The sequence below is a fragment of the Leptospira meyeri genome, from assembly GCF_004368965.1.
In the GTDB taxonomy this organism is placed as follows: domain Bacteria; phylum Spirochaetota; class Leptospiria; order Leptospirales; family Leptospiraceae; genus Leptospira_A; species Leptospira_A meyeri.
The window spans coordinates 115343-230685 of sequence record NZ_SORO01000004.1; the positions used below are offsets into that span (position 1 = coordinate 115343).

The 115343-nt window shown below is 38.7% G+C and carries 117 protein-coding genes (2 of these 117 running past the window's edge); 67 read left to right on the forward strand and 50 right to left on the reverse strand.

Annotation, left to right across the window (positions count from 1 at the left end; genetic code table 11):
- Nucleotides 1-179, reverse strand: the start of a protein-coding gene (gene cueR, locus CLV96_RS18125) for a Cu(I)-responsive transcriptional regulator (RefSeq protein ID WP_004785541.1). It extends 211 nt beyond the left edge of the window; only the first 179 of its 390 coding nucleotides appear in the window; the start codon lies at nucleotides 177-179; the stop codon falls past the left edge of the window.
- Nucleotides 180-289: 110 nt separating this feature from the next.
- On the opposite strand from cueR, the gene CLV96_RS18130 reads away from it, so the two are divergent.
- The 6 genes from CLV96_RS18130 (at nucleotide 290) to purT (ending at nucleotide 5678) form a co-directional block, all read left to right on the forward strand.
- On the forward strand, nucleotides 290-724 hold the full coding sequence (locus CLV96_RS18130) for a hypothetical protein (RefSeq protein WP_004784484.1): 435 nt from the start codon (nucleotides 290-292) through the stop codon (nucleotides 722-724).
- Nucleotides 717-920 carry a heavy-metal-associated domain-containing protein gene (locus CLV96_RS18135; RefSeq protein ID WP_004787172.1) on the forward strand — a complete coding sequence of 68 codons (204 nt, stop codon included), beginning with the start codon at nucleotides 717-719 and terminating at the stop codon, nucleotides 918-920. The genes CLV96_RS18130 and CLV96_RS18135 overlap by 8 nt, the downstream gene beginning before the upstream one ends.
- Complete coding sequence (locus CLV96_RS18140; RefSeq protein ID WP_004786116.1) at nucleotides 904-3108, forward strand: heavy metal translocating P-type ATPase; 2205 nt, start codon at nucleotides 904-906, stop codon at nucleotides 3106-3108. The genes CLV96_RS18135 and CLV96_RS18140 overlap by 17 nt, the downstream gene beginning before the upstream one ends.
- A gap of 26 nt (nucleotides 3109-3134) precedes the next feature.
- Nucleotides 3135-3962, forward strand: coding sequence for an AraC family transcriptional regulator (locus CLV96_RS18145; RefSeq protein ID WP_004784986.1), 828 nt, complete (start codon nucleotides 3135-3137; stop codon nucleotides 3960-3962).
- Nucleotides 3959-4429, forward strand: a complete 471-nt coding sequence (locus CLV96_RS18150; protein WP_004787578.1) for an ankyrin repeat domain-containing protein — start codon at nucleotides 3959-3961, stop codon at nucleotides 4427-4429. The genes CLV96_RS18145 and CLV96_RS18150 overlap by 4 nt, the downstream gene beginning before the upstream one ends.
- Before the next feature lie 76 nt (nucleotides 4430-4505).
- On the forward strand, nucleotides 4506-5678 hold the full coding sequence (gene purT / locus CLV96_RS18155) for a formate-dependent phosphoribosylglycinamide formyltransferase (protein WP_004785582.1): 1173 nt from the start codon (nucleotides 4506-4508) through the stop codon (nucleotides 5676-5678).
- Between the two features lie 98 nt (nucleotides 5679-5776).
- On the opposite strand, the gene CLV96_RS18160 is transcribed toward purT, so the two are convergent.
- Nucleotides 5777-6517, reverse strand: a complete 741-nt coding sequence (locus CLV96_RS18160) for an adhesin OmpL37 family surface protein (protein WP_004786639.1) — start codon at nucleotides 6515-6517, stop codon at nucleotides 5777-5779.
- A gap of 188 nt (nucleotides 6518-6705) precedes the next feature.
- Here CLV96_RS18160 and CLV96_RS18165 point away from each other — a divergent pair, with 188 nt between their 5' ends.
- Genes CLV96_RS18165 through CLV96_RS18175 form a run of 3 tightly spaced genes read left to right on the forward strand, consistent with a single transcriptional unit; the run spans nucleotide 6706 to nucleotide 9883 of the window.
- Entirely contained in the window at nucleotides 6706-8202 is a 1497-nt protein-coding gene (locus CLV96_RS18165) for an ABC-F family ATP-binding cassette domain-containing protein (protein ID WP_004787619.1), read from the forward strand.
- Entirely contained in the window at nucleotides 8199-9125 is a 927-nt protein-coding gene (locus tag CLV96_RS18170) for an ABC transporter ATP-binding protein (protein WP_004784705.1), read from the forward strand. Before CLV96_RS18165 ends, CLV96_RS18170 begins: the two co-directional genes overlap by 4 nt.
- Nucleotides 9122-9883 carry an ABC transporter permease gene (locus CLV96_RS18175; RefSeq protein WP_004787564.1) on the forward strand — a complete coding sequence of 254 codons (762 nt, stop codon included), beginning with the start codon at nucleotides 9122-9124 and terminating at the stop codon, nucleotides 9881-9883. Before CLV96_RS18170 ends, CLV96_RS18175 begins: the two co-directional genes overlap by 4 nt.
- Nucleotides 9884-9959: 76 nt before the next feature.
- Here the strand turns inward: CLV96_RS18175 and CLV96_RS18180 are convergent, their stop codons facing one another.
- The 4 genes from CLV96_RS18180 to CLV96_RS18195 form a co-directional block, all read right to left on the reverse strand.
- Entirely contained in the window at nucleotides 9960-10697 is a 738-nt protein-coding gene (locus CLV96_RS18180) for an SCO family protein (protein WP_004786920.1), read from the reverse strand.
- Nucleotides 10694-11188, reverse strand: coding sequence for a toxin-antitoxin system YwqK family antitoxin (locus CLV96_RS18185; RefSeq protein ID WP_004785358.1), 495 nt, complete (start codon nucleotides 11186-11188; stop codon nucleotides 10694-10696). Before CLV96_RS18185 ends, CLV96_RS18180 begins: the two co-directional genes overlap by 4 nt.
- Before the next feature lie 79 nt (nucleotides 11189-11267).
- On the reverse strand, nucleotides 11268-12182 hold the full coding sequence (locus tag CLV96_RS18190) for a YHYH protein (protein ID WP_004784128.1): 915 nt from the start codon (nucleotides 12180-12182) through the stop codon (nucleotides 11268-11270).
- 95 nt (nucleotides 12183-12277) lie between these two features.
- On the reverse strand, nucleotides 12278-12667 hold the full coding sequence (locus CLV96_RS18195) for an FKBP-type peptidyl-prolyl cis-trans isomerase (protein WP_004787443.1): 390 nt from the start codon (nucleotides 12665-12667) through the stop codon (nucleotides 12278-12280).
- A gap of 83 nt (nucleotides 12668-12750) precedes the next feature.
- Between CLV96_RS18195 and CLV96_RS18200 the strand changes: the two genes are divergently transcribed.
- Complete coding sequence (locus tag CLV96_RS18200) at nucleotides 12751-13065, forward strand: ribonuclease HepT family protein (RefSeq protein ID WP_004786513.1); 315 nt, start codon at nucleotides 12751-12753, stop codon at nucleotides 13063-13065.
- A 7-nt stretch (nucleotides 13066-13072) separates the two neighbouring features.
- Here the strand turns inward: CLV96_RS18200 and CLV96_RS18205 are convergent, their stop codons facing one another.
- Complete coding sequence (locus CLV96_RS18205; protein WP_243836546.1) at nucleotides 13073-14197, reverse strand: DUF1577 domain-containing protein; 1125 nt, start codon at nucleotides 14195-14197, stop codon at nucleotides 13073-13075.
- Nucleotides 14198-14306: 109 nt separating this feature from the next.
- A complete protein-coding gene (locus tag CLV96_RS18210; RefSeq protein ID WP_004786006.1) occupies nucleotides 14307-14867 on the reverse strand; it encodes a hypothetical protein in 561 nt (186 codons plus the stop codon).
- 179 nt (nucleotides 14868-15046) lie between these two features.
- Between CLV96_RS18210 and CLV96_RS18215 the strand changes: the two genes are divergently transcribed.
- A complete protein-coding gene (locus CLV96_RS18215) occupies nucleotides 15047-15991 on the forward strand; it encodes a patatin-like phospholipase family protein (protein ID WP_004785127.1) in 945 nt (314 codons plus the stop codon).
- An 11-nt stretch (nucleotides 15992-16002) separates the two neighbouring features.
- Here the strand turns inward: CLV96_RS18215 and CLV96_RS18220 are convergent, their stop codons facing one another.
- The gene (locus CLV96_RS18220) at nucleotides 16003-18270 is read right to left on the reverse strand and encodes a hypothetical protein (protein ID WP_420813730.1); all 2268 of its coding nucleotides are present in this window, start codon (nucleotides 18268-18270) and stop codon (nucleotides 16003-16005) included.
- Between the two features lie 90 nt (nucleotides 18271-18360).
- Between CLV96_RS18220 and CLV96_RS18225 the strand changes: the two genes are divergently transcribed.
- A complete protein-coding gene (locus tag CLV96_RS18225) occupies nucleotides 18361-18840 on the forward strand; it encodes an OmpA family protein (protein WP_004786358.1) in 480 nt (159 codons plus the stop codon).
- Between the two features lie 43 nt (nucleotides 18841-18883).
- Nucleotides 18884-19279 carry an acyl-CoA thioesterase gene (locus tag CLV96_RS18230; protein ID WP_004786505.1) on the forward strand — a complete coding sequence of 132 codons (396 nt, stop codon included), beginning with the start codon at nucleotides 18884-18886 and terminating at the stop codon, nucleotides 19277-19279.
- A gap of 1 nt (nucleotide 19280) precedes the next feature.
- Here the strand turns inward: CLV96_RS18230 and CLV96_RS18235 are convergent, their stop codons facing one another.
- The gene (locus CLV96_RS18235; RefSeq protein ID WP_004787463.1) at nucleotides 19281-19667 is read right to left on the reverse strand and encodes an LIC_11502 family protein; all 387 of its coding nucleotides are present in this window, start codon (nucleotides 19665-19667) and stop codon (nucleotides 19281-19283) included.
- Between CLV96_RS18235 and queG the strand changes: the two genes are divergently transcribed.
- Entirely contained in the window at nucleotides 19666-20637 is a 972-nt protein-coding gene (gene queG, locus CLV96_RS18240) for a tRNA epoxyqueuosine(34) reductase QueG (RefSeq protein ID WP_004785872.1), read from the forward strand. The genes CLV96_RS18235 and queG overlap by 2 nt on opposite strands.
- Here the strand turns inward: queG and thiE are convergent.
- The 10 genes from thiE to CLV96_RS18285 all read right to left on the reverse strand — a co-directional run bounded on the left by thiE (nucleotide 20634) and on the right by CLV96_RS18285 (nucleotide 29539).
- Nucleotides 20634-21272, reverse strand: coding sequence for a thiamine phosphate synthase (gene thiE / locus CLV96_RS18245; RefSeq protein WP_004785087.1), 639 nt, complete (start codon nucleotides 21270-21272; stop codon nucleotides 20634-20636). The genes queG and thiE overlap by 4 nt on opposite strands.
- Nucleotides 21262-22065: a hydroxyethylthiazole kinase gene (gene thiM, locus CLV96_RS18250; protein WP_004786104.1), complete on the reverse strand. Its 804-nt coding sequence runs from the start codon at nucleotides 22063-22065 to the stop codon at nucleotides 21262-21264. The genes thiE and thiM overlap by 11 nt, the downstream gene beginning before the upstream one ends.
- A gap of 23 nt (nucleotides 22066-22088) precedes the next feature.
- Nucleotides 22089-22484, reverse strand: coding sequence for a response regulator (locus CLV96_RS18255; RefSeq protein WP_004786699.1), 396 nt, complete (start codon nucleotides 22482-22484; stop codon nucleotides 22089-22091).
- A gap of 5 nt (nucleotides 22485-22489) precedes the next feature.
- Nucleotides 22490-22621, reverse strand: a complete 132-nt coding sequence (locus CLV96_RS20100) for a hypothetical protein (RefSeq protein ID WP_004784224.1) — start codon at nucleotides 22619-22621, stop codon at nucleotides 22490-22492.
- Between the two features lie 59 nt (nucleotides 22622-22680).
- Complete coding sequence (gene map, locus CLV96_RS18260; RefSeq protein ID WP_004785279.1) at nucleotides 22681-23436, reverse strand: type I methionyl aminopeptidase; 756 nt, start codon at nucleotides 23434-23436, stop codon at nucleotides 22681-22683.
- Between the two features lie 3 nt (nucleotides 23437-23439).
- The gene (locus tag CLV96_RS18265; RefSeq protein ID WP_004787626.1) at nucleotides 23440-23643 is read right to left on the reverse strand and encodes a hypothetical protein; all 204 of its coding nucleotides are present in this window, start codon (nucleotides 23641-23643) and stop codon (nucleotides 23440-23442) included.
- An 11-nt stretch (nucleotides 23644-23654) separates the two neighbouring features.
- Complete coding sequence (locus CLV96_RS18270; protein ID WP_004786383.1) at nucleotides 23655-26885, reverse strand: SpiroCoCo family coiled-coil protein; 3231 nt, start codon at nucleotides 26883-26885, stop codon at nucleotides 23655-23657.
- An 83-nt stretch (nucleotides 26886-26968) separates the two neighbouring features.
- The gene (locus tag CLV96_RS18275) at nucleotides 26969-27604 is read right to left on the reverse strand and encodes a hypothetical protein (RefSeq protein ID WP_004785866.1); all 636 of its coding nucleotides are present in this window, start codon (nucleotides 27602-27604) and stop codon (nucleotides 26969-26971) included.
- A 31-nt stretch (nucleotides 27605-27635) separates the two neighbouring features.
- A complete protein-coding gene (locus CLV96_RS18280) occupies nucleotides 27636-28283 on the reverse strand; it encodes a hypothetical protein (RefSeq protein WP_004784724.1) in 648 nt (215 codons plus the stop codon).
- Nucleotides 28283-29539 carry a 1-acyl-sn-glycerol-3-phosphate acyltransferase gene (locus CLV96_RS18285; protein ID WP_004786687.1) on the reverse strand — a complete coding sequence of 419 codons (1257 nt, stop codon included), beginning with the start codon at nucleotides 29537-29539 and terminating at the stop codon, nucleotides 28283-28285. The genes CLV96_RS18280 and CLV96_RS18285 overlap by 1 nt, the downstream gene beginning before the upstream one ends.
- 47 nt (nucleotides 29540-29586) lie before the next feature.
- On the opposite strand from CLV96_RS18285, the gene lmtA reads away from it, so the two are divergent.
- Together lmtA and CLV96_RS18295 are read left to right on the forward strand one after the other, a co-directional pair.
- Entirely contained in the window at nucleotides 29587-30348 is a 762-nt protein-coding gene (lmtA, locus tag CLV96_RS18290; protein WP_004787475.1) for a lipid A Kdo2 1-phosphate O-methyltransferase, read from the forward strand.
- A gap of 8 nt (nucleotides 30349-30356) precedes the next feature.
- On the forward strand, nucleotides 30357-30614 hold the full coding sequence (locus CLV96_RS18295; RefSeq protein ID WP_004784118.1) for a hypothetical protein: 258 nt from the start codon (nucleotides 30357-30359) through the stop codon (nucleotides 30612-30614).
- Nucleotides 30615-30719: 105 nt separating this feature from the next.
- Here the strand turns inward: CLV96_RS18295 and CLV96_RS18300 are convergent, their stop codons facing one another.
- Nucleotides 30720-31301, reverse strand: coding sequence for a hypothetical protein (locus CLV96_RS18300; RefSeq protein WP_020776514.1), 582 nt, complete (start codon nucleotides 31299-31301; stop codon nucleotides 30720-30722).
- Nucleotides 31302-31375: 74 nt separating this feature from the next.
- On the opposite strand from CLV96_RS18300, the gene CLV96_RS18305 reads away from it, so the two are divergent.
- From CLV96_RS18305 to CLV96_RS18330, 6 genes are all read left to right on the forward strand, one after another.
- Nucleotides 31376-32290: a TIGR01777 family oxidoreductase gene (locus tag CLV96_RS18305; RefSeq protein WP_004786459.1), complete on the forward strand. Its 915-nt coding sequence runs from the start codon at nucleotides 31376-31378 to the stop codon at nucleotides 32288-32290.
- Nucleotides 32291-32353: 63 nt separating this feature from the next.
- Nucleotides 32354-32758, forward strand: coding sequence for a c-type cytochrome (locus CLV96_RS18310; RefSeq protein WP_004787200.1), 405 nt, complete (start codon nucleotides 32354-32356; stop codon nucleotides 32756-32758).
- A gap of 51 nt (nucleotides 32759-32809) precedes the next feature.
- Entirely contained in the window at nucleotides 32810-33031 is a 222-nt protein-coding gene (locus CLV96_RS18315; protein WP_004786941.1) for a hypothetical protein, read from the forward strand.
- A 42-nt stretch (nucleotides 33032-33073) separates the two neighbouring features.
- A complete protein-coding gene (locus tag CLV96_RS18320; RefSeq protein WP_035983354.1) occupies nucleotides 33074-33424 on the forward strand; it encodes an STAS domain-containing protein in 351 nt (116 codons plus the stop codon).
- Nucleotides 33425-33480: 56 nt separating this feature from the next.
- Complete coding sequence (locus CLV96_RS18325) at nucleotides 33481-34761, forward strand: citrate/2-methylcitrate synthase (RefSeq protein ID WP_004787703.1); 1281 nt, start codon at nucleotides 33481-33483, stop codon at nucleotides 34759-34761.
- Nucleotides 34762-34834: 73 nt separating this feature from the next.
- Nucleotides 34835-36862: a SpoIIE family protein phosphatase gene (locus tag CLV96_RS18330; protein WP_004787246.1), complete on the forward strand. Its 2028-nt coding sequence runs from the start codon at nucleotides 34835-34837 to the stop codon at nucleotides 36860-36862.
- 67 nt (nucleotides 36863-36929) lie between these two features.
- Here the strand turns inward: CLV96_RS18330 and CLV96_RS18335 are convergent, their stop codons facing one another.
- From CLV96_RS18335 to CLV96_RS18350, 4 genes are read right to left on the reverse strand one after another with little or no spacing between them, the layout of a single operon-like run.
- Nucleotides 36930-37850, reverse strand: a complete 921-nt coding sequence (locus CLV96_RS18335; RefSeq protein WP_004786519.1) for a TPM domain-containing protein — start codon at nucleotides 37848-37850, stop codon at nucleotides 36930-36932.
- Nucleotides 37850-38515 carry a TPM domain-containing protein gene (locus CLV96_RS18340; RefSeq protein WP_243836549.1) on the reverse strand — a complete coding sequence of 222 codons (666 nt, stop codon included), beginning with the start codon at nucleotides 38513-38515 and terminating at the stop codon, nucleotides 37850-37852. The genes CLV96_RS18335 and CLV96_RS18340 overlap by 1 nt, the downstream gene beginning before the upstream one ends.
- 45 nt (nucleotides 38516-38560) lie before the next feature.
- The gene (locus tag CLV96_RS18345; protein ID WP_004785371.1) at nucleotides 38561-39415 is read right to left on the reverse strand and encodes a heme o synthase; all 855 of its coding nucleotides are present in this window, start codon (nucleotides 39413-39415) and stop codon (nucleotides 38561-38563) included.
- Complete coding sequence (locus tag CLV96_RS18350; protein WP_004784548.1) at nucleotides 39415-40296, reverse strand: COX15/CtaA family protein; 882 nt, start codon at nucleotides 40294-40296, stop codon at nucleotides 39415-39417. Before CLV96_RS18350 ends, CLV96_RS18345 begins: the two co-directional genes overlap by 1 nt.
- Nucleotides 40297-40420: 124 nt before the next feature.
- On the opposite strand from CLV96_RS18350, the gene CLV96_RS19885 reads away from it, so the two are divergent.
- The 7 genes from CLV96_RS19885 (at nucleotide 40421) to CLV96_RS18380 (ending at nucleotide 47405) form a co-directional block, all read left to right on the forward strand.
- The gene (locus CLV96_RS19885) at nucleotides 40421-40573 is read left to right on the forward strand and encodes a hypothetical protein (RefSeq protein WP_004787486.1); all 153 of its coding nucleotides are present in this window, start codon (nucleotides 40421-40423) and stop codon (nucleotides 40571-40573) included.
- An 18-nt stretch (nucleotides 40574-40591) separates the two neighbouring features.
- A complete protein-coding gene (locus tag CLV96_RS18355; RefSeq protein WP_004785649.1) occupies nucleotides 40592-41425 on the forward strand; it encodes an SCO family protein in 834 nt (277 codons plus the stop codon).
- Nucleotides 41426-42388 carry a cytochrome c oxidase subunit II gene (coxB, locus tag CLV96_RS18360; RefSeq protein ID WP_035983229.1) on the forward strand — a complete coding sequence of 321 codons (963 nt, stop codon included), beginning with the start codon at nucleotides 41426-41428 and terminating at the stop codon, nucleotides 42386-42388. It begins immediately after the preceding gene.
- A gap of 9 nt (nucleotides 42389-42397) precedes the next feature.
- Nucleotides 42398-44011 carry a cytochrome c oxidase subunit I gene (locus CLV96_RS18365; RefSeq protein WP_004786143.1) on the forward strand — a complete coding sequence of 538 codons (1614 nt, stop codon included), beginning with the start codon at nucleotides 42398-42400 and terminating at the stop codon, nucleotides 44009-44011.
- Nucleotides 43998-44771, forward strand: coding sequence for a cytochrome c oxidase subunit 3 family protein (locus CLV96_RS18370; RefSeq protein WP_004784910.1), 774 nt, complete (start codon nucleotides 43998-44000; stop codon nucleotides 44769-44771). Before CLV96_RS18365 ends, CLV96_RS18370 begins: the two co-directional genes overlap by 14 nt.
- A gap of 13 nt (nucleotides 44772-44784) precedes the next feature.
- Complete coding sequence (locus CLV96_RS18375) at nucleotides 44785-45381, forward strand: cytochrome C oxidase subunit IV family protein (RefSeq protein WP_004787686.1); 597 nt, start codon at nucleotides 44785-44787, stop codon at nucleotides 45379-45381.
- Nucleotides 45382-45449: 68 nt separating this feature from the next.
- Nucleotides 45450-47405: a SpoIIE family protein phosphatase gene (locus CLV96_RS18380; RefSeq protein WP_004786891.1), complete on the forward strand. Its 1956-nt coding sequence runs from the start codon at nucleotides 45450-45452 to the stop codon at nucleotides 47403-47405.
- Between the two features lie 48 nt (nucleotides 47406-47453).
- On the opposite strand, the gene CLV96_RS18385 is transcribed toward CLV96_RS18380, so the two are convergent.
- Nucleotides 47454-49034, reverse strand: coding sequence for a 7TM diverse intracellular signaling domain-containing protein (locus tag CLV96_RS18385; protein WP_004785320.1), 1581 nt, complete (start codon nucleotides 49032-49034; stop codon nucleotides 47454-47456).
- A gap of 110 nt (nucleotides 49035-49144) precedes the next feature.
- Here CLV96_RS18385 and CLV96_RS18390 point away from each other — a divergent pair, with 110 nt between their 5' ends.
- On the forward strand, nucleotides 49145-50074 hold the full coding sequence (locus tag CLV96_RS18390) for a LamG domain-containing protein (RefSeq protein ID WP_004784239.1): 930 nt from the start codon (nucleotides 49145-49147) through the stop codon (nucleotides 50072-50074).
- Between the two features lie 95 nt (nucleotides 50075-50169).
- Here CLV96_RS18390 and CLV96_RS18395 read toward each other — a convergent pair whose 3' ends face one another.
- Entirely contained in the window at nucleotides 50170-50703 is a 534-nt protein-coding gene (locus CLV96_RS18395; protein WP_004784217.1) for a class I SAM-dependent methyltransferase, read from the reverse strand.
- Between the two features lie 240 nt (nucleotides 50704-50943).
- Between CLV96_RS18395 and CLV96_RS18400 the strand changes: the two genes are divergently transcribed.
- The 5 genes from CLV96_RS18400 (at nucleotide 50944) to CLV96_RS18420 (ending at nucleotide 56616) form a co-directional block, all read left to right on the forward strand.
- Entirely contained in the window at nucleotides 50944-51558 is a 615-nt protein-coding gene (locus tag CLV96_RS18400; protein WP_004787458.1) for a hypothetical protein, read from the forward strand.
- Between the two features lie 83 nt (nucleotides 51559-51641).
- Nucleotides 51642-52223 carry a CarD family transcriptional regulator gene (locus tag CLV96_RS18405; protein ID WP_004785733.1) on the forward strand — a complete coding sequence of 194 codons (582 nt, stop codon included), beginning with the start codon at nucleotides 51642-51644 and terminating at the stop codon, nucleotides 52221-52223.
- Nucleotides 52224-52262: 39 nt separating this feature from the next.
- Nucleotides 52263-53300, forward strand: a complete 1038-nt coding sequence (locus CLV96_RS18410) for a PIN/TRAM domain-containing protein (protein ID WP_004785469.1) — start codon at nucleotides 52263-52265, stop codon at nucleotides 53298-53300.
- Nucleotides 53301-53324: 24 nt separating this feature from the next.
- Nucleotides 53325-55088 (forward strand): apolipoprotein N-acyltransferase, encoded by a 1764-nt coding sequence (locus CLV96_RS18415; RefSeq protein WP_004785814.1) that lies wholly within the window; start codon nucleotides 53325-53327, stop codon nucleotides 55086-55088.
- The gene (locus tag CLV96_RS18420) at nucleotides 55069-56616 is read left to right on the forward strand and encodes a hypothetical protein (RefSeq protein WP_004786629.1); all 1548 of its coding nucleotides are present in this window, start codon (nucleotides 55069-55071) and stop codon (nucleotides 56614-56616) included. Before CLV96_RS18415 ends, CLV96_RS18420 begins: the two co-directional genes overlap by 20 nt.
- Nucleotides 56617-56702: 86 nt before the next feature.
- Here CLV96_RS18420 and CLV96_RS18425 read toward each other — a convergent pair whose 3' ends face one another.
- Nucleotides 56703-57152, reverse strand: coding sequence for a hypothetical protein (locus CLV96_RS18425; RefSeq protein ID WP_231292532.1), 450 nt, complete (start codon nucleotides 57150-57152; stop codon nucleotides 56703-56705).
- Between the two features lie 82 nt (nucleotides 57153-57234).
- Nucleotides 57235-57876, reverse strand: coding sequence for a flagellar filament outer layer protein FlaA (locus CLV96_RS18430; protein WP_004785082.1), 642 nt, complete (start codon nucleotides 57874-57876; stop codon nucleotides 57235-57237).
- Between the two features lie 64 nt (nucleotides 57877-57940).
- Here CLV96_RS18430 and ompL47 point away from each other — a divergent pair, with 64 nt between their 5' ends.
- The 5 genes from ompL47 to CLV96_RS18455 all read left to right on the forward strand — a co-directional run bounded on the left by ompL47 (nucleotide 57941) and on the right by CLV96_RS18455 (nucleotide 61766).
- A complete protein-coding gene (ompL47, locus tag CLV96_RS18435) occupies nucleotides 57941-59020 on the forward strand; it encodes a multi-beta-barrel domain surface protein OmpL47 (protein WP_004784605.1) in 1080 nt (359 codons plus the stop codon).
- Between the two features lie 98 nt (nucleotides 59021-59118).
- On the forward strand, nucleotides 59119-59751 hold the full coding sequence (locus CLV96_RS18440) for a ComF family protein (RefSeq protein WP_004785136.1): 633 nt from the start codon (nucleotides 59119-59121) through the stop codon (nucleotides 59749-59751).
- A gap of 5 nt (nucleotides 59752-59756) precedes the next feature.
- On the forward strand, nucleotides 59757-60107 hold the full coding sequence (locus CLV96_RS18445; protein ID WP_004785977.1) for an STAS domain-containing protein: 351 nt from the start codon (nucleotides 59757-59759) through the stop codon (nucleotides 60105-60107).
- Nucleotides 60104-60700 (forward strand): RdgB/HAM1 family non-canonical purine NTP pyrophosphatase, encoded by a 597-nt coding sequence (gene rdgB, locus CLV96_RS18450; RefSeq protein ID WP_081581534.1) that lies wholly within the window; start codon nucleotides 60104-60106, stop codon nucleotides 60698-60700. The genes CLV96_RS18445 and rdgB overlap by 4 nt, the downstream gene beginning before the upstream one ends.
- 40 nt (nucleotides 60701-60740) lie before the next feature.
- A complete protein-coding gene (locus CLV96_RS18455; RefSeq protein WP_004786966.1) occupies nucleotides 60741-61766 on the forward strand; it encodes an Lsa36 family surface (lipo)protein in 1026 nt (341 codons plus the stop codon).
- Here CLV96_RS18455 and abc-f read toward each other — a convergent pair.
- Nucleotides 61763-63403, reverse strand: coding sequence for a ribosomal protection-like ABC-F family protein (gene abc-f / locus CLV96_RS18460; protein WP_004786450.1), 1641 nt, complete (start codon nucleotides 63401-63403; stop codon nucleotides 61763-61765). The two genes, CLV96_RS18455 and abc-f, sit on opposite strands and share 4 nt — an antisense overlap.
- Nucleotides 63404-63453: 50 nt before the next feature.
- On the opposite strand from abc-f, the gene CLV96_RS18465 reads away from it, so the two are divergent.
- From CLV96_RS18465 to CLV96_RS18475, 3 genes are read left to right on the forward strand one after another with little or no spacing between them, the layout of a single operon-like run.
- Nucleotides 63454-65310 (forward strand): OmpA family protein, encoded by a 1857-nt coding sequence (locus tag CLV96_RS18465; protein WP_004784181.1) that lies wholly within the window; start codon nucleotides 63454-63456, stop codon nucleotides 65308-65310.
- Nucleotides 65311-65313: 3 nt separating this feature from the next.
- Nucleotides 65314-66048, forward strand: coding sequence for an LIC_11485 family protein (locus CLV96_RS18470; protein WP_004785471.1), 735 nt, complete (start codon nucleotides 65314-65316; stop codon nucleotides 66046-66048).
- Between the two features lie 11 nt (nucleotides 66049-66059).
- Nucleotides 66060-67028 carry a tetratricopeptide repeat protein gene (locus CLV96_RS18475; protein ID WP_004787628.1) on the forward strand — a complete coding sequence of 323 codons (969 nt, stop codon included), beginning with the start codon at nucleotides 66060-66062 and terminating at the stop codon, nucleotides 67026-67028.
- A gap of 9 nt (nucleotides 67029-67037) precedes the next feature.
- On the opposite strand, the gene CLV96_RS18480 is transcribed toward CLV96_RS18475, so the two are convergent.
- A complete protein-coding gene (locus CLV96_RS18480; protein WP_002974575.1) occupies nucleotides 67038-67502 on the reverse strand; it encodes a chemotaxis protein CheX in 465 nt (154 codons plus the stop codon).
- Nucleotides 67503-68744, reverse strand: coding sequence for a hypothetical protein (locus CLV96_RS18485; RefSeq protein WP_004785699.1), 1242 nt, complete (start codon nucleotides 68742-68744; stop codon nucleotides 67503-67505). It lies immediately after the preceding gene.
- 85 nt (nucleotides 68745-68829) lie between these two features.
- Between CLV96_RS18485 and CLV96_RS18490 the strand changes: the two genes are divergently transcribed.
- The gene (locus tag CLV96_RS18490; RefSeq protein WP_040917102.1) at nucleotides 68830-69477 is read left to right on the forward strand and encodes an LIC_11490 family protein; all 648 of its coding nucleotides are present in this window, start codon (nucleotides 68830-68832) and stop codon (nucleotides 69475-69477) included.
- Between the two features lie 17 nt (nucleotides 69478-69494).
- Here CLV96_RS18490 and CLV96_RS18495 read toward each other — a convergent pair whose 3' ends face one another.
- Genes CLV96_RS18495 through CLV96_RS18510 form a run of 4 tightly spaced genes read right to left on the reverse strand, consistent with a single transcriptional unit; the run spans nucleotide 69495 to nucleotide 75040 of the window.
- A complete protein-coding gene (locus CLV96_RS18495; protein ID WP_004787251.1) occupies nucleotides 69495-70802 on the reverse strand; it encodes a DUF389 domain-containing protein in 1308 nt (435 codons plus the stop codon).
- A gap of 42 nt (nucleotides 70803-70844) precedes the next feature.
- Entirely contained in the window at nucleotides 70845-72290 is a 1446-nt protein-coding gene (locus CLV96_RS18500; RefSeq protein ID WP_004787704.1) for a gamma-aminobutyraldehyde dehydrogenase, read from the reverse strand.
- A 6-nt stretch (nucleotides 72291-72296) separates the two neighbouring features.
- A complete protein-coding gene (gene gabT, locus CLV96_RS18505; protein ID WP_004785375.1) occupies nucleotides 72297-73586 on the reverse strand; it encodes a 4-aminobutyrate--2-oxoglutarate transaminase in 1290 nt (429 codons plus the stop codon).
- A complete protein-coding gene (locus CLV96_RS18510; RefSeq protein ID WP_004784756.1) occupies nucleotides 73583-75040 on the reverse strand; it encodes an NAD-dependent succinate-semialdehyde dehydrogenase in 1458 nt (485 codons plus the stop codon). The genes gabT and CLV96_RS18510 overlap by 4 nt, the downstream gene beginning before the upstream one ends.
- Nucleotides 75041-75178: 138 nt before the next feature.
- Between CLV96_RS18510 and CLV96_RS18515 the strand changes: the two genes are divergently transcribed.
- The 17 genes from CLV96_RS18515 to CLV96_RS18595 all read left to right on the forward strand — a co-directional run bounded on the left by CLV96_RS18515 (nucleotide 75179) and on the right by CLV96_RS18595 (nucleotide 94693).
- Nucleotides 75179-76348: an ABC transporter substrate-binding protein gene (locus CLV96_RS18515; RefSeq protein ID WP_004785824.1), complete on the forward strand. Its 1170-nt coding sequence runs from the start codon at nucleotides 75179-75181 to the stop codon at nucleotides 76346-76348.
- A gap of 34 nt (nucleotides 76349-76382) precedes the next feature.
- Nucleotides 76383-77408 carry an ABC transporter ATP-binding protein gene (locus tag CLV96_RS18520; protein ID WP_004784912.1) on the forward strand — a complete coding sequence of 342 codons (1026 nt, stop codon included), beginning with the start codon at nucleotides 76383-76385 and terminating at the stop codon, nucleotides 77406-77408.
- 10 nt (nucleotides 77409-77418) lie between these two features.
- Nucleotides 77419-78336, forward strand: coding sequence for an ABC transporter permease (locus CLV96_RS18525; RefSeq protein WP_004784059.1), 918 nt, complete (start codon nucleotides 77419-77421; stop codon nucleotides 78334-78336).
- Nucleotides 78326-79129, forward strand: a complete 804-nt coding sequence (locus CLV96_RS18530) for an ABC transporter permease (protein WP_004786831.1) — start codon at nucleotides 78326-78328, stop codon at nucleotides 79127-79129. The genes CLV96_RS18525 and CLV96_RS18530 overlap by 11 nt, the downstream gene beginning before the upstream one ends.
- A gap of 120 nt (nucleotides 79130-79249) precedes the next feature.
- Nucleotides 79250-79681 (forward strand): universal stress protein, encoded by a 432-nt coding sequence (locus tag CLV96_RS18535; RefSeq protein WP_004785377.1) that lies wholly within the window; start codon nucleotides 79250-79252, stop codon nucleotides 79679-79681.
- A 102-nt stretch (nucleotides 79682-79783) separates the two neighbouring features.
- Nucleotides 79784-81043 (forward strand): AfsA-related hotdog domain-containing protein, encoded by a 1260-nt coding sequence (locus tag CLV96_RS18540; protein ID WP_004784268.1) that lies wholly within the window; start codon nucleotides 79784-79786, stop codon nucleotides 81041-81043.
- Nucleotides 81040-81804, forward strand: a complete 765-nt coding sequence (locus CLV96_RS18545) for an SDR family NAD(P)-dependent oxidoreductase (RefSeq protein WP_004787473.1) — start codon at nucleotides 81040-81042, stop codon at nucleotides 81802-81804. The genes CLV96_RS18540 and CLV96_RS18545 overlap by 4 nt, the downstream gene beginning before the upstream one ends.
- 9 nt (nucleotides 81805-81813) lie before the next feature.
- A complete protein-coding gene (locus tag CLV96_RS18550) occupies nucleotides 81814-87528 on the forward strand; it encodes an AAA family ATPase (protein ID WP_004787490.1) in 5715 nt (1904 codons plus the stop codon).
- Nucleotides 87529-87536: 8 nt separating this feature from the next.
- A complete protein-coding gene (gene acpS / locus CLV96_RS18555) occupies nucleotides 87537-87920 on the forward strand; it encodes a holo-ACP synthase (protein ID WP_004785490.1) in 384 nt (127 codons plus the stop codon).
- Nucleotides 87920-88141, forward strand: a complete 222-nt coding sequence (locus CLV96_RS18560; RefSeq protein ID WP_035983357.1) for a tetratricopeptide repeat protein — start codon at nucleotides 87920-87922, stop codon at nucleotides 88139-88141. Before acpS ends, CLV96_RS18560 begins: the two co-directional genes overlap by 1 nt.
- Before the next feature lie 5 nt (nucleotides 88142-88146).
- Nucleotides 88147-88515 carry a bactofilin family protein gene (locus tag CLV96_RS18565; RefSeq protein WP_002974586.1) on the forward strand — a complete coding sequence of 123 codons (369 nt, stop codon included), beginning with the start codon at nucleotides 88147-88149 and terminating at the stop codon, nucleotides 88513-88515.
- A gap of 1 nt (nucleotide 88516) precedes the next feature.
- Entirely contained in the window at nucleotides 88517-90298 is a 1782-nt protein-coding gene (locus CLV96_RS18570) for a sensor histidine kinase (protein WP_081581533.1), read from the forward strand.
- Nucleotides 90295-91152, forward strand: coding sequence for an SDR family oxidoreductase (locus CLV96_RS18575; RefSeq protein WP_004786071.1), 858 nt, complete (start codon nucleotides 90295-90297; stop codon nucleotides 91150-91152). Before CLV96_RS18570 ends, CLV96_RS18575 begins: the two co-directional genes overlap by 4 nt.
- Nucleotides 91153-91154: 2 nt before the next feature.
- Nucleotides 91155-91520 carry a cupin domain-containing protein gene (locus CLV96_RS18580; protein ID WP_004786742.1) on the forward strand — a complete coding sequence of 122 codons (366 nt, stop codon included), beginning with the start codon at nucleotides 91155-91157 and terminating at the stop codon, nucleotides 91518-91520.
- Between the two features lie 11 nt (nucleotides 91521-91531).
- Nucleotides 91532-92764 carry a PP2C family protein-serine/threonine phosphatase gene (locus CLV96_RS18585; RefSeq protein ID WP_004786207.1) on the forward strand — a complete coding sequence of 411 codons (1233 nt, stop codon included), beginning with the start codon at nucleotides 91532-91534 and terminating at the stop codon, nucleotides 92762-92764.
- A 13-nt stretch (nucleotides 92765-92777) separates the two neighbouring features.
- The gene (locus CLV96_RS18590) at nucleotides 92778-93656 is read left to right on the forward strand and encodes an acetyltransferase (RefSeq protein ID WP_004786679.1); all 879 of its coding nucleotides are present in this window, start codon (nucleotides 92778-92780) and stop codon (nucleotides 93654-93656) included.
- The gene (locus CLV96_RS18595) at nucleotides 93653-94693 is read left to right on the forward strand and encodes an SMP-30/gluconolactonase/LRE family protein (RefSeq protein ID WP_004784328.1); all 1041 of its coding nucleotides are present in this window, start codon (nucleotides 93653-93655) and stop codon (nucleotides 94691-94693) included. The genes CLV96_RS18590 and CLV96_RS18595 overlap by 4 nt, the downstream gene beginning before the upstream one ends.
- An 8-nt stretch (nucleotides 94694-94701) precedes the next feature.
- Here CLV96_RS18595 and CLV96_RS18600 read toward each other — a convergent pair whose 3' ends face one another.
- Nucleotides 94702-97797, reverse strand: a complete 3096-nt coding sequence (locus CLV96_RS18600; protein ID WP_004784956.1) for a hypothetical protein — start codon at nucleotides 97795-97797, stop codon at nucleotides 94702-94704.
- 85 nt (nucleotides 97798-97882) lie between these two features.
- On the opposite strand from CLV96_RS18600, the gene CLV96_RS18605 reads away from it, so the two are divergent.
- Together CLV96_RS18605 and CLV96_RS18610 are read left to right on the forward strand one after the other, a co-directional pair.
- Nucleotides 97883-98509 (forward strand): trimeric intracellular cation channel family protein, encoded by a 627-nt coding sequence (locus CLV96_RS18605; RefSeq protein ID WP_004787610.1) that lies wholly within the window; start codon nucleotides 97883-97885, stop codon nucleotides 98507-98509.
- A gap of 197 nt (nucleotides 98510-98706) precedes the next feature.
- Nucleotides 98707-100227: an HDOD domain-containing protein gene (locus tag CLV96_RS18610; RefSeq protein ID WP_004786652.1), complete on the forward strand. Its 1521-nt coding sequence runs from the start codon at nucleotides 98707-98709 to the stop codon at nucleotides 100225-100227.
- Between the two features lie 11 nt (nucleotides 100228-100238).
- Here CLV96_RS18610 and msrA read toward each other — a convergent pair whose 3' ends face one another.
- The 4 genes from msrA to CLV96_RS18630 are packed head-to-tail and all read right to left on the reverse strand — an operon-like array spanning nucleotide 100239 to nucleotide 102631.
- The gene (msrA, locus tag CLV96_RS18615) at nucleotides 100239-100931 is read right to left on the reverse strand and encodes a peptide-methionine (S)-S-oxide reductase MsrA (protein ID WP_004784560.1); all 693 of its coding nucleotides are present in this window, start codon (nucleotides 100929-100931) and stop codon (nucleotides 100239-100241) included.
- A gap of 42 nt (nucleotides 100932-100973) precedes the next feature.
- The gene (locus tag CLV96_RS18620) at nucleotides 100974-101501 is read right to left on the reverse strand and encodes a hypothetical protein (protein ID WP_004787256.1); all 528 of its coding nucleotides are present in this window, start codon (nucleotides 101499-101501) and stop codon (nucleotides 100974-100976) included.
- A 54-nt stretch (nucleotides 101502-101555) separates the two neighbouring features.
- Nucleotides 101556-101921, reverse strand: a complete 366-nt coding sequence (locus CLV96_RS18625; RefSeq protein WP_004786398.1) for a TSUP family transporter — start codon at nucleotides 101919-101921, stop codon at nucleotides 101556-101558.
- A complete protein-coding gene (locus CLV96_RS18630) occupies nucleotides 101918-102631 on the reverse strand; it encodes an MBL fold metallo-hydrolase (protein WP_004785980.1) in 714 nt (237 codons plus the stop codon). The genes CLV96_RS18625 and CLV96_RS18630 overlap by 4 nt, the downstream gene beginning before the upstream one ends.
- Before the next feature lie 146 nt (nucleotides 102632-102777).
- Here CLV96_RS18630 and CLV96_RS18635 point away from each other — a divergent pair, with 146 nt between their 5' ends.
- Nucleotides 102778-103122: a rhodanese-like domain-containing protein gene (locus CLV96_RS18635; RefSeq protein WP_004786403.1), complete on the forward strand. Its 345-nt coding sequence runs from the start codon at nucleotides 102778-102780 to the stop codon at nucleotides 103120-103122.
- Between the two features lie 19 nt (nucleotides 103123-103141).
- On the opposite strand, the gene CLV96_RS18640 is transcribed toward CLV96_RS18635, so the two are convergent.
- The 4 genes from CLV96_RS18640 to CLV96_RS18655 form a co-directional block, all read right to left on the reverse strand.
- A complete protein-coding gene (locus CLV96_RS18640) occupies nucleotides 103142-104338 on the reverse strand; it encodes a diguanylate cyclase (protein ID WP_004785430.1) in 1197 nt (398 codons plus the stop codon).
- A gap of 115 nt (nucleotides 104339-104453) precedes the next feature.
- On the reverse strand, nucleotides 104454-106034 hold the full coding sequence (locus tag CLV96_RS18645) for a methyl-accepting chemotaxis protein (protein WP_004784510.1): 1581 nt from the start codon (nucleotides 106032-106034) through the stop codon (nucleotides 104454-104456).
- Between the two features lie 208 nt (nucleotides 106035-106242).
- Nucleotides 106243-107082 carry an SGNH/GDSL hydrolase family protein gene (locus CLV96_RS18650; protein ID WP_004785311.1) on the reverse strand — a complete coding sequence of 280 codons (840 nt, stop codon included), beginning with the start codon at nucleotides 107080-107082 and terminating at the stop codon, nucleotides 106243-106245.
- 76 nt (nucleotides 107083-107158) lie between these two features.
- The gene (locus CLV96_RS18655) at nucleotides 107159-107740 is read right to left on the reverse strand and encodes a TetR/AcrR family transcriptional regulator (RefSeq protein WP_231292535.1); all 582 of its coding nucleotides are present in this window, start codon (nucleotides 107738-107740) and stop codon (nucleotides 107159-107161) included.
- A 117-nt stretch (nucleotides 107741-107857) separates the two neighbouring features.
- Here CLV96_RS18655 and CLV96_RS18660 point away from each other — a divergent pair, with 117 nt between their 5' ends.
- Entirely contained in the window at nucleotides 107858-108328 is a 471-nt protein-coding gene (locus tag CLV96_RS18660; RefSeq protein WP_004787329.1) for a nuclear transport factor 2 family protein, read from the forward strand.
- Nucleotides 108329-108387: 59 nt separating this feature from the next.
- On the opposite strand, the gene CLV96_RS18665 is transcribed toward CLV96_RS18660, so the two are convergent.
- On the reverse strand, nucleotides 108388-109248 hold the full coding sequence (locus CLV96_RS18665; protein WP_040917100.1) for an AraC family transcriptional regulator: 861 nt from the start codon (nucleotides 109246-109248) through the stop codon (nucleotides 108388-108390).
- A 65-nt stretch (nucleotides 109249-109313) separates the two neighbouring features.
- Nucleotides 109314-109706 carry a VOC family protein gene (locus CLV96_RS18670; RefSeq protein WP_004784284.1) on the reverse strand — a complete coding sequence of 131 codons (393 nt, stop codon included), beginning with the start codon at nucleotides 109704-109706 and terminating at the stop codon, nucleotides 109314-109316.
- A 303-nt stretch (nucleotides 109707-110009) separates the two neighbouring features.
- Between CLV96_RS18670 and CLV96_RS18675 the strand changes: the two genes are divergently transcribed.
- Together CLV96_RS18675 and CLV96_RS18680 are read left to right on the forward strand one after the other, a co-directional pair.
- A complete protein-coding gene (locus CLV96_RS18675; protein WP_004785498.1) occupies nucleotides 110010-110423 on the forward strand; it encodes a hypothetical protein in 414 nt (137 codons plus the stop codon).
- 320 nt (nucleotides 110424-110743) lie between these two features.
- Nucleotides 110744-111637, forward strand: a complete 894-nt coding sequence (locus CLV96_RS18680; RefSeq protein WP_004784838.1) for a DUF6544 family protein — start codon at nucleotides 110744-110746, stop codon at nucleotides 111635-111637.
- 77 nt (nucleotides 111638-111714) lie between these two features.
- Here the strand turns inward: CLV96_RS18680 and CLV96_RS19850 are convergent, their stop codons facing one another.
- From CLV96_RS19850 to CLV96_RS18690, 3 genes are all read right to left on the reverse strand, one after another.
- Complete coding sequence (locus CLV96_RS19850) at nucleotides 111715-111888, reverse strand: hypothetical protein (RefSeq protein WP_157188367.1); 174 nt, start codon at nucleotides 111886-111888, stop codon at nucleotides 111715-111717.
- Nucleotides 111889-112204: 316 nt separating this feature from the next.
- Entirely contained in the window at nucleotides 112205-113983 is a 1779-nt protein-coding gene (locus CLV96_RS18685) for a glycoside hydrolase family 15 protein (RefSeq protein WP_004786542.1), read from the reverse strand.
- Nucleotides 113970-115343, reverse strand: the 3' portion of a protein-coding gene (locus tag CLV96_RS18690; RefSeq protein ID WP_004785574.1) for a bifunctional alpha,alpha-trehalose-phosphate synthase (UDP-forming)/trehalose-phosphatase. 813 nt of this gene lie beyond the right edge of the window; only the last 1374 of its 2187 coding nucleotides appear in the window; its start codon lies off the right edge, out of view; it ends in the stop codon at nucleotides 113970-113972. Before CLV96_RS18690 ends, CLV96_RS18685 begins: the two co-directional genes overlap by 14 nt.

Genomic DNA, 115343 nt, shown 5'->3' on the forward strand with positions numbered 1-115343 from the left:
AAAGGAAAAGCAAGTTCTCTCGATCTTTTGATAAAACGTAAGTAGTGGACGTCATCTTTTGAATAGGATCTGTAACCATTCTCTGTCCTACCAGCTTCTGGAATGAGACCAATTCCTTCGTAATGGCGAATAAGTTTTGCGCTGACTCCCGATTTCTTAGAAAGTTCTCCAATGTTCATATGTATCTCCTTAAAAAAATTAGAAAAAAAGTAAAAAAAAAAGAACTCGGCTATTGACCTTCCAACAGTTGGAAGGTTTAGACTGGTTTTATGTTAACAAAGGAGTTATCATGAAGCCAACCAAAAAAATAGTCAAACTTGCGATTTTGCTTTTTCTGATTAGTGTCAATCAGATGGCAGCGCACGGAGAACATAAACCGGGCCCTCATGGAGGCGCGATTCGGATGCCAGGGGCCTTCCACACGGAAGTCCTTCCCTACCAAAATTTGGGTTTTAAAGTTTATCTATTGGATATTAATTTTGAAAATCCTACTTCCAAAAATTCGAAGTTACGAGGTAAGGTTGTATCAAATGAAAAAGAGTTCCCTTTAAAATGTACAGACCACCCTGACCATTTTTATTGTGAAATTCCCAAGGGAAGTTCGGTTTTGGAGGGAGAATTGATTCTTTTTCCTGAATGGAATTTGCAAAAAGGTGCAGAAGTAAAATACAAACTTCCGTTATTTGAGACTAAGGACGTAAAAAAGGAGCATCATCATGGTTAATTATGAAATCGAAGGAATGACTTGCGGACATTGTAAAAAAACTGTAGAGAAAGTGTTTGCAGAGAATGGAAAGGAAGCAACTGCAAATTTAGATTCAAAAATTGTAACTGTGAAAGAATCTTTAACGGAAGCGGAGTTTAATTTACTACGCGAACGTTTAGATGAGGATGGATATTCTCTTGGAAACGCAAAATAATACCACCGAACGAACATTAGATCTTTTTGGTATGACCTGCGCAAATTGTGCCCTTCGCATTGAGAAGGGCCTTGCTAAAATGGATGGGGTTTCTGACGTTCGAGTCAACTTTGCACGTGAATCTGTTTTTTTGCGAACTTCTGATTCCGTAACTGTAGATTCTTTATTAAAAAAAGTAGAATCGCTTGGATATTCCGCACTGGTTCACGATGCGAACCGACAATCAGAAACTGAAAAAAAGCAAAAGGATCAAACTCGCAATTTGAAAATTCGTTTTCTTTTGTCTTTGGTTCTTTCTTTACCATTGTTTTATGGAATGGTTACCCACTTTAGTTTTTTAAATTTTATGCCAATGCCACATTTTTTAATGGACCGGTTTGTCCAAATGGTCATTGCATTCCCAGTTCAGTTTCTAATTGGATTTCCGTTTTACAGGTCTGCTTATCGCGCACTAAGGAATGGATCTGCCAATATGGATGTCCTTGTTGTCATTGGAACAAGTGCAGCCTATGGTTATAGTATATTCGGTAATGATTTATACTTTGAAACCTCAGCTGTTCTTATCACTTTTATTCTTGGTGGTAAATGGATCGAACATTATGCCAAAGGAAAAAGTAGCGATGGGATCAATGCGTTACTAAAACTTCGCCCAGAAACTGCCACTGTACAATCCAATGGAATATGGACTGAGGTTCCTAATGAATATTTAAAAACAGGGGATCTTGTGTTGGTAAAGGCAGGAGAACGATTCCCAATGGATGGAATTGTTACAGAAGGAGTGAGTTTTGCCGATGAATCAATGTTAACTGGCGAAAGTATGCCGGTAGAGAAAAAAATCGGTGATTCGATTCTGAGTGGTACAGTTAACGGGAACGGTTCGCTTGTAGTCAAAGCAACTAAAGTAGGGAATGACACAACACTTTCACATATCATTCGTTCGGTGGAAGAGTCACTCGGTACCAAGGCACCCATCCAAAGGATTGCCGATCAGATTTCTGCTTTTTTTGTTCCTATTGTAATTTCGATTAGTGTGGTTGATTTTTTTGTTTGGTATTTCGTTTTAACATCAGGTGATGTTACATCGGCAATCGAAACAAGCATTGCCATTCTTGTGATTGCATGCCCTTGTGCCTTGGGACTTGCTACGCCAATCTCTTTACTTGTGGGTACAGGAAGAGCGGCCAAACATGGAGTATTGTTTCGGAGCGCAGAAGCTTTGGAATCTGTTTCAAAAATCAATTGGATTGGTTTCGATAAAACAGGAACTTTGACAGAAGGAAAACCTAAAGTCACTGAAATGATCCATTCTGGTTTTCGTATTTCGGAAATAGACCAAATCCTACTAGGCATTGTCAAGATGGAACAAACTTCTGACCATCCTCTGGCAAAGGCCATTGTTGGATTTGGAAAGGAAAAAAATCTGTATCAAAATTCAGAGCCTATTGTTTCTACCAAAACATTTCCTGGTGGAGGAATCCAGTCGGAACAAAATGGAAATACTTTTTTTGCCGGCAAACGGACGTTTGTTGAGGAAAACGGATTTTCCGTACCTGATTTTATTAATGAGTCGATCAAAGTTTGGTTAGAAGATGGATCTAGTTTGGTATTTGTTGGCATTCGAGGAAATGCAGAAGGAATGGTTGTATTTCGAGTTGAAGACGGTTTGCGTGAAGATGCGAAGAGTGCAATTGCTACCTTAAAATCTATGGGAGTTGAACCTGTCCTTTTGACTGGGGATCATCCAAATTCTGCAAACAAAGTTGCTAAGTTAGTGGGGATATCGGCTGTGTATGCCGGTTTACTTCCTGAGGAAAAAGCAAAAATCATCAAAACCTTCAAAACAGAAAAGATCCATTCGGCGATGGTTGGAGATGGAATCAATGATGCCCCGGCACTTGCTTCCGCTGATGTGGGAATCGCTATGGGAACTGGATCTGATGTTGCGATTCAAACTGCCGATGTGGTACTGGTGAACGGAGACATCCAAAGAATTGTGGATCTCATCACTATTGGTAAAGATACAGTCACCAATATTCGACAAAATTTTGGTTGGGCTCTTGGATATAATTTATTAGGAATTCCCATCGCTGCTTCGGGACTTCTTCTTCCTTGGGTGAGTGGTGCAGCAATGGCATTCAGTTCATTATCTGTTGTTTTTAATGCACTTCGAATGAGTCGTTGGAAATAATAGTATTAACAGAAATGGTGTAACGATTGGATATCCGATTTATTAAACCTCCCTCTCATTTAGAATCATCCGTTAAGGAATTTTGGATTTGGGAGGGAGTTAATGCTCGAGAACTTCCCTGGATATTGCCATCTTACGAATGTGAGGTGGTATTCCATTTGAGTGAACCTCCTCTTGTAGAAACTGAAAACCGACTATTCATTCGGTTACCGAAGTTACACTTGGTTGGTCCACAAACGAGACGGTGGAGAATCTTATCGGAATCAGATTTGAACTTGTTTGCAATTCGATTTTTTGTAGGGGGGATGTTTTCCCTTTTTTCCAAACGTGGAGATGAAATACAAAACCAATTTATTTCATTAGGCGACGAAGCAAAATTAGGTGATTTTTCGGAATTAAGTTTTTCATCTGATGATCAAATTTTTGAATTTCTCACTCGGTTTCTCAAAGAATATTCGGGACAACCTTCGGAAATTCCAACATATGTTCGATTTGCTCTTTTGGAACTCACAAATCCGGCCACTCCCATTGAAGGCCTTTGTCAAAAATTGGGAATTTCTAGAAAACAATTGGATCGCAAATTCAAAGAGATCGTGGGAATGAGTCCATCCGAATATAGAACAGTGCACAGGTTATTGGAAATGGTGCGAAATCCGGACCATTACCGAAAAAACAATCCCGACCTCCGTTTTACCGATTTGGCGCATGAATTTGAGTATTCTGACCAGTCCCATTTCAATCATGATTTTAAACGAATTTCGGGAAGTATTCCCAATGAATGGTTCGCAGAATATGAAAAAATGTCCCATTTTTACAAGGGAGATTCGTCTCATATTGATAGGATAGAAACATGATACAAAACATTATCGATTTTGTTGGTAAAACTAAATCCAATCTTCGGTTGCGCACCTTGTGTTCCGCCATCACGCGAGAAGATAAAGATTCCTTTGATTTGTTATTATCCGATCCTGAATTAAAGGAGGTTTTGGTATCTGAATCGGCCCTGTTGCTCGGGATTGCGGCAACGGAAGTTTCTGATATCTATTATTTGAAAAAGTTACTCGCAATTGGTTTGGATCCGAATCGACCAGATAACATGGGTTTGTATCCAATTCACAAAGCAACGGAAACAGGAAACATTGAAGCTCTGGAAGTATTATTAAATTCTGCCGCTAACCCCAATGTCACTGATCCCAATGGAGTGACTGCCCTTCATATCGCCAATAGTTTTGATGGACTCGGTGAAATTTCTGATCTACTGATTCGAATGGGAGCAAATGTCTACCAAAGGGATAAACTCGGCAAACGTTACTTGATGTAATTTTAAATCAAATTCCAACGAATGAGTGGCTATAATCTTCCTTGTCTGATTGGGCCACTTACCGATCTATGTGATTATGATCGGAACTCCTTTTACACCCAACGCTACAAAACTTTTACTTCTTGGATCAGGGGAACTTGGCAAAGAAGTCGCCATTGAGGCAAATCGCCTAGGTGTTCATGTCATCGCCGTAGATCGTTATCCGAATGCACCTGCTATGTTTGTGGCACAAGAATCTCGTGTCATCAATATGCTTGATCCTAACGAATTGGAAGCCACCATACGAGAGTTAAAGCCTGATTTTGTAGTTCCTGAAATTGAAGCCATCCATACCGAAACATTGGTACGATTGGAAGCGGAAGGTTTTCGTATCATCCCCAGTGCCAAAGCCGTGAATCTGACAATGAACCGAGAAGGGATTCGTAATTTTGCTTCCAAAGAACTTGGTTTAAAAACTTCCAAATATCTTTTTGCTGATACAGAAGATGATTTTACAAGGGCGGTGAAAGAGATTGGATTTCCTTGTGTGGTCAAACCCATTATGAGTTCTTCTGGAAAAGGACAAAGTATGGTTCGAAACGAATCGGAAATCCAAAAGGCTTGGGAGTATGGCCAAACAGGAGGAAGGACAGGAAAAGGTAAGATGATCATTGAAGAATTTATCTCTTTTGATTTCGAAATCACACTTCTCACCATACGCCATATTGGAGGAACAACCTTTTTGCCTCCTATAGGACATAGACAAGTAAACGGGGATTATGTGGAATCATGGATGCCACAACCAATGTCTGAACTTGCTATACGTAATGCAGAAAAAATTGCAGAAACTGTTACCACGGGACTTGGGGGAATTGGAATTTTCGGAGTCGAACTTTTTGTTAAGGGTGACGAAGTGTACTTTAGTGAGGTGTCACCAAGACCACATGACACAGGACTAGTGACTCTTATCTCTCAAAATTTTTCTGAATTTTCACTACATGCAAGAGCATTACTTGGACTTCCCATTCCGGAGTTGATCTTTCAAACTCCCGCTGCAAGTTCCGCCATTCTTTTGGAAGGAAAAACAAATTCGCCAGTTTATATAGGAATTGAAGAGGCTCTAAAACAAAAGGGAGTGGATATCCGAATTTTTGGGAAACCGGAAATTGATGGGAAACGTCGAATGGGTGTTAGTTTGGCTTTAGGAAACACAATCGAAGAGGCCAAAGAAAAAGCAAATTGTGCCCGGGACTTAATACACTTAAAATAATAAACGAAAGTAATATTCGATTTTTCGATCAAAAAACAAATATGAATTAACTTTGAGAAATAAACAAATCGGTAACGAACAAATTCGATTCTAAGTGATTAATCTTTTTTGATTTCTGGAGCTTTGTAATTTGTCATCATACTTTCGTAGATACTTTCTTCTCCAAAAGGTAGAAATGAGTTATCATAGTGAAGTGCGAGTAGTCGGTTGTTCCCTTTTCCAAAACCGCGGATGAGTTCCGATTCGATAGAATCAAAATCGGAGAACTCAATGGAATCCATAAACTTACCGTCATGTAATAAGTTGAGAAATACCACAAACTTCCCTGCGTGTTTTAAAATTTTTAAAGAAAATAACATTTCACGTAGTTTCAAAAGATAAAGAAGAGGCCGAGTGTTCCTTGCCATCACTAACTTCTGTTCCGCTTCACTTACATCTCGAAGTGCTAAGCGTAAAAATGCCCTTGTTTGTGTTTTTTCTTTATCGCGAGACTTACCCCCAAGTAAAACTAGTTCCGAACGAACCAGCGTTATATTTTTTGTAAGAATTTTGTCATAGAGTTTGATGAGTTTTGACTGAGTCGAGCGAACTGCCAAATATGCATCTCCATACTTTCCTTGGATGTGTAGACTTTTGAATCGCAAATACTCATTAATAATTTCCTGGTATTCTTGCTTTTCTTCAGGGCTTCCCAAATGGATAACGCTGGAGTCAAGTGAACGAACAAGTAAATAATTTTCTTCAGCTCCAAAGGCCACTTGTAAATTGCCATTGGCATAGGTTCTCTCGCCTGCAGTGAAGCAAAGGAAACTAAGGAAAGAAAAGAAAAAAGTTCGCACAGTATAGTTTCGGAATTTTGAGACCCTAAAAAAAGTCCATAATTTGACAGGTAGGTTTTCCCTGTGATTATGTCTTTGGAATCAGGAATTCTTTGCTGAATCACCCCTAATTCTTTTCGATTCTACTCGTCGTTTCCGGTTCTTTTTCGATCCTGGTTCTAACTAGAAGGGCAACCTTCGGAAATGATATGATCAAAATCTCTGGTTTAAACAAACAATTCAATGGCAAAGTCTTATTCGATGACTTACAATTTAGCGTCAATCGTGGCGAACGTGTCGGTCTTGTCGGTCGTAACGGACATGGTAAGTCCACTCTCGTCCAAATCATTTTAGGAAAATCCGAGCCGGATTCTGGGAACATCACCATTCCGAAAGGATACCGTATCGGGCATTTAGAGCAGCACTTGGTTTTTACCAAACCTACCGTTTTGGAAGAATGTGCACTTGGTCTTCCGGAAGGAGATGAATACGAAACCTGGAAAGTAGAACGAATTTTATTTGGTCTTGGATTTTCGGAAAAAGACATGGAAAGGAGTCCAGATGAGTTTTCTGGTGGATACCAAATCCGAATGAACTTAGCTAAACTTCTGGTTTCAGCTCCCGATATGCTCATCTTAGATGAACCAAATAACTATCTGGATATTGTCACCATACGTTGGTTAGAGGAATTCCTTCGCGAATGGGAAGGAGAAATCATTCTCATCACACATGATAGAAGTTTTATGGATAGTGTTGTTACCCACACAGTAGCCATTCACAGAACCAAAGCCATTAAGGTCCAAGGGGATACAGAAAAGTTATATACACAGATCAACCAAGCAGAAGAGATCTATGAAAAAACCAGACTGAACGAAGCAAAAAAACGCAAACAAGAAGAAATCTTTATCGCTAAGTTTAAGGCGAAAGCAAGTTTTGCAAGTCGTACCCAATCTCGTGTTAAAAAGCTAGAGAAACAAGGGGAAATGAAAGCATTAGACACTATTGAAGATATGGAACTATATTTTAACAGTGCTCCATTTTCCGCAAATCAGATGTTAAGTGTAGAGGAGGTGTCTTTTTCCTACGATAATAAGGCACCTTTTTTATTTGAAAAATTTTCCATTAGTGTGGGGCCAGAAGATCGAATTTGTATTATAGGGAAAAACGGAAAAGGAAAGTCCACCTTGCTGAAGTTAATTGCGGGGGAACTTACGCCAGTTTCGGGTACAGTCAAAAAACATCCGATATTAAAAGAAGGGTATTTTGGACAAACCAACAAACTGAACATGAATGAAAGTAATACCGTTGTCCAAGAGATCATGAGTGCGGATTCCAATTGTTCGGAAGGAAAGGCAAGAAACATTGCCGGTGGTCTTATGTTTTCAGAAGACCTCGCCTTAAAAAAGATTAAGGTTCTCTCTGGGGGAGAAAAGAGTCGTGTCCTCCTTGGAAAAATTTTGGTCACTCCTTGCCATTTATTGTATTTGGATGAACCGACCAACCACTTGGACATGCAATCTTGTGACTCACTCATTGAGGCCATTGATAACTTTGATGGTTCTGTGATTATGGTCACTCACAACGAAATGCACTTGCGTGCTGTAGCTACAAAACTAATTGTATTCGATGATGACCGAGTTTTTGTCTATGATGGGGGTTACGACGACTTCCTCGCAGACATTGGCTGGAAGGATGAAACTGTTTGAAACCAATCCTCACTCTAAAACAAGTCTCCAAGTCTTATGACAATGGATTCCAAGCACTAAAGGATGTAAATTGGGAAGTAAAAGAGGGCGAAATTCACGCCCTGCTTGGTCCTAATGGAGCAGGAAAAACCACTCTGATCAATTTGATTTGCGGAATTGTTTCGCCGAGCGGTGGTGAGGTGACTGTATCTGGATTTGACATCATTGGAGACTTTAAAAAAACAAGATCTCTCATTGGACTAGTTCCCCAGGAACTCAGTGTCCATGCCTTTGAGACAGTTTGGGCCAGTGTTTCTTTTACGAGAGGACTCTATGGAAAACCATCCAACCCAAAATATATAGAAGAAGTTTTGAAGTCACTATCCCTTTGGGACAAAAAAGACCAAAGGATTATGACGTTATCCGGTGGGATGAAACGCCGAGTTTTGATCGCCAAAGCATTGTCACATGAACCAAAAATTCTATTTTTGGATGAACCTAGTGCCGGTGTAGATGTGGAATTGCGAAAGGATATGTGGAAGATTGTAGAATCTCTCAGGAAAAATGGTGTAACCATCATCTTAACGACTCACTACATTGAAGAAGCTGAATCCATCGCCGACCGGATTTCTGTGATCCGAAAAGGTGAGATTTTTCTTACTGAAAATAAAGATAGGCTTATGAAACAGCTCGGTACCAAACAACTCCGAATTGAACTTAAAAAAAGTCTAAAACAAATTCCAAAATCTCTTTCGAAGTATGAATTGGAACTTGTTGATAACAATTCTGCTCTTGTGTTTACATATGACCGCTCTGATGATAGTAGTCTCATTACCAAACTTTTGGATGATTTGAAAAAACTAAAAATCCAATTCAGCGATTTGAGTACAAAACAAAGTTCACTAGAAGAAATCTTCGTTCAATTGTTACAGGAGGCTGTATGAATTTTTACGCAATCACGTCAATTTATCGATTCGAAATGGCAAGAACCTTTCGTACACTTTTACAAAGCATTGCATCCCCTGTCCTTTCCACTTCTTTGTATTTTATTGTTTTTGGATCGGCAATCGGATCCAGAATCCAAGAGATTGATGGAATCCATTACGGAAGTTTCATTGTTCCAGGTCTTGTGATGTTATCACTACTCACGGAAAGTATTTCGAACGCTTCCTTTGGAATTTATTTTCCAAAGTTCAATGGAACTATTTATGAAATCCTTTCTGCACCAGTTACGATGTGGGAAGTCGTGATTGGATATGTGGGTGCTGCGGCCACAAAGTCTTTAATGTTGGGAGTGCTTATGCTCATTACGGCTTCCTTTTTTGTGCCAATTCGTATTGATCATCCCATCTTAATGGTGTTTTTTCTTGTGCTAACCTGCATTAGTTTTAGTTTATTTGGGTTTGTGATTGGGATTTGGGCGGATAGTTTTGAAAAACTCCAAATGATTCCTATGCTTGTCATCACGCCACTTGTATTCCTCGGAGGAAGTTTTTATTCCATCCAAATGTTACCACCATTCTGGCAAAAATTAAGTATGTTTAACCCAGTGTTGTATTTGGTGAGTGGGTTTCGTTACAGTTTTTTTGAAAGGGCGGATGTCGCACTTTCCGTTAGTATTTCGATGATTCTTGTGTTTTTGACAGTTTGTTTGACTGTGACTTGGCTTATTTTTAGAACAGGATATAAAATCAAAAATTAAAGATTCAAACGATAGTTTGTTAAATTTCAATTTGAATCATTTTTATAATCTAAGGATTTAAAAAAAAATCCTTAGATTAATTGATTTTTTCTCTCAGTTTACGCAAATCTTCCACTAACCTCTGTATATCGCCAGTTCCTTTGGCCCGGTAGATTCCTCGTAAAAATCGGTTTTTATCAAATAAAAAAATATTTTCAGTATGAACAAATTCATACTTACTTCGTTCAACAGAAAATCCTTCCATTTCCGCACCGCAAGTTCCCTTGGCAAAATCTTCGATCATAGAATCCTTACCTGTAAAAAAACTCCAATTTGGGTTTTTGATCTGATAGGTTTTTCTATAGTTTTGCAAAACAGGGACAGTATCTTCTTTCGAATTAATCGAAATGGAAAAAATTTTAAGATCGGTAAACTCTGAAAAAATTGGTTCTATTTCGATTAGGTTTCTTGTGATTAAAGGACAAATCCCACGACAAGTCGCATAGAAGAATACAACCAAATGTTCGCTAGGTGCCCAATCCTTGGGGAGAATTGTTTTCCCTGTATGTTCTATTAGTTCCAGTGTATTTGGAACTCTTTTTAAATTGGGATCCTTTTCTGGATTTTCTGTCCATACTGGGTCAAAATCTTTTCCTGAAAAATAAGGTAGTATACTTGGATTTGGAGTTGGTTCTGAAGGTCTGCAGTTCAGATTTACCAAACAAATGACCAATAGAAATAACACTCGGGCCCAGGTTGGATAATTGCCTTTTTGTTGGTTTTTTTTTCTATAGGATTGTTTGGAAGTATTTGGATTCAGAAACAATGAATTCATGGAAGTTTTTTTTCATCCTCGGGAATGGGATCGCAAAGTTTACTTCCTGGTCTTCCAAAACTTTCCCCTGTTTCCAGAAACACATGGTTCAAATAAATTTGTCCACGTTTGTTCCATTTTTTAGAAACTTTAGGTTTTCCAGAATCGTAGAATGTCTGATAGGTGGCAATTTGACCATTGTCAAAATAGTCGAAAAATTCACCTATAGGTTTACCATTTTCAAATTCGGATTTTTGCCGTAAGTTACCATTTTCAAAATAACTAATTTGTTTTCCGTGTTTTTGCCCATATCGAACGTTTCTTTCTTCTATTAGAGTTCCATTTTCTTTTTTTGCCGTATAACGACCGTGAGGAACCCCTTTGTAATATTCTGTTTCATAGATTTCAGAAAGAAATGGATTTTTTTGAATCAAAATTCCCGTCAGTGGTTTTCCTTGGTAGAGAAGGAAATGATTGGAATCTTCCGAAAGTCCCTTGTCCCCTGCTTCCACGCGAATAGGGGAGCAAAAAACGAAAGTGAATTGGAAAATGAAGGAGATGAGAATCCATCTCCTAATAGTAGAGCGAGTGTTAATTGGAAACTGTCCCCGGGGTTCCGTGGAAGTTGGAACCGATCAAGGTGTTAATTCCTGCAGTAGCATCATTCGCATAGTGGTAATGATAGATTCCGCCTGGGAAAAGTAGAGTTGCAGCAGTGTGACCATGATTTGTATCTAGTGGCGGACCGACAGTTCCTGGAACATTGTCATCAGCAGTGGAAGCGGTGTTATTATCACAATGTAAACCATAAACAGGAAATCCATCGATCAATACGCCAATCAAATTTGCATTGTTATTTGTTACATTGAGGGGTTGCGAATGGTGGTGGTAAACTCCAGAACTTTGTGGGTGTCCGTTGAATTTATCAAAGGTTTGCGCTTCCGTTGCGAGTGTGTCTCCTGGTGCCGCTGCATTGTTGAAGATGGCAAGGCCATTCACAGTAATCCCTACAGAAGCATAACCGCTTTGAGTTCCCACAAGAGTTCCTGACTTTGCGGCAGGAGAACTAGGGATGGTATAAACCAAACACTGAGATGCAATTTGGTTGTTTCCAGCGGATTTTTGTCCACCAGCCAGTGCTTCATACATTGGAGAGGAACTTCCAAAATAAAAACTCTTATTATTGGGAATGTTTTGTGACCGGAATACATAATTAGAACCAGAAACAGATCCTACTGAGCACTTAAAGTTATTTCGTATCCAAGCTGGTAAATCAGCTGACATAGAAGAAGTCATTCCTGTGATACAATCTGTGTTTGTATCCAATGTCGCAGTAGAGTTGACAACAGTGGTTCCAGTGAATGCAGCGTTTGCACAAATTTTTGTCGCAGCAGCAGCTAACAAAAGCAAGGTTTCTTCGTCGGAATCTGATTTAGGTTTGCAAAGCGACAAAGAAAAACCGATGAGCAGGAGGATGGAAAAAGTGCGAAAGTTTGGAACCGGCATAGTCAAAACAAATTAGAATGATTCTTAATGTTGTCAAGAAGTTCATGACAGAGTTGCTTTGTCCTTTTTATGCGTACAAGTCCGATGATATAAGCTTAATAGATCTTTAAAAGTTCTACTTCAAAAATTAGAGTGGAATCTGGTGGAATGTTTCCTACTTTCTTACTTCCATAACCAAGTTCCGGTGGGATGATGAGTTTGCGTTTGCCACCGACTCGCATGCCTTTGACCCCTTTGTCCCAACCTTTTACAACTTCTCCGGCTCCCAAGTTGAATTCAAAAGGTCGGTTTCGATCACGAGAACTGTCGAACTTAGTTCCGTTAGTCAATCTTCCTACATAGTGAACTGTGACATAGGATCCAGAAAAAGCTTCCTCTCCTTTTCCCACAACAAGATCGATGATTTGGAAGTCCTTCTCTGCTGATTGGATGGGAGGTACCAAAGTTAAAAGGAAAAATAAGACGGTTCGGATGCAGGTCTTCATACGTAGTGAAAGGTTCCAAGATTTGGATTTCTTTGCCAATGAAAAAAACTGTTCTTAAGTGAATCCTATTTTAGAATAACCAAATGTTTCACGAGTTTATTTTCTATTGTAGGGAACTGGAATCCTTTCTATTCAGAAACCAAATCCAAGAATTTAAGGAGGGGGATCATGATAGTTTTTTTGCTGAAGAAATGCTTCGTTACATTCAAACAGAATCCTTAAAGATCCCTCAGTCAGAAAAGCAAAAATACCCAAGTTTGCCTTGGGACAAAATTGATACTCTTTGGCAAAAGGATTTAGCCCGGGCCTATGATTACATTGATTTAAAAATGTTGTATTATATCTGTGCTTACGAAATTCCCAAAATTACGAAAACAATCAAATTGGAAACCCGCTAACAAGGATTTAGGCTGCGGATTTCCCATTATTTTTAATGATTTCGATATTCTCTTCGAAGCGAACTTTTTCAGCATAGGTTCGTTTTCCGGAGAATTCCACACCCACAAGTAAGTCTCCGGAATCTTCTTTTTTTGCCCATGCAATTTTACCAAAAAAACGAAATGGAGTTTGAAGTTTAAAAACCAGTTCTAACAAAATTCCTTTTTGTTTGGGAAGTGTCTCCACCAAACTACTATTTGCAATTCGAAGTTTTAATCCAGTGGCAGACAGATCCAAAACAGGAAATTTTTCGACTGTGGTCATTAGATTGGCATCTTTGATCCTTTCGATCATCTCTGAAATTTGTGTTTGGTAAAAAATCAAATCTTCATCGGTGATAAATTTATCTTTTGTTTGTAACCAGTAATATCCAATGGGAATGATTTCTTCTAATTCGTTTTTATAAAGAATGGGTAGAATGAGTTCGGATTTTATTTTTTTATCTCTAGCAACCATTGCGAGTTTTTCAACTTGTTCTTCAATTTCATCTTCATAATTGATAAAACCTTCTGCATCGAAACGATAACTATCCGCATTTGTTGCATCTTTGATAAAAAGAATTTTGTGACTTGATTTTACAACGTCAAACTTTCGTTCTAATCCTGATTTGAAAATATCCATCGTTCCTGGTTCACCGGATCTAACCACCATCCGTTTGCGATAGTCTTCAAAGTTTACTCGCACAAGAGTCGGTATATTAAACATATTGGCTTCAATAATGGTTTTGGAACTGACGATATTCGTTACGTTGACAAGTCCTTCTTCTGTAATTGTAAAACGTGGATTTAATCTTTCCTTTTTTGCAATGAGAACTTTATCTACATGAATTTGGATTTTATGTGGCGAAAGTTGTTTTACAAAAGTGCAATGAAGTTCTAAGTATCGTGCCAAAAGTTTAGAAAGGATAAAGGTTGAACCTTGGGTGAGCGGCCAAACTTCAGACCAATCAACAACAATCTCTTCTCCACCAGGTAATTCCTGTGTGACGGTCATGGTTTGGGTTTGCCCATTCCAATTTGATTTCATTTCTTGATTCATGAGATAGTGTAAGATCACATGGTGCTTTTGCTCTTTCCCTGTGATTTGATCCATTGGTCGCATAGCTAAATTCCGAGTTTCATATTAGGATTTTCGGAAATAAATTTCCGTTCCTATGGAAAGTAAAGATGAGACTCGTATCTTTGGCAAGAAAAAGGAAAGTTTAAAGTAAGAGCAGGTGTTTTTTTTCTGTTAATTCATAACAGAAACGAATCCATGAAAAATAATTTTGTAAGTGTGAATACTCGGGAAGGTACTGAAGTAAAAATGCTTCGCAACGTTTCTCACGTTCAAAATATTTTTTTTCCATCATGATGGTTAGATCATTCAGAGTTTTTTCGTATATGTCAGCATCCATGTAACCATCTTGTAAGGCCTTTTTAAGGAATGTACATTTTTCATTCCACTCTAATGGGGAAAGTACTGAAATCGTTTCTAACTCCAACCAAAACTCTTTGAGTTCGCGTTCAAACTTTGGAACTTCCTTTTTTATATTTTCGCATTTGTGAAAGAGTGTACGGAGGTGGCTTGTCGCAAACCCATCGATTTCGGAGACATGCCCATCCCAAAGTCCATGGTATACCTTGGGAAAAGAAAAGGTGAACATTGGTCCCACATAAGGACAAATCAAATCAAGTTGGTAGGCTCCCTTGGAATTCAACTGGAGAGATCCTTTGACAAGGATTCCGTTTACGTTTGTCTCCAAAGTTTTAATGCCGAGCATACTATTATTCAATTGCTTATGTAGTGAAATTTATTGTATGAAGGAAATATTTTTTCCCAAAATTTGAAATTTGCTTTCGATCGGATGTCAATGTTTGGCGATTCCCCTAAAGTTAGATTTCTCGCTCTTTTTTAGAATAGTTTTTTGCAACCGAAACTGGGTTGAAGGACTCTGACATTATGGTGTCGAAAGAATTTTCTAGTAAATCTCCTAACCAATCCAAACTTCCCAAGGCAAAAGGGGCGAAACGAGCCTTACTGGTCGAAGGGGGAGGGATGAAAGGAGCATTTTCTGGCGGAGTTTTGTATGCTTGGAACAGGTTCTTACGACCGAATTACTTTGATTTGGTGGTTGGCGTTTCCTCCGGCGCTTGTGCGGCTGCCTATTATGTATCAATGCCGAAAGAAGAACCTGTCAAAAGCGAAAAAGCGTTGGCCGTTTGGTACAGAGACTTATCGGGAAGAAAACTTATTTCATTTTTGCATCCCTTTCAAGGTAAAACTTTACTCAATCAAGAATACTTAATCGATTTTATCTTCCGTAAAAAAGTCCGATTGGAATCAGAAACTTTAGATCGTAAAAATGTTCCTCATTTTGCCATTGCAGTAAGTAATCTCCATACTCATTCAATTGAGTACATCAAAGCCACTTCTTCGAACGTTTTTGATTTATTAAAAGCAGCAACTTCGTTACCGATTGCAACTCGCGGAAAACATTGGTTAGATGGAAAGTTATATTCAGATGCTGCGATTTTGAATCCACTTCCAATTCAAGATATCATCGAAGCTGGTTATAAAGAAATTGTGGTGATTATGAATTCACCAATTCGACATATATCGGGTCCGCTCACGCGTCTCACAAGTTTACTTGCGTTTCCAAAACACCGAACCATTCGTAAGTTAATGCGTAAACTCCATCATTTCCATTTTAACATTGCACGAGAAATTGTGGTGAAACCTCCTCGCGGAGTAAAGATCATTACTGTGGCTCCCGATGCACCTTTACCAGTCAAACTTACCACAACCATTCGGACAAAATTATATAAAACAGTCCTTCTTGGTGCTAAAAAAGGTGAAGATGCCTTGCAGAGAATTTTGAAACGAAAGTTTAAAAAACAAAAATAAAAGTAAATCTTTTATTCGTTTAAATAAGTTGCAACAAGTCCACCATTACTCTTCCCAAGGGCTATGGAAAACGCACCACCTAGGTAGTATCTTCCATTTTTATACAAAGATGTATAAACGACATCATTGATTTTGCTATTCCAAGGAGATAACGTATTTGTGTTACTATTAAAGACTCCAAAGGAATAGTTGCTAGTGACACTATTTAACGCAGCAAAAGATCCTCCAATGAGAACATTTCCATCAGAATAAGATGCGAGATGGTAAACAATATTATCCGCATAGACTGGGTTAGGTTGTTCGTAAGATTGTGTAGCTAAATTATAAACTGCAATATTATTATAACCTGTTCCCCCGATGGTTGTGAATTGCCCACCAAGAAAAATTTTTGATCCTACTAAGGTTTGAGCGTAAACTCCACTACTTGGAAAACTAGTTGCCGAAGGGATATTTTTTTTAAGACCTGTTACTTTATCCACTGCTTGGTAGTTGTTGGTGACACCATCTGCATTGATTCCGTTATACAATCCCCCTAAGAAAACCGAGTCTTGGACAACAAGGAAGGTTTCCCCACTTCCGTTTAAATTGGGATTCCAGTTGGTGACAGAGAGGTCATTTAAGTTAAGAGCGAAAGCACCGTTTCTTGGAACTCCGTTGACATTGGCCAGACCATTCCCTCCAACATAGAGTTGGGATTCGTCATTCGCCATGGTCCTTACGTCAGGGCTTCCCGATAAGATAATATTGGTTGGGCTTACTTGGTAAGAGGGCAATTCCAAAATGGCAAACCGGTTTCTTGATTGGCCTCCGATGAGTGTGAAGGATCCTCCCACAAATAAACGATTTCCTACTCGCTGGAGAGATTTAATTGTAAAATCAAAGTCAGGAGTACCTGCAATGGCAGCTCCTGTATACTCATCCAAAACAGCAAAATTATTTCTTGGTACAACATTGACTGTCGATCGACTGGAAGTGAAAAGAACCACTCCATTTCCTGCCGATACAATCCCCGAACCAGGATTGCTTATACTTCCATCATAAGACGGATCAAAGGCCGTAACTGATTCATCGGGCAAAGAAAGGGCCGCAGCATAGTTTCTCGGAATGGATTTTACTTGGGTAAAATCTCCGGTTAAGTATAGTGTATTTTCAATGATTTGTAGGGTTGCGACAGGTAGACTGATACCAAAATTTGTACTGATTGCAGTACCCGTACTATTATTGACAGAGACTAAATTGGGAGCGGAAGTTCCACCATTGATGGTGGTAAAATCGCCACCTAAATAGATCGTATTGAAGTACTGTTGGATGGAGTTGACCTTGGCGTTGGGATTAGGATTCCAAGAGGTTAAAGTTCCATCGGGAAAGAAAGAAATGGCTCTACTAAATGTTGGGGTTGTCAAATCTCCAACGGCATAGATATTCGGACTTCCATTGGCATCGGTTCCGTAATACAAATCGAGGCAAGTGCCACCGTTTATGTTTGTACTGAATGAAGAGACGATTAAACCTGTTGCGAGCGAAAATTTAGCCAGGGCTCTTTTCGCATAACCACCGATATTTGTAAATTCACCACAAACATAGAGAGAGTCTCCATCGGTTTCAAAATCGGAAACTAGTAGATCCGGATTGGGGGTAAACGAATTGTCCAGGGCACCAGTGTATCGATTCACGCGAACCAGATAACCACTATTATCGTCAGTATAATATCCACCTACATAGAGGGAATCTCCCGCAAGCAATAAGGCATAAATACTTTTATTATTGTCATTCGGTACATTGAAGTTACGATCCAATTGGCAACCAGGAAGGATATGGGCTACACTAAACCTTTCTACACCTTGGACAGCAAAGAATTCACCGCCAATATAAAAGCCACCATTTCCATCAGAGATGGCGATACCGGTAGTCCCCACTACTTTTAAGTAAGGGCAATAACGATTGGGAATCACCTTTCCGTTTCCTGTCTCTAAATAGACAACATTTCCTGTGGAAGGGGCAACATACTTGAAATCTCCACCAAGGATGATTTGGTCATTATAACTGGAGAGGGAATAAACAGTGGGGGCAATACCAGAGTTTGGTACGAACACTCCCCAAAGATCTTGGAAGGCAAAGGAAGGGAGACAAGAAGGAGATCTGTCACCCGAGACGTAGCGAATCAAAGATGCATAAAAAAAATCCTTTGACTTCACATCACAAGTGTTCGAAAGTTCAGCAGGTTTACAGCCAAATGCCAAACCCATCAGCATTGAATACATTAGTATTAGTTTTCGCATACTCATCATAACTCGTTATTCTACTAAAGTGATTTCATTTGTCTACTCGTTTGAATTAAATTTCCCAGAAATTGAGGTGAGTCTAAAGTCATGATGGCTTTTGTTTTTTTAGTGTTAGTCGGAATAGGGTTTATTCTTGTTTGGTTTTGGAAGAAAAGTTCAAAAACTAAGAACTCTGCAATTGCTGTATGCAAAGAAAAAAGCCTAATCACAGAAAAAAATACAAATGTTATGGAATCTCAGACGATGGAATTTTCTGTTCTATTTGGTGCGGGACTTTCTTATTTGGAGAAACAATCCATGGATTGGTTAAGAGAACATTTGAATCCTTCCATCCTATCCCAAATAGGATCAATATCTCTAACGGGTTCTGCAGATGCATCGGGGAATTTGGCAACAAATCGAAGATTGGTAAAAGAAAGAATCCAAAGTGTCGAAAAGTATTTGGTATCCATAGGAATTTCCAAAAATAAAATTAAAAAAAACTATCTGGAACCATGTTTTGGGAAAAGTCCTGAACTAAGAAAGTTGTTACGTTCTGTGATGATTCAATATAAAATTGAAACATAGAGATGACAGATAAATTCAAATTGATTCATTTGAATAATTCGCTATGATTCGAACGGAAATTCAAATTCGATTTAATGATATGGACCCAATGCGAAGGGTCAATAACTCTAGTTATTCGACCTATTTAGAGTTAGCAAGGTTAGATTTTTGCAATAGATACCTACAGGTTTCGGAACTTGAAGACATTCCTTTTGTTCTGGCCCGTGTCGAAATGGATTTAAAATCGTCTGTTCTTCCAGGAGCTTCCATTTTTGTAGAAACTTGGGTTTCCTCTATCGGCACAACTTCTTGGGAATTTTCCTATTCCATCCGAGATACAAAAACCAATGAACTTTATGTCTCAGCAAAAACTGTTCAGGTTTATTTTGATTATAGGGAAAAATCCAAAAAACCAATTCCATTTGATTTTTTGAAATCTTTAGAGAAAGAACGTTTGTAGATCAAAACAATTCTCTGGAATCAAAATGTTTCCATTCCCAGTGGTAAGCCGATTTATCCCCGTATTGAATGCATTCATCTAACCAATTGGATTCGACTTCTGGACTGAGAACCGAATAGGTTTCAGAAACGGAACGAATGAGCTCGCGATATTCAGGTAGGATTTCTGGAAGGAGAGGGTCCGTGTTTCGTTCCAGAAGCCTAACCACAGATTGGATTAGGGCAAAATAAATGCCCTTCCGTAAAAGTTCAGGAAGCCCCTTGGGAAGGTTCACGATTGCTTCTATTTGCGGAAATAAGGAAATTAGTTTTGGAACATGGACATACAAATGGCTTGGCAACTGGCCTTGTATTTCAGTAAGATATACTTCGTTCTCCGCATCACTCATGACAAATCCAATCTATCAGATTCGTTCTCAAATTAAAACCATTTGTGAGAAAGAAGGATTTTCTTTGGTAGGATTTACCGAAGCAAAGATTCCCCAATCTGATTTGGAACATTTGGACCAGTGGATTTTGGAAAATAGATTTGGGAATATGGATTGGTTTGCCAAAGACCATGCTGTTGGGATTCGAAATCGTTTTGAAAATTTGGGCCTAGTCCCTCGTTCTGCAATTTGCCTTGGGTTTATTTATAGATCAAATGAGGGTGAAAAAATTGTTTCTCAAATGCAATCAAAAGTTTCTCGTTATGCGTTAGGTTCTGATTATCATATCATTTTAAAGAAAAAAGGAAATCGGATATTAAAAATTCTAAAAGAGCAGTTTCCAAATCATAAATTTCGCCAATCGGTAGATAGTTTGCCCGTAGCGGAAAAAATTCTCACAAAGGAATCTGGAATTGCCTGGCAGGGAAAAAATACCAACCTCATCCATCCAAAACTAGGATCTTATTTTTTTCTTTCGACCATTCTCACCGATTTAGAATTAGGTGGTCCAGATCCTACTGAAATCATCACAGACCATTGTGGAAGTTGTCGCAAATGTTTGGATGTTTGTCCGACTGGTGCATTGGAAGAATATAAAATCGATGCAAGAAAGTGTATTTCTTATTTAACCATTGAAGACCGTACGGATACGGAAGCTACAGATACTTTTTTACAATGGGATCGAAAGGGTTGGGTTTATGGATGTGATCTTTGTCAAGAAGTTTGTCCCTGGAATGCCAATGTTGCCAAACGAAACGAAGTCGAAACCACAGAGCCCGATTTTTTACCGAGACCCTTTTGGACCAATCCCAATTTTATAGAAAAAACATCACTCACCAAGGAAGAGTTTGATTCTTATTTTAAAGACTCACCGATCGAGAGGATTGGTTTTGAAATTTGGAACCGAAACTTAAAACAAAGAGAATCCTAAAAATGAAACTTTGCCGATAGAGTTTCCGTTGCGAGTTTCGGATCTTTTGCCGAACAAATTGCACTCACAACTGCAAGCGAATCGGCACCAGCTTCCAGTACTGCTTTGGCATTGGATTCTTTAATCCCGCCAATGGCAACAATGGGTAACTTTGTTTGGGATCGTAACCATTTTAAGCCTTGGAGTCCCCAAGATGGTTTGGTATTGGTTTTGGTATCCGTGTCAAAAACGGGAGAAACCGCAAGATAATTGAGTGGAGGATTTGTGTTCCTCTGAATGAGGGAAATGAAGTCTTCTTTTGTTTCTAAGGATAAACCAATGAGGGCATCGTTTCCTAAAATTCGACGAGCTTCCCACCAAGGTAAATCAGATTGTCCCAGATGGACACCGTCTGCACCTGCTGCCAAACAAATATCCAAACGATCGTTGATGAGTAGGGGAATAGAGAAGGGAGAGAGGATTTCTTTTAAATTTTTTGCGAGTTCTAAAAATGTCCGGCTATCGGCTTCTTTTTCCCTCAGTTGGACAAGGGAAACTCCACCAAGAGCAGCAAGTCTCACAACTTCCGCTAAATGATAGTGTAAACATAAGGGTCTATCTGTTACCAAATAAACCCCATTGATTTTATTCTCCATTTAATCTTTGTTTAATGGTGTCTTCTCCGATTTCATAGAGGGCATCCAAAAATGCGATTTGAAAACTTCCTGGAGAATTTGTTTTGGATTTTGCCATTTCCCCTGCAATTCCCATCACAGCCATGGCAGAAGTGGCAGCACGAAATTGGTTGGTTTGGATGGCGGCAAAGGCACCACAAATGGCAGAGGCTGTACAACCAAGTCCTGTCACCTTTGTCATGAGTGGATCTCCATTTCTCACTTGGGCTTTATCAGTTCCACTTAAAATATAATCAGTGGCCCCAGAGATGACAACCACTCCACCTGTGACTTTGGAAAGAGACTTTCCTGAATCCACTGCTGACTCAGAAGAATCAGTCGCATCCACTCCTTTCGTTTTTCCAGAAGAATTGAGAGTGGATAGAATTTCAGAAGCATTCCCGCGAACGATACTTGGACTTCCTGCTCCGAGTATTCGGCGAATTGCCATATTACGCAAGTTACTCGCTCCTGCTCCTACTGGATCAAGAATGAGAGGTTTGTTAAGAGATACAGCTTTTGATGCTGCCTTTTCCATACTTTTGATCCATGGTTCCGATAAAGTTCCAATATTGATGACAGTTGCCGAACAAATTGTAACCATTTCTTCCACTTCTTCAATGGCATGAGCCATAATGGGAGAGGCACCAATGGCAAGAAGTGCATTGGCCGTATTATTCATGACTACGTAGTTTGTAATATTATGAACGAGAGGTGACTTTAAACGTAACGTTTCCAAGTCTTCGATAGTGTTTTGAATGATTGATTGAGACATATGCGGAGGTTTCCTAGGAAAACCTAGGCAATCTTTGCAATGGCGTCTTCTACTTTTTTGATTAAATCCGATTCAGACCAAGGTTTGTTTAAAAAACTATGTAGATCAATTTCCCCTCGCAATTTATTGAGAGAAAGCTCATCGATATGACCGGAAATAATTATTTTCTTAATCCCTGGATAGGTTTTGTGGACATCCCTAAGAAACTCATCCCCTCTTTGGTTGGGCATGAGCCAATCCGAAATGATGATGAGGATATCAATTCCTTCTTCGGCCAATTCTTCGATGATAGACCACGCCTCTTCTGTATTTTGGGCAGTTTCGTAACGATACTCGTTTCCAAAATGTTTTTTGAGCTGAGACTTCAGACTCATCAGAATGATTTGTTCGTCATCAACGAAGAGAATGGCTTTGTTCATGAGACCTATTTTCCGTCGTGAGGGCACTCAACCAGTTTGTCATGGCCAGGGCAGGAACGTTTTTCTTTTCCTGGGCAAATGGCAAAAGATGCTGATGTGATGACGAAAAGGCTGAACAGAGTGATAGCAAGTTTCATAAAAAAATCCTCTTTTGAAATTAGACGACAAATTGGATGTGAAAGCAAGAACGATTTCTTCAAACTTTTGTTAGAATTTCGTACCCTTTGTCTGTGACAAGTACGGTATGCTCAAATTGGGCAGAGAGTTTTCCGTCTTTTGTACGTACGGTCCATTTGTCGGATTTGTCGAAATTGACTTCCCAGGTTCCTAAATTGACCATGGGTTCGACTGTAAAAATCATTCCTGCTTCAATTTTTGCTAGTTTGCGTGGAGAGCGAAAGTGAGGGACTTGTGGTTCCTCGTGGAAATTTCTTCCCACACCGTGACCCATTAGGTCGCGAACAATCCCATACCCAAGTGGGGTGAGAAAGTCATCAATGGCATTTCCAATATCATCAATCCGATTCCCCGGTTTCACTTGTTCGATTCCGATCCACATGGCTTTTTCGGTATCTGCTACCAGTTTTTCTGCTTCTTGCGTGGATTTTCCACCCACGATAAATGTTTTGGAAGTATCACCAATGTATCCATCTACAATGGGAGATACATCTAGATTGACAATGTCTCCATTGGCGAGGACATCTTCTTTTTTGGGAATTCCATGGCAAACGACATGATTGATGGAGGAGCAGATGGACTTAGGAAACCCTTTGTATCCGAGAGGTGCGGAGCGGTGGCCATGTTTTTTGGTATAGGCTTCGGCCAAATCGTTTAGTTCGAGGGTAGTCACTCCTGCCTTGACAAAGGGTTCTAGATACACGAGGAGTTCAGCGGCAAATTTTCCCGCTTTCCTCATCGTTTCAATTTCAGATTTGTTTTTAATGTAAATCACGGATTAGAAATCTGTGGACCGAACCGTTGTTCTTTTGTTTGCAGAGGTTCTTTCCAGAGCTTTGTCAATGAGACGGTAAATTTCTTCGTTGATTCCCTCGATCGCGTCTCCAGAAGTCATAAATCCCTTACTTTTGATGTAAGCTTTCACTTTAGAAGTGACAATTAGGGATTCCTTCGACGTTGTTTCTGTTTGTTCTTCGGACATGGATACCTCGGTTATTTCTTTCTAACTCCGAGGATGCTATCTACGAGGGATTTTTCAATATTTAATTTTTCACTAATTGCCTCGGAAGACCATTGGTAGTTGTCGTGGAGGCTTTGGATGGTGGCTCTTTTTCTCTCGACAAGGGGATTTCCCGAAACTTTCCGGTCGGATTTTCCTGCTGGAACGGGACTCTGCATGGCCCCTTGGACAATGTCCAAGAATTCAGAGAGTTTTTCGAAGGTTTCGTCTGCCTCTCCGAGGAGGGATTCCAAATCGTCCTTGGTTTCGCGGGAAGATTCTTTCAGGTCTTCCAACCGTTTTTGGAGGGTGAGGATTTGGCGATGGCGGTCGGAAAGATCACCTAGCAACTCTTCGATTTTGTCAAACTTACGTTCTACAGAATCAATCTGTGCTTCTCGTTCCACAAGGAAGGAGGTTCTGTTTTCTGCTTGCCGAATGGTTTCGGTGAGTTCTTTTTCACGCGCTTCCACCACTTCGATTTCTCGGTCGAGGATGTCGAGGCGGGCTTGGAGTTCCCGTGCATTGTGTTTTTGGCCTTCCAAGTTTTCCACCAAGGTGAAAACAGAATCCTGAGATTCTTGTAAGGAAGAAAGGAAGGATTCAATTTTCGATTGTTCGGTTGTGAGTTTGGTCACTCGAGTTTCAATTGAGCTTACTTCTGTTAGACTTTGTTCAAATCCTTCCATAGTTTCGGAAACATGGACAAGGTTTGAGGCAAGGATTTGTACTTGTTTGTCGATGTCTTCGGTTTGGAACTGAGCTTCCTTTAGATTTTCTAATTCGTTTGCGATTTCTTTTCTAAGTTCCGAAAATTCAGAAATGGCAGATTGGTAAAGGTCAATGTCCGGTCGGTTTTTTTCAAGCGAACGGAGTGCTTCAGAGATTTCTTCTACTGCACGGTTGGACTCTTCTGCAATCTGTTTGGCGGAAGCAAATAAATCAGAATGTTCTTTGACCGTTTCCAGTTCACTGGATAAAGTTAAGATGTCTTCCTTTAATGTTTCCATTTCGGATTGGAAACTAGAAAGTGTTTCTTCTTTAGTTTCGTTAAGGTCATCCAATCCATTTTTAATCTCATATTTTAAGTCTTGGAAACGATCCAAACTTTCTTTCAAGAAGTCTTGGCTTTCTTTTGCAATTTCTTTGAAAGATTTTTCATAATCTTTTTGGTATGTTTCTATTTGTTTTCTAGATTCGTCTTTGGAACGTTTGATACTTTCATCTAAGTTACGTTTAACAGTATTTAGATGATTTGAGATTTTTTCTTCGAGTTGGCTTAGTTGAACATTTCCTTTATCTAAAAGTTTTGTCAATTGGTGGGAGATTTTGGAATCAATGGTTTCATTGAGTCTGTCCATTTTCTCTTCTTGTAAGTTGAAAAAGGATTCACCAGATTCTTCTAGATGTTTGAGAATTCGTTCGACTTCGCTCCTTGCGAGTTTTCCTTCTTCTTCCAAACGAGAGATACTTTCTTTGGTTTTGGACTCTGCGGCCATTTCCAAATTGGATTTTGCTTTTTGGAATTGGTTTTGGAATTCACCAAGAAGATCGGCACCTTCTATATGAATTTCTTTGAGTCGGTCTTGGAGCCTTTCGATGCTGTAGTTTTGGTCTTCACGAATTTTGCCAAGTTCGTCTTCCCATTTGCTGACAAATTGTTCTAAGTTGGCATTGGCAATTCGGATTTTTTCCGTAACAATTTCTTCGGATTCTTTGGCTTTTTCTTCTGCCGTTTCTAGGATTTCATGAGCGGATTCACGAAGGGCTGATTTTAACTCTTCTACATATTCATCAACATCTTTGGTTTGTGATGTGATCGATTCGCTTAAGTTTTTGATTTGTGATTGGACTATCTCTAGATCCGATTCCATTTCATTCTTTTGAAGTTTGAAATCAGAATTCATTCTTTCTTCGAGTTCTTTTCTTAAGTCGAACAGAGAAGTTTTTATGACTGTCTCTTGGTTTGTGCGTACAGAATCCAACTCACGATCAAAATCTTTGAGTTCTTGGAGTGCACTTTTTTTGAGAGAACTTGCTTCTTCTTTTAGATCTTCCGAAATGCGGTGGAATTCTTCGGAGAAGGCTTCTATTTCCCGAATGAGTTCTTGTTTGCGAATGTCTGCTTGGCGGAGGAGTTTGTTTTCCGCTTCCAAATATTTTTCTTGGAATTGGATGATGGTTTGGTTGATTCCATCCGCTTGTCTTCTGGTTTCATTGATGATGTCATCACGTTTCGAAAGTGTTTCGAGGGACAAGTCTTCAATTTCTCGTTTGATGGCATCTGTCTCTTGAACGAGACCCTTCATAAAAGAATCTTTGGTATGAGTGACTTGATCAAAGATGGAATCAAAACGTTCTTGGATTTTTTTCTCGAGTAAGTTTACTTTCTCTTCTAACTTACCTGAAGCGCGTTGGTATTTTTCTTCTAACCTTTCATCAAACTTATCGACTTTATCGGAGAGTAGGGAAGAGGTATCTTCAAATTTTGTGAGGCGAACATCTAAGTCACCTTGTGCATACTTCATGGACTCTAGGAGTAAATCCATTTCTTTACGAGCATGGTCAAGGCGTCCTGCAGTTTCACCCACCATCACATCGGCATGGGATAAAAGTTTTTCGCGAGCCGTTTCTGCAATTTTAGAAAGTGAGTTGTCTAAAAAATCTGATTTGGTTTCAAGAAGGCTTTCTAGTTCCACCATCTTTTGTGCGACAGATTGTAAAATCTCATCGCTTCTATGATTGAGTTTGTTTTGGAAAGTATCCAACATAGAGATGGATTCATTATGAAGGGCTTCCATATCTTCGGACACTTCACGTAACTCTCGTTTGTGGGTATTAATCTGAGAAAGTCCTTCTTCCATATATTGTTTTTCACGACGGACTTGCGAACTCAAATCTTGGATTTGTTCCATCTCTCCTGACAAAGAAGAGAGGTAATCTTTGCTTGCGCGGATTTTTTCGAATAGGTCGCGAGATTCTGAACTTAAAGATTGGATGTCTTCGGCAACTTTACGAGATTGTTTGACGAGGATGTCGAGGTCAATGCCCGCATCTTTCACCAATTGGATCTTTTGGAGAGCGACACCATCAATTTCATCGGTCAATTTGGACGCATAACGTTTGAGTTGGGAAAGTTTGGTGTTCGATTTGTCCAAACGACGAAGCCCAATGGTCACTGCAACACTGGCCAAAAAAGGTAATAAAAAGACTTCTAATCCCATTTTCTCAAAGATCCAATAATAGTATTATGTCGCATGAAGATGGTTGAAGAAAACCAGGCTCGGATTTTTTCCGCAAGCCTTTTTTAATTCAATGAGAATTCACGGATTTGGAGCCAAAATCGGGCAAAAATCTTCGCTTCCTCTGCCTCGAGAGCAGCCAATCGTTCCTTGGCACTTGGGTCGAGTCGGAACATTTCGGAGCTCATATCGGAAAGATGGCCTTCTTCTTCCAAAATCAGGTTGGTTAGGCGGATGGGAGATCCTGTCTGGTTCAAAATCTCGTCATACGCTGCATAGACGACCATGGCCCGTTTTTCAATGACGGTAGTGGTGTACAAATAGGCAAGGTACGTAAATTGTTTTTGGTCTGGAAAAACTTTGCGTAGGCTACGGCGCACAAGCGTGTCCAGTTTTGCGAAATAAATTCTTGCCGCTGTTCCCCGAACAAGTGCGGAGTTTTGGTATCCCAATTGGAAACTGGGCTTTATGGTGCGGGCTGCTTTTTTAAAAAAGAGGGCATGCCTTGCTTCTTCGGTGGCATGTTTTAAAATCATCTCAGAGGTTTCTTCGCTGGATTGGGTGACGAGGATTTTTCTCGAACCAAGATGTTCCAAGAGAGAAAGAGTGTTCAACCAAAGTGCATGATTGGTTTCATTGGCAACGATATCAGAAAGGACTTTAGGAATAGAATCATTCGCAAGGACAGTAACAGAACCCATAAATCCAAATTGTGGGAGTTCGTTCTTTGGGCTAGCCTTTCTTTAGTGGGATGTTTAGTTGGGCGATGGTTTCTCCATCTTCATGGTAAATTCGAAATTGGTCAGTGGGTAGGCCTTCCCCTTTGAGAAGGATGACACAAAGAGCAATTCCAATCCCTTCTCCCTCCGAATTGTCACCTCGTTCAATGTAGTATTCCATGATATCGTTATAATTTTGCGCATGTAAGAGTGAGTTTCGAATCTTCTGCATCTCGCCACGTACAAGTGTGGTATTGTTTCTCACATCAAATTTAATGTGGGTTTCATTGTGTTCGATTTTTAAATGAACGTATAAGTTTTTTTCCCGTGCGAGAGGTTCAAAGGTATTTCCCCTTCCAGAAAGGATCAGACTTTTATACATTCTTACACCTAACTCGTAGTCGGCGGGAGAGTTAATATCCAATTGGTTTTCTTGGAAAAAAAGTCTTTTGAAATTGGCTTTAAAACCATTCAGAATTAAGTCTTTGACGATGGTAAATAAAATAGCAGATAAGTCAGGGATTTCGTATTTTTCTGTGATTGTATTCAAAATTTTGACCAAATTCTCGTCGAGTGTTTTGGAGGCGCCATAGGCAGTCATTTCTATCGGTGTTCCCGTTTCCACCAATTGTTTCGTTTGTTCTGGACTAAAGGTTTCCATCAAAAAATATATTGGCTAGGGAAGAGTGGGTTGGATTTTGATTTTTCTTCCACAAGCATTGTTTCTAACTCCTTTCTTAGACGTTCCGTAATGATATCTAGTGTTTTCTTTTTGTCTTCTTTATAGGAACTTAAATACTCATTGATCGTAAATGGGGTTCCAAATCTAACAACTGCTTTGTGAGGCCGGGGTTTAAATTCACCAAAAAGTTCGTTTTCATAACGATATAAAAACTCATAAAGACGCTCTGCGCTCGGTAATTCTTTGATATAAGCCGTTTGGATGGTGATAAAATCATAGGCTTTGGTGGCCGCTTGTTTGGCCCAAGTTGCCATTTCTAGGCTTGGGAGTTCTCCATTTGGATCGGGCATTCCGACAGAAACCATTTCGAGTACACTAAGAATCCTTCTCAGTTTTTCGATGGCATTTGCGTCAGCGTCCCATTTGGGAATTTTGGCCTTTCTTGCAATATTGTCGAGCATGGCATGGCGCATCCTTCCCAATCGGTAATCAAAATCATCTGCTCTGCTTTCTTCGACAGGAACTCCATATTCTTTTTCTTCCCTTTCAATCATTCGTTTCCCCACCGATAAAAATCTATGGAGGATATCTTTCCCTGTTTTTGTGATCCCTAATTTTTCTTCCATTTTAGTGATCGCTAAATCGATGTCTTTTTGCATGGAACTGATGGAACCGGTCATTCTGTACTTAACAAAGGTGGGCAGAATCCATATCTTAGCATCTGGGTCTTTTTTCTTTGCATCTTCGAGTCCCCAAAATCCGAGTTGGGCCACTCCCGGTTGGAAAGGAAGTAGGGTATCATTCATTCCGCTGGTGGGTTCTCCTTCTGGGAATAGGGCAAGTTTACCTCCAGGCGATGCGAGAATTTCTCTTGAAGCTTTAAGGGATTCACGGTCTGGTGCACCAGCTAACACAGAGTAAGCTCCAATCGACTGGATGAAGTCTCCAACAAACCCAAATCCCCATTCGAAGACCTCTCTTGCTGCCATGTAATGAAACCTTGAACCCATGATGTTTGCTGCATGATAGGCAATTCCAGGTTCTTTGGTTGTGGGATGATTGGAAATATAAAGGAGTCGTTCTTTTTGAAAGGTTTTTAATGTCTTTTGGTCGGTTTCAGATATCTCGATGGATTCAAGATTGTAGAGCATTTTGTTGAGAACCGGAAGAGTCAGATCCGTAAACCATAAAGCGGGAAGATTGAACTTTGCAGGGATAAAGGATTTGATTGACATAGGACGAATGCTGACAGCTTAATCAAAGGAAGCAAGTACGAATTCACATGGCACTTATAGAAGAACTCAACCAACAAGGCAATTTTCTCTTCCGATGGCGCTCCTACATCCCAGGAGTCATTTTGTTTCTTTCCTTACTGTATCTACCGTACGTCCCTTATTTCCGAGGGAACTACGAATCCAATTTGTATTGGTTATCTGGTGCATTTTTAGTCAGTTTTGCAGGACTTTTTGTTAGATGTTTTACGATCGGATACACTCCTAAAAATACTTCTGGTAGAAATACAAAACAACAAGTGGCAGATGTTGTGAACCAATCAGGAATTTACTCACTAGTCAGACACCCGTTATATGTAGGGAATTTTCTTATGTATCTTGGCCCGGTTTTTATCCTTAGGGATTTTGCTTTTGCGCTCGTATACATCATGTTTTTCTACTTGTATTACGAAAGAATCATTTTCGCAGAAGAATACTTCTTACGTGGTAAATTTGCGGAAGGTTATTTGAAATGGGCGGACAAAACTCCTGCTTTTATACCGAGACTTTCTGGATATAAAAAACCAAATTTAAGTTTTTCTTTCCGTAATATTTGGAAACGAGAATATCCCAGTTTATTTGGAATCATTGTTGTGTTTACAGTTTTTGATTTGATCCAAGTATATTATCAAGAACCAGCACTTCATACTGTAGACATTACTGGAATTTGGAAACCATTCCACACTTGGTTTTTTGGCTTTGGATTTGTTTTTTATGTTGTCACTCGTCTCATCGTAAAGACCACCAAACTTCTCGAAGTCGAAGGTAGATAATTTTTTTTATGAGTCGGTTGTCCAATGGTTGGAAGGTTCCTGAAACTTTAGATGATAAAAAGGAACTGATGGAATCTTACCAAAAAACAGTCGAAAGTATGGAGGCGGAAAATCCGCTCACCATTTTTCGAGAACATATGGACAACGGACTTTTATTCAAAGCTGGACTTCAAGATGCGATGAACCAACTCACAACTTTTGCAAATCTTTATATGAGTATCATCGAACTAAAAGCAGAAATAGAAAAACAAACAAAAAATCTTTGATCCAAACTTTTCCCTTTTGACAAAATGTTTTTAACATTTTTCTGAAAGGTCTTTTTTACTTAATTACCAAATTCATTGAAAAATAGATTTTACTGATTGTAAAGTTTACTTCGTTTCTTCTAGTTCAACTTCCGCAATACATCCTTCCTGAGAAAGAAGTTTGAATTCAGGTGTGAGAATATGAATGTTTTCTGGATAATTTTTTTCTTTTTGAAATTTGGGAAGTTTTGATAGGGAAATCGAGATTACAGATTTATTTTTTTCCTCAAACAAGTAAACAAATGCTAGTCGGTCTTTTGGCATCCTAAGTTCTTTATCTACATTAATACTTTCCCGTAATAAAAAACGCATTTGAAATGTAGGCAATGTTTCTCCGGGACAAGCAATTACATTCAAATTTTTAAATTGTCTAGGAGAAAACTCTATTCCATCCCAAAAATGAGAGAGTTTCAATTCTAAGAAAAAATCAAAATCTTCCTTCCCGTTTTGTTTCTTTCTCCAAACGGTATTTGTATCTTTGTCTAAGAGAAGATGGATGCCTCCAGATCCTGTTGTATCTTCAATGCGGAATGGCGGATTTTCATTGTATCGACTAATGTTTTTTTTGGTTCCAGAAAATAGATAGTAGTTCCCGAAGAGAACAAGTGAAATGGCGAAAAAAATCGGAAGAACTATGGCAGGTCTCATATGAAAGAAAAACTTCTCCAACCTGAGAAAATGGGCTACTTCTTTTTTTATCATTTCAATCTTGGGGAGACCATATGAAAATCGGAATTTTAGGTGGTACTGGTCTAATTGGTACCTCATTCATTGAAACAGCAATAGGTCTTGGACACCGCTTCCGAGTATTTTCTAGAAAGCCATCCTTACCACCCGTACTTTCTTCCTATCAAGAATTGGAATTTGTTTCTTGTATCCTTCCGCAAACAGCTGACTTGGAAGGACTCGATGCCATTATTAATTTAGTAGGTGAGCCGATAGCGGGCGTTAGATGGACTGAAGAACGCAAGCGACTGATTCGTACATCTCGTATTGATTTTACTCGTGGTCTTGTGGCTCGCATTTTAGATCTAAAATCACCACCCAAAGTTTTTGTAAACTCAAGTGCGATTGGTTATTATGGAATGTCAGAAGATTACCACTTACCCTTTACGGAGAAGTCTGATCCCGGTGAGGATTTTTTAGCGAAACTTTGTGTGGAGTGGGAAAACCAAATCCTTCCTCTGCAAACAACGGGAATTCGATCGTTGGCTTTGCGAACTGGAATCGTTCTATCTCCAAAGGGGGGAGCGTTGGAGAAAATGATTCCTCCTTTTTTATTGGGAGTGGGTGGTTCCATTGCTTCAGGGAAACAAGGGATGAGTTGGATTCATATATTGGATTTTATTTCTGCCATGTTGCACTTAATGCAGTTGGATTCGGCTTCTGGAGCTTATAATTTAGTATCACCTCATCCCGTAAGTAATGATGAATTCTCAATCGTTTTAGCTAAAACCTTACATCGGCCAAATTTTTTCAAAGTTCCTTCCTTCGCCATACAGGCGCTTTATGGAGAAGGTTCAGTTGTTGTGACCAAAGGACAGTATGTGATTCCGGAGCGTCTCCTTTCTACCGGTTATGAGTTTCAGTTTCAAAATTTAGAAAAGGCACTCTCAAATCTTTTAGAAAAACAGTGATTTCTTCTTTTCAAAAGATAAGAAGGGTGAGAGACTGGAGCCAACCTTATCTTGGAGTAAGAAATGAACTCAAAAAAAGTCTTAGTCTCTCTCTTCGCACTCTCCTTCGCTTTCGTGATGGTGGCTTGTGGCGATTCCAAACCAAAAGAAGAAACACCTGCAGCAGTTGAATCTAGCGCAAGTGCAGATCCTGATCTTGCAAAAGGGGAAGAACTTTACCTTCAAAACTGCTCTTCTTGCCACGGTGAGAAAGGTGCTGGTGATGGCGCAGCGGCAGCAGCTCTCAACCCAAAACCAAGAAATTACAAATCCCCAGCTTCTGAATGGAAAAACGGAAACACTGCTGCTGGTGTGACTAAAACTTTGAAAGAAGGAATCAAAGGGTCTCCAATGGTTGCTTACGGACATTTAGGCGACGATAATATCCGCATCCTTGCAAAATACGTAGAACACCTTTCTAAAAATTAATCATTGCCTTTTTCGGTTCCGCCTACGGGTCGGAGCCGAACACTTGTCTTTATGAACCAAATCATTAAAAAAGCAGATCGCCCCACTTGTGATTGTGGGACCACTCGTGAGAGTGAGAACGCACGAAAAGTTGTGAAGTATTCCACTTGGGGAATGATCGCCATGGGACTTGTCGGGATATCAGCTACACCGACAGATGTATACTTTGTTTGTCGAAAATGCAAACAACCCTTTGGCAGATTGTCGAAAGAAGAAAGAAAATCGAAATCCTAATTATTGTTGACCCTCGTTCTTGGTGAATTTCCCTGGAAGCTAATGATGGAAGAGTTTAAAATTCGGTTGGGATTTGAAAACGGGGGAAGTTTACCCGTAATTCATATATCTGGTGAAATCACATCCGAAGCCGAGGAAGAGATCGTTGAATCCTACGAATCTATTCCGGGCGACAAACGCAGTCGCGTCATTTTGAACTTTTCAGAGACTTCTTACATCAATTCAGCGGGGATCGCAACACTCATCAGTTTGATTACCAAATCCTCTGAAAATCAGGGAAAGATTGAGTTCGCTGGTCTCAATACTCACTTTCGAAAAGTCATGGATATTGTTGGTCTTACTGATTTTGTCCTCATCCACGATTCTCTTAATTCTGCACTCACCCAAGTCTAAATTATTCTAGATTCCAAACTTCCCTTCCGTAAGATAGGAGGGAGAGAGGTCTTTTCATGAGTGAAGTGGAGTTCCACGTCAAAGGCAAAACATATAAATTACCGGTCATTGTTGGTACCGATGGAAAAGAGGGAATCGACCTAACCGATTTTTATAGAAAAACGGGACTGGTTACTGTAGATCCTGGTTTATTCAACACTGCCCTCGGTTTGTCTAAAGTATCAAGACGTGATCCCGAAAAAGGGGAACTAACCTACCGTGGTTATGATTTAAAAGAACTCGCTTACCAATCCACGTTTGTGGAAACTTCATTTTTATTAATTTACGGAAATCTTCCCACAAAGCAGGAGTTAGGTGATTTCTCAAGTCGACTTTCGAAACATTCTATGATCCATGAAGATATGTTGAATCTCTTTGATGGATTTCCTGGAGTTGCCAACCCATTAGCAGTATTATCTGTAATGGTTACTTCACTTTCTAGTTATTATTTGGAAGAATATGAAGAAAAGTTAGATATGGGGGTGGATTTAATTGCAAGGTTACTCGCAAAAATTCGCACCATTGCTGCTTTTACTTATAAACATGCAGTGGGTCATCCTTTTGTATACCCATTGGATAAAAATCCATACTGCACAAACTTTCTTTATATGATGCATAAAATGCCAGCAGACAATTATACGGTTCCAGAAGAGTTTGATCGCATTTTAAATCAAATGTGGATTTTACATGCAGATCACGAACAAAACGTATCCAACACTGCAGTCCAAGTGGTTGGTTCCACACAGGCAAATTTATTCGCCTCAATTTCTGCTGGGATTATGGCACAATGGGGAGCTCGGGAAGGTGGACGTCCAACGGCAGCCATCGGTCTGATTGAAGACATTGTAAAGACCAAAACACCTGTTAAAGATTATTTCGAAAGATTCAAACGTGGTGGGTTAAACATCCAAACCAATGGCTTTGGACAAAAAGCATATGATGTGGTAAGTCCACGTGCCAAAGTAGCTCGGGAAATCATTCACGAATTTTATAAAGGCAGAAAGTTATCTGCAGTGGAAGACATTGCCCTTCAAATAGACGAAGTGGTTTGGAACGATTCCTATTTTATGGAGAATCTTCTTTACCCGAATTTGGAATACTACTCCGGCCTCGTATTTCACACATTGGGAATCCCTAAGAATATGTTTTCTGTCATGCAAGTAATTGGTCGACTTCCAGGTTGGCTTGCACACTGGAGAGAACAAAGGGTGAAGGGAGACTTCTCAAAAGTTCGTCCAAAACAAATATATGTGGGCGAAAACCAAAGAAAATACATCCCGGTTCAGAACCGCCTATAGGTCTGTCACACTTCCTTTGTCCATGAATTTCCGTTGGTTCGGAATGATTTGGTGTTTGGTGCTTTTTTCGTGTATGGCGACGGAAGTGCCTCCTACTGCAGATAGAGGGGTTCTGTCTGCGGAATCGTTTCTAAGTGGGCAGAAAAAAACCTTAGAGCTCAAAGGGGATTGGGAATATTATCCGGGCCTACTCATATCCCCTAACGAATTCGAAACCCTAAACACAAATAGAGAACCTCATTTTTTTCATGTCCCTGGGATTTGGTCTGAATCTTTTTTTGACCGTGGATTCCTTGCTGGGGATGGGTATGCGACTTTTAGCCTAAAGATACAACATGGTCTTCAAGGAGTTCCTCTTTCTTTAAAAGTTCCAGAGATGGAGACCGCCTACAACTTGTTTGTTGATGGGGTAAAAATGTCTTCCAATGGGGTTGTGACTACTTCTTACCAAACGGGGAAACCTGAGTATCGTCCACGGATTATTGATTTTTTCCCAAAAGAAAACCAGACCTCCATTGTATTACAAATTTCGAATTATCATCATAGGAAAGGTGGCCCAGCCCAAACAATCATCTTGGGAAGGACATCCGATATTCATAACAAGTACGAATTTGCGATTCTACGAGATATGCTTCTTGTTGGAAGTATTTTGTTTATGGGGATCTACCATTTGTTTTTATTTTGGAACAGGAAAAAAGATCCATTTACTTATTGGTTTGCTCTCACTTGTATTTTAGTCGCCTTACGAGTGTTTATTACAGGAAACAAGTATATCATTCAATTATACCCAGACATATCTTGGGAAGTTCATTTAAAGTTGAGTTACTTGAGTTTCTTTTTGATCACACCTATTTTTGCAAGATATGTTTATTTGCTCTTCAAACCATATTTTTCTAGAAAAGTGTATGAATCTCTTAAGTATCTGGGTTTTGCTTTTTGTTTTATCGTTTTGGTGACTAGATCTTCTTTTTACACTTATTTGATGGTCCCGTTTCAGATATTTACATTGTTAGGTGCAGGGTATACCTTTGTTGTGATCGCAAGAACAATTCGTGATTCATTACCTGGGTCAAAGATCTTTTTTTTGAGTTTTGCTATTTTCATTGGAAGTTTTGTTAACGATATTTTGGTAAATAATCTAATCATTTACGGACCGTTGACCATTCATTTTGGAATTTTTACGATGTTCTTTGTCCAGTCAGTGTATATCGCTAGAAATTTTTCGAAAGGATTCGTGGAGGCAGAAAATCTAGCGGTTGAACTTTCTGATAAAAACCAAACCCTACAACGAGTTCAAAACCAACTCAAAGAATTGAATGAAAGATTAGAGACGCGTGTCAAAGATAAAACCGAGGAACTCCAAGGGAAGTTGGATCAAATTGGAAAAGATATGAGGCTTGCTAAGTCTATCATTCAAAGTGTAACTAAAATTCCCGATGTGACTCCTTATTTAAAAGTTGATATTTTGTATAAACCGATAGCTGAAGTCGGGGGGGATATCTACTTTGTAAAACGAATTCAAGATTTTTACTACAGGTTCTTTTTGGGTGATGCAACCGGACACGGCTTGCAAGCAGCTCTTTATTCGATGATGATCCAATCAGAATTTGAGCGAGTTTCCGCAGTGGCAATGCGCCCGAATGATTTGTTGTTCTATATGAACCAACACTTCTATGATAAAAATGCTGACTTACAAATTTATTTTCCGGCTATGTCTATGGATTTTGATTTCCACCAAGGGATTCTTCGTTATGCGGGAGGAGGGGTTCAAAACCAAATTCATATGAAAAAAAATGGTACGGTGACAATGCTCGAGAACACTGGGCCAATCATTGGAATTTTAGAACACTACCGGTATGGAATTTATGAATCAAAGGTGGAGTCGGGGGATCGTATCTTTTTATTTACAGATGGATTGTTTGAGGAGTTAAATGAATCCGATGGTTTACAAGCCTTAAGTGATTTATTGGAAGTAATCCAAAGCACAAATTCTTTGCCTTTTTTAGAAGTGGTTCCTTCCATTCAAACCATGTTATACCAACGGATGAACAAGTCTCAATGGAAGGATGATGCAACCCTCATTTTGATTGAGATCACCTAACAAAAAATACATAAGTGATCTTTGAAAAATTTTGAATTAATTTTCGTCTTTTTTTAACGAATCCGAATCACCAGTCGCCGGAAGCTCCGCCACCAGCAGAGTCTCCGCCTCCACCAGACCAACTGTCCGAACCTGAAGACCAAGAGTCACCGCCACTGGACCAACCTCCACCGCCGAAGTATCCTCCATCGGAACCACCACCATTACCGATTCCTAATTTACGTTTTAAAAACATAACGAGTATAAATAACAATACGGCAACAATTAAGCCGAAAGTACTACCGAATAAAAAGGATAAAAGTGGGAATAAAACTAAAAGTCCTATGATTGTAAAAATCAACCCTCCAATCGATGGAACAATTAAGGAGATCAAGGTAAAGATTCCCCCTACAATTCCAGATGAAAAAACTTCTTCCTCGGAACTAGTACCAGTTGTGGCTACATCATCTTCTGAAGGCGTGTATTCGCCTCGAATCGTCGCCATAATTGCATTCACTCCGGCAGTGACACCGCCATCCATATCTTTTGATTGAAAACGAGGTCGCAGTTCATCACGAATAATATGTTTTGCTTGGATGTCTGTTAAAGCACCCTCCAAACCGCGGCCCACTACAATCCGCATTTTTCTTTCATTAGGTGCGATGATTAATAGAATTCCATTGTTTTTGGATTTTTGTCCTAATTTCCATTCATCGAAAATCTGATTTCCAACATCTTCAATAGGTTCCTCTTGTAGACTTGGAGTTATGTACACCGCAATTTGATTGGAGGTTTCCGCTTCAAACTGTTTGAGGTTGGACTCGATTTGGGTTACTGTTGCCTCTGATAAAATTCCTGCATGGTCCATGACCCTTCTTTCCAATTTTGGAACAGGGTAAGATTGTATTTCTGTAAAAATTGAAATGAAAAGAAAAACAATCAGTATTATTATTCTCAGATCAAAATTGGAAATTGATTTTGAAAGTTTCTGATTTCGGTTATAATACATCACATCAATTTCCCACCATCTCGAATTTCATTGGAGATTTCGTTTTTATCATCTTTTTCTCTTTGGATGTTGTATTTTTTTAGTAAGTCACCACAAAAAAGAATGCTGGAAACTATCCCTTCTTTTTTCTTTTTTGTTTTCATTCCTTCAATGATAAGTTTCACCGCTTCGTTCCATTCTGATTTTGGAACCACTCTTGCAATTTCCTTGTCAGGCAAAATTCGAACAAAGTGTTCATATAAAGAAATATAGATTAATATTCCAGTTCTGTTTTTAGTACGGAAAACTTCTTCATCTAAAAATGCTTCTTTCGCTCTCAGGTCGACAAAGTATTGTTTGGCGCCCTTTGAAACTAAGTTAATTCTTAGTTTTGGAATTAGAGCCGTAAGGGTTAATCCAAAAATAGCACCTATCCAAACAGAGAGAACTGCAAAAAGGGATTCATTATCCCAAACAAGTCCATATAAGTTTTGAATAGTATAAAAACTGACACCAGTGATTCCTCCTACAAGGAAGGCTCCAAGCCAGGCCCATTCTTTGTAGTGGTGAGAGGATTCTGCAAAAAAAGGAACAATTTCAGCAGAGGTTTTTGACTCGGCCTCGCCGACAGCTCTTTTGATTTCTTCCAAATCAGTTTGATTGAAATAATGTTTGAGGATACCCATGGGCAGAAGAAAAACAGGATTTCCTGCCCAAATCAATCAAAAAACCTAGATTTTGGAATCGATCACGATGGCCAAACTTACTAAAAATAAATGAAAGATACTAAAAAAGAAAAATCGTTTCGCGAGAATTTTATCTTTCGAAAGTTTCAATCGATAAGCAAAAAGTAAAATCAAAATAGTTAATAATATCGCAGAACTTAAAAATAAAAATCCCATTCTTTCATCTGCAAAATAAAATCCAATGACAGACAAAGAATATGCAATCGCATATAGGAAAATTTGGTTTACCGTCTTTTGGATTCCGGATACCACAGGCATCATTGGAATTCCTGCGAATTCATAATCATCTTTTAAAAAGATAGCGAGTGCCCAAAAATGCGCCGGGGTCCAGAGAAAGATCATTAAAAATAAAACCCAAGCTTGGACGGGGAGCGAATTTGCCATGGCAGCATATCCAATGAGTGGACCAATACAACCAGAGATTCCACCAATGACTATGTTTTGTTCTGTTCTTGGTTTCAGCCAAATTGTATATAAAAACACGTATAATAATAAAGCAGAAAGGGCACAAATAGCTGTTAGAAGGTTGATGAATTGAGTTAAAATGATAAACGCAAGGATCGCAACCGCAACTCCAAGAAAAAGCGCAAATCCTGGAGAAATTTCACCAGCGGGGATTGGTCTTTGTTTTGTTCTATACATCACTGCATCCCTTTCTCTTTCAATATACTGATTGAGAATAAAAGAAGCAGAACTCATTAAATAAGTTCCAAATAAGGTGATAGAGATTTCTAAAAGAGAAGGGTAACCAGTAGTTCCTAAATACATTCCAGGAAGGACAGTTGCCAGTACAAGTACAGTTACCCTAGGTTTTGTCAATTGGTTCCATAATCGGAACATTATAGAACCTCTTTTCCTGGAGACCTAAAATGATAAAAAGCGGCAATAAAACAAAACATAAACACTAGGACGCCATTTAGCGTGTGTAAGCCGGTTATTAGTTTTGGAAGTTGGTACAGAACATTCATAGCACCAAGAAAAATTTGAAAGGATATCAAATAAGCTGCAATTTTTAATGATTTTTTAACCAGGTTATCTTTTAAGTAGAGAATCCCATAAGCAGACAAAGAAAGTACAGACAAAGCAGCTAGATATCCAAAAAATCTATGTTCCATTTGAAAACGAATCGGTCCCACCATTTTTGGAAACCATTCCCCATTGCAGGTAGGGAAGTCCGAACAAACAAGACCAGCATAATGAGAACTCACCTTCCCTCCAAGGAATAGTTGGTATAAAACAACAATGAGTACAAAAAGAAAAAAATACTTACCTGGTCGATTCCATTGGAACTTGGAAGAAGAATCCTCGGAAATCAGTAATCGCACAGTTAGACAAGAAGAAAGAAGTAAAACTGCGTTGAGTAAGTGTAGGTTAACAGTTGTTGGGTGGAGCAGTTTGGTAACAGTGAGTCCGCCAAGGATGACTTGAGAAATGAGAAAGAAAAGTGAAAGTGTAGCTGGGATTCCCATTTGTTTGCGTGTTTCTTGGTTCTGTATCACCCAAACAAAACCAATTCCCACGAGGATTCCTAAAATCCCAGAATAGTATCTATGGCCCACTTCCATAAAAATCTGAAATGTAAATTCTGGTACAAATTTTCCATGGCAGAGAGGCCAATCGGGGCATGCGAGTCCTGAATCTGTTGCTCGTACGAGTGGTCCGTAGAGGAGATTGATAAGGATCATTGCGGAAAGGATGGTGTAAAAACGTTTGAGTGTCATACGTCTATCTGTTTCCTCCAGGTTTTGTGATCTGAGTTTGGGGAAAATAAAATTAATCTTGCATCTTTTAAAAATTGTTGGATAAAAAGAGCAGTTTTTCGTATAGACTATATCAGGTAAAATTATGCAAAACACAGACCTTTACAATAAGGGTGGCTATTGGACTTTCCTTGTCACACTCGTTCTCAACATTCTTTTCTTCGCTTATATTTCCTTCGTTCACCCGGGTACTCCGGAAAACCCAGGAATGGAATCCAAAAGCGTTCAGTCCAAATAGGGTAACTACCAAACCTTCGTGAACATTCGCTTCTTCTTTTTTCTTTGTTTGTTGTTTGGAACTCAGGTCTTTGCGTATGACCCGCATTCCAATCTAACTCGGGATAATAAACTCCCGAAAGAACTAGAGAATATAGGATTTTCTGATGTCACGGGGAAGTCACTCAATCTCGACATTCCGTTCCGAGATGAATCTGGAAAAACCGTTCGGTTCTCCGATTTTCTTTCGAAAGGAAAACCAGTTTTACTTTCTCCCGTTTACTTCAAATGTCCAACTCTTTGTAACTTTCACTTAAATGGTGTGTTCCAAGGATTAAAAGCCCTTGATTGGACTCTCGGCAAAGAATACCAATACATTGCCGTATCCATTGATCCAAAGGAAAACGAGTCGATTTCTTTTCCTAAAAAGGGAGCTTATTTGAAGGAATATGGTAGGGAAGGTGCCGAATCCGGCCTACATCTCCTCACTGGTACCCAAGAATCCATTGATGCATTGACCAAACAACTGGACTTTCGGTACGCATGGGATGAGGAAGCAAAACAATACATCCACGCCAGTGGGGTTTATGTTTTGACTCCAGAAGGCAAGGTCTCTCGCATCTTCCAAGGAATCCAATTGGAACCAAGGGATTTGAAATTTGCCTTTCTCGAGGCATCTTCTGGGAAGATTGGGAGTTTTGTAGACAAGTTTGCTTTATTTTGCTTTCAATTTGATCCGAGAAAAAATAAATATACGATATACGCATACAGGATGATGCAATTCGGGGGGGCGGTCACCTTACTCCTTCTCGGTGCGTTTTTATACATAAACTGGCGAAAAATAACAAATAACAACCGTCAAGGAGTCACATAGATGTCTTGGAGCAGTCTCATTCCAGCGACCTCGTTCATGCCTATCCAGGCGACTGAAATTGCAAAAGAAGTCGATCTTCTCTATGCGTTTCTGATCATAGCAAGCCTTGTTTCGTTTGTCATCTTGATAGGTGGAATGACATGGTTCCTCATCAAGTTCAAACGTACAAGTTTAGACCAGAAATCCGCATACATTACTCACAATAATTTTGCAGAATTTCTTTGGTCGTTTATCCCTCTCATCATCATGATGGGGATTTTCTACTGGGGTATGGTCATTTTCGAAAAACTTAGAACCCCACCAGAAGACATTGCTGCTGAAATTCATGTCACTGCTGAGCAGTGGGCGTGGACTTATCGTTATGCGAACGGAAAAGAGTTTTATAGTTCTGGAAACGATCCAATGATCGTTCCTGCAGGAAAAGCAACGAAACTCATCCTAACGTCAAAAGACGTCATTCATAGTTTTTATGTTCCTGCTTTTCGAACCAAACAAGATGCGGTTCCGGGAAAACTCACACAACTTTGGTTCGAACCAAAACAACCAGGTGAATATATCGTTTTCTGTACAGAATATTGCGGGACCAAACACTCTGGTATGATGATTAAAATCAAAGCCATTCCTTCTGAGGAATATGCAGCTTGGTATCATGCTGAGAAAAAAGGTGCCGACACTCCGGCTGATCTTGGTAAAACTTTGTTTGCGCAAAAAGCTTGTGCTTCTTGCCACTCGGTCGATGGATCTAGAATTGTTGGACCTACAATGAAGGGACTTTTTGGATCTAGCCGAAAGTTTGCCGATGGAAGCCAAACCAAAGCAGATGAAAACTATCTTCGTGAATCCATCCTTGTATCTTCTGCAAAAATCGTAGAAGGATATCCACCAGCAATGCCGGTATTTCAAGGCCAATTGTCTGATGAAGATGTTGCCAACCTAATTGAATATATCAAATCCATTAAATAAGGAAGAGAGATGAGTTCAGCACATACAAAAACCGAACATGGTCACACAGACCATAATTATCTGAACCACGGATCTGGAATCTGGTCTTGGATGACCACTCTGGACCACAAACGCATTGGTCTTATGTACTTTGCAACAGTTGCCACCCTTTTCTTGATTGGTGGTTTCTTTGCTTTGGGAATCCGTTTGCATTTAGCAAAGTTTGGCGCAGCCCCACTTTTGGATCCAGATACTTACAATAAGTTCATGACCTTCCATGGTGCCATTATGGTATTTATGGTGATCATTCCTGGAATCCCAGCTTTCCTTGGGAACTTTGTCCTTCCGATCCAACTTGGTGCGAAAGACGTTGCTTTTCCAAGACTAAACCTTGCCTCTTATTACATCTTCATTGCAGGGGCACTGATTGCTGCTTCTTCCATGATCTTCAACCAAGTGGATACAGGTTGGACATTCTACACTCCTTACTCGACTGCAAAAACATCCAATGGGGTGATTTTGCTTGTTTTGGGTGCCTTCACAATGGGTTTTTCTTCCATTCTTACGGGACTAAACTTCATCGTCACCACTCATAAACTAAGAGCTCCAGGAATGACAATGGACAGAATCCCTCTTATGATTTGGGCTTTGTATTCCACTTCGATCATTCAGATTCTTGCAACACCAATCCTTGCCATCACTCTCCTTCTGATTGGAGCAGAGAAAACCCTTGGAGTGGGAATTTTTGATCCAGACTTAGGTGGAGACCCAGTTCTTTTCCAACACTTCTTCTGGTTCTACTCTCACCCAGCGGTGTACATTATGATCCTTCCTGCGATGGGTGTGATTTCTGAGCTCATCACTGCTTTCTCCAAAAAAACAATTTTCGGTTACCGTGCGATTGCTTACTCATCAGTTGCGATTGCCGCAGTATCCTTCCTTGTTTGGGGACACCATATGTTTGTTTCTGGTCAGTCAACTCTTGCGGGAATTTTATTTTCCCTCATCACAATGTTTGTGGGAGTTCCTACTGCGATCAAACTCTTCAACTGGATTTCCACTATGTATCGTGGAACAGTAACTTTTGATGCACCAATGCTCTTCGCTCTAGGTTTTATGTTCCTCTTCACCATTGGTGGTTTGACTGGAGTCTTCCTTGCATCAACTGGTATGGACGTTCACTTCCATGACACTTACTTTGTGGTAGCACACTTCCACTACGTAATGGTAGGGGGAACTTTGATGGCACTCATGGGCGGTATCTTCTACTGGTTCCCAAAGATGTTTGGAAAAATGACTTCCGATCTTGGAGGTCGCATTTCTTGGGTACTTATCTTTACTGGATTTAACGTAACCTTCTTCCCACAATTCGTACTTGGTGCGATGGGAATGCCAAGACGTTACTTTGATTACCTTCCTGAATACACAAACCTCAACCAAATCTCTACTATAGGATCTTGGCTGATTGGTCTGGGATTTTTGGTAGGTCTTATCACAATCATCCATGGAATTTTAAAAGGAGAAAAGGCTTCTGACAACCCTTGGGGTGCAAAAACACTCGAATGGCAAACGTCTTCTCCTCCACCACACGAAAACTTTACAACTACTCCAACAGTAACTGCAGGGCCATATGACTTCCGTTAGTTCTTCAAGTGAATTTCACCACCAACACCATTTTAAGAGTGCAGAACACCAGTATGCCTCTTCCAAACAAGGAATTTGGTTATTCCTTTGCACTGAGATCCTGATGTTTGGTGGCCTATTCGTAGGTTACCTTATCTACCATTCTCTTTACCCAACGGTTTTCAAAAATGGTTCGGAAACTTTGGATTGGAAGATGGGAGCAGTGAACACAGTTGTCCTTCTAATCAGTTCCTTTACGATGGCTGCAGCGATTAACTACGTGCAACGTGGTTTGCATAAAATCGCAGCTATCATGCTTGCTCTTACAATCGCTTGTGCTGGTGCCTTCATGGTCATCAAATACTTTGAATACAGCCACAAGTTTCATGTAGGAACAGTTCCAGGTAAGTTTTCACTTGTGGATCCTTCTTGTGCTGCTGGTGGGAAAAGAGCAGAGTGTGAATCTAAAATTTCCGCTCTACTTAAAAACCCGGCTGAACTTGAGAAAAACCATGTAAGTGCAGAAGAAGTCACACGTTTGAAAGCTGTGATTTCTCAACCAAAATGGGAAATGTTCTATGGCTTTTACTTTGTTATGACTGGTCTTCACGGGGTTCACGTGGTAGCTGGTGCTTTCCTAATCTTCTGGGTTTTCATCAAAACTTTAAGAAGAAAGGTTGGTCCTGAATACTACACTCCAGTAGAAGGTGTGGGTCTTTTCTGGCACGTTGTGGACTTGGTATGGATTTACCTCTTCCCACTTCTTTATTTGGTAGGATAAAAGGTATAAGAGAATGGAATACGTAATCAATTACGGACTTTACTTCATTGCCCTCGTTGCGGTTTTCACTCCAATTCTTGGATTTGGAATCTTTGCTCCAGGGATTGCAACAGCTACCATTTTAGGATTTATCGTAAACTGGTTCGGTCAGTTCTTCCAAACAGATCGTTTTGCAAAATTTACAGAAGAAAACAAAGATAACAAATTGTTAAAATTTGTTTTAGGTGATGAAGATCACAAAGAAGACCATGCCTCTGCTTCCATGTGGGTAGAAGATGGAGAAGAGGAAGAAGAACACGATCACCATGTGATTCCAATTAAAACATATGTTTTTGTTCTTTTAGCTTTGTTCTTTGGAACTTTTATTACTGTTTGGGTAGCACAATACGACTTAGGAAAGTGGAATATGATTGTCGCAATGGCTGTGGCAACGTGTAAGGCTTTCTTCGTTTTGGCGTACTTCATGCATTTAAAGTATGATAATATGCTGAACCGAGTTATCTTTCTTTCTGCATTTGCTTTCTTGGCATTGCTTTTTGCTTTCTCTTTCGGGGATATCATTTCTCGAATTGCCCCTTCGACAGAGTTCCCAGCAAAACCTTTCTTCTAGAAAAAAATAGACAAAACATTTTGAAAGAAGCCCGCCCTCGTGCGGGCTTTTTCGTCTAATGAAGAATCGTGTATCAGTACCTAAAAACGATTCTCTCACAATTTTTAGATCTAATTCCCGAGAGGAAAATCTATAACGAAGATTACATTAAGGAATTAGACCGACACACTCGAATCATTCAAATCCCTGGAAGTTTTATTGGCGTCTTTGGTATGTTAGGATTTGCTCTTTTTGGTACCGATGTCAAACTCCATCCAGAATTTCCAGAACTGTTCTATTACCGGATTGGATATAGCCTCTTTTGTTTTTCCTATATTGTTTTTATCATATACAATCATTTTAAAAATAAATTTTCTTCCTGGGAGGGACTTACCTGGGCATATTTAACATACGCATATCTATTGTTTACTGCTGCCTATTATACAGGTCGGATCGCAGATGATGCCGCTTATGTTTCTGGATACCAGATGCTCGTGATGATCCTTCCATTTTTGCCACTTCCAAGAAAAACATTACTAATTTACTATCCCATATCGATTCTGATATTCTTCGTTTCCGTATTTATATATAAGCCCGACCTAACCACCGCTGCGGCAAATTATTCAATGCAGAACTTGACAATTAGTTATGTCCTTGGGATTTTTAGCGGTCTCATTATGGAAAGATACCGCTTTCATTCTTTTCTAAACCACAAACGAATTATTAAAAAAAATGAAGAAGTTACCAAAACTGTAGAAGAAATTCAAACATTGAAATCCCAACAGGACGGTGACTATTTTTTAACATCATTGTTGTTAGAACCTCTGCTTGGTCACGAAACTGATGGAAATGCTATCGGGATTGAAACGGTAGTGAATCAGTATAAAAAGTTCTATTTTAGAAACAAGGAATACCAGTTAGGTGGAGATTATATATCGGTATTCAATCTGATTTTACAAGGGAAACGTTACAAGGCCTTTATCAATGGGGATGCAATGGGGAAGTCGATCCAAGGTGCTGGTGGGGCCATTGTACTTGGAGCTGTATACAACTCGATCATCATTCGATCAAAAATGGATCCTGTATCATCGAACAGATCTCCAGAACGTTGGTTGCATGATTGTTATTTGGACTTACAAAAAGTATTTGAAACTTTTGATGGCGCCATGTTGGTTTCTGCAGTTGTGGGTTTATTGGAGGAATCAACAGGTACTTTATACTTCGTTAATTTAGAACACCCTTCGGTTATCTTGTATCGGGATGGGAAGGCAACTTTTATCGAAGATGAAGTCCATTATTATAAGTTAGGTGTGATCGAAGGGCTTTCTGAAAGAATCATTTCTGTATTTCAGATGAAAAAATCGGACAAAATATTTTGTGGTTCTGATGGAAAAGATGACTTAATACTTTCTGAACAAGGAAGGTATCGTGATATTAATGAAGACCATAATTTAATATTAGAAAATATTGAGGAAGCGAATGGGGAAATGCAACCTCTCCTTGAATGTTTGCGGAAAAAAGGTAAATATTCTGATGATTTGAGTTTGATTTCGTTGCAATACAACCTGGACCCATATCCAAAACCTGGAAAATATTTTCTAGAAGCTAAAGAAAAAATCAGAGAAAAACAATACGATAAAGCTCTTGAGTTGTTGTTGTCTTATGACTCGGCCCTTGATACATCCATCGCCGAACTCAAATACATTGCAAAATTATACGAGAAAAAAGATGATTTGGTAAAAGCGATGGAATACGCAAGTCTTGCATTGGAAAATTATCCTTCAGATACAATTTGGATGTTTCATACTTCTGTACTATATAAAAGAATGTATTCTTTGTATAAATCTCAATCTTTTCTTTGGGAGTCACAAGAACTTAGCGAACGTGTTCGGTTACGCCAACCTTCGAATATACGTAATTTAATCCATTTAGCGGATGTTTGTCGGCTAAATGGAGATAAGGACCGCGCCTCTTATTTGGTAAGTATGATAAAAAAAATCTCTCCGGAACACCCAAGGTTAAAAGAAATTATATCTGTGATTTAATCTCATTAAAGATAAAAAGAGCCTTTTATCGTTAATGGATGTTTGTAATTATGTAGATTCTGTTTTCTTTCTATATTCACCAGGTGTTAGGCCGGTTGATTTTTTGAATTCAGCATTAAATGCTGATTTTGAGCCGAAACCTGTTGCAAAGGCGATAGCAATCACTGAAAAATCCGGTTTGTTCTTTAGCATTTCTTTTGCTTCCTTAATTCTATAGGAATTCAAATAGGCTCGAAAACTCATTCCCAGCTGCGAATTGATTAACTCCGAAGTTTGTTGTAGATTCAGTCCGATTGCTGAGGAAGTTTTTTCTAAATCCAATGTTTCATCTAAATATGGTTTTGTTTTTGACATCCATTTTTCTAGTCGGACTAAGAACTCAACTGTGTTGACCGATTCTAGTTTGGATTTTGTATAACGTTTGTCTTTGGAATTATTTATAGTAAGAAATTTATGTAAGATTTCATTTCTTTCCCAATCCAAATCTTTGTACTTTTGCAGAAGATTGAATAATAAAAAAAATAGATCGATTGGAAATATAAAGATCGATCCGTATAAAATCGGCAAAGAATAGGGAATGATTCCTAAGTAATAGAAAATGGAAACGTATCCAGAACAAAGATAACTTCCCCAACAGAAGAGAAAGAATTTGATTTTTTTATCGCCCATCCAATAGATTCGAATCCCAGTCAAAAGGATGATAGGAACCGATATTAAATAAATAAGATTGATGATTCTAGAAAAGAGCATATTTGTTTCTGTAAAAGGGATACAGAAAGCAGATATGAGCCCAACAAATGCAAAGGATGTCAGTCCCCGGTCCACCCAAGGAGTTCTTTGTTTTGTGTTTAAGAACATTCTTACGAATTGAAAAGATGCTGCGATTCCCAATGCCAAAAAAAATAAATTGGATCGGCTTTGCCACCAAGTTGAATTAGGCCAAAGACTGTGAAAGGAATTTCCGAATTGGGTATTAAACCACAAAGTCGTTGTTAGAATATAGACCGCATAATAAAAAAATTCATAAAGCCGAAATGCAACAAGATAAAAGAGGCTAATCAGAAACATAACAGCACAAAATCCCAGAATTAAATAGATCACAGCCGTTTCTAAAACAATTTTGTTGTGAAATGCATTCTCGTCCATAGAGAAGATGGGAAATGAAATGAGTGAAATGGATTGAAGTCGCAAATAAATATACTTTTTTTTGGTTCGGATTCCTTGTGGGATTTTAAAACTCGGATCTAACGCTTCTGGAACAGCCCAGGTAGATTTAGGAAAAGAATCCCCTGTTTGAAATGAAAGATAGGACGTTTCGTCCGGTAAAAAAAGAATCGCATTGTCTAATGCCTTCCATTCCAAAGAGATGATTTTCTCAGGGAAAAAAGCTGGATCTTTTAATGAGGTTCGAAGCCAAATGATGTCTTTTGTAAAATGGAAAGAAAGAGAATCTTCTTGGATGTTTTGCCAAGATGTTTGTTTCTCTACTTCTTCTAAGCTTAGTTGCCCTGTAGGATCGCGAAAGAATTCGAATCGATTTGTAATGTTAGTTCTATTTTTATCCTGATCGGAACACGAAATTCCTGTAGAAAGGATCCATAGAAGAAACAAAAATCGAACCAATTTCATTTCGAATTAGATTTTGCTTTTTCTAGTAACTGACAAGTTTTATTCTAAAAAAGTGTCCTGAAATATAGATTCGGACGACCAGCTTTTTTTTTCGGATATCCTATGTATTCATGGAGATATATATCCGAATTCCCGGACAGATTCTATATTTTACATTCGCATTTTGTTTATCATTTGATTGTCAGCTGAACTCATTTAATAATACGGGAGATTACGAAAGCAGATCATTCACTGAAACTGAAATTTTAAAATGTTTTTTAGAAGGGCGTTGTGGTCCTAAAAACGTTACTTCTACAAATGGTTTCCAAATCCCGTCAACGCTTGTCTCTGGTCTTTATGCATGGTATCCACTGGATGGTGATATCAATGATAGGAGCGGAAGTGCTCATCATGGATATCTTCCTGGCGGATTTTGGCCTGTGACGACAGGTCCAACTTATTCTCTCAGTCGTTCCAACCTGCCAAACGGCACCGCTTCTTTCAACGGGACTGATCAGTTATTTTCAAGTGACTTTACTCCTCTTTGTCACGAGGACTTTGCAATTGCTTTATGGATTTTTCCATACAATGCCACGAACAATCAAATTATGGGTTTCCAAGAAGGTATTGGTTACAATCCAGGGGTCATGTTTTCCTTGGATGCAACAGGGCATTTTGAGTTTTCTTCTTTTTTTTCCTTTTGGGATAATAGCAATCTTACGCGAGGGGTTTCTTCAACGGTTTTACCTGCAAATGTCTGGACTCATATAACTTACGTTCATAATGGAGCCACGCAGCAAGGAACCATTTGGGTCAATGGAGTGAATGTAGGAGTCACCTCTGATTCGATCAATTCCTTCGACCCTGGTACGGGTGAACCGTATGTCACTGGATGCATTACGGGCAGTTCACCGTTTCAATGGTGGACGGGAACTCCACTAAACATCGGTTATGGTTACAGTAACCCTCGTTTTTTTTCAGGAAAGATGGATGATATTTGGTTTTTCAAAGGACGCCAATTGAATGCAAGTGACATTTCTATATTGATGAGCCTTCCTTAGTGTCCACTATTGATCTTTGCTGTTTTGTCATTGAATTTAGAAAATGAACTGAAGATAAGAATTTTATAAGGCCTATTCATGATGATAAAACTACATTACTTTCTTAAAATAATAATTCTATTTTGGATGTCTAAATTTTTGAATCCATAATGATTTAAAATCCATTCAAAAGCTTTTTTTGTATAAAAGAAGGTATGAGTTTGGTCATTTTTATAATACCATTTTTCAAAATGAATACTGTCATCGTAAGGATGGGTCAAGATATACAAACATCCGTTCGTATTTAATAAGTTGTATAAAATCTGAAATTCTTTTTTGGGGGAATGGAAATGTTCCACAACTTCCGTGAGGATGATGTAGTCGTAAGATTGTTTTAAGTTTTCTGGATCATTGTGAAAGAAGGGATCATACAATTTGATTTTGTATCCTTTCTGTTCCAACAAAAACTGAACGACTGGACCGGGACCTGCCCCATAATCCAATGCTTGGTCTGTTGATTTTTGATTGCCCAGAACCTTCTCCACCACTGGTCTTAAAAAATTTTGGTAACGTATGTCGTTTATATCGTTATTGTGTTCCAGATACCGTGTTTTTTCTTCCTCTTGGTTTGGCCAAAACTTTGAATCCATAAAGATGGAAAGACAATTTCGACATCTTTGATATGAGCGAAATCTATTGGTAAAAAAAGGATTGGATTCTGATTCACAAAGAGGGCAATTCACAATTTCTGAATCTCATTTTTCAAATAGGACTAGTGGTTTCAACTACGATCTACTTTGATTTAGAATCATTTCGTTTTCATTAAAAAACAATTCTATTTTTTCGAATCTATGTCCGACAATTAGAGTAATAGAGATCCCGGAACGCACATGCAAAATATAGATTATTCGAGAAAGCTTAGATCCGGCCGACCCTTAGAAGGTGAGGTTCCATCCTATTTGCCACAAACGCATTCGTATCTTGGTAGTACACAAAAGCCTAAATCTGCATTTATCCTTCTCATTGGTGGCATCTTATTATTTACCTCCGGTATGGTGGTTGGAATCCAACTTGGCCAAAAAGAAACTAAATTTAAAGAAAATTCGGAGACTTCTTTTTCGAATGTCGGTGGCACCCAAAGATTGCCGGCGCCGAAAGTAAGAATTCAGGAAGAAGTTTCCAGCGACCAGGAAGAGAACCGATCCAATGAATCTGGATCCGGCACTGCTTCGCCATTCCCGCAAGCCTTGAAGTTCCCTCCTAAAAATGACCAAATCAACTATATGGTACAAATTGGGGATTTCACACCGGAAGAAGCAATTGCAGTGGGAAAACAACTGATTGATTCAAATCCTAGCCTCCGAGGTAGGATCTTTCGTACCTCTACGGGAAAACTATTTGCTGGTTACTTTTACCGTTTGGATGATGCGAAAGAAACTTTAGAAGCGGTGAAGTCGAAACTCCCTACATTGACCGACGCCCAAGTAAAAACCATTCGATTCTGAACTATTTTTACCAACTTCCTTGACATTCGTCAATTTTCAGTTATACTCATGGCAAGAGTATTTACGGAAGTTATTATACTTACTTGGCTACAAAAAAACTAAACGAAAAAACTAAAGAGCCTAAATTCAAGGTGGGGGACTACGTTGTATACCCTATCCATGGAGTAGGTGAAGTCACAGAAGTTGCGAAAAAGCTGATTCTGGGAAAGAAAAAAGACTGTTACAGTTTGGAAATTCAAGGTTCCAAAATGAAGGTCTCTATCCCTGTGGATCGGGCAATGGATGTGGGTATCCGGTCGATCATTGATAAAAAAGAGATCAAAAAAGTTCTCACTCTCCTAAAAAAGGATGAGGTCGACACGGAAGAGGACTGGAAGGTCCGTTACCAGAACAATATGAACAAGATCAAATCTGGTTCCATTTTCGAAGTGGCTGATGTTTGCCGTAATCTTTACAGACGTGCCTATGGCAAAGAACTTTCCATTATGGAAAGAAAGCTCTATGAGAGCGCCTATAATTTAGTAAAGATGGAAATTGCACTTAGTAAAGGTGTACCCCAGGAAGAAGCAGGGAACATCGTCTCGGACGTGTTAGCTGCTTCCGTTCAGGGAATGGCTCCACCACCACCTCCAAAAGAATTGGATGATGATCTAGATTTAGAATAAACTTCCGTTTTTGCTCAACTCTTTTATAAGGATTGAGTTATGAAACACTTACTTTCAACCCTTGGGACAATTTTTGTCTCTTCGGTATCGTTTTTCTTCTTATATTCGGAATCGCAAAACCTCGTTTTGGCGGGGACACTTGCTGGAGTCATTCTTTTTTATTCCCTATTCCTCGTGTTAGGCGAAAGAAAGTTATTCCCTGAAATCAAAGCTGATCTTGTACTTTGTGGTAGTGTGGGAGCACTTCTTGGTTTGTCCATTGCGGCCTTCCCTGTTAGCCTTCTTAACGATTACGGATACAAATCCATAGCCATTTTTGTGGCAGTTCTACTTTTCCTCTCTGGAATCAAAACAGGGGTGGCTTTTGCAAAAAAACCAGGCCTTGGGATTTTTGGTGGTGGTAACTCCACTGGTGGTTCTAGTTTCCAAATCCCTGGACTTGAGACTGGCAACACTCAGATCAAAGATAAAATTCTAGATACCTCTGTTGTGATTGATGGTCGTATTTTAGATATTGCTGATACACATTTCTTAGATGGTCCACTCATTTTACCAAACTTTGTTTTAAGAGAGATTCAACTTATTTCCGATTCTTCTGATCCAATCAAACGGGCTCGCGGACGCCGTGGTCTTGAGATGTTGAACAAACTCCAAAGAAAAGGTTCTATTGAAGTAAAGATTACATATACGGATTATTCAGATACAAGAGAAGTGGATGCAAAACTTGTGAAACTAGCACGTGATACAGGTGGAGCTGTTGTAACCAACGACTTCAACTTAAACAAAGTTGCTGAGTTGCAAGGGGTTCGTGTCCTAAACTTGAACAATCTTGCCAATGCATTAAAACCTGTTGTACTTCCTGGTGAAGAATTCCAAATTTCCGTCATCAAAGAAGGAAAAGACGAAAACCAAGGAATTGGTTACTTGGAAGATGGAACCATGGTTGTGATCGAAAACGGTGGCCATTTAGTTGGAAAAGATGTAAGAGTGGTAGTCACAAGTATCATCCAAACGGCTGCCGGTAAAATGATTTTTACAAAAGTGCAAAACGGTAACAATAACTACAACAAATCGTAATTTATTTTTAGTAGTCTAACGGATATGAAACTGGCTCGTTTTTTAATTTCACGCGAAGGGTTCATATCCGTACTTTGTTATGCGATTACCGCTGTATTTTCCTTCCTTTCTTTTGCTCCAATAAACCTTCCTTTTTTTGTTTGGTTAGCTCCTTTTGGGCTTTTCTTTGTGGAAAAAAGAAATCGGGGGAAATGGAAAAAACTCATTTATCATGGTTTTGGTTTTTCCATTTTATTTTATTTCGTTTCCTTTCATTGGATTTACCATATGACCACTGTTTTTGGTGGATTTGATTGGTATTTGGCAGTTCCCATTTTTATTGGTTCTGCAATTCTATTGAATTTTAAGTTTCCTGTTTATCTTTTATTGTTTTCCTTTTTGGCTAAACGAGTGGGAAAATTTTTTCCTATCATTGCATCTGTTTCAATTTTATTTGCGGAATTTTTTACACCCCAAGTTTTTCCTTGGTATTTTGGAAACGTAGTTGCTGAAAACCAAATTTTGGCGCAAAACGCAGAGTATGCGAGTGCGTACGGTTTGTCCGCATTTTTGTTTTTTGTCTCTTATTATTTGTTTTCGCTTAGAAAACCAAAAACTTTTTTTCGCCTACTGAAAAAATTTCTTTTTAGGCACAAAACTTTCCAAAAACGTTTTTTATTTGGTGGCCTAAGCCTTGTTTTGGTTTTAGTTCTATTTTTTGGGAATGGGTATTATTTGTTTCAAAAATGGTCAAAAGTAAAACCCATCACTGAGCGGGATGTTTTGATTATTCAACCGAATGCTCCTTTGGAATTTCGGGATGGACGTAACCCTGCCGAAGAAATTCGAAATCTAATGACTCGAATTGATTCAATGGCAGAACGGGAACTGAAAGGGAACTCGGTAGATCTGGTCGTTTTGCCAGAGTCAGGTGTACCGTTCTTCACAACACATGATACAGAGGTGACTCGTTACAGCCGTATCTATTGGCATCAATTCGAATCTTTGATGGCGATTTTAAGTCTACGGCATGGGACAAATGTATTTTACAACGAGTTAGATGCAGACCTAAATAAAGAAGCTCTTCCTGGTCGTATATCCAGACGAGATGTTCGAATGTACAATTCTTCAGTTGTAATGAATCCGAATGGAGAAAGAAGAAATAGTTATCAAAAAGTTTTTTTACTGATTTTCGGTGAATACATGCCCTTTGAATGGATGTATGCTCTGTCTGGACAAACCGGACAGTTTGCACCTGGAACCAATCTTAATTTAATTCCTTATTATGAACCAAGGAAAACACCATCTTCGCAAATAAAAGAACTTCATTTTGAAGACACAATGACGATGGGTCCAGCAGGGGTTAGGGAATATTATTCCAAAGAAAAAGTGGACGAAAAACAAATCGGAAGTTTTTTGCCTTTGATTTGTTATGAAGTGATCATTTCTGAGTTTGTGAGAAAGTTTGAGGGAGATCCTGATTTTATTGTCAATGTCACAAACGACAAATGGTATGGAAATTCAGTTGAGTCTTACCAACATCATACTTTAGGTAGACTGCGTGCTATAGAATTTCGTAAATGGATTGTTAGGTCCACTAATTCTGGAACATCAGTGTTTACGGATCATCTTGGGCGGAATATCGATAATGATTTCACTCCGATTGAAACAACGGCCGTGATTCGCAAAAAAGTTCAGGTAATTCCTGGGGAAATGACTTTTTACCGGTTATACGGGAACTTACTATCTTATTTGTATATGGGAATTGTAGGACTAGTGTTTTTCTTTTATGCAAAAGGAAATACTTAAACTTCTTTTTGAATTTAGATTTTATATTGCTCTCTATATTTCGGTCGCTTCTCACATAACATTAATTATATATTCTTTTAATAACGCAGATTCGCCATATCAGAAAATTCTTTGTGGTCCGCCTTGGATTTACGCGCAAGAAGAAGAAAAAGAACTCACGTTTCAGATGAATTTTGGAAAAATCGGCGGTGAAACGGGAAATGCGGAAACTTCCGATGATCCAGGTGAGGGAGAGGAAGGAGAGGCCGGTGATGGGAATGGATTTTCAAAAGGTAAATATAACGGGAGCCAATGGGAAGAATTAGTCAAAGACTTGGAAGGCACATCATCTTTACGCAAACAATTCAAAAATGACTATGATCAAATCAATGAAAATTCTGGAGTTGCAGATTCTTATATCAAAAGATACCGTGATTACGAAGATATCATTGTTAAAGATGTTCTACCAACAGTAAAAGGAATTCGTGACCCTTTCCGTGTTGATATAGAAAACGCTGAAGATAATTTGTTTGTTCACAAAGAGCGAAACCGCATCATTGAAGAGTTTCGAAAAGGAGATGAGTCTTCTCCTCCAATTACTATGAGGATTTCTAAGGAAGGTGAGGTAGAACCAAAATCTCCACTGACAATGCCTCAGGGAGATCGAATTCGTTATTTAGACAAAACACTCAAACAAAAGAAAGAAAAACAATTAGACGAGTTTATCTCTCGGTTTATGGGTTATGATCCAGACAAGGGAGATCTTAGTTTTTTTGTTCGAGATTTGTATTATGAAAACTTACAAAGGTTAGCCTATCCGTTTAGCGGTGACCCGAGTTATTTTGCCATAGATTATTTTCAAGAAAATCTGAATAAAGAAGATTTTCTTAGACAAATGATGGCAGCTCTTTCACAAAACCTAGGAACAAATACTGGCACTGAAATTCTTTTTACCATTGAAAACATTTACGAAATTCAAAGTCGAGCTCTCGAACAATACTTCCAGGCAAAAGAATACTTAAAACTAGCAACTCCAGAACAAAAACAAACTCTGCGTTATGAAACCTTACGAAGAATGTCAGAGAAATATAAAAAACTCTTAACGGAGAAAAAACTTTTTGCTCCAAAGGATGTAGAGGAAGCCTATTCAAAAAAGAGAGTGGATATTTTGGATACATTGATTGCGAACACTCCGAAAGGATACAGATTGAAAGATGGGTATTTTGAGAAGGGAAGGGTCCTTTGGGAAGCAGGAAACAGTCGCAAAGATTCGAAACTCCAATCAGAAGCAATCAAAACTTGGAATCGAATCACAAGTTTGCCCGCAAACGGTGATTTTTTAAATGAAAAAGCCTTTGAAACAATCCAACTTTTGTTAAGAGATCTTGGCAATGTATCAGATGCCGATCGTTTGCCCCTTCAGACAAAAGCCCAAATTGATTTTATTCTTCGCACAAGGCTCAGTGAATCGATGAGTCGAAAAAAGGAAAGGGAAGATAAATTGCTCTGGCCTAAGATAAAACAAAAACAAGAAAATGGTCGGAACTAATTTTTAATAAAAACATAGGCTGGTATAGCGAGCATTAGTGGCTCTTCTGTTTCGATTCAGTTGATTGTTTGAGCAAGTGGGCAGAATTAGATTTTTAGATTTTCGAGACCGTTTTCGTGAAACTCTTGTGCCCATTTGTCGTGAAATGGCGTTTCTTTTTCGATTCTTTCTTCAATTGCCATTTGGGAGATGGCAGTCTCTCCGTAGTGACGGAGAAAATCTCTGTGTGCAAGCCTTTCTATGAGTGCTTGCCAAAACACTTCATCTTCATAATCTTCCAGAATATCAACGAGACCACTTTCTTCCTCGAATTCTCTAGTCAGATAGGGCTCTCCGTTGTTCTGATCGATTTGCACAATATTACCAAGACCTGCATGGTCTGCTTGTGCAAAAACATGGCGAACTACATCGGCAAAACGAGAATCCGTATCAGGTTCATCTTCCGAACGATCCTTGGCTTGCAAGGTGGAAATGACCCAATCTCCCATATACACAAGCTTCAGCAGGGTTTCGTATTGTTCTAGGGACAGTTCCATTTCCATTTAGGATCAGGTTCGGTCATGAGGTTGTGAAGAAAAGAGTTTTTTACAGAAAGAGGCAATCTGAGGGAGCGAAAATTCAATCTTCGAGAAGGATTTCTTTGTTACGAAGGGGTCTGTATTTATCTCGCACAATCGCAGTTATGTCATCGATGGCAATGAGGACCTCTTGGTTGGGATCATTATTTTCATAAGGCAGATAAAAGAATCCGAGAATTCGTATCGAACTCTTTTGTAGAAAAACTCTATCGTTTTGATCAAAATTTTTTGAAATCGAAACCGTAATCGATTTCCAACCTCGATAATTCAATGAAGTCAAATTTAATTGTCTAACTTCTGCATCTTGTGATTCTATGATTAGTGTTAGGTTCCCGTTGGATTGTGATGAATAAATGGGGATGGTGATTTCTTTGATGAAGGCATTCACTTCAATGGGTTTTGGAAAGTATAATGAAAAAGGAAAATTGGCATCTTTGGGAATTCGCAGTACGAGTGCTTGTTTGGAACCTGGGATGGGAGCAGTGAAATTGCTGGAAAGGGAGATTTCCGGAAGTTTGGTTCCCTTTTCCAACTTTGTTCGCAGGTTTTCCTGATTGTAATTGGACAATTCGAAATTTTCGAGAAGAATTTCCCGCCAAATCCCAGCTTCAGCCTGAATCGGAACCATTCCAAAGAAGAAAAGAAAAAGTGCAAGTTTCCTTAAGTTTATCAATGCAATCATGTTGACAATAATTCCTTAGAAGGGGGATATATATGTTTTATCTGTAAAAAGGAGACTTATACAAATGCAGGCGCACAAATATCTTTTGGCCATACTGACAATTTCTTTCGCAGGCCAAATCACAGCACAGGTTGCTGCACCAAAAGCCACTACTTCCACAAAAGACCAGGCAATTAAAAAAACAGAGTCCACTTCTACTCAAGCCAAAGACGGTGTAAATAAAGCTGAGACAACTGTAAAAGACATATTGGGTGACAAAAAAGAATCAGGGGCTTCTTCTTCTGATGCGTCTGCTCTTTTCATTACAAGTAAAACCACTTTTTCATTAGATGCAAAAGACGAATCATCCACAATCGATTTTATTGAGTGGAAACCGAAAAATGGTGAATACAGAAAATTCACGCAACCAATCCGTATTGCTGAAGAAGGTCTTACTGAAATCTATTACCGATCTGTTGATAAAGTCGGAAATGCTGAGACTCCAAAAATTCTGGTAGTTCATGTTGATAACACAGCTCCAAGAGTGAACTTAGTGCCACAAGAACAGTTTTTTGTTTTAGATGGAGTTCCTTTTGCGTCAAAGAACAATACGTATACGCTTGTAGCAGAAGACCAACAAACAGGCGTTGAAAAAATTCAATTCAGCATCAACCAAGAAGTTGCAAAATCTTATGCTGATCCAATCAAATTGGAGAACAGTGGAGCAAACGTAGTGAAATATTCCGCTACCGATAAATCAGGAAATTCCTCACCAGAATCTTCTCTTATCATTACTGTAGATGATGTAAAACCAACTGTTGAAATTGTTCCTTCTTTCCCACTCGTTGACATCAATGGAAAAAACTTCCAAAGAAAAGGAAACGTATTCTACGTAAATGCAACTGACAAAGAATCTGGTATCAAAAAAGTTTTAGTAAAAGTTGATGAAGAAGAATACAAACCTTACGTAGAAGCAATTGCGATTGAAACACAGGGTGACCATGTGATCAAAGCAATGGCAGTAGACAATGTTGGTAACCAATCGGATGTAGTGGAAGTAAAACTCACAGTTGATTTAACTCCTCCAACTTCTACAATCCAAAAATCAACAGAAGCTTCTAAGGTAGAAACACAAACTCCTGCAGCAACTACACCTGCTAAGTAATTTTACCAGAAAAAAATAGAACCGCAAGTCTGCGGAAACGAACCCCTTTCATTATGAGAGGGGTTCGCTTTTTATCCTTTTTTTTCCCAAAATTTTGTGTGAGTTGTGGACGTTCCGATTTTTTTTCGGAAATCACCGCTGTTTGCAAACCTTGCACAAAACAAAACTATTTCCCACAAAAACAAAATTGGAACCGCAGGCAGGTCAATCCACCAGCGGATCGATTTGTTTTTTATGACCAAGTCTTCTATTTGCAAATTCGTAATGATTTTGAAAGAACCCTTTTTCAGTCCTTAAAATTTGAAAACGAAAGGCAGCTTGCAGAATATTTTTGTTTGGGACATAGGTCCCTTTCTAGACAGTTTTTGGGGGATCTTCCCGATTTACTGGCCTTAGTTCCCTCGTCTCCTAAGTCGGGACCAAGACCGTATCATGCTTCCTTTGCCCTCCTCGGTAAATGGAAAAAACTTTGGAAAATCAGGGAAGATACTAGTTTGCGTAAGGTTTCGTCGGACAAACAATCTTCGTTAGGGTTCGAGAAACGTTTTTTTCATGCAAAAAAGGCATTCCAATTCACAAAAAGTGATAGAATCATGGAAGGACTTCATGTTCTAATCGTAGATGATATATTTACGACAGGTGCCACAATCAATGAAATTGCTAGGCTGTACAAACAGTCCGGCGTTAGAAAGGTTTCCTGTGTTGTTTTACTGTTAAGTGGGGGTGATTGAATCGAATGGATGTTCAAGTCAAGGATGACATAAGGATCATTAAGTTTTCTGGGGCCATCCTCAAGGTTGATTCCGATGAAATTGAAAAAGAACTTTCAAAACTCACGCAAAGCTCTGTTAAAAAAATCATTCTGGATTTAACCAAAGTTCACCATATTTGTTCGACTGCCTTAGGTATTTTTGTTGCCACCAAACGTAAGTTAAAACCCATGAATGGTGATATTAAGGTAATTGTTGTAGATGAAGATTTGATTCAACTTTTTGAAATCACAATGCTTGATAAAGTATTCGAAATTTTTCCAGATTTATCTTCTGCTATGGAAGGATTCCAACTCGACGAGGAAGATTCCCACTGACAAAAAAAACTTTAGCATTTGCTTCCGGAAGTTTACACAAATGGAAGGAAATGCAAATGTTGCTTTCGCCTTACGGGTATGAAGTTGTCCTTCCCAAGGACCTAGGGATTTCCTTTTCTCCAGAAGAAACAGAAAACTCATTCATTGGAAATTCTTTTATCAAATCAAAAGAACTTTTTCGCCTAACTGGCCTTCCATCCTTTGCCGATGATTCGGGAATTTCAGTTCCTGCACTTGGTGGCGAACCTGGAGTGTATTCAGCTAGATTCGGAGGACCAGGACTTACAGACAAAGAACGTGCACTTTACCTGTTACAAAGATTAGGTAGTAATAAGAATCGTGATGCTTATTACAGTTGCGTGGTAAGTTATGTAGATGGAACTCATGCCGTTTCTTTTGAAGGCCGAGTTGATGGACTGATTTGTACTGATTATGACGAAGAAGGTAAATATGGATTTGGATACGATCCTATTTTTTTCTACCCTCCATTCGAAAAACGGTTCTCAGAAGTTCCTGAATCGGAAAAAAATAATGTGTCCCACCGCAAAAAAGCAATGGAACTTTTTTTAAATTGGTTATCTAATCTAAAATAACAAAAGTTAGATTTTGTATCTTACAAATCCTCTCGGTATTATGAGATTATTATTTTCCATATTCACTTTTATTTTTTTAACACTTACAATTGGAAATCCCATTGAGGCGCAAGTGATCTGCTTAGGGGGAGAATGTGCGAATATCCCAGGTGAATACCAATTATTAGGGAATTTTGCAGAACCAGCCTTTGATCGAATTTATACAAATGGGTTCCTGCGTTCTATGGGAGATAACGCAGTATTACAAAATTTAAATTCTAATCAATCCGGTGGAACCAAGGTAGAACGTTATCGATTGGGATTAGGGTATACGGTGTCTCAAGGCCAAGAAAAGGCTCGAGATTTTTATTATGAAAATTCTGAACTCCGAACTCTTCCGAAAAAGGGGGTAGCCGCATCACCTTCCTTAAGTTTTACGGTGAACTTAGGAGAATGGTTGAACGGTGCTTTTGCAAAACAATGGAATTTAACAACGCATTTTTTTCCTTATGAGTTTGGCGAGGCCAATATTCCTTTTGTAAAAATTAGAAATACTGATGTTCGGGGCCGAGTTTTTAATTATGGGGCTGTATTCAGATACTTTCCTGTTGATTCCGGATTTTCGTTTGGAATTGGAATTTTTCAAACAAACCAAGATCTTTATTTGAGTTCTTATGACAGAAGACCTACTCAATTTAGAATTGATGGAGACAAACGTCGCTGGATTGGACAAAACGATTTATTTTATCAGTCGAGAATTGTTTCAGGTTCTTTAGATATAAAGTATAATTATACGATAGGTTTTTTGTCCATCATTCCTGGTATCGGTATCGTATATAATCATGGTTATACGGCGATCCAGGCCAATCGGTTTGCGGCCATTTCCACAAGGGAAAATCCAGATGACTTTGGTTCCGTTCCCAGCGCTATCGGGATCAGGCTTGCTACAAGACACAACCATAGATCTGGATTTGGGTATGGAAGTTTGGGGTTAAACTTTAGTTTGGGAAGTTTTAGTTTGGTGACGGAGTTGATGGCAGGGAAAGAGATCCAGTCGATCAACCTTTCCCTGCAAAAACAGTTCTAAGTGGAAAGAATTGCTCCACCAGTGAGCCGCTTGTAAAAATCGTTGCCTTCTCTCTCCAAAAATTCTTCGTAAGTACCTTTGAAGTCTTTGATTCCTTCAGGTGTTACTTCGATGATTCTCGTACAAAGGGATGAAATGAACTCTCTATCATGAGACACTAAAATCACCGTTCCCTCAAACAAAGATAAGGCGTAGTTTAGTGCCTCAATGGTTTCTAAATCCAAGTGGTTGGTTGGTTCGTCCAGAGCAATGACATTGTCACAAGCAAGAATCATTTTACCAATGATCATCCTTGATTTTTCTCCTCCAGAAAGAACCGTCGTGGATTTGTTTGCCATATCCCCAGAAAAAAGCATTCGTCCGAGGATGGCTCGAATTTCTTGGACTTCTGTTCCTTGTGGAGAATTGCGTAACAACCATTCAACAAGAGTGTCGGCATCAGGTTCCATCGCCTCACGGTGGTCTTGTGGAAAAAAAGAAGTTTCTACTGAATCTCCCCATTTCACCTGGCCTGAGTCTGGTTCTAATTTTTTTAATAACATTTTGAGAAGTGTTGTTTTACCAACACCGTTTGTTCCGACAATTCCGACTTTTTCCCCTTTGGTGATGGAAGTACTAAAATCTTTAATCACTGGTTTGTTGTCATAAGCTTTGGAAATATTAATGGCCTCGAAAACATCTTTTCCAAGTGTACGTTTTGCCTTAAAGCGAATGTACGGTGCTACTCTGGAAGATGGTTTTACATCCACCATTTCCGCTTTGATTTTTTCGATCATCTTTTGGCGAGAAGTGGCTTGTTTTGATTTACTTGCGTTTGCAGAAAACCTTGAAACAAACTCTTGTAAGTCGGCAATTTTTTCTTTGGCTCGTTTGCTATCACTCATGAGTTGTTCACGTGATTGTTCAGCAGCAATCATAAAGTCATCGTAGTTCCCTGGGAACATTCGAATGGTATTATAATCCAAATCGGCAATGTGAGTGGCAACGGAGTTGATGAAGTGACGGTCGTGGGAAATCACAATGACCACACCTTCGTAATTGATTAGAAGTTCTTCTAACCAATGGATGGTTTTGATATCTAAGTGGTTGGTTGGTTCATCCAGAAGGAGAACATCTGGTTTTAAAAATAAAACTTGGGCGAGAAGGACTCGGAGTTTGAAACCGCCAGTGAGAAAATTTAAAGGCCTGCTATGTGCCGAGGTAGGGATTCCTAAACCTTCCAAAAGTTCTCCGGCGACGGATTCAGCTTCGTATCCACCCATATCGGCAAACTGTTCCTCAATTTCCGAGATCCTGATCCCGTCCTCGTCTGTCATATCCTCTTTGGAGTAGATGGCGTCCCTTTCGGACATGAGATTCCAAAGTTCAGGATTTCCCCGTAGAACTGTGCCAAGAACGGTCTCGTTTTCGTATTCGTAGTGGTCCTGTTTGAGATATCCGACCTTCATGTCCTTGTCTACCACTACAGAACCGGCCGTAGGCTGCAAAATACCGGCTAAAACCTTCATAAAGGTCGATTTTCCAGAACCATTGGCTCCGATCAGACCGTAACGGCATTCCGGTTTGAATTTAATGGAGACGTTTTCGAAAAGAGGTTTTTTCCCGAAGGAGACTGTAATGCCGCTAGCTTGGATCATAGGTCAATTTTCTAAGGGAATCGGAGGTTTCAACCGACATTTCGTATGGTATGGCACGGATTCTCATCATCATTCTCCTCCTTTTCGGGAATGGGCTCATTAGCTCACAAAGTGTAAAAAATGGAATCCAGGTTTTGGAGGGTGACCTCTTAAATACCGGCCATCTCCTTCGCACAGACAAACAAGTATTTCGAGTCCAAACAGGGGTTTTGCAAGAAGAGTTGGCTTATTTGGCTGGGAAAAAGATACGGATGTTATGCGATGTGCAAGGTGAAATTTGTAATCCCATTCGATACGAAATGGAGCCGTTTGAAACAGGCAAAATTCCCGATTGGAGTTTAAAAAAAATTCCACGTTATGTAACCCAGGGTCAATTTTCTTTTAATCCCCAGTGTACTCCTGATGGAAAAATTTTGTTTTGGACGGCTCTTATTCGAGAAGGGGGAAGATCCACCCAAAAGATTTGGGCTGCCAAACGAGACCAATATGGGTTTTGGATGCAAGGAGAACAACTTCCTACTCCACTCAATAATAAATTTCCTTCTGCTGTGATTTCAGCTCTTCCTGGTGGGAACGAACTTTTTGTCTTCGGTAATTTTGGCGAAGAAGAGATGTTGGATAACCTAAAACGAGAGATGATGTATAAATCTCAAATTGCATCGCGAGAAGCACAAAATCCAAAAGAGTTTCATATTGTTCTCGCAAAGTTAGAAACAGAATATAAGGAACGAACTGATAAAATTCAAAACCGTGCCCCTTTGTACAAAACTCGTAAAACGGAATCTGGCTGGTCTATGCCTTCGCCAATAAACTTCCCAAGTTTTTACAATTGGTATAGAAAGGTAGATAATCCAAACCAACAAGTGTTTGGTGGATCTGCACTTGCTTCTAGTGGACGAACTTTGCTTTATTCGGCACAACAAAAGAAAAATCTTGGTAAGTTAGATTTATATGTCAGTTTGCAGAATGATTCTGGTATATTTGAAGAAGGGATTAATCTCGGAAATACCATAAATACAGGTGAAGAGGAGATGGCACCATTCCTTGCTCCCGATGACAAAACCTTATACTTCTCTTCATCTGGAAGAAAAGAAGGTATCTCTATTTTTATTACAAGAAGACAAAATGATTCTTGGACTTCCTGGTCAGAACCACAAGAATTATCTCCTAACCTAAGAGGTGTTAATTTTTTTAGTATTCCTGCGGTAGGAAATTGGGCTTACGTATCCAGGGAAGGAGAGCTGTATATGGCTGCCATCCCCAATCATTTCCAACCAGAACCTGTTGTTGTGATCAAAGGAAAAGTTGTAGATGAAGAAGGAAAACCTCTTTCGGCTCATGTGTTATATGAATCTTTAACTAGAAAAAAATCCATTGGCTCGACAGTGAGTGATCCTGGGACGGGTGAGTTTAGCATCATCCTACCTTATGATGAGAACTATGGGTTCTATGGAGAAAAAGAAGGGTACCTTCCTGTTTCGCAAAACCTTAATTTGGTGGGAAAAGAAAAAGAAGACAAAGAAAAAACTGTCCTCCTTGTCCTTCCCAAACTAAAAAAAGGAAATCAGATTGTGATGAACAATTTATTTTTTGCCTTCCGGTCTGCCGAACTGACCAAAGAATCCGAACCAGAACTAGACAGATTGGCAGGGATTTTACGTAAATCGGCCAATTTGAAGATCTTAATTGAAGGGCATACGGACAATGTAGGCACCAAATCGGCCAACCAAAAGTTGTCTCTGGAAAGAGCAAATTCGGTTGCTAATTATTTAAAGTCTAAACATAAAATAGAAGAAACACGGATCGCTGTTATGGGACATGGTCCCTCAGTGCCGTTAGCGGACAATCAGACCGAAGAAGGTCGTGGGACAAACCGAAGGGTAGTCTTTAAAATTTCGGAAGAGTAACCAGTGGACATTAAAAATATAAATATTCCAAAAGTCAATGTAGACACTCAAAAGATGATGGGTGCTGTCGATGGACTCGTAGACAAAATCCCATCCCAAGTCCAAGACCTACTGAAAAAAATCGCCATCTCCTTATTTGTATTTTTTCTTATCATGGCGATTTATGTGGGTTGGACCAATGGTTGGGAAAATGCAAAACCCCAAGGGATGCAACTGGCTCAAGATACAAGAAGTTTGTTTTTAATGGAGATTGAAAGGGATTACAATCGAAAACGAAAAGACGTACGTATGTCCGATCCAGAAGATTTAAAATACGAATCCAACCGCCGGATGCAATTTGATTTTATCAGTGAAAGAGAATCGAATGGATACACTCACGATACAATTCCTGAAGAACAAGATTTTTTGGGCAAAGAATACGACTTTAGAAATCGTAAAGCAGAAGATACATCTGTCCCTCCCATCTACACACCATCAGGTGATGGTTTGATTCCCGCTCCCATTGATATCCAACCGACAATTCCAAAAGAAGATACTAAGTCCGGTTCTGACTCAGATCCCGATTCAGAACTTCGTATGCAAAGAATGTTGGAACGTGTATCTGACTTAGAAAAGAAAGTGAAGGCAAAAAACGAAGAGAAAAATTTGGAAACTTTGAAATTACCCAAACCTCCAGAATCCAGCGAAGGATTTGGAAAACCAAGAAGTTTAGAACGAATTCCAAAAAATTTACGATGAAGGAATTATCTTTGCTTCGTAAGTTTCTTTTATCAACAGTTGTATTATTTTATTTTGCGTTCTTAAACGTTTCTCCTGGGTTTTATGCCCAAACAACAGAATTGTTTTTGCCATTTCCGGAAACTTGGACTAACAACTCGGAAAGTGAAAGATCAGAAAATCTGACAAAAAATCCGGAGAACAATACTTCAATTGTGAGCTCTGGTGCTCCTTCAAAATCACAATCCACGCTTTCCAATCAAAACAATCAAACAGAGTCAGTACCATCTAAGGTCGCAATTCAAGAGAACCAAACGACAGTTATAACCAATTCAAAATCTTTGGATAAAAAGAAAAAAAAGAAGGAAGTGATCGATCCTTCTCAGGCTTCTTTTCAAAAGGGAAAAGCTTATTTGGCAAGAGGTCAAAAAAAATCTGCTGAATCCGAGTTTGCTGATTCTTATGGAAAAGAAGGAGATGCTGCAAAATTTTCTCGGGTGGAAAATACAAATTTATTTGGACTTGATGGTAAGGAAAAAGATTCCTCAAGTCTTGTGGAAAAACAAGAAGACCCCGATCTCAAAATCAAAACACAATTTGAACTGGCACGTTCCTTGGATCGAATAGGAAATCCTGAATCGGAAGAAAAGGCATATAAGGAATATTTAAAACTGGTTACAGAATTTCCAAAACACCCAGAACTCACACCAAGGTCGCATTATGCGGTAGCCATTCTTCTCATTCGCAAAAAAGAATTTCGCCCAGCAGCCCACCAATTGGCGAGTATCATCAAAAATTTTAAAGAATCAGCAGAATACCTTCCGGCACATTATTACTTAGGAAAAATTTATGAGAGTAGTTGGGACGAAAGGGATTTGGAACGTTCTCTAAAATATTACCAATTGTATATGAACGGGGTGGAGGGAAAAACTCCAACACCAGGTTATGATTTTAGAAAAGAAACCCGCGAGAGACTCCGGGTCTTAGGTTCTTCGATTTAAAAATTTACTTTAAGCGATTGCAACGTTTACTTCGATTCGCCCAAACTTAGAATATAAGTTAATGGAGAGAGTTGGTTTTTTATTAAATCGAACGGAAGTATTGTTTGTTTCTTGGATGTTCGGTGTCGTAATTTCCACCGATTGGCCTGCTGATGTAAAAATATTCATCGCATTACCAGTGGTCATGTTGGCAATCTCACCGAGGATGTCTTTGTATTCGTTTTTTACATCTTCATCAGAAAGACCTGGAACCAGTTTGCGAGACACTTTGTAGGCAGCATCGAGGTTCATACTATAAACCACTTCACCGCTAAAAGATCCTACCACACCAATGATGATTGCAATTTCATGGCTGGGTGCAGGTGAATCTTTGATTCCGATTTTTCCTCGGATGAGATCCTGTTGGAGGACATCGCGAAAAACGATGGTGGCTGCTTCCAGGAACGGGTTGATGAAGTCGGCTTTAATTTGCATTTATTCTAAAGAGAGAAGGCCTTTTTTCTCTACGTTGTATTCTGCTGCTAAGGACTGGTTTATTTCAAGAAAAAAGCTAAGAAGTTGCCTTTGTTTCAAAAAATCTGCAGCTTGGTCCGCCGGTTTTTTAGCTGTGGTTTGTCCGTAAGTTAAGGCACCAAATTCTACATAAACCTGTTTGTCGTTATCTGAGAACGGTCCCACTACCGTTTTTTTGCTAAATGGATCGTTTGCGAGTGTTTCCCAAAATTTGGCAGAGTTCGCCAAACGATAGCTATTGCCTCGATTGGAAGTGACCAGTTTGAGATCAGACAATGACACATTGGATACTGTTTCTATGGGCTGGAGGGTCTCCGATGCAATGGCTTCCAATGCATTTGGCTCGGATACTTTTGCAGCAATGCGACCTTTCCAAATTTCTACTTCTTTTCTTTTGCGGTCAAATTTCATTTTGGAAAGTAAGAGGGGTTTCCTTGATTCAAAACTGACGAAATTTCCTGCAGCATCCTTAGCAAGGGACCCGTCTTTTTTTTCTTTCTCGTATTCTTTCTTTAATTCTTCGTCAGAAATATTGATTTTTGCTTCGACAGCATTCAGAAGGTTGACCTCGGAGATGGCGACTATGCGGAAAGAAATTTTTGCCCGTTTGGCTTCATCTTCTAACTCCGCTTCGTTTTCTGTTGGAGAGAACGGTTGGTCCAAAAAGTTAGGGTACAGAGCGTATCCTGTGGCAGAATCAATTCGGTAGTTCATTGGCGCGGAACGGTAGATTTGTTGGTAAATTTCTGTTAGTGAGCGAGAGTCTTCTTCCCCATACCCCGCCTGAGAAACGGATTCCTTATGTACCTCCCTTGCTTGTCTCGACATCTCACGTTTGATGCTGATTTCCGAAACTTGGAAACCGACAGCAGCGGCAATGTCATTGGCAATGTAGATTTCCTTTACAGTAGAAAATGCGCAGGAATTGAGAAGTTCTGGATTTTGTGCCGTTTCTCTACCATATTGTTGGTATCGGTAGTAACAATCACGTTTGGCAGCATTGAAGTAGTCCACGGGAATGCTACGACCTGCAATTGTCCCTGCTTTGGTAGAATTTTGGCCTGTGATGGCACCCACAAGGCTTTGTTCGGCGTCCCCAGGCAAAAAGGTGATGATAAGGGTTCCGACCAAAATGAATAAAAAGAGAGCAATGATGGCGCGATAGATTTTTTCTTTGAGGGTAGAGGGTTCTTCTTCGAACATAAAGGAAAGGTTTCCGTTTCCGAAACCCTTGTAAAGAAAAAATGTAATCAAGGGAATCGTCGTTTGGCAAGATAATATAGGTAGTATGTTGTTTGCTGCCTTTGCTATGATCCTTGTGGGTGTCCTATGTTTCTTATACGTAGCCCTTTCCCCACAAAAATCCAAACCTGCGGCTTACCCACAACGAAAACCCCAAAATCCAGGCACCTATCGAATGCCACAAAACCCTCCTGTATCTCCGCAATTGGATGAACGGATCAGAAGGGAACGTGCGATTTCCGATGACAGACATCTTACCTATTCTTTGCCTGAAGAGGCCACTCCTTCGGTCGTTCAAAAATCAGAAGTTTTACTTCCGACAGAAGATGGGAATTTGGAACAAGAACCTCCTGCTCCGAAAGAAAGTCGGTTTCAAATTGACGGAACTTTGTTTTTGGATTATTCCGGTAAACTTACGTTTGGTGAAGAATCTTCAGATATTGATGCTTTGGAAGATGGCCTAAAGAATTTTAAACGAATTGGTTCAGGAACCTTACGGGAAGAAAATGGAAAGTTTTTGTTCCATTCCGGGAATGTAACTTATACGTACACTCCAGAAGAATTAGACCAAGTGGTTCTCCACAACCAAGGGATCGTGTTTCTTTTGAAGGAAACCAAAGCGCCGAAACCAGTATTTTTCACCAAAGACATCGATACTTTTAAAGACTTTTTAAGACAAGCGGCTTTAGTTTAAATTTTGCTAACCTGCAATTACTGTTTAGAAACTTCTCTTATAATTAGCTCGATTTGTTTTTCACCAGTTCTTAGTTTGATATACTCTTCTAACTTTTTCTGATCGTTCGCTGTTGGTAGTTTTGTCCATTCAGAATCAAAAAGATTTGTATCAAGATAAATGTTTTGGTTCATATCAAACTTTTTGGTTTTAGCAAAACTAGCAGACGCTAAATTAGGATAAAAAATCTGAATTTCTTTTGAAATCATTTCCGTGTTTGTTTGTCCCAAATTCATTTGGTTGTTATATATTTCGGAAATGATTTCGAATTTCAAACGATCCATATTGGTAGCAGATAAATCTTGGTGTAAAATGAGTGTTGTGTTTTCGAGATTATAATATTTTAATTTGTTTTGTAATTCCTTTTCTTGGTCTATGTCAATTTTTGGACCGATGATCGTGAGTTCAATTTTTGGATTTTTCTGATACAAAATTTCCTTTTCTAAAACTCTTCTGTTATCGATTAAAATTTCATTCCGAATGAATTCTTCTGCTTTCCCTTTAAAATAAGATGACCTGACAATTTGGTAGGCAGTGAACACCGATGGAATCAGAAGGATAAGAGTAAATATTCCTAAGTATATTTTGACTTTCCTTTCTTTGTCTTTATACAAACCCCAACTAACCTTTGGAAACTCCATATAACGAACAAAAATAAAAGTAGTGATCGCAATGAAGATGGAGTTGATTAAATAAAGGTAAGTGGCGCCAAAAAAATAAGACCAGTTCCCCTGTGACAATCCATACCCAGCAGTGCAGAGCGGGGGCATAAGAGCTGTGGCAATAGCAACACCTGCAATCGCAGTTCCTTTTTCTTTTCTTGTGTTCGCAATGATTCCTGTGGCACCACCAAAGATAGCAATCAGAGCGTCGTAGATTGTGGGAGAGGTTCTTGCTAGAAGTTCCGACTGTGCTTCGCTAATCGGAGAAAGTGAAAAGTAAATAAAAGATGTGGCAATACTTGCAAGGGTTGCTACCGTCAATGTACGCAGGAATTTTTTTAAATTGTCAAAGTCATTTGTAGCAGCAGCAAATCCAATTCCCACAATGGGACCCATCAGGGGAGAAACTAACATCGCCCCAATGATGACAGCGGTGGAATTGACATTGAGTCCGATACTGGCTATAAAAATTGCAAAAATCAAAGTCCAAAGATTGGAACCTCTCAGTTCGGCTCCTTTTTGGATTGATTCGATTGTCCCCGTTTTGTCTAAATCATCAAAAAGATGAAATCTCGGTTCTAACCATTTGAATAAAGAAACAATCGGATTTTGGTAATTTGCCACAGTGTTTTAGACATCCGATTGTTCCTTTTTGTTTTTTGGTTTTTAAACCCCACCTACCATCACATGTTTTGTGATTAGATAATCACCCACAGATTCGATCGATAGATCTTTTCCGAATCCTGATTGTTTGAATCCACCATGCGGCGTTTCTGAAGCAAGTGGAAGATGGTCATTGACCCAAACCGTTCCGAATTCTAGTTGTTTTGCTACTCGCATAGCACGCGCTACATCCTTTGTCCAAATGGAAGAAGCAAGACCGTAACTGACATCGTTTGCGAGTTTAATTCCTTCTTCTTCTTTTTCGTATGATTGGATGGTAAGCACTGGTCCAAAAATTTCATTTTGTACTACGTCATAGTTCTGTTTGACATCTGTGATCACAGTAGGTGCAAAAAAGTATCCTTTGTCTAGGCCTTTGGGAATGGTTCCCCCAGTTAGAATTTTTGCTCCTTGTTTTTTCGTCCTGTCCATAAATCCCAAAACTCGTTCCCTGTGGATAGCAGAGATGAGTGGTCCCATTTCGGTTTTGTCGTTGAAGGGATCACCAACATTTACCGCTTTCATCGCATCGACAACGGCATCAGTGATTTTTTTCTGTAAGGATTTTGGAACAAGGATTCTTGTAGCGGCTGTACAATCTTGTCCTGAATTGCAAGTGGCACCAAACGCCGCTTTTGCGGCAAAAAGATTTACATCTACATCATCAAAAACAAGAAGTGGAGCCTTTCCTCCGAGTTCTAAGTGCACTCGTTTTAAGGAATCAGATGCGGATTTCATAATGGTTTTTCCCGTTCCCGTAGATCCGGTAAGAGAAACCATACGAACCAATGGATGGTCTACAATGGCCTGTCCCGTAGCATTCCCACCAGTCACAATATTGATGACTCCATCAGGGATTCCCGCTTTTTTTGTTAACTCAGCTAACATAAGTGTGGTGATTGGAGTTCCCGGAGCTGGTTTTAAAATGACAGTGCAACCCGCAGCAAGAGCTGGACCAAATTTCCAAACTGCCATAAGAAGAGGGTAGTTCCATGGAGCAATTTGACCCACAACACCAACGGGTTCCCGGCGTAATATGGATGTATAACCAGGTTGGTATTCGTTTGCACGACTTCCATGAACATCACGAGCTGCCGTGGCAAAAAAACGAATGTTATCAACGGCAAATGGAATGTCTCCTGCAAGACTTAAGTTTTTATAAGGTTTTCCGGCATTGAGGGATTCGGCTTTTGCAAATTCTTTTGTTTTTTCTTCCAAAAGATCGGCGAGTTTCCAAATGGCTTTGGAACGTTCGCCTGGAGTGATTCCTGACCATCTTCCATCATAAAAAGCTTTATGAGCGGCTTTGGCTGCTTTATCAACATCGGCGGCACTCGCATCGATTACCTTTGCAATTTTTTTACCAGTGGCAGGATCTTCGATGTCCATAAGTTTCCCGCCACTTGTGTTTGTCCACTTCCCATCAATCCAAAGTTTAAACTGTTTCATTTTGCTTCAAATTTCCTTTAATGATTTTGTTATGATCGAAAGCCCTTCTTTTACGATGGACTCTTCTGCTGTAATCGGAACAAGAATTCGGATTACGTTCCCATACACACCACAAGAAAGTAAAACAAGTCCATTTTCTAGTGCTTTTGCTGTTAGTTTTTTTGCTAAATCGGCCGAAGGTTTGTTAGCGTCGCCATTTTCTACGAGTTCAAATGCCACCATAGCACCTAATCCGCGTATTTCGCCAATATGAGGATAGGATTTTTTGATTTCATTCAGTTCATTTACTAATAGTTTCCCGAGTTTGATAGACTTATCTAAAATTCCTTCTTCTTCGATAAGATCCATAACGGCGATCCCTGCGGCACAAGCTACTGGATTCCCGGCATAAGTTCCACCAAGCCCACCAGGTTCTACAGCATCCATAATGGAAGTTTTTCCGATCACGGCAGAAAGAGGCATCCCTGCTGCGAGTGATTTTGCTGTAGTAATGAGATCTGGTTTGATTCCGGAATGTTCGATTGCAAATAGTTTTCCTGTTCTTGCAAAACCGGACTGCACTTCATCAGCGATAAGAAGGATTCCATGTTCATCACAAATGGCTCTCAGTTTTTTTAGGAAACTGGGAGAAGCAATATAAAATCCACCTTCACCTTGCACCGGTTCAATGGCAATTGCCGCTACACGCGATGGATCAATGTCTGCTTTGAACAAATTGTTTAGGGCTTTGATGGAGTCGTCTTCTGTGACACCATGGTATTCCATAGGAAAAGGAATGTGGTAAACATCACTGGCAAAAGGTCCAAATCCTTTTTTATAAGGCACAACTTTTCCTGTGAGGGCAAGGGCCATCATGGTTCGTCCATGGAATCCACCAAGAAAACTAATGATCCCTGGTCGCCCCGTGGCCGCTCTTGCAATTTTCACTGCGTTTTCTAAAGCCTCTGCTCCCGATGAAAAAAGGATGGTTTTGGCCCCTCCTTCAATGGGTGCCTTGGCATTTAGTTTTTCACAAAGAACTATATAAGGTTCATAAGGCATAATTTGGAAAGCCGTGTGCAATACTTGGTCCACTTGTTTGTGGATGGCAGCGACTACTTTTGGATGGCAATGACCGGTATTTTGAACTCCAATCCCACCTCCAAAGTCGATGAATCTTTTTCCTTCGATATCCCAAATTTCTGCATTTTTTGCTTTTTCAGCAAACACTGGGTAGGCGGTTGTAACACCTCTCGGAACGTTTGCGAGTCTTCTTTCCCATAAAGTTTGGTTGGTTTGTTTTTGATTGCCCGTCATGTGATTCCTCCGAGGCAGAGATATTTGGTTACTGTATAATCATCAAGTCCGTATTTAGAACCTTCGCGTCCCATTCCTGAGAATTTGACGCCACCGAAGGGAACTTGTTCCGAAGAAATTAAACCTTCGTTGATTCCCACCATTCCGTATTCCAGTTGTTCGGCGACTCTAAAAATGCGAGCCATATCTTTTGTATACAAATAGGAGGCAAGACCAAAGTCAGTGTCATTGGCCAACTTTACGGCTTCTTCTTCTGTTTGGAAGGTTTGGATACAAGAGACAGGACCAAAGGTTTCTTCTTTTGTGACCACCATGGTTGAGTTCACTGGATAGAGCACTGTGGGTTCAAAAAAATTGCCACCGAGTGTATGATCCTTTCCACCAGTTAGGATTTTTGCGCCTTTAGAAAGAGCATCTGTTATATGTGCTTTTACTTTCTCCAAAGCAGCATCGTTTATGAGTGGGCCTTGTTGTGCATTTGGTTCCATTCCATTGGCAACCACAAGTTCCTTCGCTTTCTCTGCTAATTTTTTGGCAAACACATCGGCAACGGAGGCTTGGACAAGAAAACGATTCACACAAACACAGGTTTGTCCTGTGTTTCTATATTTGGATAACATGGCTCCTTTGATGGCTTCGTCCATATCAGCATCTTCAAAAACAATAAAGGGAGCATTGCCACCTAACTCGAGTGAGAGTTTTTTTAAAGTGGCTGCTGATTTTTCCATCAGATAAATTCCAGTATTTGTGGATCCAGTAAAACTAAGTTTGCGGACATCTTTACTTTCTAAAATGGTTTTCCCAATTTTGATTGGATCACCCACTAACACGTTCCAAACGCCTTTTGGTAGTCCTGCTCGTTCCGCAAGAACAGCCATTGCCAATGCAGAGTAGGGAGTGAGTTCTGCTGGTTTTGAAACAACTGTGCAACCTGCTGCGAGGGCTGGTGCTACTTTTCTTGCAAGCATAGCCGCAGGGAAATTCCAAGGTGTGATGGTTCCCACTACACCGATTGGTTCTTTTAAAACTAGAATTCTCGTGTCTTTTCTATGAGAAGGAATGATATCGCCATAAGAACGTTTTGCTTCTTCTCCAAACCACTCGATATAAGAGGCAGCATAAGCAATCTCTCCCCTAGCTTCTGTTAGCGGTTTTCCTTGTTCTTGGGTCATGATGAGAGCCAAATCTTCTTGGTTGTCCATCATGAGTTGGAACCATTTGCGTAAAATTCCTGCTCTTTCTTTTGCTGGTCGTGATTTCCAATCAGCGAATGCAAGCTTTGCAGAACGTATTGCATTCGTTGTATCTTTTTCTTCGGAGTGAGGAATGTTTCCGATGATTTCACCGTTTGCGGGGTTATGTACTAAAATTTCTTTTTTGTTTTCTGCGGGGCACCAGACCCCACCAATGAAGTTTTCTTGTCGAAAAAGGTCTTTGTCTTTGATGTATTTCATACGAAACCTGTGCTTTCATCGAAATCCCATGGCAGAAAAATTCCTACCTTTTTTTTGAAAACCTAGGAAGTGGTTGCTTAATTTTGAATTGTTGGTATCTAATTCCTGACATAAGTAAAACCAGGAGCACATAGGTTTATGAAATTCGATTCATACAAACGAGTGATTTTTTCTGTTGCAGTTCTTGCCATCGCATTTGCGGTTGCCTGCGGCAAAAAAGAAACAAAGGTTTCCGAAATCGGACAAAGCGAAGGAGAAGTTTCCATCGTTGCTTGGCCGGGGTACATTGAACGTGGTGAAACAGACAAAGGATATGACTGGGTCACTGAATTTGAAAAAAGTTCCGGCTGTAAAGTCAATGTAAAAACTGCCGCTACATCTGATGAGATGGTAGCACTCATGAATGAAGGTGGATTTGATCTTGTCACTGCATCTGGTGATGCATCACTAAGATTGGTTGCTGGTGGAAAGGTTCAGGAAATCAATACGGACTTAATCCCTAGTTGGAAAAATGTAGACTCTCGTTTGCAAAATGCTCCTTGGCATACAGTAGAAGGTAAACATTACGGTGTTCCTTACCAATGGGGTCCCAATGTTCTTATGTACAACACGAAAGTTTTCAAAAAAGCTCCTACAAGTTGGAATGTTGTTTTTGAAGAACAAGTTTTGGCTGATGGAAAATCAAACAAGGGTCGTGTACAAGCGTTTGACGGTCCAATTTATATTGCAGATGCTGCTTTGTATTTGAAACAAGCAAAACCAGAACTCGGAATCCAAGATCCATATGAATTAGATGAAAAACAATATACTGCCGTCATCGAATTATTGAAAAAACAAAGACAACTTGTTCCGAAGTATTGGCATGATGCAATGGTCCAAGTGGATGACTTTAAAAAAGAAGGACTTGTTGCTTCTTCTACATGGCCATTCCAAGTCAACTTGCTTGTTGGTGAAAAACAACCAGTGGCATCTATTGTTCCAAAAGAAGGTGCAACAGGTTGGGCAGACAGTACCATGCTTCATAAAGATTCAAAACACGTAAACTGTGCATATAAGTGGTTAGAACATTCGCTTTCGCCAAAAGTGCAAGGTGATCTTGCTTCTTGGTTTGGATCAGTGCCTTCTGTTCCATCTGCTTGTAAAGGAAATGCTCTTCTTGGTGACACAGGTTGCGCCATCAACGGATTTAATAACTTCGAAAAGATTTCTTTTTGGAGAACTCCAAAAGAAGATTGTTCCGGTGGAAGAAAATGTGTACCTTATAAAAAATGGGCTGAAGATTATATTTCCATCATTGGAAGTAAATAAGATCCTAACATCATAAAATACTGAAGGAGAAGGAATGGACCAAGTTTACGATGTTGAATTTCAGAATGTAACAAGGAAATTCGACCAATTTATAGCGGTGGATGATGTCTCCTTCGGGATTAGAAAAGGTGAATTCTTTTCAATGTTAGGCCCTTCCGGGTCGGGAAAAACTACCTGCCTCCGTATGGTGGCAGGGTTTCAGGATACAACTTCGGGAAGGGTTCTTTTAGAAGGTGTTGATGTCACCGGCATCCCGCCTTACAAAAGAAATGTGAACACTGTTTTTCAAGACTATGCATTATTTCCTCATATGACAGTTGCCGAAAACGTAGGGTATGGATTAAAAATCAAAAATACTCCCACAAAAGAAATAGGGCAGAGAGTGGCCGAGATGCTCTCGATGGTTCGTTTGCCGGATGTGGGAAACCGCAAACCTTCGGAATTATCGGGAGGGCAAAGACAACGAATTGCACTGGCAAGAGCTCTTATCAATCGCCCAGGTGTTTTGCTTCTTGATGAACCACTGGGTGCTTTGGATCTCAAACTAAGGGAAGAGATGCAATTGGAATTGAAAGCCATCCAGAAAGAAGTGGGAATTACTTTTATCTTTGTCACACACGACCAAGAAGAAGCATTGTCTATGTCCGATCGGATAGCTGTCTTTAACAAAGGCAAGGTGGAGCAAATTGCCACACCAGAAGAATTATACGATCGTCCCAAAACAGAATTTGTTGCAAATTTTGTAGGAACTTCCAATATTCTTTCTCTAGAAGAAACCAAACGACTCACTGGTCAAACTGGAAAAGGAATGATTCGTCCAGAACGTGTTCATGTGTTTGCCAATGCAAAAGAAGACAACCATTCCACTGGATATAGAACTTTTAAGGCTATTTTAAAAAGCCAAGTGTATTCAGGCGCAACATCCAAAATGCATTTTGAAACTCCGAATGGTTCTCGTATCATCGCATCCACTCAAAACTTAAAAATTTCTGCTGACCACATTGCTATTGGTTCTGAAGTACTCGTGGGTTGGAAAGACTCCGACATGCATTTGCTTTAAGGATTTGTAAATGACAAACGCTCTCGATAAGTTTTTTACATTTCTTTTTTATCGCAAAGGCCTTGCGATATTTTTACTACTAGCCCCACTTCTGGTATGGCTCGGTGTTGTGTATTTGGGTTCCCTTTTTACACTCCTCATCCAAAGTTTTTTCTCTATCGATTCTTTTTCAGGAGTCATCAAACGAGAATTTACATTCGAATCATATTATGATCTATTTCGCCAGAGTACAAATTGGGATATCATCATTCGTACAACAACCATGGCATTCACTGTCACTGTTGTCAGTGCCATTATCGCATTCCCAATCGCTTATTATATGGCGATGTATGCAGGGCCAAAATTAAAACCCATACTTTATTTGGGAGTGATGCTTCCTCTTTGGTCAAGTTACCTTGTTAAAGTATATTCTTGGAAACTGATAATGGCAAAAGAAGGAATCCTCACTTGGTGTTTACAGGAGCTCGGGCTTTTACATCTACTCGATGTGATCCTATCAATTCCTGTGATTGGTGGGACTTCTTTGTCTTTCTCTTACATTGGTATGTTTCTTGTTTTTGTTTATATTTGGCTTCCTTATATGATCCTTCCGATCCAAGCTTCATTGGAGCGAATTCCTAAATCCTTACTCGAAGCTTCTTCGGATTTGGGTGGTGGTCCCGCTCAAACGTTTCGAAAAGTTGTGTTGCCACTGGCGTTTCCGGGAGTAGTGGCAGGTTCTATTTTTACCTTCTCGTTAACGTTAGGTGACTATATTATCCCAACAATTATCGGAAATTCAAGTTATTTTATTGGTATGGCTGTTTACACTCACCAAGGAACAGCAGGTAATATCCCTTTGGCGGCAGCTTTTTCGGTAATCCCAATTATCATTATGATGGTTTACCTAATGATTGCAAAACGATTAGGAGCTTTCGATGCCCTCTAAATGGAATTTCGGAACACTCGGATTAAGAATTGCAACCATCCTTGGTTTTCTTTTCATCCATATCCCTATCTTTATCATCATCATGTATGCTTTTTCTACTGATGAAAAAACATTCCAATTTCCATTACCAGGATTTACTCTAAAATGGTTTGGAGTGGCTTGGGAAAGAAATGATATTTGGGAAGCCATCATTTTGTCTTCACAAGTTGCTACGATTTCCACGGCGTTGGCTATTATTTTAGGAACCTTGGCTTGTCTTGCTGTCTACCGGAGCAAATTTTTTGGAAGGGAAGTCATTTCTTTTCTTGTGATTTTACCCATTGCGCTTCCTGGAATTGTTACGGGGATCTCTCTTCGTTCTGCCATGTCTCTTTTTGGGATTCCTTTTAGCACTTGGACCATTGTCATTGCACATGCAACCTTTTGTATTGTGACAGTTTATAATAATGTGCTCGCTAGACTTCGACGAAGTTCTCATTCCATGGTGGAAGCATCTATGGATTTAGGTGCTAACCCATGGCAAACATTCCGGTTTGTGATTTTGCCAAATATCGCCACTGCATTGTTAGCTGGTGGTATGTTGTCTTTTGCACTTTCATTTGATGAAGTGATTGTGACAACTTTTACTGCAGGCCAACAATCTACGGTTCCTATTTGGATGTTAACGGAGTTCATTCGTCCAAGGCAAAGACCTGTCACCAATGTTGTTGCGGTTTTTGTCATTCTTGTGACAACTCTTCCTATTCTTATTGCATATTATTTAACGAAAGAAGATGAAGGTGGAAAAAAATAATCCCATCAACAATCAAACACTATCCACAGGATAGAAAAACCTAAAGATAGAGTTTGATTTTTTGACAATTATCAATGGAATTTCACTTTCACAAATCATATAAGGTGGTAGACTTTTTACATGGAAAAATTGATTCAAAAATTGATCATCCCAATTGATGGTTCACCAAGTTCAGCACGAGCATTAGAATTTGGTTTGGCAATTGCAAAAGCAAGTAATGCAAAATGTTTCGTCGTCGAAGTGATTGAAGATTTTGGGCCACTTCCTGGATATTATGATGCGGCCCCTGCTGGAAAAGATCGAGTCAAATGGATTTCTGAACAACGATTTGAAAAGATACATCCGATTTTGGATGAAACTTCGGTGAAATGGGAACGTGTGATTTTAGAAGGTTATCCTGCTGAAGAAATATGCAAATTAGCTGAAAAAGAAAAAGCAGATTTGATCGTGATTGGAAGTCGTGGCCACGGAATCCTCGGAAGATTTATCATGGGTAGCGTTTCTGATCGTGTTGTACATTACGCACCATGTTCCGTAACCGTTGTTAGGTGAATTTGACATAAATTTGCCAATAGCTTGTTAATTTAGTTGCGCTTAATTGTATCCCATCGGAATCTACGGACTAATCCTAGAGTAGATTTCCGGTAGATACAAATGAAGGTTTTTGAAAAAGAAGAACTCCCCGCAGTTTTACCTCTCGATAAACGATATACAAGAACATATTACCAAGACGATAGTTTTGTTTCCAACATTCGTCGGGCACTTCCGCGAATGATCACAACTGTGATCATGGAAGAACACGTCTTTCCAAAACTCTCTCATGAAGAAATCGATTTTTTGCTACAATACTATGCAAAAAGGCAAGATACTAGTGGGAATTATTACCAACTCAAAACAATTCCGTATCGTATTCGTAAAGAATCTGCTGAACGAATTTTAGAAGAAGCGGGAGTGGATGAAACACAAAGAGATTTCATTAGTACATTTTATCATTTTGATACAGATTTACAGCAATACGTTTTAAACGATAAAGTTACAGAAGCAGATGAAATCAAAATTTTGCAGATGATCAAAAGGAGGGATTATTACGTTGGGAATGTAGAGAAGTCAAAGATATCTGCAATCTTCGAGCCAATTGAAGAGATTCCGAAAAAAGATACATTTTTTGCCAATCTTTATGTCCCTCCCGCTCATAAGTTTTTTTCTCCACCCAATTTGAAACATATTTCTGGAATGCAGATAGTGGAAGCTGCAAGGCAATTTGGAATTGCTTGTAACCATATGTATGGCAAGGTTCCGTTTGAAGGAGTCACCTTTTTATTGTTATACTTGAATTCCGAGTTTTTTCAATATGCGAAGATGAATATGCCTATCAAACTCCGAGCAAAAGCTTTGGAGACTAAAAATAGTAAGTCAGGGTATTGGAATTACTCGAAATTGGAAATCACTGCTTATCAAGAAAACCAAGAAATCACTCGGATTGAAATGGCAGCCAGTATTTTGCCTTTAAAAGTGTATAAACGCCTAAAAAGCACGCAGGAAGAAGTGTATGAGATTGATCCAAGATTTAGGATTCTGGATCAGTTCAAGAATAATATCTCGGTGAGAGAAAATGGGAGAAATATTGTCTCCACCATAGAAAATATCTCTAGTTCCGGGTTTATGGTGCGTTGCTCAGGAATTCATCCGGGAGATTTGGCAAATAGCGGGCAATTAGAATTTTTTATGCATTTTGATATTGTAGGTTTCGTTCATGGAACTTGTATTTTATTATGGGTCAAAGAAGACGATAATAATGAAGACACCTTTTTTGCCGGGTTTCGTTTTGAATCCATTTCTGAATTGGACCAAGCAAATGTAAAGGAAGCAATCAATCGTTATGGACGTTTGATCGAAGAAAGGGAAATCCAATGAGTGGAAAAAAAGTAGCACTAGTGACTGGCGGCACTTCTGGTCTCGGAAGAGCAATCGTTTTAGAATTTGCAAACGCTGGTTATGTGGTTGGGTTTTGCGGAAGAAGAAAACAAGAAGGTGAAGAAACTCTAGCCCTTCTTGAAAAACAAGGTGGCACCGGAATGTTTGTTCGATGTGATGTCACACAATCGGAAGCAGTTCGTAATTTTGTTGAATCAATTGTAGCCAAGTATGGATCCGTTGATGTTGCTGTAAACAATGCGGGGATTTCAGGCGTTTTAAAGGCAACAGCCGATTACCCATTAGATATTTTTGATTCTGTAATGGATGTAAATTTGAAAGGAACTTTTCTTTCGATGCAATTTGAGTTAAAACAATTTTTGGCTCAAGGAAAAGGTGGAGTTATTATTAATGTTTCTTCTGCCCTCGGTGTCAGGGGAAAAGAAAAAGCGGGTCCTTACTCCATGACAAAACACGGAATCATTGGGCTTACTAAATCTGCAGCATTGGAATACGGTTCTTTTGGAATTCGAGTGGTTGCACTTTGTCCAGGTGGAATCCAAACTGAAATGGATGATGTGTTTTATGCTAATGTTCCAAACCCGGAAGAAGTTAAAAAAGAAAGAATGAAATCTTATGCTTTGGGTAGAATGGCAACACCGGAAGAAGTTGCAAAAACTTGTGTATGGTTGGCAACGGATGGAGCTGCTTTTATCACGGGCGCTGTGATACCAGTAGATGGTGGCAAAACAGCTAGATAAGGAATTTCATTGTTTACTGTAGGAAAATATAAAGCGTTAAGGGAACTTCACTTAGGAAAAAGGAGTTCTGTGTATTCAGGGGAGTCTTCCTCTGGAGAACCTGTCGTGATCAAACTATTGAATCGCGATTATCCAGATAACCATGAAATTACACGTTTCAAAAATGAATTTGAAATTCTACGTTCTATCGATTCTCCTTATACTTTAAGACCTTTAGATTTAGAAACATACCAAAATACAGTAGCAATTGTATTCCCAAATGTTGGTTTTACGGATCTCGCAAAATTACAGTTAAGTGGAAAGTATAGCAATATAGCAACTTTCTTAAACATCTCTATCGAAGTATGTAAGGCACTGGTTGATATTCATAAGGCAAAAATTGTTCATAATGATATCAAGGCTCAAAATATCATTTATAATCCGGACAATGGAACTTTAAAAATTATAGATTTTGGTTCTGCGACCCTTTTGACACATCGAAGTTTTTACCTTCCGATGAATCAAAACTTAACAGGAACACTGGCTCATATTTCACCTGAACAAACAGGTAGAATGAATCGTACTGTTGATTATAGAACTGACTTTTATTCCTTCGGCGTCACCTTATATCAGTTAATTACGGGGGATCTTCCTTTTTTATACACTGATAGTTTGGAAATGGTGCATGCACACTTAGCGAAAACTCCGCTTTCTCCAAAAGAACGAAGTGGGGCACCAAAAATTGTTTCTGATTTAATAATGAAACTTCTGGAGAAAAATCCAGAAGATCGATATCAAACAGCAACAGGTTTACTTTCAGATCTCTCTGCGATTCAGTCCGTTCTTTTGGAGAATGGAAGAGAATCTTTGAATCAGTTCCAAATGGAACTAGCAAAAAATGATAAATCCTCTAGATTTCAAATTCCCAAAAAATTATATGGGCGAGAAACCCAACTTCATGTTTTTGAAGAAAAATTTCTCGATGCAAAAGAAGGTCGAATCGAAACCTTTTTAATTTCGGGTCGGTCGGGAATTGGAAAATCGGCCCTTATTAATGAAATCCAAAAACCAGTCACAAGAGAAAAAGCATATTTCGCATCAGGTAAATTTGATTTGTATAAAAAATCGATCCCTTACCGTGCCATCAATTTAGCCTTACAGGGATTAGTTCGACAGTTATTATCCGAAAGCGAATCTGCTGTCAAAGAATGGAAAAAGAATTTGTCTGATGCGCTTGGTGCCAATGCAAAGTTAATCATTGATGTGGTTCCTGAGTTGTCGCAGCTGTTAGGTGATAAGCCGTCTCCGCCCGAGTTGGATAGTTTAGAGACAGAAAACCGGTTTCATTTGGTGTTTCGAAAATTCCTTCGGACAATTTGTACGAAGGAACATCCGGTTGTATTGTTTTTGGATGATATACAATGGGCGGATTCTTCTAGCATTTTACTTCTAAAAGAAGTTCTGACTGATCCTGAAATTTCGTATTTTTTTATTATTCTTTCTTATCGTGATAATGAAGTGTTCCCGACGGATCCATTTTTCAGACTGCTTGAGGAACTACGTGAGATTCAAATTGCGATTACAGAAATTCGGTTAGAGCCTTTGAGAGAGCGCGATGTGGCACTATTGGTTTCCGAAACATTAATGGTTCCAGAATCGGAAATTCGTCCTATCGCAGAAGTCCTTTGGAAAAAAACTAAGGGAAATCCGTTCCATGTCAATGAGATGTTTAAGAACTTATATGAGAGGTCTTATATATACTTTGCGGATGATCATTGGTCTTGGGACAAAGACAAAATTGATTCTGTAAACATTTTTGATAATGTAATCGATCTTATCATAGATAAAATTAATCTCCAATCCGCAGAATTAATCGATGCACTTAAGTTAACTGCATGTATCGGAAACTGGTTTAGACATGATATTTATGCAACGATAGCGGATAGACCATTCCACAAAGCATCAATGGATTTGGTAACACTTGCCAACGAAGAGTTTTTGATCCTCGGTATGGAGGATGCAAATTTTACTCACGATAAAATCAGAGAAGCCATCTATAAGATTATTTCACCGGAAGAGAAGGCAAAACTACATTATAAGATCGGTAAAACTTATCTTTCGATTCTCTATAAATATAAACTTGAAGATCATTTGTTTACCATTGTAAATCAATTGAATCTGGGTGCTTCGCAAATGAAAGGAAGCGAAGAGTTGGCTGAACTACGGATCTTAAATGAAAAAGCAGGATTCAAAGCACTAAATTCTTCAGCTTACGATGCAGCTTTCACTTTCTTCGACCGAATGGTTGGGCTTATGAAGGATGAAGAGTGGAAAAGTGATTATGAAAACACTCTAAAACTTCATTTGGCTTATGCAAGATCAGCATACCTTTCTAAAAATTTTGAAGCTGCAGAAAAAAGTTTTAATTATATACTTAGCTTTGTTCGAAACGATTTAGATAAAATTTTAGTCTACGAACTTCAATCCTCAATGCTTGTCACTCAAAACAAGATGAAAGAGGTTTTAGAAACGTTGAAACAGGCTTTAAAACTTGTGGGAGTTAGATTGCCCAAAAAAGCAAATTCACTTTCTCCGCTCCCAGAGTTAATCAAATTTAAATTTAAGTTGGGTAATCGTTCCATTGAAAGTTTAGAACATCTGCCTATATCAAACGAACCAAAATACCTGGCCATCATGCGACTTCTTAACGCATGCATCGCACCATCATTTCTTGCAGAACCAGATTTATTTCCTGTGATTGTTTTGAAATTAGTCAATCACACCTTACGGTTCGGGTTGTGTGAGATTAGTGCCTTTGGGTTTTGTGCGATGGGCGTGATCCAAGGTTCTGGATTAGGGAATTATGATGATGGTTTTAAGTTTGGTCAGTTGGGTGTTCGTTTACTCGATACCTTGAGTGCAAAACCTTTCCAATGCCGAACGTTATTTATGTTCGCATGTATGATTTCACCTTGGAAAAATCATGCGAGAGATGGCCGTTCCATATTTTGGGATAGTTTTCTTGCAGGGATGGAAACAGGTGATTTACAATATTCTTCGTATTCATTAAATAATATTCATTTTCAAGGTTTGTTGTTCCGCGAAAACTTAGAAGACCTTTATAAAAGTCAACTTCGATATGATGCTTCACTTTTAAGTTTACGTCAAAATCACGCATATCAAGTGCACAGACTCAATCTCCAGTTAGTTGAGAATATGAGAGGTGAGTCACCTGATCCAATGAGTTTGGAAGGTCGATACTTTTCAGAGTCAGAAACTGTGTCAGAATGGTTGGCCACAGGAAATGCAAATGCTTTATTTGATTATTATCTTTGTAAGTTACGCATTGAATACTTTCTTGGTGATAAAGAAAAAGCTTATGAATATTCCTTAAAGTTGGATGGTTTGGAAGGAGCTATGTTTGGAATGATGTTTGTCCCTGAACATGTATTCCTTGGTGCTTTGGTTACCTTCTCGCTCATTGTTGATAACATTATTCCTTCTGGGACTACCAAATCTTCGCTCAAAAAAAGATTGGTTTTGTTCGGAAAACGAATGAAAGTTTGGGCAAAAAGTTCGCCTGAAAATTTTAGCCATAAATATGAAATTATTTCGGCCTTATTGCTGTATTTAGCCAATCAGAAAACACAAGCAGTGATTGCTTGTAAGGCGGCAATTTCTTCCGCTCGTGAATATAGTTATATCCTAGAAGAAGCCATCGCAAACGAGTTTTTGGTTCGTATGTGGAAAGAAACTGGATTTGAACAATACAGTAACTTACATTTGGTGGAAGCACATTATCGATATGGAAAATATGGTTTTTTATCTAAAGTAAAACAATTAGAATTGAGTCATATTTCTTTAAAAAAATATATTGGAAGAAACTTTAGGACCGACTCTACTGATAGTCTTGCTCTTTTTAGTACAACAAAGGATATTTTTGGGGATGTTGGTTCTTCCTTAGATATCAATACCGTCATCAAAGCCTCACAAACCATTTCAGGAGAGATTCAACTCAATCGTCTCTTAGAGAAGATGATGAAAATCCTAATTGAGAATGCAGGAGCGGAGAGAGGATACTTTATCCTTAAATCAGATTCTGGTTGGCAAGTTTTAGCAGAATCGGAAGTAGAGAAAGAGTCTGTATCAGTTTATTCTGAAACCCCGTTTGCAATTGATTTCCTTGAGCCAGTTGCCTATGTAAACCAAAACAAAATTCCTTCACAAATCATTGGTTATGTGGTGAGAACGGGGCTTGTTGTTATTTGTGGTGATGCTGCGAGAGAAGGTGATTTTAAAAATGATCCTTATGTTAAGTCTACTTTACCAAAATCTTTACTTTGTTATCCGATTTTAAGCCATGGAACAGTTGTTGGCATTGTTTATTTGGAAAATAATCTCACAACCGATGCATTCACTCCCGGTAGAGTCGAAATTCTAAAAATATTATCTTCACAAATTGCTGTTTCCATTGAAAATTCGCTTCTTTATACAAATTTGGAACAGAAAGTAGATGAAAGGACTAAAGAACTAAATTTTGCTTTAACGGAAGTTCAAGGGTTAAAAGAGCAGCAAGATGGGGATTATTTTTTAGCATCTTTACTCATTGAACCACTTACACAGAACCTTGCAAGCTCCTCAAATATGAAAATTCAGTTCCTCACAGAACAAAAGAAAAAATTTTCTTATAAACAATGGAGTTCAGAAATTGGTGGAGATTTATGTGTTTCCTCATCCATTCAACTTCAAAATAAAAAGTACATTGTTGTTTTGAATGGTGATGCGATGGGTAAATCGATGCAAGGAGCAAGTGGGGCTCTTGTTATCGGTTCGGTGTTTGAAGCGATCATTAAAAGAAATGGTCAGTCGGAAGAAGTTAGGGACATCACTCCTGAAAAATGGGTGAGTAATGCCTATATGGAACTACATAACACACTCGTAACATTTGATGGTTCGATGCTTATTTCTATGTTTCTTTGTTTGATTGATGATGAAACTGGATTCTTTTATTTTTTGAATGCGGAACATCCGAGACCTGTGATTTACCGTAATGATAAAACTTTCTTTTTGCCACATAACTATGTTTGTGCGAAGTTAGGACTTTTAGCTTCAAAAAAAGCGCTTCAGATCAATACTTTCCAATTAGAAAAAGGAGATGTCCTTTTGATTGGTTCAGATGGACGTGATGATATTTTGATTGGTTCTGAAGCTGAAATGGAAGTTAACGAAGATGATGAATTGTTTTTAAAAACAACTTTCCAAGGCCAAGGTGATCTAGAGGCAATTCGAGATGCGATCAAAAGCCATGGGGAATTGATAGATGATTTATCTTTAATTCGTGTTGAGTATACGGGAGAGGGTTCACCGATTCATGTCCCAACTAACCATCCAAAACATTTTGTTTACTTACGTGCCCTCACACTTTATAAGCAGAAAAAATGGAAAGAAGTTGAAAAAATGATTTCGAGTCATTTCGAGTTCATTTATGATGCGCCACTTTCCGTTCAGAAGATTTACCTTTACACTGAACATAGAATGTCAGCATTTCCTTTGGAATTTGCCGTGCAATACGTGCAAAAAAATCCTTCTGATAGCTTAACCCTCTTTTATATTGCAGAGGCTCTCTATGAAAACGGAGATTTTTCAGCTGCTTTTGATTATTCCGAACGGGTGCAACTCAGACGCCCTTACCACAAAGAAAACAATATTTTATTTGCTCGACTCTTGGAACTTCGGCGAAAATAAATCATCTTATGTTATCCGTCGGAAACGACATCGTTGAAAACCAGAGGATCCGAGAACTTCTCGAAAAACATGGGGATCGCTTTTTGAAGCGGGTTTTTACCGAAGAGGAAGTGGAATACTGCCACAAGCATAAAGACCCGGTCCCTTTTTTGGCGGGTCGTTTCGCCTGTAAGGAGGCCGTCATCAAGGCTCTCAGCTTAAACCCAGGTGAGGTTGCCGATATGCGCGAGATCGAACTTGCTGGCACAAATTTTGGTAAAAAAACGCTAGTCATCCATGGGAAAACTGAGAAGTTTTTCCGAGAGAAAGGATTTACTAGCAGTTCCGTATCCATCAGCCATGCTGACCATTACGCAACGGCAGTTGTCGTTTTTTATAAGGAGCCCAAATGATCGTTAGTGATAAAATGAAGGCAGTACTAGTTCATTACAACCAAGCCCTTTCGTTATACAAATCGCGAAAGTTCGCAGAAGCAAAAGAAGAGTTCAAAAAGGGACTTGCGATTCATCCTGGAGATGGCCCCTCGAAACTATACATTGAACGTTGCGATGATTATATCGCAGATCCCCCACCAGAAGATTGGGACGGGGTTTATAACATGAAAACAAAATAGGAACTATGTCAAAAAAAGAAATGCAAACAACCATCACCGAACACGGAGTCATCGCCACTATTCTAGGAAAAGAAACAGCATTTAGCGGAACTTTGGCGTTCAAAAAACCCTTACAGATTTCTGGTGATTTCACTGGTGAAATCATCTCCGATGGTTATCTGGTGATCAGTGAAGGTGCAAGAGTCAAAGCAAATATCAAAGCAGGTACAGTTGTTGTTGGTGGTACCATCATTGGAAACGTGACTGCGACCCAACGATTAGAAATGTTATCTACAGGAAAGGTCCAGGGAAACATTCGTACTGCAAAACTTCAAATTGCCGATGGGGTTGTATTTGACGGGAATTGTGAAATGCTAAGCAGCGAAGAAACTTAGTTTGTGGCAATTTCATCCTTATAGTTTACTTTTATTTCTAGCTTTCAGCTTCAATCTTGTATTGGGGCTTTTCGTTCTAAAATCCTTCCGACTAGATCTTGTTAAATATCTTTTAATTTTAGTTTTCGGTTCTATGATGTGGACCGGATTTTATGGCATCGATTTTGTATTTATCAGTCCGACCCTTCATAGATCCTTTATCGCATTTTTGTATATTGGTGTTGCTCTTGCTAATTTGGGGATGGTGCTTGTTTCATTAGAATTTACACAAAACAGGCATTTGTTGACAAAAAAGTTCTGGGTATTGCTTACAATCCAGCCGCTGTTTACGCTTGCGGTATGCGTTCTTGATCCCATTTTTAAAACTTTAACACTCGATACATATTTAGTAAATATCAACGGTCGAATTCAGTGGATACAAGAAACTAACATTGGCGGATTCATCGTTTCTTATTTCTTTTCATTTTTTTGGTCTTCTTTTGTCGCCTATCTCCTTATAAAAGGAATCTTTGTTTCCAAGTCTACGGAAAGACGTAGGTATTTTTTAATTTTGGTGTCTTACTTATTTATTTGGGTTACGGCCATTTTGCATAAGTTAGGTTTTCGTCCTCTCCCCGGTCTCAATATTACTGCGGTTATGAGTACGATGCAGGTGATTTTGATTTTTTTTGCAATTGGATATTATCGAATGTTCGACCTTGTTCCGTTGGTTCGAGGAGAAATTGTAGACGAGTTGGATGAAGCCGTAGTGATCCTCGATTTTAATAATCGTATTGTTGATTGGAATATGTCAGCAGAACATTTGTTTCAGATCTCATCCAAGAACTCTACTTTATTGTCATACAAATATTTTTTTGCATCAGCTCCAGGAATCATTTCTAAACTCGATCATCTGTCCGATAAAAAAACACTTACAAAATGGATTTGGGAAAAAGATGAAAAATGCTGGGAAGTGACCGCAAAACAGATTCGAGATGCTAATCGTAAAAAAATTGGAATGGTTCTTGTATTCCGAGATATCACCGAACAGAGAAATTTAGAAAAACAAATGGTAAATGTCAATCGTGAACTATTGATTGCCAACGGAACTAAAGATCGATTTTTATCGATCATTTCTCATGATTTACGTGGACCCCTTGCTGGGATTAAAATGTTACTCAAAGTATTGAATGAGGACATGAAAAAGAAAGAAGATGCACTTGCTGGTATGACACAATCGTTAGTGGATGCAACAGAATCTGTTTTTTCATTATTGGAAAACCTTCTGGAATGGTCTAAGTTACAACGGGGGCAGGAAGAATATCGCCCACATTATTATCGTTTGGATAACATAGTAAGGGAGTGTTTGGAGCTTTTTACTCTTAGTGCTTCGAACAAAGGCATCGTTTTGGATGTGAATGTTCCTTCTCATGCGATGGTGTTTTGTGATGATCGAATGATTATCACAGTCATTCGAAATTTAATTTCCAATGCTCTGAAGTTCAGTCATAAGAATGGTAAAGTAATCATTGAAGCAAACGATATTGGCGGGGACTGGCAGGTTTCAGTCATTGACTCGGGAGTAGGTATGTCGAAAGCAATTGTAGACAAACTATTCAAAGTTGGGGAAGTGATTAAATCAACAGGGACCCAAGGGGAAACAGGAAATGGGATAGGACTTTTACTATGTCATGAATTTGTTACTGTCAACGGAGGAACCATGTATGCAGATAGCGACGGAGTATCTGGTTCCAGGTTTGTTTTTACTATCCCCAAAAAAATGAGAGAGGAGATCATTTCATGAAAAAGACAATTGTTGTTACCGGTGCTACGGATGGAATTGGAAGGGTTTGTGCTCATACATTTTCAAAAACCCAAGAAGAATTAATTTTAGTTGGTCGTAATGCAGATAAGTTAGCGGCCCTCGTATATTCATTACAGGTGACAGGGTCAACAGTTCATTCTTATGTTGCCGATTTATCATCTGCAAAAGAAACTTTTTTGTTATCAGAAACTATTCGAAAGAATCATCCTAAGATAGATGTTCTGCTTAATAACGCTGGTGCATATTTCGACCAATACACTCCTACAAAGGAGGGAATAGAATCTACATTTGCTTTAAATCATTTGAATTATTTTATTTTATCTCTTGGTTTACTTCCTTCATTAAAAAAAGCCAACGAACCACGGATTGTCAATGTAGCTTCTCGCGCACACATGGGAGTTTCATTGGATTTCGATAATTTGTTAGGTGAAAAAGAGTATTCAGGTTGGAAACAATACCAACGATCCAAATTGATGAATATATATTTTACTTATGAACTTGCAGAACGTTTGAATCAAACTAAAATCACAGTGAACTGTCTTCATCCTGGATTTGTCAAAACTCGATTTGGTCAGAACAATGACGGATTAGCAAAATTTCTATTAACCATTGCTCAGAATATTTTTGCTATTTCGGAAGAGAAAGGTGCGGAAACTTCTATTTTTCTTTCTACTGATCCGTCTGTTTCCGGGATTTCTGGGAAGTACTTTGTTAAAAAGAAAATTCAAAAAAGTTCTGAACCATCTTATGATATTGCAGCGAGAAGAAAACTTTGGTCTTATACAGAAGACTTATTAAAACATAAGTTTAGTTTTAAATTCCCTGGTTTCTGAGTATGGGTTTCAAACACCAAAAAAATCCTATTCAAATCCCTGTTCCTGGTGGCAAAACCATTGAAGAACATTTTGGAATTCCCTCTACCGGGAATTCTGAAATTTCTGTCGCTCATATGATTGCTCCACCAGGTTGGGGAGAGCCGTTTCAAACACCTAACTTTGATGAATGGACTCTTATGGTTCGAGGTCAAAAACAAGTAGAAGTGGATGGAACGATTGTAATTTTATCTGCCGGTGAATCATTGTTCATTGAGAAAGGAACAAGGGTAAGATATTCTAATCCTTTTTCAGCCGATGCAGAATATTGGTCTGTTTGTAAACCTGCTTTTTCTTTAGATTTGGTCAATCGGGAACCTGAAGTCTAAGGTTACAATGTATGGGTATTGAGGAGAAACCAACGGCTGATTTAAGTTTCCTTAAGAAGGAAATGAAAAAAGTTCAATTTCCCAAAGGTTCGCTTGTCATCCAACAATACTCGTTAGGTGGTTCGTTTTATTTTATTGAATCGGGTAGAGTTGAGGTTTGGAAATATTTAGACGAGAGTAAACAAGAAATACTCGTGATTGGTGATCTTTCCACTGGTGATTATTTTGGTGAAATTGCTCTCATTGATTCTGCTCCTCGCACAGTAAATATAACAGCAAAAGAAAACTTGGTTCTTTATGAGCTGACGAGTGAAGATTTTCATCGTTTATTACAATCAAGTCCAGAATTGACTTTGACTCTGTTGAAATTATTAACGGCAAGAATTCGAAACGCCGAACAAAGAGAAAATCAAGTTTTGATTCAGAAGAACAAGGAACTCCGTCGTCAGAATGAAACTCTCGAAGAGATGGTAAAAGAACGGACTGCAAAGTTAACCCAAACTTTAAAAATCATTCAGGAAGACTTAGAAACTGCAAAAACCATTCAAAGGAATATTTTACCACTTGGACTTCGGTATGTGGCACATTTGGACTTTGGATCTTCATTCGAGCCAATGGCAGAAGTAGGTGGAGATATATTTGATGTCATTCGTTTAGAAAAATCAAAGATACGATTATTTTTAGCAGATGCCATTGGACATGGTGTTCAGGCAGCACTGATAACGATGGCGATCAAAGCTGAATACGATCATATCAAACGTAATGCACCAAACCCGGCAGATGTTCTATATGCTTTGAACCAAATTTTTATTGAGAGTTATGGAAAAAAAACCAATCAATTCACTGCAGTCATCGTTGATTTGAATTTAGAGGAAAACAGTTTAACCTATTCGTCTGCCGGTCACAATGAACCGTATATCGTCACAAAAGACCAATTCATTCCACTTACAGAATCGGGAGTGATGTTGGGATTGGAAAAAGACGTCGAGTATACCAATCATTCTATGTCTTTTGGATTAGGGGATCGTTTGTTTATGATTTCTGACGGGTATCTAGAGCAGGAAAATGCAGATGGAATTCTCCTGGGAGAGGCCAAATTGCTTTCCAGTTTTGAATCTGCTAAGAGTTTGGATTTAAATCTATCAGATACAATCAATTTGTTAATGGATGATTTTCATTCGTTTCGGGGCAATACCTCCATGATGGATGATGTAACGATTCTCGGTATCGGAACCAAGTGTTGAATAGGAGTTAATTTTGGGATTAATCATTGCTTATATTTTGTTTCTTTTGAATTTATTGTCGATCATACCAACTATGTATCCACTTTATATCTGGAAGTTGGTGACAACCGGGTCATTGAGGAGATTTGGTGATCGTTTGCTTTTAAAGGTAGGAGAGGCATGGATCGAAAACAACTATCGAATTTCAAGAATGTTATATGGAGTACAATTTGAAGTAATCGGCGAAGGGTATAAAAACTTAAAACAAGACGGAAGTTATATGATTATTTGTAACCACCAATCTTGGTCTGATATTTATATCATCCAGTCAGTTTTAAATCGTAAAATTCCACTGATCCGGTTTTTTATTAAGGATTCATTAAAGTATGTCCCTATTCTCGGGCATGCTTGGCTTGCATTGGATTTCCCTTTTGTCAAAAGAAGTAGTCGAGAACAATTGAAAAAAAATCCAGAACTTGCAACCAAGGATTTGGAGAATGTCAAAAAAGTTTGTGAGAAGTTTGCCGGTATGCCTTTTTCAATTTTAAATTTTCTTGAAGGGCACCGAAGAACACCAGAAAGAGTTCAAAAATTACTAAAGAAAAATCCCTACAAAAATTTACTACGTCCCCATAGTGGGGGAATTTCTGTTGTGTCCACTGCTTTAAGAAATTCGCTTGATGCTTTTATCGATTTAACGATTGTTTATCCAACAGAAAATCCAAGTTTTTTAGATTTGATGCGCGGTAAAATTCGAAAGCTAAAGGTGTTTGTGGAAGTGATCCCAGCTCCTCTTGTGCCAATAGAAGAGAATGAACAGTTTGCACCAATGTCAAAAAAAATGAAACGTTGGGTTGATGAACGTTGGGCTTTAAAAGATGATTTAATCACAAAGGAGAAACAACCAAAATGAAATACTCACTCACAAATCTACTTGTTTTCTCATTTTTTGTTTCTTGTAGAACATTTGCTCCGGTCGCTTATGAACCTCCCGCCAAACCAGAGTCAGTTGGGATATACGCGCCAAATACAGAATTACAAAAGTCCATATTACTTGCCATTGGAAAGGTAAAGGGTTTGGAATCTTTGGAAGTGGATGCAGATGGAAATATATATGGGGGAGACAAAGATGGTCGAATCATCCGAATCACTCTGAAGGGAGAAATAAAACCCATCGCCTATACAGAAGGGAGACCGCTTGGGATTCAGTTTGATAATCAAGGGAACCTTATTATCGCAGATGCTTACAGAGGTTTACTTTCTTTAGATAAATCTGGAAAAATAACAGTTCTAGTTTCGGAATACAAAGGAAAACCTTTTAAATTCACTGATGATTTAGATATAGCAAAAGATGGAAAAATCTATTTTTCTGATGCATCAATCTATGAACAAAAAGAATATCTTTATGATCTTTTAGAAGCAAGACCTTACGGGAGAGTTTTTGTTTATGATCCCAAAACCAAAGAAACGTTGTTACTTGCGGACGAATTGTACTTTGCTAATGGGATTGCTTTGTCTAAAACGGAAGACTTTCTTCTAGTAAATGAAACTTATCGATATAGAGTCACAAAACTTTGGTTAAAAGGACCAAAAAAAGGAACTAAAGAAACAGTGATCGAAAATCTGCCAGGATTTCCGGACAATATCACAAGAAATGAAAATGGTGAATTTTGGGTGGCATTGTTTACTGTAAGAAATGACCGAATGGACAATATGCACCCATCCCCAGTCGTCAAAAGAATGATTTCTTTTCTTCCAAAATTCCTTTGGCCTAAACCAGAACCTTTTGGATATGCAATGAAAATTGATGGGAATGGAAAGGTGCTGATGACTTTACAAGATCCCGGTGGTGAACACCTAAAAGAAGTCACAAGTGTTTTAGAAAAGAAACGACAGTTGTATATTGGAAGTCTCTACAACGATCGTGTTGGGATTTACGTTCTGCCTTAACCAAAATGTTAAGGCGTACAAGGGAATTCGTATTCAACTGCCCCAAGGCTCACGGCTCCATCCCCACCTGGCCTTGTTCCGTTTCCGTTAATACTATCTGCTATGAGAAGGTTTGGTGACCTTGTTATCAAACAGGATGTTGCAGATGTTGGGGTATATACTGCTATTGTTCCAAAATCGGAAACAAATTTAGGGTCTAGTTTTAAATTATTCCCAAAGTTTCCAAGAATTCCAATTGGTGAAACACAAGTCGCCGTACTTGGAATTCCTCCGCCGCAAAGTTCCGTATAACTAGTGCCGTTTTGGGAAACCAACTCGTTGCAGTGATGAAATACATTGTATTTCATGGCAGTCTGGATACCGGGTCCCGAATTGATGATACAGGCATTTCCACTTATATCGTTTGTAAGTAATAAAATATTATTTTGAATGTCAGCAGAGTTTGTAGGTGTTTTTAAAAATATAGGTGTTCCCTTGCCAGCAACTGACGTGGCTCCGCCAGAAATTGAATTATGATAGATCCTTAGCCCAGAAAAAGAGGCTACCACTTCGATCCCAAATGAATTATAACTACTTAGATCGGGGCCATTCTGAATCCAATTATTGGCAATCAGTGCGTTGGAGGGAGTATCTAGATTGATTCCCGCTGTTGTTGTCGACGTGGTTACACCAGTTGAAGTTCCAAGTCGAATGTAATTACCCGCAATTCGAGAAGTTGCCGTTGGGCTATTGAGTTTAATTCCATATAAGGTAGCAGACGACGATGAAGTTACCTTTCCACCTTCTATCGTATTGTTCTCTATGGTCGATGTCCCACCTCCAGTCACATAGATCCCTGAAGCTTGTGAATTTCCCGTAAGATTATCGGCTTTTCCAATATTAATTAGATTTCTTCGAACTACATGCCCACCTGCCGAAAGATAAATTCCGTGTGTGTTTGTCACTCCATTTCCAGAGATGATGATATTGCCTTGTGTAGGGGAACCAATTTCGATTGCAGAAGCCACTTGGATTCGCATACCGACCGATTGAATTCCCTTCCCAGCGGTGATAAGGTTTCCTGCTAACGTTCCATTGGAACCAGCGCTAGCTCCTGAAGTTACATCAAAAGCAACGCTTAAGGTAGTTGCACCAGCACTCGTATCTAAATCTTTACTTGCGATTTCATTTCCACGGATATTTGATACAGTGATTGTGGAAGTTCCTGAAAATTGGATTCCTTTAGAATTTGCAGAAATTATCGCAGAGCTTCCACCTGAAATAGAATTTGTCAGAAGAATTGGTGAAATGGGGGAAGTGGAAGCCATCGACAAACCAATCGCCGAACAGTTTGCAGTCGTACATTCTCCTCCATCAATTGTATTTAAGATCAAATATGGATTACTATTAATGGCTAAAACTCCATAGCTACCATTGATTCCATAACCTGCCGAAATGATGTTATTAATCAACCTGACGTTGTTAGTGGAATCTAAAAAAACACCAGCCATATAGGGAGCGGTGTCAGGCCCTCCCTTGATTGTGAATCCGGAAATAGTTACATTGTTTGTGACGGTTGTATCTCCAGTGATAGAAGCACAAGGTGATGTCGCTGTCGCAACTGCACAGCCGGCAGGAGTTGTATCCATTAGAATCACAGAGGAATGAGAATTTGGGTCCCAAGTTGTAAAACCAGACCCAGGCACATAACCTCCGTAAAGTGAAATTCCTGATACAAGTTGAATTGTTCCGCCAACAAACGCAGGATCGTAGGATCCACCTTCAACAAGGACAGCACAATCACCAGCAGGGCATCCTCCGAAACTATTGATTGCTAATTGAATATTCCGTTTCGGTGTGAGCGGAGTGAGTCCATCATTTGCATCGACCCCCAACGGATTGTCGGCTACATATCTTAGATTGGAAGGAATCAGATACAGTATATTCACAGTAGAGGAAAGTGGGTATCCGCCAACGCTATTACAATTTAGAGTTAAGGTCTTATGTCCACTCATCCAAGAGTCAGTAGCAGCGGGGGTAACGGTGAGTGTATCATTTGCGAAATTTGTCGTTGAGACAGTAAATTGAATCGCCAAACTTAAATTGGTATTGAGAGTGCCCGTGGAACCTGTACAGCTACCCGCATTAATTTCGTCTGAAAATTGTAACTTAATGCTTTCAAGAGGTTTGAGAACTCCTCCATTCGAAGGTCCGATACTTAGTACACTAAAACAATTTGCCGTTATGGCTATGTTTCCAGTAACTACTCCTGTTGTTGAAGAGAGAGTGCATTGGTGCCCTGCCGGTGTTGAAACAATTTGAAGGCTATAACTATTGTTTGTCACAATATTGGTTGGGAATCGGTGGAGTCCGTTTGCGGATATGGATAGATATTCAGAATTATTATTACGAATTGTCAAAGTACCTGAGGCAATCCCAACTGCCGTGACTTCAATGGGAAAGGCAATCGAGGTACAAGCGATTGTGATATTGGTAACGTTAGCTCCGGCGATGGCGCCTGCTCCGTTTGTGGTTAAACAATTTTGTACTGGATGGTTTGGTTGTGTAGTGACGGAAACATTATAAGTCGTTCCATCTAAATATGTTTGGGTAAATGCAAAAGTACCAGAAGCTACGGCAACATTGAGAGTAGAACCATCAACCGAGTTGGTTAATACGAGGCCAGTGATTCCATCCAAACCGGTAATGGTTCCCCCAATTGTGTATTTCAAAGGATCACAATTGATCATGATAGAAGTAACATTGCCAAAACCGACAACTCCCATTCCACCACTTACGGAACAAACTTGTGTGGGGAGAGTTGGTTGTGTTTTGATGGAAACGTTAAAGGTACTTCCTGTAGTGAGAGTCGTTGTAAATTCAAAATTGCCATCAGCATTGACATTGATTGTTTCGGTTCCTGAGTTAAGTCCGATCACAAGTCCTGAGCCAAGGAGGCCAGACACAGTGAAAGAAATTTTGTAAGGTCCTGTATTGACTAAACTTCTTAATTGTAAGAAATCGCTTACTGATTGCATCAGTCCCTTGGACAAACTGGGAATACATGCCTGGAATAAAAATATGGGAACAAGGACTGCGGTCCTAAAAAATTTGGCAGGCGACATCATTTCTCTATTCTATACAACAATTGAAGGGTGGAAACATTGTCATTTTGTTTCCGTCTAATTTGCTAAAAGTAGGATAAAAACTGTGGATTTTAGTTTTTCTTATTACATCGGGCTTTCTGGAATCATGGTATTTACTATATCTGGGGCACTGGCTGCTCTGGAGCATAAAGACCATCACCATGATTTATTCAGCGTATTTTTTACTGGATTCATCACTGCCATCGGTGGAGGAACTTTAAGAGACATCACTTTAGGAAATTATCCAGTTTCATGGGTAAGGGATGAGAATATCCTTTGGGCCATATTTGTTGGCTTTTTACTAGTGATCCTTTTGCCAGGGATTTTGGCAAAATTAAGAGATGAATTGTTTTTATTCGATACTTTAGGGATTGGAATTTATACAGTCCTCGGAACAAGAATTGCTTTAGACCACGGTGTTAATTTTTTTGCCTCCGCACTTCTTGGAATGATTTCTGCTATTTTCGGAGGAGTCATTCGAGACACACTGATGAATGAAGTCCCATTTATTTTTCGGAAAGAAATATACGCTACTGCTTGTTTGGTGGGATCTGTTTTGTATATCGTTTTAAATGAATGGAATTTAGATGCCAATTGGAATTTAGTAATCTCCGCAACAGTCGTTGTTGGAATCAGAGTCGTAGCTGTTCGTTATAATTTGGGTCTTCCTAAGATCAAAATATTTGATTAATTAGTACGCAAACGTAGTAAAATAACGGATTAAACACATCTTTGTTTTCGTACTTACCGCAAGAATTTTAAGGTTTCGCTATTTTATTGTTAAACGCTTGCGCTAGCAAAATATTTCCTTTCAATGGAGTTGGAATGTCGTCATTCATAATGACTTAGGGAATTCCCTTCCGATACTCCTTCACCATTTGAGGTATTATGGCAAGTCCAAAGGCTGTCACATTAGAATACAAACAAGACTTAGGTCTTCATTCGAATATTGATGATATCAATCATCCCATTGTAGAAAATGCCCCATTTCACTTTAAGTTTTTTCAAATTACAGATGAAGTAGAGAATACTTTATTTCAAGTGTTAGATCGATTTTTGTTACAACTTGATCTAATCATTGTTAGAGATTCTGTTTTAGCCGCAATGAAAGAAACCGTGACTAACGCAATTAAGGCAAATGCAAAACGTGTGTTTTTTAAAAATAGGGCAAGTAATATCGAAGATCAAAATGAATATGAAGCTGGTATTGCCGAATTTAAAAAAACATATCTAGAAAATCGAGAAATCATTGAAGACTCTCTTCAAAGAAATAATTTTGGTGTTTTCGTTTCCTTTATACATAACAAGAGTTTGATGCGTATTCGGATCATGAATAATGTACAGCTCACTCCAGCAGAATCAGCAAGAATCAAAGAAAGAATCGATAAGGCAAAAACATATAACGATTTGGCTGATGCTTTCGTGGACATGTCAAACGAACAGGAAGGTGCTGGTCTTGGATTGATTATGACACTTATGATGTTACGTAATGACGGATTGGGTGACTCAGCATTTAAATTTGAGTCAAGCGAAAACAAAACAGTTTTTATGATTGATATCCCGTCTAAAGTTTCCAAAGAAAACCAACAGTTGGAAAAAATAGACAATATAGTTTCACAAATTGATAATCTCCCTACTTTCCCGAAAGCAATTAAGGATATCCAGGAAGCCATTGATAAACCAAACTCAAGTATTGGAACGATTGCGGAGATGATTAAAAAAGACATCGCACTTTCTGCCAATATTTTAAAACTTTCGAATTCGGCTGCATTTCGTCGCGGGGGAAGAGTTGAAAGTTTAGATCGCGCAATCCAACTCATTGGACTAAAAGAACTACAAACATTGCTTTATAGTTTGGGAACAAAACAAATGTTAGAGGATAAGTTCCCTGCATTTACCGCAATTTGGGAAAAATCAAACGAATCTGCTTTTTATTGTAAAGCAATTGGGCAAAAAATGGGTATGAACAAAGCAGACCTTAGCAATTTGATTGCGGCATCGCTTTTACATGATATAGGGGAAATTTTGCTTTTATCTTTCGACAAACAACATATGTCAAAAATTAAAACCTATTCCAATTCGAGAGAAATTGCATCTACTATCAGTATGGAAGAATCTGCCATTGGTATCACACATTCAAAGTTAGGTGCAATGGTTGGCGAAAAATGGAATTTCCCAATTCTTTATACAAAAGCAATGGAATTTCACCATCGCCCTCTGCTTGCAGACGATGTTTATGCAGATATTGTATTTCCCATTTATTTGAGTGATATGATGATTTCCATCAATGCAAAAGAAGCAAAATCATCGGAGATTCCAGCTGAGATTCTCAAACTTTGTAAGTTTCAATCTAAATCTGAATTTGATTCTTTTCGGACAAAAATTAGAGAACAGTTTTTATCTTATTAAGAATCTTTAGATCATTTTAATCCATTCTTTGATTTTCTATATAGATTGTACCTGGATTGGAATTCTTGGTATCTTGGAATGGAGACCGCCTGAACATAAGATTGGTTTGGGTTTGATTTGATAAAATTTTGGTGATACAGTTCTGCCTGGTAAAATTCTTTTAGTTCTTGGTATTCAGTGACAATTGGATTTTTCCAAATTTGTTTTTTCTCTATTTCCTTTTGAATCGATTTTGCTATTTTTAATTCCAAATCTGAAGAGTAGAATAAAATCGATCGGTAAGAAGACCCTTCATCTGGTCCCTGTCGATTAAAAGTAGTGGGATCGTGTGAAAGAAAAAAGATTCTGCATAATTCCGCATAATCGATCTTAGATGGATCATAATATACAAGGACTGTTTCGGCGTGTCCTGTGGTTTCGGTGTTTACTAATTCATAATTAGGGTTTTTTGTGTGTCCACCGGCATAACCCGAGATCACTTCTGTGACACCGGGAATAGATTCAAAAATATGTTCTGAACACCAAAAACAACCTTCCGCAAAGGCTGCAATTTTTTGACCTTCTTTTGGCTGTAAAGCTAGTTTTTGGATCTCTGTTGTTTTGTCAGAAAAAAGTTGGCAATGGAGTTGAAGAAAGGCAAACAAAAAGACAAATGCCAAAATCGAAAGAGGTAGGGTCCGAAATATTTTTGTAACTGATTGCATACCATATTAGATTGCCAATCATTTAAGAATCAGAAGAAAAAGTTATGGAGGAGTGACGTCTTTTTCTTCTGGAAATGGGGTTTGGTTGGGATTTGACCTTCTGGGGATTCCGCCACTTTGGTATACGAAGATACCTTTTGACCCGGAAAAACTTGCCATTGGTTTGTAAAAATTTTGTTTGATAAAGTAACCAAAAATGGTCACGGAAAGGGAAAGAGTATAAATCCAGGTTTCAGAATGACCACCATATCCAAAAACGAAGGAACCGGAAAGTATGAGTGTCTGACTCAGTAACCAAACAGTAGTTCGGTTGATGAGGAAATGATACCAACCAATTTCTGTGATTTGGTTTCGAATGCCCTGCAATAAAATCCCTACAACTGGAATTCGAAGTAAAAAACCCAAGAGCCCAAAGACCACAATAAAGATTAGGAGTAACCAAAAGGAAGAGAACACAAGGTTCCACCAAAAAAGGAATTGGAGCGGAGCAATGAGTCCTGTCGGCCAAGAAAAGTTAGCGGAAAAAAAGGAGATGAGAATCCAAAAGAATGTGAGATAAAAACCGAACACGAGTGAATGGAAACTGAAAACCAGTGTTCCTGCAAGGAAAAATTTATTTCATTCTTATTTCGGAAAAAAAATCATTTTAAGGCCAACGATTACGGTAAAGATTCCAAAAAATCGAGACAGAGTGGTGGTATCAATTTTGGCTGCCATCCCTGCGCCAAAAATACTTCCGAGAATAAATCCTGCACTGATAAAAGCTGCAGCAAAGAGATTGGTTTCTCCTCGCGTATAATAAATATAAGCTGCAACAATTCCAATGGGGGGAACCATAGCAGCCAGAGTGGTTCCTTGTGCTAGTTTTTGATTAAAGTCAAAAAAATAAACAAGTGCCGGGACAAGGAGGATTCCGCCTCCAATTCCCACAAGCCCACCAAGAATTCCTGCACCTACACCTAACAATAAAAATAAAATTCCTAAGCTCATGATACTTTCCCACAGGCACGATTGGCAGGCACTGCTTCATGAATTTTTTTTGGTTCAGGGAGGTTCAAATTTTCCATAATTTCTTTAAACTCTTGGAGAGATTTCCCGGCGATTCTAGGATTCAATAGTTTTTCCTCACCAATGGTTGTGGAAAGAAATCCTTTGTAATCATGTCCGGGTAGAACGATTGTTTCATCTGGTAAGGAAAAAAGTTTTTTTGTGATAGAGTTGTACAATTCATCAGCACTCCCACCTTGGAAGTCGGTTCGCCCGCAACCACGAACAAAAAGTGCATCTCCAGAAAAGAGATACAATCCATTTAACAAAAGAGATATGGAACAAGGTGTATGACCGGGTGTATGAATGACTAAAAACTTGAGATTCCCAACATAAAATGAATCTCCATCTTTTAAAAATTTTGAGGCGCAAACGGCACCAGAGTTTTCTGAAGCATAAGATTCACAATTGGTTTTGTCCCTCAAATTCCCCGCAGAGGTGATATGATCTGCATGCATATGTGTTTCTACAGTAAGTGATAAACTATACCCAAGTTCCTGGATATAGTTTAGATCTCTTTCTAATCGTTCCAGTACAGGATCAACAAGAACGGATTGTTTGGATTTTTGATCGAGGATTAGGTAAGTCCAAGTCCCTGATTCTAAATCATAAAGTGGCCGGATTTCTAAATTTTCTTTTGTATTGGTTATCATATTAGAAACATCTCTCCTTTTGGTACAAATACAGTGGATTCCCAAAATTTAGGGATTGGAATGGTTTTAATACCATACCCCCTATAGTATATAGATTCTGTTGACGAAAAATTCGGCAACTAGAAATTGGGGAAAAAGGAGAAAGTATGAAATCTTTCCTAATTTTCGGAGTCATCGTTGGATTCCTTTTTGTTTTTGTAAAACGCATCCAATCCAAAGGAGAAAAAGATATGGTAAAACAATGGATTCAAGATGGGGCTGTTGTTGTTGATGTGCGAACCCAGTCAGAATTTGCGGAAGGTCATTATGCTGGTGCGATGAATATTCCTGTGGATGTTCTTCCGAACCAAATCAATCGATTAAAAGACAAAGGAGCAAAAATCATTGTTTATTGTCGATCTGGCGCAAGGAGCGAAAGAGCAAAACAAATCTTACAATCTAGTGGATATTCCTCTGTTTTAAATGCAGGTGGTCTTTCTGATATGCCATAGACTGCTATCGATTTGATTATTACGATACTGCACCGGTAGGAATTTTTGATTTATATCGGTGTAAAGTATACAAGTCAGAAAGTCTGCTTTGGTCTTCGAGTGAAAGTTCCAAAAATTCAGCTCCCATATGGTATTTATGAAAGCCAAATTCCTCTTTTCTGACTACTTTGATCTTTGCATTGATTTCTTGGTTTGTATCTGATTCACGAAGTTTGACATCGAAAGATTCGTTTAACATGATGTCATCTTCCGTATCAAAGGCGATTCCTGTCACAGAAATATTTTTAGAAATGGTTTTGAGAGTTTTATCTGGTAGGATAAAAAGAAGTTCAAGGTTGGCATCAAAACGCAAACTACTTCTTTTTTCATTGGAATAAGCCACAATTTGATTTTTGCCGGAATATTTGGCAGTATACAGGGCCCGGTCTGCTAAGTCATACATCTCTTCGCAAGTTTTGACTTTTTCAGGATAAGATACAATCCCTCCACTGAGTGTCACAGACTTCCCGCTTAATTGGATGGTGCGGCAAGCTTCCAAAAGTTTTTCTGATGCAATGAGTGCTTGTTCTTCATTTGTTTGTGGAAAAATCACAGCAAACTCTTCCCCACCAATGCGACAAGCTGTGTCTTCCATTCGTAAACAAGATGTGATCTGTTTTGCAACCTTTGCTAAAATCTCATCACCTGTGGTATGACCATAGGTATCATTGATTTTTTTGAAATCATCAATGTCAATGATGAGAAGTGTAAGGTTTTGGTTGTATCTAGTTGATTGTTTGAATTCGCGAATGAGTGAGGTTTCGAAATGCCTACGATTGTATAATCTCGTTAGCTCATCAACTAATATCAGTTTTTCGGTATCAGCAAAGAGTTTCATCTCTATCGTTTTAGGATTTTTGATTTTTGGATTGATGTTGGTAAAATAATCAAATAAAGCAACGCGAAAACCCACTTGGCGGCCCATACATTGATTGAGTTTTGTCTGGTTTTGGATGATTTCTGACCAAATGGATTCAGACTCATTTTCCGGAATTTCCAGTGATGTCAGAACTTTTAAAATCGCAGAATAAATTTGTGAATCTTCTAAATGATACGCAGTAAGGTCTTTGATTTTTTGGAATAGAAACTCTTCATGATTTGGATTTTCTTCCAAAATGGCCATGATGGTATCTTCGATTCTTTGACCGGGGCGGTTCGTTGCATTGGGTTTTAACATAGCACGCTAAAGGTTATCAATTTATTTCCTACGATTACCCAAAGTTTTAGAAAAGGCACCTGTTGTAAAGACAGGTTTTATCTCTAAAACTTTGTTCAGAATAGAGGGAAATCCCTTAGTTTGAAGTTAGCTGTTTGGACTGGGTATGGATGGCATTGATCTCCTCATAAAGGAGTTGGACCGAATCTGCAAGTTTTTGCGTGGTTTCGTCGATGACAGTCACCGCATGATTGATTTCTTTACTGCCAGACATCTGTTCTTGTGCAATCACACCAATTTGTTCCGATAAGACATGTAATTCAGAAAAAGTAAGTCTCAGTTGTGAATTTAAGTTTTCTTGTTCCGTGACATGACCTTCTAAACTTAAAATTTCGCTTTCGATTCGAAGTAATTCTTGGTTCTGGCTCTCGACCTGGGTTTTTACTTCTTTTGAATATCTTGTTCCTTCACTGATTTTGATGCCTGCATCTTTTACAATTTTAGCAATGGTACCTGCATTGGATTGAGAACGTTCCGCAAGTTTAGCAACTTCTTGTGCTACGACTGCAAATCCACGTCCATGTTCTCCCGCCCTTGCTGCTTCAATAGATGCATTTAACGCTAGCAAGTTGGTTTGGTCGGCAATTTCTGACATCATTTGGTTGATTTCTTCTACTTTGGAAAATGCTTGGTTTAGTTCTGAGTAGATGCTATTGAGTTCTTCAGAGGAAATTTTTACTTTTTTGCTAAAATCAGCAGAGAGGCTTACATCCTTTGCGATTTGTGTGGTTTTGGTTTTTACATTTTCACTAATATTTTGAAGAGATAAAAAGTTTTGATCTACAATTTTGACACGAGCCACTTGGTCTTCCACCAAGTTTGCAGAACTAATTGCCGACGAAGAAAGTTCTTCTACAGAAGCAGAGATTTCCTCCACAGATGCTGCTTGGTTTTGGGACTGGTTGTGTAGTTCGTCTGACATGGATTGTAGTGTATCGACAGAAGCGGCCAAAGTATTGGCTGATTGTTCCAATTGGATGGATTTGTTTGAAATAAAGTTTTGTTTTTCTAAAGTTTCTTTGAGTTTTGTTTTGAGGTCGGATTGCATCTCACGGATCAGTGCCACCACGAACCGCAAACTAAAAATAACTCCAAAGAAAAAAATAACTTTTTGCACCTCTGTGGCAACGATGATATGGTTGGCTCTTAACATATCAGGACTAGGTTTGCCGACAAGGGCCGCACCTAGTTTTGCCGATAAATAAATACCACCTAAGTAAAGACAAGTGGAAATGATTCCAACAACCATCACAAGTTTAGATTCGAAAAGAAAACTGGAATATATCGCAATGAACACAAAGATAATGTAAAAGATACCAGCATTGATTGTATTACTTGCATCACCTTTTGTATAATTATTATAAATGTCCAAATAAAAGAAACTAACCAAAATGAGTAGATCGATGAAGATAATGGTGAAAGCCCAAGGTTTTTTAATTTCTTTATCTTTCCTTAAATAATGTCCTGGAATGATTCCATTCAGTAAAAAGATAAGAGAACCAATAAAATTTGGTATAAAACTTTTGGTGGCAACGTTGGCAGCAACTCCCAAAAGAAACACCGCACTCAATCCGTACTTTGTGTACACAATGAGTGAAACCCCTTTTCGAAAGAGAGTCCTTTCAAATAGGCTGATTTCGTTTGTTTCTGCGGACATTCCCTAGTCTCCTTACTGAATGTTCGAGGTGGCGATTCCCGTAGAAATCACCACACATCCAGTTCTACTGTAACAAGATTTATACTCTCTTTGACGATAAAAAATCTATATTTTCATTCTGATTCAAAAACTTGCAGTCACGAATATTTTGAACGATCTTTCTCTGTTTGCTTAGAAAGAGATTAAGTATCAATTAATGATGTGAAGATTATCTTTTCCCAATCAGAATTTCTTCTAAGGCCATGGCTTCTAGAATTTTTCCTCCACGTTCATTCAAATGAATGGCATCGGTTAAATAATAATATCCATTAGAATCACCTAAATCATCCCAACTAGCAGTCGTGGAATAGTATTTCAAAATTGTCCAATACATCCCCCAAGTGCTTTGGCGATAAGGTTTCCGAAGACTCTGATTGGATTCCTCCAGTCCTTTGGCTAAAGTTTCATGAAGAGGTTTGTAAATTGCTTTTTCTTTGGTCACCACTTCCTTTGTGAGTTCAGCGAATCGTTTTGATCTTTGGAATGGAATGGAGTTTGGGTCCTCTCCCAAAACGGGCGGGGAAAAAACAATGAGTTTGGCCTTAGTTTCTTTTCGGATTGTTTGAATGATTTTTGTTAGGTTGCGAACAAAACTTTCTTCTGTTACTGGATCTTTTAATTTCCAAAGATTAGCATAACGATTGTATTCCTCTTCCGAAAGTGTGGCTTTTAAATCGTTGGTTCCAATCAGAAGGAAAACAAAATCTGGATTGAGCTGTTTTAAATTATCAAGTTGTTCGAGAATTTGTACCGTCAAACGACTATTAATTCCTTCGTTGATGACTTGGTAATCCACTAAAGAAGGATGTTTTGCAATAGAAGCAACATAATCATAACTGACTCGACCATGAGTGATGCTATCTCCTAGAAAAACAATATTTGAACTTTTGTTTGGTTTCGTTTCAAGTGCCGCCTTGAGATTGTTTGTCGGCACTTTTGTGGCTTGAAAAATGACACAGGATTCAAAGACAAAAAACAAAAGGATCCAAAGTTTTTTTAGGTGTTTCATGACTTTCAATCGTAATCAAACAAAGAAAACGAAAAAAAGCAAAATTCGAAAAACGAACTAAAAAAAGACACCAAAACTACTTTAAAGTTCGTAAAAATCTTTCTAACCAAGGCCTTAGGTTTTGGAATTCCGGTTTTTCATGTTTTAATAACAATCGAAAGTACAAGGATCCATAGAGAATGTCCATACAAACATCAATTTCCTCGTCTGACAAAACTTGAATCTGTTTGGATGTAATGGCAAATCGAAAGAATTGTTTTGCTGCCTCTCTTCTAGGGAGTAAATAATTTTCTAAAATCGATTCCGAAAGTTCGCTGTCTTGTTGTCCAGCACCAATGAGTGTGGAGATCACTCTTCCAAATTTGCCAGAAAATACACCGGAGAGAGCTTCCATTTGTTCTAAGAGGGCTTTCTCAAAAGGAACTTCTTTTGGGAATTCCAAATAGGGTGAAATCATGTGAGTAACTGTGCTCATTGCTAAATTTGCTTTGTTTGGCCATCGTCGGTAGATGGTGGTTTTGGCGACTCCGGTTTCTTGGACAATATCATCTATGGAAAAACCATGATACCCTTTCTTTGCTAACATTTCATATGTTGTTTTTAAGACCAAGGGTTCTAGGTCTTCCGATCTGGGGCGACCCGCAGTTTTCGGAGTCATTTTCTTTTTTAAAGCCATAAACAAATTTTTTTTAAAAAGTATTGACTGTCAACTACATTCCGATACCGATGGTATCGAATAACGATACTATAGGTATCGGAATTCGAGGAGATTAAAATGAAACCAGTTTTGGTATTAGCTACTTTACTATTGGGAAGCGTTGGCTTGTTTGCAAAATCTGCATCACCATCCGGAGAAAAGGTATTAGAAACCTTTTTTAGTGAATTTGGAAAAGGAAATGCGGCAGGTGTATTGAATTGTTTTCACCCACAAACCATCATTACGGCCGTACGTAATGAAAATCGTGGAGAGAATCAATTGTATGGAACTTACAATGGCATTGCCGGTGCAGAGGAATTTTTAAAGAATATGGGTTCCCAGTTGGATACAAAACGTTTCCAAGTGGATCACATTGTTGGTAAAAAAGATTGGGTGTTTGCAAGTGGAAGTTTTTTACATACCATCAAACAAACAGGCAAACCTTTTGAGAGTGAATGGGCGTTGAAGGTGCAAATCAAAGATGGAAAAATTCTTTCTTACCACTTTTATGAAGATAGTGCTTCTTTTGTGGTGGCTTCTAAAAAATAAAAAAATAGTTCCTTAAAACTAAAGTTTAATGCTAACCAACTTTGGGAACAAAAAATCCATCAACGAATTGGGAAATAGATATCCGTAATGCGTTTATCGTCCAGTTTTTCTAGTGGATTCAAATAACATTCCCAAGGTGGTTGGTTTTTTAATTGATAAGATGTTGTTTTAATGTAATCATTCAATATCCATTGATAGATTTTTGGTAAATTATGGTAACTTCCTTGGTACCGAATTTGTAAATACTTCCCTCCAGGTATGGTTTGAGATCCAAATCCATCTGGAATTTGCTTTTGGAAAGATCCTACAGTAATTCCTAAATCGAATCGTATTTTCCCTTTGGGAGAAATTTCAGGATCATCTTGGCTAATGCCAATCCATTTGTGGTTAGAATGATAAGAACTCCATTTTTGAATTAACGATTGTAAAGAGAGAACCTCCTTACTCCCCACTAGTGGTCCTGGAAGTTCTTCATAACTCCCAATATGGCGCACATAAATAATCGAAAAAGAAGATATAGTTTTAATTTGAAAACCAAATTTTGAAATACCATCTGGAATCATTAGGTGGTAGTTTTTCTTTATCGTTTTTTTATTTTGGAATTGTTTTCGGAACTCGGAGGGTGTGGAACCAATCACACGTTTGAAAGCTTTTGAAAAAGCCTCGTGAGATAAAAAACCAGACTCTATCGCTATTTCTAAAATTGGGAAGTTTGTAATTTTTAATTCGTAGGCTGCCTTTTCTAAACGTAACCTGCGGATGTATTCTTTGACGTTTTCTCCTTGGATAGATTTAAATAACCTATGGAAATGCCATTCACTGTAACCTGTAAAAAATGCAATTTGGTTTAAACCAATGCCCTCATCCAATTGTTTTTCCATTTTGTTCCAAACAGGATAGAGGTTGGGTGGTTTTGGCATGGGAGGAACCTTTTTTCTTTCCAGAAGAAAAGTAAAAAAGGTTCCTTCGTTTGTCTTTCTTAATTTTAGTTCGTATTTCTTTCTTGAACAATATCAATCCCAATTCCATTAGGATCGACTAGGGTAAAATGGACATCTCCCCATTCCTCGGTAGTGAGAGTTAGGTCGATGGGTGCATTGTTCTGTTTCATTCTTTCGAATTCTTTTGTTACGTCCTTTGATTCAAAAATAAACCAAATCCCCTTTCCTTGGTAAGAACTTTGGAAATATTGTTTTCTCACCTGCGATTGGTTAGGTTTCATGATTGCCAATTCTACCTCTGGTCGATTTGCCAAACAAAGTAATACAAACCACTCCGATTCAAATTTTGTTTTTAAGCCTAACCATTTTTCATAAAATACTCTTGTTTCTTCTAATTTTTCAGTGATGATTCCCGTTTGGATTTGTTGGAATTCCATATTCTCTCCTTAAGATTATTTTATTTTACTTGAACTGGACATCCATACTGGATCGTTTTTGCGATTTTGAAAAACATTAGTAAAAAATAATAAACAAAAGGTAGGGTAGTTTGATATGCTAAAAATTGGTCCCAAAAGCCATTGTCACAGTATTGTATTCTTTTTCATGAAAGGATAGAAAAATTGATTCTTTTTTTTCTTCTTTGCAAGAAAAAAATTGACCATTCTTTGTTTTAACGGCCGTTTGTTTGGATGAACCAGAACTCTACCCAATTCCCAATACAAATTTTCCTTTCGTTTTTTATGTTTTTATTTTTCGGATGTATTGGAGATTTGTATTATGATACCCGAGATGGTTTGGATGATAGTAAGGTTTCTAGGCATGAGGCCGTAAAAAAATTTAATAGTGCCGTGTTATTGAAACGTTCACTTTGCCCAGGTTCAATCGATTCAACATTGCTCAGTGCCTCTTACTATACAACCAGTTTAAAATCAGGATGTAATGGTTTCTCAACGACAAAAGAATCGCAAGCCACTCTTCGAAGTTGTGGATCTGTATACAGTTACGTTGAAAAAAAAGATTTAACTGTCTGTTTAAGTGAAGTTTTATTTTTTCCGTGCGAATCAATTGTAAAAGCCTCTGGCACAATCGCACCGAACTTTCCTGTTTGTCGTGGTTTGTTTGGCCCAGGTCCAGCTGGAAGTGTCTATATGTAATTTCTTGGTATTCAGAATTCGGTTTCCAATCATTTACTTATATTTTTTTGGGCGCATTGCTTTCGCAACCGGGCTCTACGCTCCAATCTTTGCTTTGCAAAGGATTTCCGCTGCGATCCCTTGCGCTTTCTGGCATTGTATTTTTCCTTCATTTGAAAATGAAAAGGATAGGGGTGTATCAACTACCAACAAATTTATATATTGTTAGAACCATTTTAATGAATATTTCATTTTAAACGGAATCTCTTCTCTCTTGACTGCATTTTTAAATCATCTATCATAAAGGATCTACAGATATAAGAAAAAAAGGTGAAAACAAGATGTGCCCATTTATACACAAACAATTAAAAACATTTTTGTTCTGTTGGGGAATAAGCCTTATTTTTTTCTTTGGATGTAATTCTGTTCAAAATTCCTTTTTCCTCAGAGTCGATAAAGAGTTTTCTACCCAGCCACTCGAAAGAGAGACAGTCCTTAATGAAGCAGACATTCGGCACATGCCATCCCCTGTACGAAAATATTTAAAATACACTGGCGTCATTGGTAAAAATAAAGTTCAAAATGTACGAATTGTTTTTGATGAATTGATGTATAAAAATCCGAAAGCGAAGCCTATGGTTTCTTCGTCTGAGCAATATAACTTTTTTAAGCGTCCTGCACGTCATTTCTATATGAAGGCAAGTATGATGGGAATTCCATTTCGTGTCCTACATTCCTATTCGGAGGAAAGGGCAACAATGTTAGTTCGTGTGGCTTCCCTTTTTAATGCCGTTGATTTAGATAATGACGAACTGTCAATGGCGGAAACTGTTACTGTGTTAAATGATCTTTGTTTATTCGCACCCGCAGCACTCATTGATAAAAGGATCTCTTGGGAAGCAAATGGTCCCTTATCTGCAAAAGTTTTTTTTAAGAATGGGAAGTATCGGGTATCCGCTCTTCTTTTTTTTAATGAAATAGGCGAGTTGGTAGAGTTTGTATCGGATGATCGGTCTGCATTACAAGATGATGGTAGCTTAAGAAAAGCACGCTGGTCCACACCGATAAAAGATTACAAAGAATGGAACGGAGTGAAGGTGCCAACTTACGGGGAAGCCATCTGGAAGTATCCAGAGGGGGACTTTACTTACGGAAAGTTCTTTTTAACTAACATTGAATACAACCTACAGGGTTACAAAAAAATAAACTTGGTTTTTATCTTTTCCAATAGTTAAAATTGAAAATTCTTTAGGTGGAGTTTTATGTAAGATCTTTTCAAAATATTTTAACAAATTTTCATTTTGAAAACAAATTACTTTTTCTCCATAAGTCCCTGTCCAAATCCATCGGTAGTTTCGATTAGCGGCGATTTGAATGTTTTTAGTTCTGGGTGTAGATTCCTAAACACAATACATGAAAATAAAAAACTGAAATGATGAAGAAGGAAAATCAAAACATCCATACTTAAATTGGATATAAAATTCATTTGTTTTTCTTTAAGTCATTGATATGCACATTTAGAATAAAATTGAGAGGTAAAACAATAACAACTAAATACCTTACCTTAAAATAAGGCTGCCATCTGTTGAAGCTAGTCAAACATTGAGAAGGTAGATGGTAACAATTAGTAGGTGGAGTAATAAATTTAAATTTGTTGTAATGTATGTTCTTTGGACACTAAAAATTAACTCTGAATGCCATTGGAAATTTATTCATTCTAGGCGCATTTTATTGAAAATGGTTTTTTTCCCTTTGTATCATTGAAAAATCCTTATTCTGCTTCGTTTTATGGCAATAAATTTTTACCAAAACAAACTATCTGACTTTTTCTGTGAAATTTTTCTAGCAGCATTGACGAGTCCTACGTGGCTATAGGTCTGAGGAAAATTTCCCCATTGATTTCCCGACATAGATTCAATGTCTTCGCTAAAGAGACCAACGTGATTTGCGTGTTCACATACAAAATCAAAAAGTTGTGCGGATTCCTCTATTCGTTCCATACATGCGAGAGCTTCTATATACCAAAATGTACAGACTAAAAATGTTGTTTCTGGTTTACCAAAATCATCTCGGTGAAGGTATCTATACATAAAACCATTTTCCGTTTTTAATGTATTTTCGATTGCCTTGATATGGGATTTTGCCTTTTCCGATTTTGGATCTAAATAACCTAAGGTGATTAATTGTAATAAACTAGCATCTAACTCTTTTTTCCCTTGAGCTTGCGTGTAACAGCCGAGTTTTTCATCGTAACATTTTTCTATATTTGTTTCTGCTTTTTTCATTAAAAGGTCAGATTGTTCGATTAAATCCTGTCGGTCTAATTTTAAGGCAATTTCTTTGGCTGCCTTTGCTCCGATCCAATGAAATAAATACGTATAACAATGTTTTTGTGAAAAGTTTCGAAATTCCCAGAGTCCTGCATCAGGTTCTTCCATAGTCAATTCAATTTGTTCTAAAATATTTTTAACTAATCCTAAGTTATGAAATCTGTTTTTTTCAGGAATACGTTCATCCAGATATAATGGTAGGAGCGACAATAAAATTTGTCCATACGCATCATTTTGTTTATGTGTATAAGCGGAATTCCCAATTCTTACTGGTTTATTACCCAAATAACCTTCCAATTGTAAAATTTGTTCTTCTAAAAGATTTTCTCCAAAAATACTATAGAGTGGTTGGTATCGTCCGTCTTCCGTTGGAGTTAAATTGCTTATATATTGAGAATACATTTCCAATTCTTCAAACTGACCTAAGTTAGTGAGAGCCAATAATGTATAAAAACCATCACGTAACCAGCAGAAACGATAATCCCAATTGCGGCCCGCCATAGGTGCTTCTGGTAAACTAGTTGTAGATGCAGCAATGATCGCTCCTGTCTCTTGGAATTGATGCAGTTTTAGACAAAGTGCAGAACGAATTTGTTGTTTTTGTGCAAAATGGGGAATGGTGCAGTGCTTTACCCAATTTTGCCAATAGTATTTTGTTTTTTTGAATTCTGATTCAATAAAATCGCCTAATAATAGATCGACTGGTATTGTTTCGAATAATGCAAGGTAGATGTTTTGATTTAATAAAAAATAATTTTCTTTCAGAATTTGATTGAGAGATACATTGGAAGTGAAGTGGACTCTGAAATCGTTTGTTTGGTATAGGATTTCCGCAGAATTGATACTTGGTTTTAAATGTTCTTTTCCATACTGGTAAGTCAGGTTTAATTGTATCTTTATCTTTACATCACCGAACAATGGGATGATTTTCCTATATAAATTTCTTTTGTTCTGAAGGGTTCCATCTTGATAGTATCTAGGTGCAAAATCAAGCACAGCAAACGATCCAGTTTCTGTGATAATTTCGGTTCTTAAAATATTGGTATTTTCTAAATATACTTGAGAGGTTGAAATGATTTTGGTATTGGGGATGATTGAAAAATGACCGCAATTTTGGTCTAACAATGAGCCAAAAATGGGAGAACTATCAAAGTTCGGCCAGCAGAGCCAGACAATTTCTGCGTTTGTATTGATATGAGCAATATAACTTCCGTTACCGATAATTCCAAAATCATATTTATGTTTTTTCATTTGAATTTCCTGATATGTGGAAAATTAAATTTTGAATCCAGGTTTGAACCTCAGTAGGGTGATTAAACCTATATTTTGCGCTGGTTTCCGATTTTCCAACTTTGACAGAAATCGCATCATCAGGTAGTTCGCGGAACATATCTTCGTCTGTTGTATCATCTCCAAAAACAAAGACGTTTAACTCCGTATTTGGAAGGATTTGTTTGGCGGCTTTACCTTTTCCGGTTCCGTATTCACGAACTTCAATAATTTTGTTACCTCTTTGAACAAAAAAACCAGTATTAGAAGAGATTTGAGATAACTCATCTAACATTTCTCTTGCGGCATTTAGACCAATATCGGGATCAGCGTTTCGAAAATGCCAAACTATGGAGAATTCCTTTTCTTCTGTGAAAGATCCAGGAACTCTTTTCGTGAATTCGTCTAAATGGTTTTTGATTTGCCCTTTCCAATCTAAATTTGATGTGAAAAGTGAATTCCACTTTGCTCCGTAGGGAGCCCTATGCCAAGCTCCATGTTCGGCCACTAAGTGAATTGGTAAGTTTTGAAATTGAGTTTCTAAGAATTTTCTATCTCTACCGCTGATGATGGCAAGTGAGACAGTGGGAATCATTGTTAATGTTTGGAGAGATAGTATTAATTCTTTATTCGGAACTGCTAAGTGTGGGAGTGATTCAAAAGGAACCAGAGTCCCATCATAGTCGAATATGATAAATATCGGATCATTGTTTTTTGGCAAAAGCAGTGTTGAAGAAGGTGGAATTGATTTTGTTTGGAAGGATAAGTTTTTCTGCGAATGTTCTTCTGTATCTCTGTAAATCTTACCTGCCCACTCTTTTACGGAATTTTCTGATAACCGGTTGATCATAATTTGGTTTCGAAAGTGAATTTCTTTTTTATCCATTTCGATCGCTTCTCGAATTGCATTTGCCATTCCGCTGAGGTCATTCGGGTTTACTAAGATAGCCTCAGGAAGTTCTGCTGAAGCACCAGCCATCTCGCTAAGTACCAGCATGCCACTTTTCTGTGAAACTAAAAATTCTTTTGCCACAAGATTCATCCCATCACGAAAAGGCGTAACTAACATAACGTGAGTATTCTTGTATAAAGGCACTAATTCTTCAAAGGGGAAACCTTTGTATTGGTATAAAATTGGTGTCCAGTCTAACGTGCCAAAAGATCCGTTGATGGCTCCCACTTTTTCATCTATGGCTTTTTTCATAGATTGATAAGAGGAAACATCGGTTCTTGATGGCACTAACACCAAGACAAACTTACATTTTTTTATCCATTGTGGATTTTCTTTTAAAAAGAGCTCAAAAGCATTTAGTCTTTGTAATACGCCTTTTGAGTAGTCCAG

Excerpts from the sequence above, each read along its gene's own strand:
- CLV96_RS18135 (WP_004787172.1), top strand. The coding sequence starts at position 717 with ATGGTTAATTATGAAATCGAAGGAATGACTTGCGGACATTGTAAAAAA.
- CLV96_RS18425 (WP_231292532.1), bottom strand. The coding sequence starts at position 57,152 with ATGGAACTGTCCCTAGAACAATACGAAACCCTGCTGAAGCTTGTGTAT.
- CLV96_RS18665 (WP_040917100.1), bottom strand. The coding sequence starts at position 109,248 with ATGCCAAAACCACCCAACCTCTATCCTGTTTGGAACAAAATGGAAAAA.
- ompL47 (WP_004784605.1), top strand. The coding sequence starts at position 57,941 with ATGCAGGCGCACAAATATCTTTTGGCCATACTGACAATTTCTTTCGCA.
- CLV96_RS18320 (WP_035983354.1), top strand. The coding sequence starts at position 33,074 with ATGATGGAAGAGTTTAAAATTCGGTTGGGATTTGAAAACGGGGGAAGT.
- CLV96_RS18585 (WP_004786207.1), top strand. The coding sequence starts at position 91,532 with ATGGGTATTGAGGAGAAACCAACGGCTGATTTAAGTTTCCTTAAGAAG.
- CLV96_RS18455 (WP_004786966.1), top strand. The coding sequence starts at position 60,741 with ATGAGATTATTATTTTCCATATTCACTTTTATTTTTTTAACACTTACA.
- CLV96_RS18340 (WP_243836549.1), bottom strand. The coding sequence starts at position 38,515 with ATGGGTATCCTCAAACATTATTTCAATCAAACTGATTTGGAAGAAATC.
- CLV96_RS18530 (WP_004786831.1), top strand. The coding sequence starts at position 78,326 with ATGCCCTCTAAATGGAATTTCGGAACACTCGGATTAAGAATTGCAACC.
- CLV96_RS18430 (WP_004785082.1), bottom strand. The coding sequence starts at position 57,876 with ATGATTGCATTGATAAACTTAAGGAAACTTGCACTTTTTCTTTTCTTC.
- CLV96_RS18490 (WP_040917102.1), top strand. The coding sequence starts at position 68,830 with ATGTTGTTTGCTGCCTTTGCTATGATCCTTGTGGGTGTCCTATGTTTC.
- CLV96_RS18540 (WP_004784268.1), top strand. The coding sequence starts at position 79,784 with ATGAAGGTTTTTGAAAAAGAAGAACTCCCCGCAGTTTTACCTCTCGAT.
- coxB (WP_035983229.1), top strand. The coding sequence starts at position 41,426 with ATGTCTTGGAGCAGTCTCATTCCAGCGACCTCGTTCATGCCTATCCAG.
- CLV96_RS18675 (WP_004785498.1), top strand. The coding sequence starts at position 110,010 with ATGTTTTTATTTTTCGGATGTATTGGAGATTTGTATTATGATACCCGA.
- CLV96_RS18130 (WP_004784484.1), top strand. The coding sequence starts at position 290 with ATGAAGCCAACCAAAAAAATAGTCAAACTTGCGATTTTGCTTTTTCTG.
- CLV96_RS18545 (WP_004787473.1), top strand. The coding sequence starts at position 81,040 with ATGAGTGGAAAAAAAGTAGCACTAGTGACTGGCGGCACTTCTGGTCTC.
- CLV96_RS18265 (WP_004787626.1), bottom strand. The coding sequence starts at position 23,643 with ATGTCCGAAGAACAAACAGAAACAACGTCGAAGGAATCCCTAATTGTC.
- CLV96_RS18680 (WP_004784838.1), top strand. The coding sequence starts at position 110,744 with ATGTGCCCATTTATACACAAACAATTAAAAACATTTTTGTTCTGTTGG.
- CLV96_RS18330 (WP_004787246.1), top strand. The coding sequence starts at position 34,835 with ATGGCGACGGAAGTGCCTCCTACTGCAGATAGAGGGGTTCTGTCTGCG.
- CLV96_RS18235 (WP_004787463.1), bottom strand. The coding sequence starts at position 19,667 with ATGAGTGATGCGGAGAACGAAGTATATCTTACTGAAATACAAGGCCAG.
- CLV96_RS18385 (WP_004785320.1), bottom strand. The coding sequence starts at position 49,034 with ATGAAATTGGTTCGATTTTTGTTTCTTCTATGGATCCTTTCTACAGGA.
- CLV96_RS20100 (WP_004784224.1), bottom strand. The coding sequence starts at position 22,621 with ATGAAACTTGCTATCACTCTGTTCAGCCTTTTCGTCATCACATCAGCA.
- CLV96_RS18500 (WP_004787704.1), bottom strand. The coding sequence starts at position 72,290 with ATGAAACAGTTTAAACTTTGGATTGATGGGAAGTGGACAAACACAAGT.
- acpS (WP_004785490.1), top strand. The coding sequence starts at position 87,537 with ATGTTATCCGTCGGAAACGACATCGTTGAAAACCAGAGGATCCGAGAA.
- CLV96_RS18165 (WP_004787619.1), top strand. The coding sequence starts at position 6,706 with ATGATCAAAATCTCTGGTTTAAACAAACAATTCAATGGCAAAGTCTTA.
- CLV96_RS18525 (WP_004784059.1), top strand. The coding sequence starts at position 77,419 with ATGACAAACGCTCTCGATAAGTTTTTTACATTTCTTTTTTATCGCAAA.
- CLV96_RS18670 (WP_004784284.1), bottom strand. The coding sequence starts at position 109,706 with ATGGAATTCCAACAAATCCAAACGGGAATCATCACTGAAAAATTAGAA.
- CLV96_RS18280 (WP_004784724.1), bottom strand. The coding sequence starts at position 28,283 with ATGGAAACCTTTAGTCCAGAACAAACGAAACAATTGGTGGAAACGGGA.
- CLV96_RS18180 (WP_004786920.1), bottom strand. The coding sequence starts at position 10,697 with ATGAATTCATTGTTTCTGAATCCAAATACTTCCAAACAATCCTATAGA.
- CLV96_RS18195 (WP_004787443.1), bottom strand. The coding sequence starts at position 12,667 with ATGAAGACCTGCATCCGAACCGTCTTATTTTTCCTTTTAACTTTGGTA.
- CLV96_RS18225 (WP_004786358.1), top strand. The coding sequence starts at position 18,361 with ATGATGGCTTTTGTTTTTTTAGTGTTAGTCGGAATAGGGTTTATTCTT.
- CLV96_RS18485 (WP_004785699.1), bottom strand. The coding sequence starts at position 68,744 with ATGTTCGAAGAAGAACCCTCTACCCTCAAAGAAAAAATCTATCGCGCC.
- CLV96_RS18625 (WP_004786398.1), bottom strand. The coding sequence starts at position 101,921 with ATGAGCTTAGGAATTTTATTTTTATTGTTAGGTGTAGGTGCAGGAATT.
- CLV96_RS18285 (WP_004786687.1), bottom strand. The coding sequence starts at position 29,539 with ATGTCAATCAAATCCTTTATCCCTGCAAAGTTCAATCTTCCCGCTTTA.
- CLV96_RS18685 (WP_004786542.1), bottom strand. The coding sequence starts at position 113,983 with ATGAAAAAACATAAATATGATTTTGGAATTATCGGTAACGGAAGTTAT.
- CLV96_RS18295 (WP_004784118.1), top strand. The coding sequence starts at position 30,357 with ATGAGTCGGTTGTCCAATGGTTGGAAGGTTCCTGAAACTTTAGATGAT.
- queG (WP_004785872.1), top strand. The coding sequence starts at position 19,666 with ATGACAAATCCAATCTATCAGATTCGTTCTCAAATTAAAACCATTTGT.
- CLV96_RS18595 (WP_004784328.1), top strand. The coding sequence starts at position 93,653 with ATGAAATACTCACTCACAAATCTACTTGTTTTCTCATTTTTTGTTTCT.
- CLV96_RS18350 (WP_004784548.1), bottom strand. The coding sequence starts at position 40,296 with ATGACACTCAAACGTTTTTACACCATCCTTTCCGCAATGATCCTTATC.
- CLV96_RS18325 (WP_004787703.1), top strand. The coding sequence starts at position 33,481 with ATGAGTGAAGTGGAGTTCCACGTCAAAGGCAAAACATATAAATTACCG.
- CLV96_RS18345 (WP_004785371.1), bottom strand. The coding sequence starts at position 39,415 with ATGTTCCGATTATGGAACCAATTGACAAAACCTAGGGTAACTGTACTT.
- CLV96_RS18635 (WP_004786403.1), top strand. The coding sequence starts at position 102,778 with ATGAAATCTTTCCTAATTTTCGGAGTCATCGTTGGATTCCTTTTTGTT.
- CLV96_RS18410 (WP_004785469.1), top strand. The coding sequence starts at position 52,263 with ATGAAACACTTACTTTCAACCCTTGGGACAATTTTTGTCTCTTCGGTA.
- CLV96_RS18520 (WP_004784912.1), top strand. The coding sequence starts at position 76,383 with ATGGACCAAGTTTACGATGTTGAATTTCAGAATGTAACAAGGAAATTC.
- CLV96_RS18310 (WP_004787200.1), top strand. The coding sequence starts at position 32,354 with ATGAACTCAAAAAAAGTCTTAGTCTCTCTCTTCGCACTCTCCTTCGCT.
- CLV96_RS18205 (WP_243836546.1), bottom strand. The coding sequence starts at position 14,197 with ATGGATCAAATCACAGGGAAAGAGCAAAAGCACCATGTGATCTTACAC.
- CLV96_RS18370 (WP_004784910.1), top strand. The coding sequence starts at position 43,998 with ATGACTTCCGTTAGTTCTTCAAGTGAATTTCACCACCAACACCATTTT.
- abc-f (WP_004786450.1), bottom strand. The coding sequence starts at position 63,403 with ATGATCCAAGCTAGCGGCATTACAGTCTCCTTCGGGAAAAAACCTCTT.
- CLV96_RS18390 (WP_004784239.1), top strand. The coding sequence starts at position 49,145 with ATGGAGATATATATCCGAATTCCCGGACAGATTCTATATTTTACATTC.
- CLV96_RS18510 (WP_004784756.1), bottom strand. The coding sequence starts at position 75,040 with ATGAAATACATCAAAGACAAAGACCTTTTTCGACAAGAAAACTTCATT.
- CLV96_RS18420 (WP_004786629.1), top strand. The coding sequence starts at position 55,069 with ATGCAAAAGGAAATACTTAAACTTCTTTTTGAATTTAGATTTTATATT.
- CLV96_RS19885 (WP_004787486.1), top strand. The coding sequence starts at position 40,421 with ATGCAAAACACAGACCTTTACAATAAGGGTGGCTATTGGACTTTCCTT.
- CLV96_RS18660 (WP_004787329.1), top strand. The coding sequence starts at position 107,858 with ATGAAACCAGTTTTGGTATTAGCTACTTTACTATTGGGAAGCGTTGGC.
- CLV96_RS18215 (WP_004785127.1), top strand. The coding sequence starts at position 15,047 with ATGGTGTCGAAAGAATTTTCTAGTAAATCTCCTAACCAATCCAAACTT.
- CLV96_RS18395 (WP_004784217.1), bottom strand. The coding sequence starts at position 50,703 with ATGGATTCAAAGTTTTGGCCAAACCAAGAGGAAGAAAAAACACGGTAT.
- CLV96_RS18230 (WP_004786505.1), top strand. The coding sequence starts at position 18,884 with ATGATTCGAACGGAAATTCAAATTCGATTTAATGATATGGACCCAATG.
- CLV96_RS18415 (WP_004785814.1), top strand. The coding sequence starts at position 53,325 with ATGAAACTGGCTCGTTTTTTAATTTCACGCGAAGGGTTCATATCCGTA.
- CLV96_RS18300 (WP_020776514.1), bottom strand. The coding sequence starts at position 31,301 with ATGAGACCTGCCATAGTTCTTCCGATTTTTTTCGCCATTTCACTTGTT.
- lmtA (WP_004787475.1), top strand. The coding sequence starts at position 29,587 with ATGGCACTTATAGAAGAACTCAACCAACAAGGCAATTTTCTCTTCCGA.
- CLV96_RS18650 (WP_004785311.1), bottom strand. The coding sequence starts at position 107,082 with ATGAAACACCTAAAAAAACTTTGGATCCTTTTGTTTTTTGTCTTTGAA.
- CLV96_RS18655 (WP_231292535.1), bottom strand. The coding sequence starts at position 107,740 with ATGACTCCGAAAACTGCGGGTCGCCCCAGATCGGAAGACCTAGAACCC.
- CLV96_RS18365 (WP_004786143.1), top strand. The coding sequence starts at position 42,398 with ATGAGTTCAGCACATACAAAAACCGAACATGGTCACACAGACCATAAT.
- CLV96_RS18600 (WP_004784956.1), bottom strand. The coding sequence starts at position 97,797 with ATGTCGCCTGCCAAATTTTTTAGGACCGCAGTCCTTGTTCCCATATTT.
- thiE (WP_004785087.1), bottom strand. The coding sequence starts at position 21,272 with ATGGAGAATAAAATCAATGGGGTTTATTTGGTAACAGATAGACCCTTA.
- CLV96_RS18305 (WP_004786459.1), top strand. The coding sequence starts at position 31,376 with ATGAAAATCGGAATTTTAGGTGGTACTGGTCTAATTGGTACCTCATTC.
- CLV96_RS18575 (WP_004786071.1), top strand. The coding sequence starts at position 90,295 with ATGAAAAAGACAATTGTTGTTACCGGTGCTACGGATGGAATTGGAAGG.
- msrA (WP_004784560.1), bottom strand. The coding sequence starts at position 100,931 with ATGCAATCAGTTACAAAAATATTTCGGACCCTACCTCTTTCGATTTTG.
- CLV96_RS18270 (WP_004786383.1), bottom strand. The coding sequence starts at position 26,885 with ATGGGATTAGAAGTCTTTTTATTACCTTTTTTGGCCAGTGTTGCAGTG.
- CLV96_RS18375 (WP_004787686.1), top strand. The coding sequence starts at position 44,785 with ATGGAATACGTAATCAATTACGGACTTTACTTCATTGCCCTCGTTGCG.
- CLV96_RS18210 (WP_004786006.1), bottom strand. The coding sequence starts at position 14,867 with ATGCTCGGCATTAAAACTTTGGAGACAAACGTAAACGGAATCCTTGTC.
- CLV96_RS18465 (WP_004784181.1), top strand. The coding sequence starts at position 63,454 with ATGGCACGGATTCTCATCATCATTCTCCTCCTTTTCGGGAATGGGCTC.
- CLV96_RS18480 (WP_002974575.1), bottom strand. The coding sequence starts at position 67,502 with ATGCAAATTAAAGCCGACTTCATCAACCCGTTCCTGGAAGCAGCCACC.
- thiM (WP_004786104.1), bottom strand. The coding sequence starts at position 22,065 with ATGTCTCAATCAATCATTCAAAACACTATCGAAGACTTGGAAACGTTA.
- CLV96_RS18445 (WP_004785977.1), top strand. The coding sequence starts at position 59,757 with ATGGATGTTCAAGTCAAGGATGACATAAGGATCATTAAGTTTTCTGGG.
- CLV96_RS18535 (WP_004785377.1), top strand. The coding sequence starts at position 79,250 with ATGGAAAAATTGATTCAAAAATTGATCATCCCAATTGATGGTTCACCA.
- CLV96_RS18630 (WP_004785980.1), bottom strand. The coding sequence starts at position 102,631 with ATGATAACCAATACAAAAGAAAATTTAGAAATCCGGCCACTTTATGAT.
- CLV96_RS18335 (WP_004786519.1), bottom strand. The coding sequence starts at position 37,850 with ATGTATTATAACCGAAATCAGAAACTTTCAAAATCAATTTCCAATTTT.
- CLV96_RS18255 (WP_004786699.1), bottom strand. The coding sequence starts at position 22,484 with ATGAACAAAGCCATTCTCTTCGTTGATGACGAACAAATCATTCTGATG.
- CLV96_RS18645 (WP_004784510.1), bottom strand. The coding sequence starts at position 106,034 with ATGTCCGCAGAAACAAACGAAATCAGCCTATTTGAAAGGACTCTCTTT.
- CLV96_RS18275 (WP_004785866.1), bottom strand. The coding sequence starts at position 27,604 with ATGGGTTCTGTTACTGTCCTTGCGAATGATTCTATTCCTAAAGTCCTT.
- CLV96_RS18565 (WP_002974586.1), top strand. The coding sequence starts at position 88,147 with ATGTCAAAAAAAGAAATGCAAACAACCATCACCGAACACGGAGTCATC.
- CLV96_RS18640 (WP_004785430.1), bottom strand. The coding sequence starts at position 104,338 with ATGTTAAAACCCAATGCAACGAACCGCCCCGGTCAAAGAATCGAAGAT.
- CLV96_RS18580 (WP_004786742.1), top strand. The coding sequence starts at position 91,155 with ATGGGTTTCAAACACCAAAAAAATCCTATTCAAATCCCTGTTCCTGGT.
- CLV96_RS18515 (WP_004785824.1), top strand. The coding sequence starts at position 75,179 with ATGAAATTCGATTCATACAAACGAGTGATTTTTTCTGTTGCAGTTCTT.
- purT (WP_004785582.1), top strand. The coding sequence starts at position 4,506 with ATGATCGGAACTCCTTTTACACCCAACGCTACAAAACTTTTACTTCTT.
- CLV96_RS18315 (WP_004786941.1), top strand. The coding sequence starts at position 32,810 with ATGAACCAAATCATTAAAAAAGCAGATCGCCCCACTTGTGATTGTGGG.
- CLV96_RS18200 (WP_004786513.1), top strand. The coding sequence starts at position 12,751 with ATGTTTCACGAGTTTATTTTCTATTGTAGGGAACTGGAATCCTTTCTA.
- gabT (WP_004785375.1), bottom strand. The coding sequence starts at position 73,586 with ATGACGGGCAATCAAAAACAAACCAACCAAACTTTATGGGAAAGAAGA.
- CLV96_RS18220 (WP_420813730.1), bottom strand. The coding sequence starts at position 18,270 with ATGCGAAAACTAATACTAATGTATTCAATGCTGATGGGTTTGGCATTT.
- CLV96_RS18610 (WP_004786652.1), top strand. The coding sequence starts at position 98,707 with ATGGCAAGTCCAAAGGCTGTCACATTAGAATACAAACAAGACTTAGGT.
- CLV96_RS18150 (WP_004787578.1), top strand. The coding sequence starts at position 3,959 with ATGATACAAAACATTATCGATTTTGTTGGTAAAACTAAATCCAATCTT.
- CLV96_RS18175 (WP_004787564.1), top strand. The coding sequence starts at position 9,122 with ATGAATTTTTACGCAATCACGTCAATTTATCGATTCGAAATGGCAAGA.
- CLV96_RS19850 (WP_157188367.1), bottom strand. The coding sequence starts at position 111,888 with ATGAATTTTATATCCAATTTAAGTATGGATGTTTTGATTTTCCTTCTT.
- CLV96_RS18190 (WP_004784128.1), bottom strand. The coding sequence starts at position 12,182 with ATGCCGGTTCCAAACTTTCGCACTTTTTCCATCCTCCTGCTCATCGGT.
- CLV96_RS18400 (WP_004787458.1), top strand. The coding sequence starts at position 50,944 with ATGCAAAATATAGATTATTCGAGAAAGCTTAGATCCGGCCGACCCTTA.